101 protein-coding genes, 2 tRNA genes, 2 pseudogenes and 1 riboswitch (1 of these 106 cut by a window edge) are annotated in these 113662 nt (G+C 71.8%); of the genes and pseudogenes, 50 read left to right on the plus strand and 55 right to left on the minus strand.

What is annotated here, in order from left to right:
• Positions 1 to 185: 185 nt before the first annotated feature.
• The 5 genes from ACWGJY_RS09880 to ACWGJY_RS09900 all read right to left on the minus strand — a co-directional run bounded on the left by ACWGJY_RS09880 (position 186) and on the right by ACWGJY_RS09900 (position 6258).
• Entirely contained in the window at positions 186 to 1439 is a 1254-nt protein-coding gene (locus ACWGJY_RS09880) for a styrene monooxygenase/indole monooxygenase family protein (protein ID WP_453260262.1), read from the minus strand.
• A gap of 96 nt (positions 1440 to 1535) precedes the next feature.
• Positions 1536 to 2153 carry a GTP-binding protein gene (locus tag ACWGJY_RS09885; RefSeq protein ID WP_453260375.1) on the minus strand — a complete coding sequence of 206 codons (618 nt, stop codon included), beginning with the start codon at positions 2151 to 2153 and terminating at the stop codon, positions 1536 to 1538.
• Between the two features lie 37 nt (positions 2154 to 2190).
• Positions 2191 to 2592, minus strand: coding sequence for a DUF742 domain-containing protein (locus tag ACWGJY_RS09890; RefSeq protein WP_453260263.1), 402 nt, complete (start codon positions 2590 to 2592; stop codon positions 2191 to 2193).
• A gap of 73 nt (positions 2593 to 2665) precedes the next feature.
• Positions 2666 to 3160, minus strand: a complete 495-nt coding sequence (locus ACWGJY_RS09895) for a roadblock/LC7 domain-containing protein (RefSeq protein WP_453260264.1) — start codon at positions 3158 to 3160, stop codon at positions 2666 to 2668.
• The gene (locus ACWGJY_RS09900; RefSeq protein WP_453260265.1) at positions 3157 to 6258 is read right to left on the minus strand and encodes a nitrate- and nitrite sensing domain-containing protein; all 3102 of its coding nucleotides are present in this window, start codon (positions 6256 to 6258) and stop codon (positions 3157 to 3159) included. Before ACWGJY_RS09900 ends, ACWGJY_RS09895 begins: the two co-directional genes overlap by 4 nt.
• 575 nt (positions 6259 to 6833) lie before the next feature.
• Here ACWGJY_RS09900 and ACWGJY_RS09905 point away from each other — a divergent pair.
• A complete protein-coding gene (locus tag ACWGJY_RS09905; RefSeq protein ID WP_453260266.1) occupies positions 6834 to 7679 on the plus strand; it encodes a hypothetical protein in 846 nt (281 codons plus the stop codon).
• A gap of 182 nt (positions 7680 to 7861) precedes the next feature.
• On the opposite strand, the gene ACWGJY_RS09910 is transcribed toward ACWGJY_RS09905, so the two are convergent.
• Positions 7862 to 8353 (minus strand): MarR family winged helix-turn-helix transcriptional regulator, encoded by a 492-nt coding sequence (locus ACWGJY_RS09910; RefSeq protein WP_453260267.1) that lies wholly within the window; start codon positions 8351 to 8353, stop codon positions 7862 to 7864.
• Between the two features lie 288 nt (positions 8354 to 8641).
• Here ACWGJY_RS09910 and ACWGJY_RS09915 point away from each other — a divergent pair, with 288 nt between their 5' ends.
• Positions 8642 to 9502 carry a lysozyme gene (locus ACWGJY_RS09915; RefSeq protein WP_453260268.1) on the plus strand — a complete coding sequence of 287 codons (861 nt, stop codon included), beginning with the start codon at positions 8642 to 8644 and terminating at the stop codon, positions 9500 to 9502.
• A gap of 75 nt (positions 9503 to 9577) precedes the next feature.
• Here ACWGJY_RS09915 and lon read toward each other — a convergent pair whose 3' ends face one another.
• A complete protein-coding gene (lon, locus tag ACWGJY_RS09920; RefSeq protein ID WP_453260269.1) occupies positions 9578 to 12025 on the minus strand; it encodes an endopeptidase La in 2448 nt (815 codons plus the stop codon).
• A 104-nt stretch (positions 12026 to 12129) separates the two neighbouring features.
• Entirely contained in the window at positions 12130 to 12963 is an 834-nt protein-coding gene (locus ACWGJY_RS09925) for a pentapeptide repeat-containing protein (RefSeq protein ID WP_453260270.1), read from the minus strand.
• A gap of 257 nt (positions 12964 to 13220) precedes the next feature.
• Here ACWGJY_RS09925 and ACWGJY_RS09930 point away from each other — a divergent pair, with 257 nt between their 5' ends.
• A complete protein-coding gene (locus ACWGJY_RS09930; protein WP_453260271.1) occupies positions 13221 to 13799 on the plus strand; it encodes a hypothetical protein in 579 nt (192 codons plus the stop codon).
• Here the strand turns inward: ACWGJY_RS09930 and ACWGJY_RS09935 are convergent.
• Positions 13793 to 14665 carry a rhomboid-like protein gene (locus ACWGJY_RS09935; RefSeq protein WP_453260272.1) on the minus strand — a complete coding sequence of 291 codons (873 nt, stop codon included), beginning with the start codon at positions 14663 to 14665 and terminating at the stop codon, positions 13793 to 13795. The two genes, ACWGJY_RS09930 and ACWGJY_RS09935, sit on opposite strands and share 7 nt — an antisense overlap.
• A gap of 243 nt (positions 14666 to 14908) precedes the next feature.
• Between ACWGJY_RS09935 and ACWGJY_RS09940 the strand changes: the two genes are divergently transcribed.
• From ACWGJY_RS09940 to ACWGJY_RS09955, 4 genes are all read left to right on the plus strand, one after another.
• Positions 14909 to 15673 (plus strand): spermidine synthase, encoded by a 765-nt coding sequence (locus ACWGJY_RS09940; protein WP_453260273.1) that lies wholly within the window; start codon positions 14909 to 14911, stop codon positions 15671 to 15673.
• Positions 15674 to 15746: 73 nt separating this feature from the next.
• The gene (locus ACWGJY_RS09945) at positions 15747 to 16487 is read left to right on the plus strand and encodes a response regulator transcription factor (protein ID WP_453260274.1); all 741 of its coding nucleotides are present in this window, start codon (positions 15747 to 15749) and stop codon (positions 16485 to 16487) included.
• Entirely contained in the window at positions 16484 to 17611 is a 1128-nt protein-coding gene (locus ACWGJY_RS09950; protein ID WP_453260275.1) for a HAMP domain-containing sensor histidine kinase, read from the plus strand. Before ACWGJY_RS09945 ends, ACWGJY_RS09950 begins: the two co-directional genes overlap by 4 nt.
• 237 nt (positions 17612 to 17848) lie before the next feature.
• The gene (locus ACWGJY_RS09955) at positions 17849 to 21658 is read left to right on the plus strand and encodes a multifunctional oxoglutarate decarboxylase/oxoglutarate dehydrogenase thiamine pyrophosphate-binding subunit/dihydrolipoyllysine-residue succinyltransferase subunit (RefSeq protein ID WP_453260276.1); all 3810 of its coding nucleotides are present in this window, start codon (positions 17849 to 17851) and stop codon (positions 21656 to 21658) included.
• Positions 21659 to 21759: 101 nt separating this feature from the next.
• Here the strand turns inward: ACWGJY_RS09955 and fxsT are convergent, their stop codons facing one another.
• The 7 genes from fxsT to ACWGJY_RS09990 form a co-directional block, all read right to left on the minus strand.
• Positions 21760 to 24762 carry an FxSxx-COOH system tetratricopeptide repeat protein gene (gene fxsT / locus ACWGJY_RS09960; RefSeq protein ID WP_453260277.1) on the minus strand — a complete coding sequence of 1001 codons (3003 nt, stop codon included), beginning with the start codon at positions 24760 to 24762 and terminating at the stop codon, positions 21760 to 21762.
• Between the two features lie 133 nt (positions 24763 to 24895).
• Positions 24896 to 26077, minus strand: coding sequence for an FxsB family cyclophane-forming radical SAM/SPASM peptide maturase (locus tag ACWGJY_RS09965; protein ID WP_453260278.1), 1182 nt, complete (start codon positions 26075 to 26077; stop codon positions 24896 to 24898).
• A 160-nt stretch (positions 26078 to 26237) separates the two neighbouring features.
• Complete coding sequence (locus ACWGJY_RS09970) at positions 26238 to 26456, minus strand: YxD-tail cyclophane-containing RiPP peptide (RefSeq protein WP_453260279.1); 219 nt, start codon at positions 26454 to 26456, stop codon at positions 26238 to 26240.
• Positions 26457 to 26560: 104 nt separating this feature from the next.
• Positions 26561 to 29941 (minus strand): SAV_2336 N-terminal domain-related protein, encoded by a 3381-nt coding sequence (locus tag ACWGJY_RS09975; RefSeq protein ID WP_453260280.1) that lies wholly within the window; start codon positions 29939 to 29941, stop codon positions 26561 to 26563.
• 5 nt (positions 29942 to 29946) lie between these two features.
• Positions 29947 to 31020: an AAA family ATPase gene (locus ACWGJY_RS09980; protein WP_453260281.1), complete on the minus strand. Its 1074-nt coding sequence runs from the start codon at positions 31018 to 31020 to the stop codon at positions 29947 to 29949.
• 348 nt (positions 31021 to 31368) lie between these two features.
• On the minus strand, positions 31369 to 33729 hold the full coding sequence (locus tag ACWGJY_RS09985; RefSeq protein ID WP_453260282.1) for a VMAP-C domain-containing protein: 2361 nt from the start codon (positions 33727 to 33729) through the stop codon (positions 31369 to 31371).
• Positions 33729 to 34157, minus strand: a complete 429-nt coding sequence (locus tag ACWGJY_RS09990) for a CU044_2847 family protein (RefSeq protein WP_453260283.1) — start codon at positions 34155 to 34157, stop codon at positions 33729 to 33731. The genes ACWGJY_RS09985 and ACWGJY_RS09990 overlap by 1 nt, the downstream gene beginning before the upstream one ends.
• Before the next feature lie 153 nt (positions 34158 to 34310).
• Here ACWGJY_RS09990 and ACWGJY_RS09995 point away from each other — a divergent pair, with 153 nt between their 5' ends.
• The 3 genes from ACWGJY_RS09995 (at position 34311) to ACWGJY_RS10005 (ending at position 36955) form a co-directional block, all read left to right on the plus strand.
• A complete protein-coding gene (locus ACWGJY_RS09995; RefSeq protein ID WP_030081126.1) occupies positions 34311 to 34493 on the plus strand; it encodes a DUF6104 family protein in 183 nt (60 codons plus the stop codon).
• Positions 34494 to 34745: 252 nt separating this feature from the next.
• Positions 34746 to 35678: a DUF4097 family beta strand repeat-containing protein gene (locus tag ACWGJY_RS10000; protein ID WP_453260284.1), complete on the plus strand. Its 933-nt coding sequence runs from the start codon at positions 34746 to 34748 to the stop codon at positions 35676 to 35678.
• Positions 35679 to 35680: 2 nt separating this feature from the next.
• Positions 35681 to 36955 carry a helix-turn-helix transcriptional regulator gene (locus ACWGJY_RS10005; RefSeq protein WP_453260285.1) on the plus strand — a complete coding sequence of 425 codons (1275 nt, stop codon included), beginning with the start codon at positions 35681 to 35683 and terminating at the stop codon, positions 36953 to 36955.
• A 101-nt stretch (positions 36956 to 37056) separates the two neighbouring features.
• Here ACWGJY_RS10005 and ACWGJY_RS10010 read toward each other — a convergent pair whose 3' ends face one another.
• Positions 37057 to 38244 carry a serine hydrolase domain-containing protein gene (locus tag ACWGJY_RS10010; protein WP_453260286.1) on the minus strand — a complete coding sequence of 396 codons (1188 nt, stop codon included), beginning with the start codon at positions 38242 to 38244 and terminating at the stop codon, positions 37057 to 37059.
• Positions 38245 to 38607: 363 nt separating this feature from the next.
• Here ACWGJY_RS10010 and ACWGJY_RS10015 point away from each other — a divergent pair, with 363 nt between their 5' ends.
• Positions 38608 to 39138 (plus strand): helix-turn-helix domain-containing protein, encoded by a 531-nt coding sequence (locus ACWGJY_RS10015; protein WP_453260287.1) that lies wholly within the window; start codon positions 38608 to 38610, stop codon positions 39136 to 39138.
• A gap of 146 nt (positions 39139 to 39284) precedes the next feature.
• On the opposite strand, the gene ACWGJY_RS10020 is transcribed toward ACWGJY_RS10015, so the two are convergent.
• The 3 genes from ACWGJY_RS10020 to ACWGJY_RS10030 form a co-directional block, all read right to left on the minus strand.
• The gene (locus ACWGJY_RS10020) at positions 39285 to 39944 is read right to left on the minus strand and encodes a HutD/Ves family protein (protein ID WP_453260288.1); all 660 of its coding nucleotides are present in this window, start codon (positions 39942 to 39944) and stop codon (positions 39285 to 39287) included.
• A gap of 86 nt (positions 39945 to 40030) precedes the next feature.
• A complete protein-coding gene (locus ACWGJY_RS10025) occupies positions 40031 to 40993 on the minus strand; it encodes a zinc-binding dehydrogenase (protein ID WP_453260289.1) in 963 nt (320 codons plus the stop codon).
• A gap of 160 nt (positions 40994 to 41153) precedes the next feature.
• Positions 41154 to 42377, minus strand: coding sequence for an NAD(P)-dependent malic enzyme (locus ACWGJY_RS10030; protein WP_453260290.1), 1224 nt, complete (start codon positions 42375 to 42377; stop codon positions 41154 to 41156).
• 536 nt (positions 42378 to 42913) lie between these two features.
• Here ACWGJY_RS10030 and ACWGJY_RS10035 point away from each other — a divergent pair.
• The 3 genes from ACWGJY_RS10035 to ACWGJY_RS10045 all read left to right on the plus strand — a co-directional run bounded on the left by ACWGJY_RS10035 (position 42914) and on the right by ACWGJY_RS10045 (position 45692).
• Positions 42914 to 43888 carry an ABC transporter substrate-binding protein gene (locus tag ACWGJY_RS10035; RefSeq protein WP_453260291.1) on the plus strand — a complete coding sequence of 325 codons (975 nt, stop codon included), beginning with the start codon at positions 42914 to 42916 and terminating at the stop codon, positions 43886 to 43888.
• Between the two features lie 62 nt (positions 43889 to 43950).
• The gene (locus ACWGJY_RS10040; protein ID WP_453260292.1) at positions 43951 to 44892 is read left to right on the plus strand and encodes an amino acid ABC transporter permease; all 942 of its coding nucleotides are present in this window, start codon (positions 43951 to 43953) and stop codon (positions 44890 to 44892) included.
• A 47-nt stretch (positions 44893 to 44939) separates the two neighbouring features.
• Positions 44940 to 45692 carry an amino acid ABC transporter ATP-binding protein gene (locus ACWGJY_RS10045; protein ID WP_453260376.1) on the plus strand — a complete coding sequence of 251 codons (753 nt, stop codon included), beginning with the start codon at positions 44940 to 44942 and terminating at the stop codon, positions 45690 to 45692.
• 241 nt (positions 45693 to 45933) lie between these two features.
• Here ACWGJY_RS10045 and ACWGJY_RS10050 read toward each other — a convergent pair whose 3' ends face one another.
• On the minus strand, positions 45934 to 46695 hold the full coding sequence (locus tag ACWGJY_RS10050) for a class I SAM-dependent methyltransferase (protein ID WP_453260293.1): 762 nt from the start codon (positions 46693 to 46695) through the stop codon (positions 45934 to 45936).
• A 95-nt stretch (positions 46696 to 46790) separates the two neighbouring features.
• Between ACWGJY_RS10050 and ACWGJY_RS10055 the strand changes: the two genes are divergently transcribed.
• Complete coding sequence (locus tag ACWGJY_RS10055; RefSeq protein ID WP_453260294.1) at positions 46791 to 47420, plus strand: CGNR zinc finger domain-containing protein; 630 nt, start codon at positions 46791 to 46793, stop codon at positions 47418 to 47420.
• Here the strand turns inward: ACWGJY_RS10055 and sodX are convergent.
• Positions 47324 to 47794 (minus strand): nickel-type superoxide dismutase maturation protease, encoded by a 471-nt coding sequence (sodX, locus tag ACWGJY_RS10060; protein WP_453260377.1) that lies wholly within the window; start codon positions 47792 to 47794, stop codon positions 47324 to 47326. The two genes, ACWGJY_RS10055 and sodX, sit on opposite strands and share 97 nt — an antisense overlap.
• 168 nt (positions 47795 to 47962) lie before the next feature.
• Here sodX and sodN point away from each other — a divergent pair, with 168 nt between their 5' ends.
• Entirely contained in the window at positions 47963 to 48358 is a 396-nt protein-coding gene (gene sodN, locus ACWGJY_RS10065; RefSeq protein ID WP_453260295.1) for a superoxide dismutase, Ni, read from the plus strand.
• Positions 48359 to 48605: 247 nt separating this feature from the next.
• Here sodN and map read toward each other — a convergent pair whose 3' ends face one another.
• Entirely contained in the window at positions 48606 to 49388 is a 783-nt protein-coding gene (gene map, locus ACWGJY_RS10070) for a type I methionyl aminopeptidase (RefSeq protein WP_453260296.1), read from the minus strand.
• A 66-nt stretch (positions 49389 to 49454) separates the two neighbouring features.
• On the opposite strand from map, the gene ACWGJY_RS10075 reads away from it, so the two are divergent.
• The gene (locus ACWGJY_RS10075; RefSeq protein ID WP_453260297.1) at positions 49455 to 49757 is read left to right on the plus strand and encodes a helix-turn-helix domain-containing protein; all 303 of its coding nucleotides are present in this window, start codon (positions 49455 to 49457) and stop codon (positions 49755 to 49757) included.
• Between the two features lie 222 nt (positions 49758 to 49979).
• Here the strand turns inward: ACWGJY_RS10075 and ACWGJY_RS10080 are convergent, their stop codons facing one another.
• Positions 49980 to 51284, minus strand: a complete 1305-nt coding sequence (locus ACWGJY_RS10080) for a cation:proton antiporter (protein ID WP_453260298.1) — start codon at positions 51282 to 51284, stop codon at positions 49980 to 49982.
• A 385-nt stretch (positions 51285 to 51669) separates the two neighbouring features.
• On the opposite strand from ACWGJY_RS10080, the gene ACWGJY_RS10085 reads away from it, so the two are divergent.
• Positions 51670 to 52038, plus strand: a complete 369-nt coding sequence (locus tag ACWGJY_RS10085; RefSeq protein WP_453260299.1) for a YciI family protein — start codon at positions 51670 to 51672, stop codon at positions 52036 to 52038.
• Positions 52039 to 52123: 85 nt separating this feature from the next.
• The gene (locus tag ACWGJY_RS10090) at positions 52124 to 53413 is read left to right on the plus strand and encodes an RNA polymerase sigma factor (RefSeq protein ID WP_453260300.1); all 1290 of its coding nucleotides are present in this window, start codon (positions 52124 to 52126) and stop codon (positions 53411 to 53413) included.
• A 33-nt stretch (positions 53414 to 53446) separates the two neighbouring features.
• Here the strand turns inward: ACWGJY_RS10090 and ACWGJY_RS10095 are convergent, their stop codons facing one another.
• Complete coding sequence (locus tag ACWGJY_RS10095) at positions 53447 to 54406, minus strand: LysR family transcriptional regulator (protein WP_453260301.1); 960 nt, start codon at positions 54404 to 54406, stop codon at positions 53447 to 53449.
• A 218-nt stretch (positions 54407 to 54624) separates the two neighbouring features.
• On the opposite strand from ACWGJY_RS10095, the gene snpA reads away from it, so the two are divergent.
• Positions 54625 to 55302 (plus strand): snapalysin, encoded by a 678-nt coding sequence (snpA, locus tag ACWGJY_RS10100; protein ID WP_453260302.1) that lies wholly within the window; start codon positions 54625 to 54627, stop codon positions 55300 to 55302.
• A gap of 221 nt (positions 55303 to 55523) precedes the next feature.
• Here the strand turns inward: snpA and crcB (ACWGJY_RS10105) are convergent, their stop codons facing one another.
• From crcB (ACWGJY_RS10105) to crcB (ACWGJY_RS10115), 3 genes are read right to left on the minus strand one after another with little or no spacing between them, the layout of a single operon-like run.
• On the minus strand, positions 55524 to 55898 hold the full coding sequence (crcB, locus tag ACWGJY_RS10105) for a fluoride efflux transporter CrcB (protein ID WP_453260303.1): 375 nt from the start codon (positions 55896 to 55898) through the stop codon (positions 55524 to 55526).
• Positions 55895 to 56344 carry a DUF190 domain-containing protein gene (locus tag ACWGJY_RS10110; protein WP_453260304.1) on the minus strand — a complete coding sequence of 150 codons (450 nt, stop codon included), beginning with the start codon at positions 56342 to 56344 and terminating at the stop codon, positions 55895 to 55897. The genes crcB (ACWGJY_RS10105) and ACWGJY_RS10110 overlap by 4 nt, the downstream gene beginning before the upstream one ends.
• 32 nt (positions 56345 to 56376) lie before the next feature.
• Positions 56377 to 56814 carry a fluoride efflux transporter CrcB gene (gene crcB / locus ACWGJY_RS10115; protein WP_453260305.1) on the minus strand — a complete coding sequence of 146 codons (438 nt, stop codon included), beginning with the start codon at positions 56812 to 56814 and terminating at the stop codon, positions 56377 to 56379.
• Between the two features lie 148 nt (positions 56815 to 56962).
• Here crcB (ACWGJY_RS10115) and ACWGJY_RS10120 point away from each other — a divergent pair, with 148 nt between their 5' ends.
• Both ACWGJY_RS10120 and ACWGJY_RS10125 read left to right on the plus strand, forming a co-directional pair.
• Positions 56963 to 57715: a FadR/GntR family transcriptional regulator gene (locus tag ACWGJY_RS10120; protein WP_453260306.1), complete on the plus strand. Its 753-nt coding sequence runs from the start codon at positions 56963 to 56965 to the stop codon at positions 57713 to 57715.
• Positions 57716 to 57824: 109 nt separating this feature from the next.
• Positions 57825 to 59120, plus strand: coding sequence for a CynX/NimT family MFS transporter (locus ACWGJY_RS10125; protein ID WP_453260307.1), 1296 nt, complete (start codon positions 57825 to 57827; stop codon positions 59118 to 59120).
• 49 nt (positions 59121 to 59169) lie between these two features.
• Here the strand turns inward: ACWGJY_RS10125 and ACWGJY_RS10130 are convergent, their stop codons facing one another.
• Positions 59170 to 60255 (minus strand): magnesium and cobalt transport protein CorA, encoded by a 1086-nt coding sequence (locus ACWGJY_RS10130; RefSeq protein ID WP_453260378.1) that lies wholly within the window; start codon positions 60253 to 60255, stop codon positions 59170 to 59172.
• 179 nt (positions 60256 to 60434) lie between these two features.
• On the opposite strand from ACWGJY_RS10130, the gene ACWGJY_RS10135 reads away from it, so the two are divergent.
• From ACWGJY_RS10135 to ACWGJY_RS10150, 4 genes are all read left to right on the plus strand, one after another.
• Complete coding sequence (locus tag ACWGJY_RS10135) at positions 60435 to 61451, plus strand: helix-turn-helix transcriptional regulator (RefSeq protein ID WP_453260308.1); 1017 nt, start codon at positions 60435 to 60437, stop codon at positions 61449 to 61451.
• A 78-nt stretch (positions 61452 to 61529) separates the two neighbouring features.
• Positions 61530 to 63839, plus strand: a complete 2310-nt coding sequence (locus ACWGJY_RS10140; protein WP_453260309.1) for a heavy metal translocating P-type ATPase — start codon at positions 61530 to 61532, stop codon at positions 63837 to 63839.
• Positions 63840 to 64138: 299 nt separating this feature from the next.
• Positions 64139 to 65077 (plus strand): beta-ketoacyl-ACP synthase III, encoded by a 939-nt coding sequence (locus ACWGJY_RS10145; RefSeq protein ID WP_453260310.1) that lies wholly within the window; start codon positions 64139 to 64141, stop codon positions 65075 to 65077.
• Positions 65078 to 65145: 68 nt separating this feature from the next.
• A complete protein-coding gene (locus ACWGJY_RS10150) occupies positions 65146 to 65604 on the plus strand; it encodes a VOC family protein (protein ID WP_453260311.1) in 459 nt (152 codons plus the stop codon).
• Positions 65605 to 65742: 138 nt separating this feature from the next.
• Here the strand turns inward: ACWGJY_RS10150 and ACWGJY_RS10155 are convergent, their stop codons facing one another.
• The 3 genes from ACWGJY_RS10155 to ACWGJY_RS10165 form a co-directional block, all read right to left on the minus strand.
• The gene (locus ACWGJY_RS10155; protein WP_453260312.1) at positions 65743 to 65976 is read right to left on the minus strand and encodes a hypothetical protein; all 234 of its coding nucleotides are present in this window, start codon (positions 65974 to 65976) and stop codon (positions 65743 to 65745) included.
• A 105-nt stretch (positions 65977 to 66081) separates the two neighbouring features.
• Positions 66082 to 67002, minus strand: coding sequence for a glutaminase (locus tag ACWGJY_RS10160; RefSeq protein ID WP_453260313.1), 921 nt, complete (start codon positions 67000 to 67002; stop codon positions 66082 to 66084).
• Between the two features lie 10 nt (positions 67003 to 67012).
• Entirely contained in the window at positions 67013 to 67780 is a 768-nt protein-coding gene (locus ACWGJY_RS10165; RefSeq protein ID WP_453260314.1) for a helix-turn-helix domain-containing protein, read from the minus strand.
• A 79-nt stretch (positions 67781 to 67859) separates the two neighbouring features.
• Between ACWGJY_RS10165 and ACWGJY_RS10170 the strand changes: the two genes are divergently transcribed.
• From ACWGJY_RS10170 to ACWGJY_RS10185, 4 genes are all read left to right on the plus strand, one after another.
• Positions 67860 to 68099, plus strand: coding sequence for a hypothetical protein (locus tag ACWGJY_RS10170; RefSeq protein WP_453260315.1), 240 nt, complete (start codon positions 67860 to 67862; stop codon positions 68097 to 68099).
• Positions 68100 to 68325: 226 nt separating this feature from the next.
• Positions 68326 to 68916 (plus strand): N-acetylmuramoyl-L-alanine amidase, encoded by a 591-nt coding sequence (locus ACWGJY_RS10175; protein ID WP_453260316.1) that lies wholly within the window; start codon positions 68326 to 68328, stop codon positions 68914 to 68916.
• A gap of 240 nt (positions 68917 to 69156) precedes the next feature.
• The gene (locus ACWGJY_RS10180; RefSeq protein WP_453260379.1) at positions 69157 to 69735 is read left to right on the plus strand and encodes an XRE family transcriptional regulator; all 579 of its coding nucleotides are present in this window, start codon (positions 69157 to 69159) and stop codon (positions 69733 to 69735) included.
• Between the two features lie 39 nt (positions 69736 to 69774).
• A complete protein-coding gene (locus ACWGJY_RS10185) occupies positions 69775 to 70686 on the plus strand; it encodes a 1-aminocyclopropane-1-carboxylate deaminase/D-cysteine desulfhydrase (RefSeq protein ID WP_453260317.1) in 912 nt (303 codons plus the stop codon).
• Positions 70687 to 70828: 142 nt separating this feature from the next.
• On the opposite strand, the gene ACWGJY_RS10190 is transcribed toward ACWGJY_RS10185, so the two are convergent.
• Positions 70829 to 72433: a Na+/H+ antiporter gene (locus tag ACWGJY_RS10190; protein ID WP_453260318.1), complete on the minus strand. Its 1605-nt coding sequence runs from the start codon at positions 72431 to 72433 to the stop codon at positions 70829 to 70831.
• Positions 72434 to 72492: 59 nt separating this feature from the next.
• On the opposite strand from ACWGJY_RS10190, the gene ACWGJY_RS10195 reads away from it, so the two are divergent.
• The 4 genes from ACWGJY_RS10195 (at position 72493) to ACWGJY_RS10210 (ending at position 74983) form a co-directional block, all read left to right on the plus strand.
• Positions 72493 to 72753 (plus strand): UBP-type zinc finger domain-containing protein, encoded by a 261-nt coding sequence (locus ACWGJY_RS10195; protein ID WP_453260319.1) that lies wholly within the window; start codon positions 72493 to 72495, stop codon positions 72751 to 72753.
• Positions 72754 to 72785: 32 nt separating this feature from the next.
• Complete coding sequence (locus ACWGJY_RS10200) at positions 72786 to 73274, plus strand: N-acetyltransferase family protein (protein WP_453260320.1); 489 nt, start codon at positions 72786 to 72788, stop codon at positions 73272 to 73274.
• A gap of 292 nt (positions 73275 to 73566) precedes the next feature.
• Positions 73567 to 73980 (plus strand): ATP-binding protein, encoded by a 414-nt coding sequence (locus ACWGJY_RS10205; RefSeq protein WP_003985353.1) that lies wholly within the window; start codon positions 73567 to 73569, stop codon positions 73978 to 73980.
• A 43-nt stretch (positions 73981 to 74023) separates the two neighbouring features.
• Positions 74024 to 74983 carry an RNA polymerase sigma factor SigF gene (locus ACWGJY_RS10210; RefSeq protein WP_453260380.1) on the plus strand — a complete coding sequence of 320 codons (960 nt, stop codon included), beginning with the start codon at positions 74024 to 74026 and terminating at the stop codon, positions 74981 to 74983.
• Positions 74984 to 75139: 156 nt separating this feature from the next.
• Here the strand turns inward: ACWGJY_RS10210 and ACWGJY_RS10215 are convergent, their stop codons facing one another.
• Complete coding sequence (locus ACWGJY_RS10215) at positions 75140 to 75601, minus strand: hypothetical protein (protein WP_453260321.1); 462 nt, start codon at positions 75599 to 75601, stop codon at positions 75140 to 75142.
• Between the two features lie 95 nt (positions 75602 to 75696).
• Here ACWGJY_RS10215 and ACWGJY_RS10220 point away from each other — a divergent pair, with 95 nt between their 5' ends.
• Entirely contained in the window at positions 75697 to 76680 is a 984-nt protein-coding gene (locus ACWGJY_RS10220) for a diacylglycerol/lipid kinase family protein (protein ID WP_453260322.1), read from the plus strand.
• A 320-nt stretch (positions 76681 to 77000) separates the two neighbouring features.
• On the plus strand, positions 77001 to 77258 hold the full coding sequence (locus ACWGJY_RS10225; protein WP_003983230.1) for a WhiB family transcriptional regulator: 258 nt from the start codon (positions 77001 to 77003) through the stop codon (positions 77256 to 77258).
• A 188-nt stretch (positions 77259 to 77446) separates the two neighbouring features.
• On the opposite strand, the gene ACWGJY_RS10230 is transcribed toward ACWGJY_RS10225, so the two are convergent.
• Positions 77447 to 78919: a sensor histidine kinase gene (locus ACWGJY_RS10230; protein WP_453260381.1), complete on the minus strand. Its 1473-nt coding sequence runs from the start codon at positions 78917 to 78919 to the stop codon at positions 77447 to 77449.
• A 338-nt stretch (positions 78920 to 79257) separates the two neighbouring features.
• A complete protein-coding gene (locus ACWGJY_RS10235) occupies positions 79258 to 79461 on the minus strand; it encodes a hypothetical protein (protein WP_453260323.1) in 204 nt (67 codons plus the stop codon).
• A gap of 122 nt (positions 79462 to 79583) precedes the next feature.
• Here ACWGJY_RS10235 and nagB point away from each other — a divergent pair, with 122 nt between their 5' ends.
• Positions 79584 to 80366, plus strand: a complete 783-nt coding sequence (gene nagB / locus ACWGJY_RS10240; RefSeq protein ID WP_453260324.1) for a glucosamine-6-phosphate deaminase — start codon at positions 79584 to 79586, stop codon at positions 80364 to 80366.
• A 265-nt stretch (positions 80367 to 80631) separates the two neighbouring features.
• Here the strand turns inward: nagB and ACWGJY_RS10245 are convergent, their stop codons facing one another.
• From ACWGJY_RS10245 to ACWGJY_RS10260, 4 genes and pseudogenes are all read right to left on the minus strand, one after another.
• On the minus strand, positions 80632 to 82197 hold the full coding sequence (locus ACWGJY_RS10245; RefSeq protein ID WP_453260325.1) for a glycoside hydrolase family 3 protein: 1566 nt from the start codon (positions 82195 to 82197) through the stop codon (positions 80632 to 80634).
• An 8-nt stretch (positions 82198 to 82205) separates the two neighbouring features.
• Entirely contained in the window at positions 82206 to 83045 is an 840-nt protein-coding gene (locus tag ACWGJY_RS10250; RefSeq protein ID WP_453260326.1) for a carbohydrate ABC transporter permease, read from the minus strand.
• Positions 83042 to 83383: pseudogene (locus ACWGJY_RS10255) on the minus strand (carbohydrate ABC transporter permease); the annotation flags it as partial. The pseudogene ACWGJY_RS10255 and the gene ACWGJY_RS10250, both read right to left, overlap by 4 nt.
• Positions 83383 to 83718 (minus strand): annotated as a pseudogene (locus ACWGJY_RS10260) (extracellular solute-binding protein); the annotation flags it as partial. The pseudogenes ACWGJY_RS10260 and ACWGJY_RS10255, both read right to left, overlap by 1 nt.
• A gap of 241 nt (positions 83719 to 83959) precedes the next feature.
• Here ACWGJY_RS10260 and ACWGJY_RS10265 point away from each other — a divergent pair.
• The 3 genes from ACWGJY_RS10265 (at position 83960) to mctP (ending at position 86924) form a co-directional block, all read left to right on the plus strand.
• Positions 83960 to 84718, plus strand: coding sequence for a GntR family transcriptional regulator (locus ACWGJY_RS10265; protein WP_453260382.1), 759 nt, complete (start codon positions 83960 to 83962; stop codon positions 84716 to 84718).
• A 260-nt stretch (positions 84719 to 84978) separates the two neighbouring features.
• Positions 84979 to 85239 (plus strand): DUF3311 domain-containing protein, encoded by a 261-nt coding sequence (locus ACWGJY_RS10270; RefSeq protein ID WP_453260327.1) that lies wholly within the window; start codon positions 84979 to 84981, stop codon positions 85237 to 85239.
• Positions 85236 to 86924 (plus strand): monocarboxylate uptake permease MctP, encoded by a 1689-nt coding sequence (gene mctP, locus ACWGJY_RS10275; RefSeq protein ID WP_453260328.1) that lies wholly within the window; start codon positions 85236 to 85238, stop codon positions 86922 to 86924. The genes ACWGJY_RS10270 and mctP overlap by 4 nt, the downstream gene beginning before the upstream one ends.
• A 92-nt stretch (positions 86925 to 87016) precedes the next feature.
• Here the strand turns inward: mctP and ACWGJY_RS10280 are convergent, their stop codons facing one another.
• On the minus strand, positions 87017 to 87604 hold the full coding sequence (locus ACWGJY_RS10280; RefSeq protein WP_453260329.1) for a Uma2 family endonuclease: 588 nt from the start codon (positions 87602 to 87604) through the stop codon (positions 87017 to 87019).
• A gap of 130 nt (positions 87605 to 87734) precedes the next feature.
• A riboswitch (cobalamin riboswitch) is annotated at positions 87735 to 87884 on the plus strand.
• 161 nt (positions 87885 to 88045) lie between these two features.
• Here ACWGJY_RS10280 and ACWGJY_RS10285 point away from each other — a divergent pair.
• The 3 genes from ACWGJY_RS10285 to ACWGJY_RS10295 all read left to right on the plus strand — a co-directional run bounded on the left by ACWGJY_RS10285 (position 88046) and on the right by ACWGJY_RS10295 (position 93713).
• Entirely contained in the window at positions 88046 to 90481 is a 2436-nt protein-coding gene (locus ACWGJY_RS10285) for a ribonucleoside-diphosphate reductase subunit alpha (RefSeq protein ID WP_453260330.1), read from the plus strand.
• Entirely contained in the window at positions 90481 to 91596 is a 1116-nt protein-coding gene (locus tag ACWGJY_RS10290) for a ribonucleotide-diphosphate reductase subunit beta (RefSeq protein WP_453260331.1), read from the plus strand. The genes ACWGJY_RS10285 and ACWGJY_RS10290 overlap by 1 nt, the downstream gene beginning before the upstream one ends.
• 128 nt (positions 91597 to 91724) lie before the next feature.
• A complete protein-coding gene (locus ACWGJY_RS10295; RefSeq protein WP_453260332.1) occupies positions 91725 to 93713 on the plus strand; it encodes a transglycosylase domain-containing protein in 1989 nt (662 codons plus the stop codon).
• Positions 93714 to 93768: 55 nt separating this feature from the next.
• On the opposite strand, the gene def is transcribed toward ACWGJY_RS10295, so the two are convergent.
• The 8 genes from def to ACWGJY_RS10335 form a co-directional block, all read right to left on the minus strand.
• Positions 93769 to 94413: a peptide deformylase gene (gene def, locus ACWGJY_RS10300; protein ID WP_453260333.1), complete on the minus strand. Its 645-nt coding sequence runs from the start codon at positions 94411 to 94413 to the stop codon at positions 93769 to 93771.
• Between the two features lie 68 nt (positions 94414 to 94481).
• Complete coding sequence (locus ACWGJY_RS10305) at positions 94482 to 95483, minus strand: tetratricopeptide repeat protein (protein ID WP_453260334.1); 1002 nt, start codon at positions 95481 to 95483, stop codon at positions 94482 to 94484.
• Positions 95484 to 95908: 425 nt separating this feature from the next.
• Positions 95909 to 97243, minus strand: coding sequence for an HD-GYP domain-containing protein (locus ACWGJY_RS10310; RefSeq protein WP_453260335.1), 1335 nt, complete (start codon positions 97241 to 97243; stop codon positions 95909 to 95911).
• The gene (locus ACWGJY_RS10315; RefSeq protein ID WP_453260336.1) at positions 97240 to 98691 is read right to left on the minus strand and encodes an HD-GYP domain-containing protein; all 1452 of its coding nucleotides are present in this window, start codon (positions 98689 to 98691) and stop codon (positions 97240 to 97242) included. The genes ACWGJY_RS10310 and ACWGJY_RS10315 overlap by 4 nt, the downstream gene beginning before the upstream one ends.
• Before the next feature lie 188 nt (positions 98692 to 98879).
• Complete coding sequence (gene rsrA / locus ACWGJY_RS10320; protein ID WP_453260337.1) at positions 98880 to 99281, minus strand: mycothiol system anti-sigma-R factor; 402 nt, start codon at positions 99279 to 99281, stop codon at positions 98880 to 98882.
• A complete protein-coding gene (locus tag ACWGJY_RS10325) occupies positions 99278 to 99973 on the minus strand; it encodes a sigma-70 family RNA polymerase sigma factor (RefSeq protein ID WP_453260338.1) in 696 nt (231 codons plus the stop codon). The genes rsrA and ACWGJY_RS10325 overlap by 4 nt, the downstream gene beginning before the upstream one ends.
• A 397-nt stretch (positions 99974 to 100370) precedes the next feature.
• Entirely contained in the window at positions 100371 to 101018 is a 648-nt protein-coding gene (locus ACWGJY_RS10330; RefSeq protein ID WP_453260339.1) for an alpha/beta hydrolase family protein, read from the minus strand.
• Between the two features lie 81 nt (positions 101019 to 101099).
• Positions 101100 to 101930, minus strand: a complete 831-nt coding sequence (locus ACWGJY_RS10335; RefSeq protein WP_453260340.1) for an SOS response-associated peptidase — start codon at positions 101928 to 101930, stop codon at positions 101100 to 101102.
• Between the two features lie 35 nt (positions 101931 to 101965).
• On the opposite strand from ACWGJY_RS10335, the gene ACWGJY_RS10340 reads away from it, so the two are divergent.
• The 4 genes from ACWGJY_RS10340 to ACWGJY_RS10355 all read left to right on the plus strand — a co-directional run bounded on the left by ACWGJY_RS10340 (position 101966) and on the right by ACWGJY_RS10355 (position 105741).
• Positions 101966 to 102679, plus strand: coding sequence for a M50 family metallopeptidase (locus tag ACWGJY_RS10340; RefSeq protein ID WP_453260341.1), 714 nt, complete (start codon positions 101966 to 101968; stop codon positions 102677 to 102679).
• Between the two features lie 166 nt (positions 102680 to 102845).
• Positions 102846 to 104210, plus strand: coding sequence for a 3-phosphoshikimate 1-carboxyvinyltransferase (gene aroA, locus ACWGJY_RS10345; protein WP_453260342.1), 1365 nt, complete (start codon positions 102846 to 102848; stop codon positions 104208 to 104210).
• A gap of 14 nt (positions 104211 to 104224) precedes the next feature.
• Entirely contained in the window at positions 104225 to 105232 is a 1008-nt protein-coding gene (gene rsgA / locus ACWGJY_RS10350; protein ID WP_453260343.1) for a ribosome small subunit-dependent GTPase A, read from the plus strand.
• Between the two features lie 185 nt (positions 105233 to 105417).
• Positions 105418 to 105741: a DMT family transporter gene (locus tag ACWGJY_RS10355; protein ID WP_453260344.1), complete on the plus strand. Its 324-nt coding sequence runs from the start codon at positions 105418 to 105420 to the stop codon at positions 105739 to 105741.
• Between the two features lie 118 nt (positions 105742 to 105859).
• Here ACWGJY_RS10355 and ACWGJY_RS10360 read toward each other — a convergent pair whose 3' ends face one another.
• The gene (locus ACWGJY_RS10360) at positions 105860 to 106651 is read right to left on the minus strand and encodes a TetR/AcrR family transcriptional regulator (RefSeq protein WP_453260345.1); all 792 of its coding nucleotides are present in this window, start codon (positions 106649 to 106651) and stop codon (positions 105860 to 105862) included.
• A 176-nt stretch (positions 106652 to 106827) separates the two neighbouring features.
• On the opposite strand from ACWGJY_RS10360, the gene hisN reads away from it, so the two are divergent.
• Both hisN and ACWGJY_RS10370 read left to right on the plus strand, forming a co-directional pair.
• Positions 106828 to 107631: a histidinol-phosphatase gene (hisN, locus tag ACWGJY_RS10365; protein ID WP_453260346.1), complete on the plus strand. Its 804-nt coding sequence runs from the start codon at positions 106828 to 106830 to the stop codon at positions 107629 to 107631.
• A 151-nt stretch (positions 107632 to 107782) separates the two neighbouring features.
• Entirely contained in the window at positions 107783 to 108184 is a 402-nt protein-coding gene (locus ACWGJY_RS10370) for a CBS domain-containing protein (RefSeq protein ID WP_453260383.1), read from the plus strand.
• A gap of 169 nt (positions 108185 to 108353) precedes the next feature.
• On the opposite strand, the gene ACWGJY_RS10375 is transcribed toward ACWGJY_RS10370, so the two are convergent.
• Positions 108354 to 109817, minus strand: a complete 1464-nt coding sequence (locus tag ACWGJY_RS10375) for a catalase (protein ID WP_453260347.1) — start codon at positions 109815 to 109817, stop codon at positions 108354 to 108356.
• 161 nt (positions 109818 to 109978) lie between these two features.
• Between ACWGJY_RS10375 and ACWGJY_RS10380 the strand changes: the two genes are divergently transcribed.
• Positions 109979 to 110398, plus strand: coding sequence for a Fur family transcriptional regulator (locus tag ACWGJY_RS10380; protein WP_453260348.1), 420 nt, complete (start codon positions 109979 to 109981; stop codon positions 110396 to 110398).
• Between the two features lie 590 nt (positions 110399 to 110988).
• Here ACWGJY_RS10380 and ACWGJY_RS10385 read toward each other — a convergent pair.
• The 4 genes from ACWGJY_RS10385 to ACWGJY_RS10400 form a co-directional block, all read right to left on the minus strand.
• A tRNA-Met gene (locus ACWGJY_RS10385) sits at positions 110989 to 111062 on the minus strand.
• A gap of 139 nt (positions 111063 to 111201) precedes the next feature.
• Positions 111202 to 113061, minus strand: a complete 1860-nt coding sequence (locus tag ACWGJY_RS10390) for a sel1 repeat family protein (RefSeq protein WP_453260349.1) — start codon at positions 113059 to 113061, stop codon at positions 111202 to 111204.
• Positions 113062 to 113268: 207 nt separating this feature from the next.
• Positions 113269 to 113342 (minus strand) — tRNA-Met (locus ACWGJY_RS10395).
• Between the two features lie 109 nt (positions 113343 to 113451).
• Positions 113452 to 113662, minus strand: partial view of a UPF0182 family membrane protein gene (locus tag ACWGJY_RS10400; protein ID WP_453260350.1) — the final stretch only. It continues 2594 nt past the right edge of the window; 211 of the gene's 2805 nt are visible here — the last part of the coding sequence; its start codon lies beyond the right edge, outside the window — the gene reads right to left on this strand; its stop codon occupies positions 113452 to 113454.

A 113662-nucleotide genomic window follows, 5' to 3' on the forward strand; every position in this document is an offset into this window, starting at 1 on the left:
GTGCGGGACGTAAAGCGCAGCAGTCCCGCACCCCACCACCTCCGGCCCACCACCGCCACCACGACGAAACACGCGCCGCGGCGGCAGTCCGCACAAACCACCCCTCCCCACCGAAGGCGGGGAGGGGTGTCCACGGCGGTGTCACCCGCCCACGTGGGAGGACAAGCCCCCGCCGCAGGCGGTTTTCAGCCCGTCAGCGACGCCAGATACGCATTCGCCTTGTCCGGGTCGAAGAAGAAGTTCTCGAAGTCGGACGGGTCGTTGAAGCCGTTGGCGAAGCGGTCGGCGATGGGCTGGAGCTGGCCGGCCGCGCCGATGATGTTGAGGACGTGCTCGGGCGGCGGGGCCAGCATCGCGTTCGTCCACTTGGTGACGTGCTGGGCGGTGTTCCAGTAGCGGTCGAAGGCGGTCTGCATCCAGTCCGCGTCGAAGGCCTGGTCACCGCGCTCGACGATGGAGGTCAGGTAGGAAGCGGCGCACTTGGCGGCCGAGTTGGAGCCCTGGCCGGTGATCGGGTCGTTGGCGACCACGACATCCGCGACACCGAGCACCAGACCGCCCGAGGGCAGCCGGCCGACGGGGGTGCGCACGGTGGGGGCGTAGCGTCCGGCCAGCGTGCCGTTGGCGTCGGTCAGTTCGACCTGGGCGGCGCGGGCGTACTCCCAGGGCAGGAATTTCTCCATCAGCTCCAGCGTGAGGGCGAGGTGCTCCTTCGGGTCCTTGACGCCCTGGAAGGCGTCCAGCGGACCGCCGGGTATGCCCTCCCAGAAGAGGATGTCGGCGCGGCCGGAGGTGGTGTAGGTCGGCATGACGAACAGCTCGCCGACGCCGGGCACCAGGTTGCAGCGCACCGCCTCGAAGTGGGGGTGCTCGGGGCGCGGGCCCATGCCGTGGACGTACGCGACGGCGAGCGCGCGCTGCGGAGCGTCGTACGGGGAGCGGGCGGCGTCCCGGCCGAACATGGACACCAGCTCGCCCTTGCCGGCCGAGACCATCGTCAGGTCGTAGCGGCTCGCGAAGAAGTCCAGGTCCGAGACGGCCGCGCCGTGGATGACGAGCTGGCCGCCGCGCTGGGCGAAGGTCTCCATCCAGCCGGCCATCTTCACCCGCTGGTCGACGGACTGGGCGTAGCCGTCGAGCTTGCCGACCCAGTCGATGGCGCGCTGCGACCCCTCGGGGGCCTCATGGCTGCCGGGGGCGGCGACCGAGACGCCGAGGCCCTCGATGCGCGGGGCCTGGCTCTCCCAGAAGTTGATCTGGAGGTCCCGCTCGTGCTGGAGCGCGGTGTCGAACATGCACTGCGTCGACATGACCCGGCCGGAGCGGATCTCGTCGGGGGTGCGGTTGGACATCAGGGTGACCTCATAGCCCTGGGACTGGAGTCCTAGGGCGAGCTGGAGACCGGACTGGCCGGCTCCCACGATGAGTATTTTCCGCATGGCGGCGCTCTTCTCTGCTACTGCTGGTGTTCGGGGGTGACGTGGGGGGTGAGGGGTGGCCCGTACGGGGCCGGGGGGGCACCGTACGGGGGCCGGTTACTCCGGTGTGGTCTCCAGGGCGTGGCCGACCAGCGCGAGCAGCGACTCGATCACCGGGGTCCGCTTCCGCGCGTCCATGATCACTACGGGCACGTGCGGCGGCACGGTCAGCGCATCGCGTACGTGCTCGGCGGCGTAGGCCTCGGTCCCCTCGAAGTGGTTGACCGCGACGACATACGGCAGGCCGCAGCTCTCGAAGTAGTCCAGCGCCGGGAAGCAGTCCTCCAGACGGCGGGTGTCTGCCAACACGATCGCCCCGATCGCACCACGCACCAGGTCGTCCCACATGAACCAGAAGCGCTGCTGTCCGGGCGTGCCGAACAGATACAGCACCAGCTCCTGGTCGAGGGTGATCCGCCCGAAGTCCATCGCCACCGTGGTCGTGGTCTTGTCCGGGGTGGAGGTCAGATCATCCGTCTCGGCGCTGGCCTGGGTCATCACCGCCTCGGTCTGGAGCGGGGTGATCTCCGAGACCGATCCGACGAAGGTGGTCTTGCCGACGCCGAAACCGCCCGCCACCACGATCTTGGTGGCGATCGGCGCCCGCGAACGGTCCGTCTGCCAGCTCTGCAGCCCCGCCTCGGCGGACGTGGCCGCCGGGTCGGCCCGGCCCACGGAACCGGCGGTCGCGGTCGGCCCGGCCGATATCGTGTCAGAGCCTGTGAAGTCCACTCAGCACCCTTTCGAGCAGCGCGCGGTCGGGCCGGCCGGAGCCGTGCCCGGTGCCGTAGACGCGAATCTTTCCCTGGTCGGCGAGGTCACTGAGCAGTACGCGGACCACACCCAGCGGCATCTTGAGAAGCGCGGAGATCTCCGCGACCGAGCGCATCCGGCGGCACAGCTCGACGATCGCGCGCATCTCCGGCATCACCCGGTCGCCCCAGCCGCCGGAGGTCAGCTCGCGCCGCTCCTCGGGCGCCTCCAGCGCGGCCACGAACGTCTCGACGAGCAGTACATGGCCGAATCGCGTCCGGCCGCCGGTGAGCGAGTACGGCCGCACGCGCGAGGGTTTCCTGTCCCCGCCGCGCACGGGGAGTTTGCGGGGGGTACTCATGCCGAAACCTCGCTTCGCCCGGCCTCGCATTCGCTCGGCCCGCACCTCTCCATGGCTCGCTCATTACGTTCGCTCACTGGGCGCTCTCCATCGACTTGCGCAATTCGCTGCGGAGTTCGGGGGTGAGGACATGGCCGGCCCGGCCGACGAACAGCGCCATGTGATAAGCGATGACGCTCATGTCGCAGTCCGGGGTGGCATGCACGCCGAGCAGCGAACCGTCGCTGATCGACATGACGAACAGGCTGCCCTCGTCCATCGTGACCATCGTCTGCTTGACCGCCCCGCCGTCCATCAGCTTCGCGGCACCGTTGGTGAGGCTGCCGAGCCCGGACACGATGGTGGCGAGGTCCGCGCTGGATCCCCTCGGGCCGTCAGTCCCGCCGGGCCGTGCCGCCTCCTCCGCCCGGTCCGGGTCGGAGGACAGCAGCAGCAGACCGTCGGAGGAGACCACCGCGACCGAGTGGATTCCTGGCACCTCGTCGACCAGGTTGGTCAGCAGCCAATGCAGATTTCTTGCCTGACTGGTCAGTCCTTGACCGTAAGCAGTGGGCGCTTGCGCCTTCAATCGCGTGCCTCCTCGACAACGTGGCTCTCTCCCGGGGCCCCCGCTCCGTCGGTGTCCGTCTGTGGGATGGTCAGCTCCGCTGTACGTTCCGCGATCTCGGCTTCGACCTCGCGTCGGCCGTCTCGCGCCCCCGCCTGAAATCCGCCGAGCCTGCGCCGCAGCGCCTCGGCGTTGGCCGCACCGCTCTTGCGCGGGGCGGTCGGCGCCTGCTGCTGCGCCACGACCTTGGGGGTGCGCTTGGGCAGCCCCATCGAGGTCTTCCGCCGCTCCCCCGCGGGCGGGGTGGCGGCAGTCTCCGGGCCGGCCGGTGTCCCGGCCGGGGACGCGCCGGCGGGTTCCGCGGCGGCGTCCGTGGGTGTGGTGTCCGTTTCGGGACGTGTGTGCTGGTCCGGGCCGATGGCGTACGGGTCGGACGAAGGCGCGGCGGCTGCGGCGGGCCCGTTGCCCCGGGCGGCGTGGCGGCCGCTCTCCGCGGCCGGGCGGATCTCGTCCTCGGGCCGGAGGTGCTCGCCGGTGCCGCTGGTGGTGGCGGCATAGGGGCCGGGCGACTGCGGGCCGTACGGGCTCGGTTCGGACGCGGCGTACGTGGTGGGGCCGGCCGGCTGCGCGTCGGCCGGTTCCGGTTCGGCCGCGACGCCGAGTCCGGCCGCGTCGATCGCGCGCTCGGCGGCGACGACGAACGGGTCGGCGACCGGCGCCGGGGAGCCGTCGTGGCCGGGGCCCGCGGCGCCGGGGCCGGCGGGCTGCCCGGCGGGCGCGGGGGTGTCGGGGGTGTCCGGGGACAGTGCCCGGCCGGTCTGCTGGGCCGGCGGCGCGGCGGCGCCCACCGCTGCCGGATCCCTCCGGGCCCCCCGGGCCGGCAGCGCGTTGGAGTTCGCCTCGGCGACCGAGCCGGGCAGCCCCGGGCTGTGCGTCACGTCCTGGTGCGCACCCGCCGGGGAGCCCGACGGCACAGGGCGGGTGGGCAGGATCGAGCCGGGCAGGACGATGACGGCGGTGACGCCGCCCTGCTTGGCGTCCCGCAGCTGGACCCGGACACCGTGCCGGGCGGCCAGCCGCACCACCACGTACAGCCCCAGGCCCAGCGCCTCGTCGACGGTCTCGGAGGACGAGGCGGCCTCGACGTCCATCAGCCGCTCGTTGAGCTCGGCCATCCGCTCCGAGGTCATCCCTATGCCCTCGTCCTGGACCGAGAGCATGACCTCACCGCTCTCCAGCAGCCAGCCGGACAGCTCGACATGGGCGTCCGGCGGCGAGAACGCGGTGGCGTTCTCCAGGAGTTCGGCGACCAGGTGGCTGATGTCGTCCGCGGCGAACCCGGCGACCTGGGAGTGCGGCGGCAGCGACTGGATGCGCACCCGCTCGTAGCGCTCGATCTCACTGATCGCGGCGCGCAGCACGTCCAGCAGCGGTACCGGCCCCGGGTGGTTGGTGGTGCCGTACTGTTCCGCGCCCGCCAGGACGAGGAGGTTCTCGCTGTTGCGGCGCATCCGCGCGGCGAAGTGGTCCAGCTTGAAGAGGGTTTCCAGCCGCTCCGGGTCCTGCTCGCTCTCCTCCAGGGACTCGATGACGCCGAGCTGGCGCTCCACGAGGCCGAGGGTGCGCATCGAGAGGTTGACGAACCGGCCGTGCACACCCGCGTGCAGGGCCGCCAGCCGCTCGGTGAGATCGGCGATCTCCTCCCTGAGCGCCTCGCCCTGTTCCTGGAGCACCTCGCGCTCGGCGACCAGCCGCTGCCGGCCACCGACCAGCCGCTTGCGCTCGCCCTCCATCTCGGCGGTGCGCCGGGCCAGCTCGCCGACCTGGGCGTGCAGCGCGTTGACGGACCGCGCGGTGGCGGCGAACTCGTCGTTGCGGCCCTTGTAGGTGAGGGGCTCCTCGTGCGCCGGGTCGGCGGCCAGCCGCTTGGCGCCGATCCGCAGCGCGGCGAGCGGCTGGGTCATGGAGCGGGCCGCCCAGACGCCGGCACCGACGGCCAGCAGCAGGCACAGCCCCTCCAGGCCGATGCGGATCTCCAGCTCCGTGACGTCGTCGTCGCGCAGCGCGCCGAGGCGCTGGATGTCGGCGGTGGCCATGGCGGACTCGACGCCGCGCATCAGTCCGATGCGGCTGGTGAGGGTGGTCTGGACGCGCTGACGGCTGAGGCGCAGATCGGCGGCGTCCAGCCGGGGCTGGTCGGTCAGCCGGGCCAGATAGTGCTCGGCGGCGTTGACGTCCGCGCCGTTGACGGTGCTGACGTAACGGTCCCGGGCGTCCTGGCTCGCCATCTGCTGGAAGTCGCCCAGTGCGCCCTGTTCGCGGACGTGGGAGACCTGGGCGAGGGTCGTCAGCCGGGGCTGGCTGCCGCCCGCCTTGAGTCCGGCGAGCAGCAGGGCGCGGGTGCCCGCGGCCTGTTCGGTGGCCCGGCCGAGGGCGGGCAGCGCGCGGGTGTCGGCGTCGCCGGAGTCCGCGCGGGCGGGCAGTCCGCGGGCGATGTCGTCGCTGATCGCCCCGAGTGCCTGGATGATCTGGGTGTAGGCGTTGTAGACCTGCTCGGCCGATCCGGTCCCGGACAGCGCCTTGTGACGGGTTTGCGGGAGCATGTCCAGGAGCTTGGTGGCGGCCTTGTACACGGCGGTGTCGCCCGAGGCGTCCTGGCCCTCGGAGCGCAGCTCGCCGACCTGCCGGTCCACGCGGGCGCGCTGGGCGGTGGAAACCGTGGTGTCGTCGGCTCCCGCGGCGTTGAGGCCGGCGTCGCCCGCGGCCGCTGCGTTGAGGCCGGCGTCGCCCGCGGCCGCTGCGTTGAGGCCGGCGTTGCCCGCCCCCGCGGCCGTACGGCTGCCGTGCCCCGTGGCCGTACGGCTGCCGTGCCCCGAGGCGGCGTATGCGGTCATACCGTCGCGTTCGTCGGCGAGGGAGTGCGCCAGCGCGATGGCGCGGGCGTTCAGCTCGGCGAGATCGACCAGTTGCTGTCCGCTGGTGGCGTTGTCGGCCGTGGTCATCAGCCCGGGGGCGCCGGCCCCGAGGACGGCGGCGGCCACGACGGCCACCGCCCCGACGAGCCGGTTGCGCACCCGCGCGGGAGGCCCTCCCTGGCGGCCCTCGCCGTCTTCCGTCATGCCCGGACCCTTACCAGGACCCGAGCCCGTGCTCGGTCCCGAGACCGAACCGGCCGGTGTTCCCGGCTTCCTTGCGCCGCCTCGAAGCCGCATCTTCCGCACCGCTGCTCGCATTCCTGTCTCGCCTGTCCACGCCAAATGGCGTCGCGGACCCGGCTCGCTCTCCGCTCACGGGGCGGACCTGCGCGAAGACCGCAGCAGCACACACTTCCGCGAGGGGAAACAGCCCGGCTGTGCGCGTCGCGACGAACGTCCTGGCCTCACCCCATGATCCGGGCAACGACCATTCCACCGGCGCCGCGCAGTGGCTCGGCAACACATGCCCGGCCACCTGAACGAGTGAACATCAATCGGAGTTTGACCATCAACTTCCGTGCGCCAAGGAATTCGGCCGCACCCTCGCGCACCCCCCGAACGGGTTTGGAGATGCGAACCGCTCCTGGAAGGATGCGCGCCCGCACACCGCCGGCCCCGCGGTCCTTACCTCCGGTACGCCACCACCCGGGCCGGCCTCCGGCGCCGCCGGACCTCCCGCCACCGGGTGCGGGAGCGGCGCCTCCGGCAGACTTGCGGCCATGCGCATCGAACTCGCCACCGAGCCGGGCGATCCCCAACGCCCAAACGAGGACTACGCATCGGTAGCCCTGCCGGCCTCCGGCCAGGGCGGCGCCCTCGTCCTGCTGGACGGTGTGACGCCCGCCGAGGGGGACTGCGGCTGCCTCCACACGGTCCCGTGGTTCACCGCGCGGCTCGGGGGCGCAATGCTCGAACTGTCGGTTTCACACCGGGATATGACGCTCCCTGAGGTACTCTCCGCGGCCATCTCCCGGGCGGCCGAATTCCATCGGGCGACCTGTGACCTTTCTCACCCTCGCACACCTCAGGCAACCGTGGTTGCCGCGCGGTGGTCCGAAAACACCGTCGAACACCTCGTACTGTCCGATTCGGTACTTCTCCTGGAGCGGGCCGACGGCTCGGTGCAGCCGGTGTGCGACCCCCGGCTGGACGAGCTGCCGCCGGCGGTCCGGGACCGGCGCGCCGCCGTACGGGCGCTGCCGCACGGCTCGGCGGAACGGGCCGCCGCGGGCCGGGAGTACGCCCGCGCCGTCGAGGCGCTGCGCAACGCGGAGGGCGGTTTCTTCACCGCGGCCGCTGACCCGTCGGTCGCCGCCCGTGCGGTGTCCGGCAGCACCCCGCGCTCCGGCCTGCGCTCCCTGACCGCGCTCAGCGACGGTGCGAGCCGCTGGGTGGAGGTCTTCCACGAGGGCTCCTGGGCCGACTGCGTGGCCCTGGTGGCCGAGCGGGGCCCCCAGGCGCTGATCGACCGGGTGCGGGCGGCGGAGGCGGCGGACCCGGGGCGCACGGCGTATCCGCGGGGAAAGGCACGGGACGACGCGGCGGTGATTTTTGTGACTCCGTGACAATCACGGGCGGGCGGAGAATTTCTCCGGCCGCGGCGGAACGGCACCCCGGCAGGACGGATCCGGGGCGGGGCGGCGCCGAGGCGGGGCGGCGCCGAGGCGGGGCGGCGCCGGGCCGGCGCCGGGCCGGGGGGCGCCGAGGCTGCGCGGCGCCGGCCATCACAGCCGTACGCGGCCACCCCCTACAGCTCGTCACCCTCCTGCTCCGCGTTCAGCCGGTGCAGCAGACGGGCCAGTTCGGCGACCTCGGCACGGTCCCAGGAGGCGAGGCGGCGGGCGTACTGGGCACGGCGGCCGGTGCGGACGCGGGTGAAGCGGTCGCTGCCCTCGTCGGTGAGGCGCACCAGGACGGCGCGGCCGTCGGCCGGGTCCGGCTCGCGGGCAACGAGGCCGAGCTTCTCCAGGGCGTGCAGCTGGCGGCTCATCGTGGCCTTGCCGACGCCGAAGAAGCCGGCGAGGCCGGTGGCCCGCTGGGTGCCGGCGTCGGCAAGCCGGACGAGGAGGCCGTACGCGGCGGGCTCCAGATCGGGATGTACCTCTCGTGCCAATTCGCCGGAAGAAGCCCGTGCCCGGCGGAGAAATACCGCCAATTCGCGTTCCAGGGCGAGAAATACGTGGTCCACACCAAGTGGTTCGCCGTCCGCCGTCGTACCGTCGGCTCCGGTGTTGTGCACGTCAGCGCCCCTTCCCGCTTTCCCTCATCTGAAAGTTTCCGCCCTCGGCGGCCGAAGCCGCAGCTCGGCCAGTATTTCGCAGGAATAGACCAACGGCAGCCCACGGCCCCTCTTTTGGCCCGGCGTTCTACGCGCGTATCGTTATTTCTGGCATGGCCACACCAAGCGGCCCGGGTGTCAACGGCTCCGCCGCGCGGCATGCACCTCGCACTTCCGCGTCAACACGCCTGCGCCATGCCGTCAGCTCCTCCCCCCTCAGGTGATCCACCGAGATCTTCGGAGGCACGTATGTCCGTGCTCAGATCCGGCTCCCCCCACCGACCCGCACGCTCCCTCGCGAGCGTGACCGGGGTCCTTCTCGCCGTCTTCGCCCTCCTCCTCGGACTGCCGGGCACCGCCGGCGCCGCGGCCACCCACCACGCACCGGAGCCCGGCCACCCCGGACAGGACTGGGCCGGTTCCCAGATCGCCCGGCACGAAGGCACCGCGGCCGGCCGCACACCGCCGGCGTCCTCGCTCGCGGCGTCCGTCGAAGGTGTGGACGTCAGCAGCCACAACGGCAGCGTCGCCTGGTCCACCCTCTGGAACAGCGGCGTCCGTTTCGCCTATGTCAAGGCGACGGAGTCCACCGGCTACACCAATCCGTCCTTCGCGCAGCAGTACAACGGCTCCTACAACGCCGGCATGATCCGCGGCGCGTACCACTTCGCCACGCCCGACACCTCCAGCGGCGCCGCCCAGGCCACCTACTTCGCCGACCACGGCGGCGGCTGGTCCAGGGACGGCAGGACGCTGCCCGGCGCGCTCGACATGGAGTACAACCCCTACGGGCCCACCTGTTACGGCCTGAGCACGGCCGGGCTGGTCAACTGGATGAAGGACTGGTTCGCCACCTACAAGGCCCGGACCGGCCGGGACGCCGTCCTCTACACCTCCACCAGCTGGTGGAAGCAGTGCACCGGCAACTCCCCCGCCTTCGGCGCCGTCAACCCGCTGTGGATACCGCGCTACGGTTCCTCGGCCGGCGAACTCCCGGCCGGCTGGGGGTTCCACACCATCTGGCAGTACACCTCGACCGGCCCGACGGCCGGTGACCACAACCGCTTCAACGGGGCGATGTCCCGCCTCCAGGCGCTGGCTAACGGCTAGGCGGTGCGAAGTCCCCTCTGGCGCGCGGCGGCCGGCCCGGCCCCTCTTCAGGAGCCGGACCGGCCGCCGCCGCCCTCACGCCGCCACCGGCACCTCCGGCGCGGCTCCGGTCGACGCCGGGGTGAGCGCCAGTTCCAGCACCTGGCGGACGTCCGCGACCGGGTGGACCTCCAGGGATTCGAGGATCTCGGCCGGCACCTCGTCCAGGTCCGGTGCATTGCGCTGGGGAATGACCACGGTGGTGATCCCGGCCCGGTGTGCCGCCAGCAGCTTCTGCTTGACGCCGCCGACCGGCAGCACCCGCCCGGTCAGCGAGACCTCACCGGTCATCGCCACCTCCGGCCGGACCTGCCGGCCCGAGAGCAGCGAGGCCAGAGCCGTCGTCATCGTCACGCCCGCGCTCGGCCCGTCCTTGGGGACGGCGCCCGCCGGTACGTGCAGATGCACTCCGCGCTCCTTCAGGCCGGCGACCGGAAGTTCCAGTTCCGCGCCGTGGGAGCGCAGGAACGACAGTGCGATGTGTGCGGACTCCTTCATGACGTCGCCGAGCTGTCCGGTCAGCTGGAGCCCGGACGCCCCGGTCTCCGGATCGGCGAGTGACGCCTCCACATAGAGCACATCGCCGCCGGCGCCGGTGACCGCGAGGCCGGTGACCACACCGGGCACCGCGGTGCGCCGCCCGGCCGGGTCCTGTGCGGACTCCGGGGTGTGGTGCGGCCGCCCGATCAGCGGGCGCAGCTGGTCCACGCCGACCCTGAACGGCAGCTCCTGCTGACCCAGTTCGTGCTGGGCGGCGACCTTGCGCAGCAGCCTGGCGACCGCACGGTCCAGATTCCGTACGCCCGCCTCGCGGGTGTACTCGCCCGCCAGCTTGCGCAGCGCACCGTCCTCCAAGGTCACCTCGCCGGACTCCAGACCGGCCCGCTCCAGCTGGCGGGGCAGCAGGTGGTCCCGGGCGATGACGACCTTCTCGTCCTCGGTGTAGCCGTCCAGCCGGACCAGCTCCATCCGGTCGAGCAGCGGCTCGGGGATGGCTTCGAGGACATTGGCGGTGGCCAGGAAGACCACATCGCTGAGGTCGAGTTCGACCTCCAGGTAGTGGTCGCGGAAGGTGTGGTTCTGCGCCGGGTCCAGGACCTCCAGGAGGGCGGCGGCCGGGTCGCCGCGGAAGTCGGAGCCCACCTTGTCGATCTCGTCGAGCAGCACCACCGGGTTCATCGACCCGGCCTCCTTGACGGCCCGGACGATCCGGCCGGGCAGCGCGCCGACATACGTCCGGCGGTGGCCGCGGATCTCCGCCTCGTCCCGGACGCCGCCGAGCGCGACCCGGACGAACTTCCGCCCCATGGCCCGCGCGACGGACTCACCGAGCGAGGTCTTGCCGACACCGGGCGGCCCGACGAGCGCCAGCACGGCGCCGCCGCGGCGTCCGCCGATCAGCCCGAGGCCACGCTCGGCCCGGCGCTTGCGGACGGCCAGGTATTCGGTGATCCGCTCCTTGACGTCCTCCAGACCCCAGTGGTCGGCATCCAGGATCTCCTTGGCGCCGGCGATGTCGTAGGCGTCCTCGGTCCGTTCGTTCCACGGCAGTTCCAGGACGGTGTCCAGCCAGGTGCGGATCCAGGAGCCCTCGGGGCTCTGGTCGCTGGACCGCTCCAGCTTGTCGACCTCCTTGAGGGCGGCCTTGCGGACGTCCTCGGGCAGCTCGGCGGCCTCGACCCGGGCGCGGTAGTCCTCGCCCTCGTCCTCCGGGTCGCCGTTGAGTCCGGCGAGTTCCTTGCGGACCGCCTCCAGCTGCCGCCGCAGCAGGAACTCCCGCTGCTGTTTGTCGACACCCTCCTGGACGTCCTTGGCGATGGATTCGGCCACGTCCTGCTCGGCGAGATGCTCGCGCAGCGTCTGGGTGGCGAACTTCAGCCGGGCGACCGGATCGGTGGTCTCCAGCAGCCGGACCTTCTGTTCGATGGTCAGGAACGGTGAGTAGCCGGCGTTGTCGGCCAGCGTCGGGACGTCCTCGATCTGCTGGACGCGGTCGACGACCTGCCAGGCGCCGCGCTTGCGCAGCCAGCTGGTGGCCAGCGCCTTGTACTCCGTGACGAGTTCGGCCACCGCGTCGGGAGAGGGGCCTCCCCTGCTCGAACGGAGTGGAGAGCTTGGGGAAGGCTCGGAGACCTTCTCCTCGACGGTCGTGCCCTCCACCCAGAGAGCGGCGCCGGGCCCGGTCGTCCCGGAACCGATCCGTACCCGGCCCAGCCCCCGGATGAGCGCTCCGGGATCGCCGTCGGACAGCCGTCCGACCTGTTCGATCCGCCCGAGCGTGCCGATGCCGGTGTACGTCCCGTCGACCCGGGGCACAAGCAGCACCCGCGGCTTGTTACCCGGGGTGGCAGCGGCCTGCGCGGCCTCCACCGCGGCCCGGACGTCCGCGTCGGACAGGTCCAAGGGCACCACCATGCCGGGGAGCACGACCTCGTCATCGAGGGGCAGCACGGGCAGGGTGAGCGAGGTGGACGTCGTAGCCATGATCTCCCCTTCGGCAAACAAGTTGAGCTTTTCTCACTCAATGCAGTCGGGCCGGGAGATGTTCCCCCGCAGGCGTTCGCTGTGAGCGATCGCGCGGGGGCGGACTACCAGTGGGCGGGGCGGGACAAGGACCGGGGCAGCTTGGTGGCCGCGTCGCCCTTGGCGGCGTTGAGCTGAGCCTGGGTGAGGAAGAGGGCGCCGGTGAGGTCGGCGCCGCTGAGGTCCGCGTCCCGCAGATCGGCACCGATCAGGTCAGCCGTGCGCAGATCGGCGCCCGTGAGGTCGGCGGCGATCAGGCAGGCCCCGCGGAAGTTGGCGCCCCGCAGGCCGGCGCCCTTGAGGCGGGCTCCCATGAGGTCGGCACCCCGCCGCTCCTTCTTGCGGCCGGGGACCGCGGCCCGTACGAGTTCGCTGGTGCGCAGCAGCAGAGCGTTGACCTCGCCCCGGTGGGCCGGCACATCGAGGCCGGTGAGTTCCTGGGCGCTGCCGCGGGTGAGGCGTTCGGTCTTCTCCCGCGCGGCGCGCAGACCGGCGTGCACCGGGCGGGCCGCCGGCAGGGTCAGCGCCTCGGCCAGGTACCACAGGAGTTCGTGCAGCTGCCGCATGACAGGAAAGACGTCGAACATCTGACGGGCGGTCCCGGGGGCCTGCCGCCAGTCCCGCCCGCCGAAGGTGACCTGGGAGACCTTCTGCCCGGCGCCGAAGCAGTCGAAGACGGTACAGCCGGCGAAGCCGCGCGCCCGGAGGTCGGTGTGGATGCCGCAGCGGAAGTCCGTCCGCAGGTTCGGGCAGGGCCGGCCGGCGTCCTTGCCGATCGCGAAGTCCGCCGAGGCCGCGAACGGCAGCGCGACACAGCAGAGCCCGAAGCAACTGCCGCAGTCGGACTGCAGGCCGGGATCGACGGTGTCCGGAATCGATTGCGTGTGGTCTGGGGACACGGTGCGTGCACTCCTGCGGCCGGCGAGCACCGCACGAGGCCGCGCCCGGAACGAGCCGCCATTCTCCCAGGAGGCAAGGGCCCGCCGCGCCTGGCCGGATTCCTTCGCCGCGGGAGCCCACCGGGTTCCCGGGTGGACATCGTCCACGGCGAGGAGGCCGCAGCGCCGCGCGGCCCGGCCGGCCCGCGCGAAAACGCCTCCCGGCGTGACCCCTCAGGCCGCGTCATGACTGCTACGTTCGCCGCATGTTGCAGCGGATGTCCGGAGTTTTCCTCGGCGCACTCTTCGGGACAGTCTTCGTGGTGGCCAACGCGCACGACCCGCTCGCTCCCGCGATCGGCATCCCCCTGCGGGTGCTCGCGGTGCTCACGTTCGCCGGACTGCTGGCGCTCGCGCTGCGGGCCGGGCGCCTGGAGCAGTCCGCGGCCGGGGACGCCGAGTCCCCTCGAGCGGACTGGTTCCGGGGGAAGTTCGCGTTCGTCGTGGGGGCCGAGGTGGTGCTGCTGATCGGCGGCAATCTCGCGCTGCGGGCGGCGGGCGCCCCCGGGGAGACCGCCGTGGCCTGGATCGCACTGATCGTCGGTCTGCACTTCGTCGCGCTGACCGCGGTCTGGAAGCGGCGCAGCATCGCCGTCCCCGGCGTCGCGCTGACCGCGCTCGGCGCGACCGGACTGGGCATGGCGGCGACCTCCGCCGTGGCATGGGTGCCGTTCGTCAGCGGTGTGCTGTCCGGCCTGGCGCTGCTGGGCGGCTGCACCTACGCCATCGCCCATACGTACCGCTCGACCGTACGGACCGTGGCCCCCGCGGCCCCCGCGGCCCCGGACGCTCAGTAGGTCCGCATGCCGCCCCATGCCGGGTGGCCCAGGTCGCCCAGGAGCGGGGCGGGCCGCAGGCCGCGGGCGCGCCAGCGGCGCAGCAGCGGCCAGCTCGCCACCCCCAGGGTGAGCGAGAGCAGATGGCCCCAGTCCGTCATCGGGTCGGTGTAGGCGAGCAGATCGGTCACGGCCAGATAGCCGACACCCGCCAGCAGCGGCCAACGCAACCAGGGCGGCAGCAGGCCCGCGAGGGCGCCGATGCTGGTCATCACGCCGAAGCTGATGCCGTAGTCGAGGCGGTGCAGCGAGCTCTCCGGCAGCCGGCCGGCGGCGACCGAGAAGGCGACGGGCAGCTCGGTGGCAAGGGTGGCGAGCGCATGCCCGCCGAAGAAGACGGCGGCGGTGCGCAGCCCGCCGATCCGCCGCTCCAGGCCCGTCAGGACGAAGAGAAAGCCGATGGCGTACGCGGAGGTCATACCGCCCGCGATCCACAGGGCGCTGGCGACCAGCACCAGCAGCGGGGCCTGCGCGAGATGGACCACGTCCGTGCTGGAGCCCTGGAGCAGTTCGGAGACCAGTGTCGGGTCGGCGTACTCGGCGAAGAGCGAGGTGGCCACGAGAAGAAGGGCATAGCCGAACGTGAAGGGGGTGCCGGCGGGCGTGGGCAGCAGCCGCAGCAGCCGCCCCTGCGGAGACGTCCGGGGGGCTCTCGGCTCCGCTTCCTGCCCGAGGTCCCCGGCCTGCCGGGGGTCACGCTGCCGGGGAATTCCCGGCAGCAGGCCCGGCAGGACGGCCGGTGCCGCGTCCGGCCCGTTCCCTGAGCCCGGTATGACGGACCGCGTCCGATCGGCCCGTGCCCTCTCGGCGGTTCCCAGCCAGCTCACTTGTCCGAGGCCCCTTCCGTCCATGGCGCATCCGGTCAGCCACGCCCGTGTCCCTCGGCCGTGATTCCTCTGCCCTGCCCTACGTTCCGGACCAGCCTGCACGCTCAACCCATGAAGAAGCTGTGGGAGTGACATCCCTCACACCTGGCAACCGGCACGGCAGGCACCGCGTTGGCGCCACCGGCGGGGGATGGCCGCCCAAAGCGTTGGACCGGCGTGGCCCGTATTGGCCACCATGACGGCATGGCTCCCGTTACCCCGACCCAGGCGACGACCGGCCTTCCCGAGGCCCCGCGCACGCTCGACCGCCGCGAGGGCCCGTACGGCGAGGTGGTGCTGCGACAGCGGGGCGGACCCCCCGCAGGACCCGGAGTTGACGGTTGCGGGGCCCCGGCCGCACCCGTGATCTACGAGATCATCGCCAACGGCTGCTTCCTGATGGACACCTCCGACGGCCGCTCCGAACGGCTGCTGGTCGACGCCGCCCTGGCCGCGCTGCCGGCCGGACGCGCCCGGCCTTCCGTGCTGATCGGCGGCCTCGGCGTCGGGTTTTCCCTGGTCCACGCGGCCGCGCAGCCGCGCTGGGGCCGGATCGTCGTCGCCGAGCGCGAGGAAGCGGTCATCGACTGGCACCGTTCGGGCCCGCTGTCGGAGGTCTCGGCGGCCGCACTGGCCGATCCTCGCAGCGAGATCCTGCACACCGACCTGGTCGCACATCTGCGGACGGAAGCGGGCCAGGACACCTACGACGCCCTGTGTTTGGACATCGACAACGGCCCCGACTGGACCGTCACCGAGGACAACAACAGCCTCTACTCCCCCGCCGGGCTCGCCGCCTGCCGGAACCGTCTGACGCCCGGCGGAGTACTCGCCGTCTGGTCCGCGCAGCCCTCTCCGGCCTTCGAGGAAGCGCTACGAAATGCCGGTTTCAACGGGGTACATACGGAAGAGGTGCCCGTTGTCCGAGGCGTCCCTGACGTAGTTCACCTTGCGCGGAAGGGCGCGTAGCCGACAGTCACACCATGCCCGTACGCTGCTGCCCAGCAATACGGACCACGCAGGGGCAATGCAGGGGCGGGCGATGGACCAGACTCAGACAACGCAGGGCGGCGCCGCCGCTGCCACGCCGGGCGCCCAGCGCCGGGTGCTGGTCGTCGAGGACGACCCGACGATCGTCGAGGCCATCGCGGCCCGGCTGCGCGCCGAGGGCTTCCAGGTGCAGACGGCCACCGACGGCCCGGCCGCGGTGGAGACCGCCGAGGCCTGGCAGCCGGACCTGCTGGTCCTCGATGTGATGCTGCCGGGCTTCGACGGCCTGGAGGTGTGCCGCCGGGTCCAGGCCCAGCGCCCGGTGCCGGTGATGATGCTCACGGCCCGGGACGACGAGACCGACATGCTGGTCGGCCTCGGCGTCGGCGCCGACGACTACATGACCAAGCCGTTCTCGATGCGCGAGCTGGCCGCCCGGGTGCACGTCCTGCTGCGCCGGGTCGAGCGCGCCGCGCTGGCCGCGCACACCCCGCGCACCGGCATCCTGCGGCTGGGCGAGCTGGAGATCGACCACGCCCAGCGCCGGGTACGGGTGCGCGGCGCGGACGTCCATCTGACGCCCACCGAGTTCGATCTGCTGGTCTGCCTGGCGAACACCCCGCGCGCGGTGCTCTCCCGCGAGCAGCTGCTCGCCGAGGTGTGGGACTGGGCGGACGCCTCCGGCACCCGTACGGTCGACAGCCATATCAAGGCCCTGCGCCGCAAGATCGGCGCCGAGCGCATCCGTACGGTCCACGGCGTCGGCTACGCCCTGGAGACCCCGCCGGCATGACGCGGCGGTGGTGGCGCACGCCCGTGAGCGCGCTGTGGCAGCGGGTCTGGGAGGGCCTGCGCCCGCTGGACCCGTACCGCTCGGTGAAGGCCGCGCTCGGGGCGCTGGTCTGCGTCTCGGTGATCATCACCACACTGCTGGTGTTCGTCGCGATGCACTCGGCGACCGAGCTGCGGGTGATCACGATCTTCTCGGTCATCGCCTCGCTGCTGATCACCCAGTTCGTGGCCAACAGCCTGACCGCTCCGCTCGACGAGATGACGGATGTCACCCGGTCGATGGCGCACGGTAACTACAGCCGCCGGGTCCGCTCCGAGCGCCGCGACGAGTTCGGCGACCTGGCGGACGCCTTCAACCGGATGGCGGCCGACCTGGAGGCGGTGGACACCCACCGCAAGGAGCTGGTCGCCAATGTCTCGCACGAGCTGCGCACCCCGATCGCCGCGCTCCGCGCCGTCCTGGAGAACGTCGTCGACGGGGTCAGCAAGCCGGACCCGGAGACGATGCGGACGGCGCTGCAGCAGACCGAGCGGCTGGGCCGCCTCGTCGAACACCTCCTGGACCTGTCCCGGCTGGACAACGGGGTGGTACCGCTGCACGCACGGCGCTTCGAGGTCTGGCCGTACCTGTCCGGGGTGCTCAAGGAGGCCCATATGAGCCGGGGCGCCGCCACGCTCGCCGGGGTGGCCGGCTCCGGCACCCACACCCGTTCGGACGTCCACCTCCACCTCGACGTCTCGCCGCCGGAGCTGACCGCGCACGCGGACGCCGAGCGGCTGCACCAGGTCGTGGCCAATCTCATCGACAACGCGATCAAGCACAGTCCGCGGCACGGCCGGGTGACGGTGCATGCGCGGCGCGGCGAGGGTCCCGAGAGCCTGGAGCTGGACGTGCAGGACGAGGGGCCCGGCATTCCCGAGTCGGAGCGCTACCGGGTCTTCGAGCGGTTCAACCGCGGCGGCCCGGCCCCGTCGGGCCCCGGCTCCGACGGGGGAACGGGCCTGGGCCTGGCCATCGCGCGCTGGGCGGTGGACCTGCACGGCGGACGCATCGGCGTGGCCGAATCTCCACGCGGTTGCCGGATCCGGGTCACCCTTCCGGGGCTGGAGTCAGCTCGAAGCTGACGGCCGCTGACGTAGGGTCGGTGGTGGAAGCACTCCTGCGCGGGTCCCACGGCGATGACGCCTACCCGCACACAGGCAAACTTCGTGTGTTTCCCGCCAAGTCCTGCCTCGAAACCCCTCCGGGAATGTGACGTACGCGACGAGTGCCCCTCCCAGCCTGCATCCAGGGTCACAACAGGCGTAGCCTTTATTCCCGCTGTCCACCACCTTAGGAAGCGGAAGAGGGCGGTTGCCGCCGTGTCGCTACAGTCCCCCAACAGCTCGAGCATCTCGACCGACCAAGAGGGGCAGGGAAAGAACCCTGCCGCTGCGTTCGGTCCCAATGAGTGGCTCGTCGACGAGATCTACCAGCAGTACCTCCAGGACCCGAACTCGGTAGACCGAGCCTGGTGGGACTTCTTCGCCGACTACAAGCCGGGCGGCGCCACCGCGCCGGGCCAGCAGGCGGAGGGTTCTCCCGGTGCGAGCACCGGCTCCACGGGAGCGGCTGACGCCGCGCTGCCCTCCGCTCCGGCCGCCCCGGCGCAGTCGCCCCCGGCGGCGCCCGCCGCGGCCGAGCCGGCCACCCCGGCGAAGCCGGCCGCGAGCGCGCCGGCCCCGGTCAAGGCCGCGCCGGCGAAGGCCGCGCCGGCCAAGCCGGCCGCCAAGGCCGTGCAGAAGGCCGACGGCGAGGTCACGGCCGGTCCCGAGTTCGTCACCCTGCGCGGCCCGTCGGCCGCCGTTGCGAAGAACATGAACGCCTCCCTGGAGCTGCCGACGGCCACGTCCGTCCGCGCGGTCCCGGTGAAGCTGCTCTTCGACAACCGCATCGTGATCAACAACCACCTCAAGCGCGCCCGTGGCGGGAAGGTCTCCTTCACCCACCTCATCGGGTACGCGATGGTGCAGGCCCTCAAGGCCATGCCGTCGATGAACCACTCCTTCGCGGAGAAGGACGGCAAGCCGACGCTGGTCAAGCCCGAGCACATCAACCTCGGTCTGGCCATCGACCTGGTGAAGCCGAACGGCGACCGCCAGCTCGTCGTCGCCGCCATCAAGAAGGCCGAGACGCTGACCTTCTTCGAGTTCTGGCAGGCCTACGAGGACATCGTCCGCCGGGCCCGCGACAACAAGCTGACGATGGACGACTTCACCGGAGTCACCGCGTCGCTGACGAACCCCGGCGGCATCGGCACCGTGCACTCGGTGCCGCGTCTGATGCCCGGCCAGTCCATGATCATGGGCGTCGGCGCGATGGACTACCCCGCGGAGTTCCAGGGCACCTCCCAGGACGCCCTGAACAAGCTGGGTGTCTCCAAGGTCATGACGCTGACCAGCACCTATGACCACCGGGTGATCCAGGGCGCCGCCTCCGGCGAGTTCCTGCGCATCATGAGCCAGCTGCTGCTCGGCGACAACGAATTCTTCGACGACATCTTCAAGTCGCTGCGGATTCCGTACGAGCCGGTCCGCTGGCTGCGGGACATCGACGCCTCGCACGACGACGACGTCACCAAGGCCGCCCGGGTCTTCGAGCTGATCCACTCCTACCGGGTCCGCGGCCACGTCATGGCCGACACCGACCCGCTGGAGTACCACCAGCGCAAGCACCCCGACCTCGACATCACCGAGCACGGCCTCACCCTGTGGGACCTGGAGCGCGAGTTCGCGGTCGGCGGCTTCTCCGGCAAGTCCATGATGAAGCTGCGCGACATCCTGGGCGTGCTGCGCGACTCGTACTGCCGCACCACCGGCATCGAGTTCATGCACATCCAGGACCCCAAGCAGCGCCAGTGGATCCAGGACCGGGTCGAGCGCTCGCACAAGTCGCCCGAGCGCGAGGAGCAGCTGCGCATCCTGCGCCGGCTGAACTCCGCCGAGGCGTTCGAGACGTTCCTGCAGACGAAGTACGTCGGCCAGAAGCGCTTCTCGCTGGAGGGCGGCGAGTCCGTCATCCCGCTGCTGGACGCGGTCATCGACTCCGCGGCCGAGTCGCGCCTGGACGAGGTCGTCATCGGCATGGCCCACCGCGGCCGCCTCAACGTCCTCGCCAACATCGTCGGCAAGTCCTACGCACAGATCTTCCGGGAGTTCGAGGGCAACCTCGACCCGAAGTCGATGCACGGCTCCGGCGACGTGAAGTACCACCTGGGCCAGGAGGGCGTCTTCACCGGCCTGGACGGCGAGCAGATCAAGGTCTCGCTGGCCGCGAACCCCTCCCACCTGGAGGCCGTCGACCCGATCGTCGAAGGCATCTCGCGCGCCAAGCAGGACCTGATCAACAAGGGCGGCACGGACTTCACCGTCCTGCCGATCCAGTTGCACGGTGATGCGGCGTTCGCCGGCCAGGGTGTGGTCGCCGAGACGCTGAACATGTCGCAGCTGCGCGGCTACCGCACCGGCGGCACGGTGCACATCGTCATCAACAACCAGGTCGGCTTCACCGCCGCACCGGAGTCGGCCCGCTCCTCCATGTACGCCACCGACGTGGCCCGCATGATCGAGGCGCCGATCTTCCACGTCAACGGTGACGACCCCGAGGCCGTCGTCCGCGTCGCCCGTCTGGCCTTCGAGTTCCGCCAGGCGTTCAACAAGGACGTGGTCATCGACCTGATCTGCTACCGCCGTCGCGGCCACAACGAGTCGGACAACCCGGCCTTCACCCAGCCGCTGATGTACGACCTGATCGACAAGAAGCGCTCGGTGCGCAAGCTCTACACCGAGTCCCTCATCGGTCGCGGCGACATCACGCTGGAAGAGGCCGAGCAGGCGCTGCAGGACTTCCAGGGACAGCTGGAGAAGGTCTTCACCGAGGTCCGCGACGCCACGACGGCCCCGGTGGCCCCCGAGGTGCCGCAGCCCAAGGCCGAGTTCCCGGTCTACGTGGACACCGCGATCTCCCAGGAGGTCGTCAAGCGGATCGCCGAGTCGCAGGTCAACATCCCCGAGCGGGTCACCGTCCACCCGCGTCTGCTGCCCCAGCTGCAGCGCCGCGCGGCCCAGGTCGAGGACAACACCATCGACTGGGGCATGGGCGAGACCCTCGCCATCGGCTCGCTGCTGATGGAGGGCACCCCGGTCCGGCTGGCCGGCCAGGACTCCCGCCGCGGCACCTTCGGCCAGCGCCACGCGGTGCTGATCGACCGCGAGACCGGCGACGACTACACGCCGCTGCTCTACCTCTCCGAGGACCAGGCCCGCTTCAACGTCTACGACTCGCTGCTGAGCGAGTACGCGGCGATGGGCTTCGAGTACGGCTACTCCCTGGCCCGCCCGGAGGCGCTGGTCATGTGGGAGGCGCAGTTCGGTGACTTCGTCAACGGCGCCCAGACGGTCGTCGACGAGTTCATCTCCTCGGCGGAGCAGAAGTGGGGCCAGACGTCCGGCGTCACCCTGCTGCTCCCGCACGGCTACGAGGGCCAGGGCCCGGACCACTCCTCGGCCCGGATCGAGCGCTTCCTCCAGCTGTGCGCGCAGAACAACATGACGGTCGCCGCACCGACGCTGCCGTCGAACTACTTCCACCTGCTGCGCTGGCAGGTCCACAACCCGCACCACAAGCCGCTGGTCGTCTTCACTCCGAAGTCGATGCTGCGTCTGAAGGCCGCGGCGTCGAGGACGGAAGAGTTCATGACGGGCGGGTTCCGCCCCGTCATCGGTGACTCCACGGTCAAGGCCGAGGATGTCCGCAAGGTCATCTTCTGCTCCGGCAAGGTCTACTACGACCTGGAGGCCGAGCGCGAGAAGCGCGGCGCGAACGACACCGCGATCGTCCGCATCGAGCGTCTCTACCCGCTCCCCGGCAAGGAACTCCAGGCGGAGATCGCCAAGTTCCCGAACGCCGAGAAGTACCTGTGGACCCAGGAAGAACCGGCGAACCAGGGTGCCTGGCCGTTCCTCGGCCTCAACCTGATCGACCACCTCGACCTGGCCGTCGGTGCCGATGTCCCGCACGGCGAGCGCCTCCGCCGCATCTCGCGGCCGCACTCCTCGTCCCCGGCCGTCGGCTCCGCCAAGCGCCACCAGGCAGAGCAGGCGCAGCTGGTCGCGGAGGCCTTCGACGCCTGAGGCGCCGGGCCGCCGGGGTGACCGGTGGAGTACAGCGGAAGGGCCCGTCCCTGGGGCGGGCCCTTCCGCGTGCGCGGTGCGGGATCCGGTCGCGGCGGCCCTCAGACGGGCTGCGGTTCGAAGTCCCAGTACGGGCGGCGGCGGCGCCGGGCCGAGAGGGTGTGCGGATGCTCGGCGCCCAGGGTCTCGGAGAGCTGCCCGATCGCCTCCTGCTCCAGCTTCGCCGCCTCCTGGCCGCGGCGCAGCGCCCGCAGGTCCTCGGCCAGTGCGGTCTTCGCGGAGAGGGTCAGCGGGTGGGTGTCGCCCAGCGTCGCCTTGGCGCGCTCCAGTGTGGCGCGGCCCAGCTCCACCGCTCCCTCCTCGTCGTCCACCCGGTTGCGGGCGGCACCGGCGTTCAGCGCACAGCCCAGCGTCCACGGATGGCCGGGGCCCATCGCCTCGGTCATCCCGCCCAGTGCCCGGTCCGCGAGGTCCAGTGCCTCCGCCGTGTCCCCGAACTCCGCGCGGACCAGCCCGACGTTGCCCAGGGTGCCGACGGTGTACGGATGGCGCTCGCCGGCCAGGGCGCGGTAGCGCTCGGCGACCTCCTCCGCGAGGTCGCGGGCGTGCCCGAGGTCGCCGTGCTCCCGCAGGAAGGTGGCGTGGTCCGCGCGCACCATCAGCGTCTCGGGGTGGCGCGGACCCTGCACCCGGCGGGAGCGTTCGACGAGGTCGGCCAGCAGGGCGGCGGTGCGGGTGACCTCGCCGGAGCGGCGCAGGCACAGCGCGAGGTTGTGCTCGGCGCGCAGCGTCTGCGGGGTGTGCGCGCCCATCACCTGCAGATGCAGCCGGGCGTTGAGCTCCTGGCTGGAGGCGGCGTCGCGGTAGCGGCCGAGCAGGCGCAGCGTACGGGCGTGCGCGGTGCCCGCGTTGAGCGTGAGGTGGTGCCGTGCGCGCAGTTCGCGCTCCCGGAACGCCAGCACCTCGCGGTGGGTGCCCAGCGCTTCCTCATAGCGGCCGAGCAGCGCCAGGACGTTGCCGAGGTTGTGCCGCGAGGAGAGGGTGCGGGGTGCCTCCGGGCCGAGCAGCTCGGCATACGCCCGCCAGACGGCGTCGAAGAGGTCGTAGGCCTGCTCGTAGGAGCCCAGTGCCATCAGCGTGCCGGCCAGCCCGTCCTGCGCCCGCAGCAGATCGGCGTCGGAGGGGCCGCGCTCGGTGGCGAGCTGGTCGACGACGGCACTGCCGACGGCCTCGGCCTCGCGGTAGCGGCCGAGCCTGCGCAGCATGTTGGCGTGCTGGTGGGTGAGTACGAGCATGGTGCGCTGGGTGGCCGCCAGCCGGGTGCGCCAGCGGGACATGAACTGTTCGCACAGCCGCAGGCCCATCCGGTATTCGCCGCGGACCCGCAGATATTCGACGCAGTTGAGCAGCAGCTGCTGGACGGCCGGCTCGGGGCTGTCCAGGACACCGGCCGGCTCCAGATGCGGGATGAGCGCGGCGTAGCGCTCCCAGCAGCGGGTGTCGGAGGGGATTTGCGGATCGGCGGTGACCAGCACCCGGCAGGCCGTCGCCGCCATCAGATCGCGCTCGTCCTCGGTCATGTCACTGCGCAGGAACCGGTGGTAGAGCCGGTGCATCAGCGCGGTCTCGACGGCCGGGTCGGCGTCCTCGGAGACCTGGTAGTCGAGGCGTACGGCGGTGGATTCGGTCAGCCGGCGCAGTGCGGTGTTCCAGCTGATCGGCTCGGCGGCCAGATCGGCGAGGTGCTCGGGCAGATCGCCGCGGCGCGCCTGGGCCAGCATGGGGACGGGGATGGTGTCCGGGGCGAAGAACGCGAAGAGCTTGAGGAGTTCGACCGCGGCGGGGCTGCGCTCGCGCAGGGTGTTGAGAGTTATGGCCCAGCTGGTCTGGAAGGCCATGGGGTAGTCGGAGGAGATCCGGATGCCGACGAGGCTGGGCTCGCCGCGGCGGATCAGCTCGATGTACTCCTTGGGGGACATCGGGTTGGCGTCGAGCCAGGCGGCGGTCTGGGCGAGCAGCAGCGGCAGGTCCTGGACGGCGTCGGAGAGCAGATCGGCCTCCAGCGCCGTGAGCCGTGGGGCGCGCCGCCGGGCGTAGGCGACGCTCTCCACGCGGTCGAAGGGCAGTACCTCGATCTCCTGGGCGCTGCCGGAGCCCGACCAGTCGCGGGTGAGGGTGGTGATCAGGACATGGCCGCGGCCGTCGGGGACCAGGTCCTCGATCTGCTCCATGTCGTCGGCGCTGTCGAAGATCAGCAGCCAGCGGCGGTAGGGCCGGCCGACGCGGAGCGCTTCGTGGACGGCACGGATACGGTCGCCCAGCTCCCGGCCGACGGGCAGGCCGAGGCGGGTGGCGAGTTCGGCGAGCTGTTCGCGGGCGGCGCCGCGGTTGGTGGCGCTGATCCACCACACCACGTCGTAGTCGTTGCCGAAGCGATGGGCGTATTCGGCGGCGATCTGGCTCTTGCCGACGCCGGAGGTGCCGTACAGCGCGATCCGGGTCTCCAGCGGCGGGCCCGCGCCCGCCCCGGAGCCGGCCAGCTTGCCGTGCAGCTCTTCGAGCACATGGTCGCGGCCGGTGAAGCGGTTGTTGCGGCGCGGGATGTTCCACACCTCGGGAGGGTTGTTCGGGAAGCGGGGCGCGCCGGGCGCGTCCTCGTCCACCGGCCGGGCCGGCCCGGTGATGCCGAGCCGTTGCAGCACCCGGCGGTTGGCCTCGCGCGCGTCCAGGTCGCGCAGGTCGGCGGGCCGCAGCAGGGAGGCCGTGGCGGGCAGGGACTGGGTGGCCACGCTGACCGCGGCGAACCGGTCGGCGTGCGGGGAGACCACCTCGCGCAGCGCGGCCGTCCACTCGTCCTGCGTCTTGGGGCCGAGCCGGAAGTACCAGTCGTCCAGCACGATCAGCAGCCGGCCCTCGGCCTCCAGCAGCCCCGACAGCTCCGCCACGAGCGCGGTGTCCACCTGGGGGTCCCAGCGCAGCAGGGTCGTGCCGTGGCCCTGCTGCTCCAGCTGATGGGAGATCCACGCAGCCCAGGGCCGGGTGAAGCCCGCATAGCTGATGGTGATGTGTTCGGTGGGACCGGAAAAGGTGGCCTGACCGACCATGCGACCGTCTCCCTGGGATGCGATGGTGCGCGCGTGCAGAGACTGTCTCATCAGGCACGCGCTGGCTCTTCGGCACGATAGCCCAAGTGTCCCCCCATATGACGACAGTGCGTCAGGTCATGTTGAAGGCACGTCAGTTGAGCGCGACCGTGGCGTCCAGCCGGGCCGCGATATGCCGTATCAGGCGTTCCAGGTCGGCGCAGTAGACGGACGGGTTGGCGAATCCGCCGGGGTCCGCGCGGTAGCGGTGCGCGTAATTGCCGCCGCCGCACACCTCCACCAGGGCACAGCCGCGGCACTGGGCGCCGAGGCCGTCCAGGCCGCTGCGGCGGGCGACCATGCCGGGGTGCGTCAGGGCCTCGTCGAAGGAGTGCCGGAAGACGTCGAGTCCGGTGGCGGCGGCGCCCTCGTAGGTGGATTTGAGCGAGTCCACCTGTTCGATGGCGCCGTCGGTGTCGACGACCAGGGCGACGACCGGGGAGAGGCCGACCGCCTCGCTGGAACTGGGGCGGCCCAGGAGGAGGCCGAGGATTTCGGTGAACACCCGCACCCGGGGGCCGGGGCCGCCGTCCCACCACAGGTCGAAGACGGTGCACAGCCAGTCGCCGTACGGGGTGCGGCCGGCCGGGCCGAGGGGGGTGGGCCGGCGGCCCCTCCCGGCGGTTGCCGGGGGAGGGCTGGACCAGTTGGCGTGCGGGAGGAGGAAGTCGACCATCGGGGGGTCCAGGGCGCGCAGCGAGCGGTAGACCTCGGCGGGGTCGGTGGTGATGTCGAGGGTGCACAGGATGCCGGCGAACGCCTCGGGCCGGTCGTGGAGCAGACGGACGGCGCGGGAGACCGCGGGCCAGGAGGACCGCCCCGCGTGGTCGATACGGCGGCGGTTGAGGCCGGGTGTGCCGCCGTCGAGGCTGAGGCCGAGCCGGAAGCCCGCGGCGGCGAGGGTGTCGATCATGTCCCTGGTGAGCAGCGTCCCGTTCGTCTGGACGCCGAATTCGGCGGTGCAGTGGGCGGGCAGCGCGGCGCGGATGGCGGCGGCCTGTTCCAGGAGCGGGCCGGGGCCGGTGAGCAGCGGCTCCCCGCCGTGCAGATCGATACGGACCTCGCGCAGCCGGTGGGTGCGGGCGTGTTCGGCGATGCGCAGGGCGGTCTGCCGGGCGGTGGCGGCCGGGACGGACCGTGGGCGCGCGCGCCAGCTGCGGTCGGGGCCGGCGTAGATGTAGCAGTAGGTGCAGGCGAGGTTGCAGCGACTGTGGACCTTCAGGACGAACTGCCGGAAGGGCACGACGGCGGTCCGGCCGGTCTTCTCCCCCGCCACGGCGTCGCCCCCTGCACTCGTCTGCCTGCGTCGAGATACGGGATCGGCAACTCCCGCCCGTTGTCTGGTACATGGCTCCCCGCTCGGACGAGGAACCAAATCTCCCCAGCAACTGGCCGGTTCCCTTGCACGTTTGCCCAAAAACAACCGTTCGTGACCGTCAATGCAAAGCTTTTTCCGGGCCGTCCTCGTAATACGCCACGGCTTCCTCGGCCGACGGCCAGTTGCGCAGCAGCAGTGCCGCGACCTCGCCCAGCACCGCATGATCCGTCCGCGCCGCCAGAACGCCCACGTCAACCCCGGCAAAGTCCGGCAGCCGCTCGGCCGACGGACCCGGCGGGGCGGCCACCGCCGGTTCGGTGCGGGGGGTAGTCGCCACGCTGCTCTCCTCTGGCCGGCTGGACGGGTGTGTTCCCGAACTCCCGTCCACAGAAACACGTTCCGGGGCGGACGGCCAGGCAGCCGGGCGGGCGCGCGGGGCGGTCAGGCGGTGGTTTCGAGGGCGCGCATACGGGCGCGGGTGCGCTGGGCCTCGGCGCCGGTGTCCTCGGCGGCGCGCTGCCACTGTTCCCAGCTCTCGCGGTAGGCGTGCAGCGCGGAACGGGAGCCGGCGGTGACCTCCAGGACCTCGCCGCGGCGGTGGTGGGCGCGGGCGGCCAGCAGGGGGCTGTCGGCCCGCCGGGCGGCAGCGGCGGCCCGGCGGTAGCAGGCGGCGGCCCGGTCATGGCGCTCACGGGAGTCGAAGCGGCGGTCCAGCAGCAGCTGGACATCGCCCACTTCGAGCCAGGCTTCGGCCGACACCACGTCCGGTACGTCCACCCCGCGGGCGGCCAGCTCCAGGATCCAGTCGGCCTCGTGCAGATCGGCGAGCGAGGGCTGGCGTTCGTAGCGCAGCCGCAGGGCACGGCCGAACAGCAGACGGTGGTTGCCGAGGTCGGGGTCCTGCGGACCGGCCCGGCCCAGCGCCTCGCGCAGCACGTGCACCGCCTCGTTGGCCAGCCGTCTGCCCGGCTCGTCGGCCGGCTCCTGCCGGGCGCGCAGCAGCAGCGCCGCGCCGCGCTCGGCGAGCAGCGAGCTGTGTTCGGGCGAATCGGGGGTGGTCAGCCGGAGGGCCGCGGCCAGCGCGGCGATGGCGGCGTCGAGGGCGGTGAGGGAGCCGGTGCGGGTGTGTACGGCGCGCTGGACGGCGGCCGTACGGCGCAGGCTGTCGGCTTCCAGGGCCCGGTCGTCGAGTTCGCCGGCCATGGCGCGGGCACGTTCGAGGGTGGGCAGCACGGACGGCAGCCCCGCGCCGCCGTTCAGCTGGCGAGCCGCCGCCAGGTCGAGCAGCGTCTCGCAGACCAGCCGGTCGGCGGCGCTGCCGCGGCGGCGCAGCAGCACGGTGGCGGTGTCGAGGTCATCGGCGGCGCGCACCGCGAGCGCCTCGGCGGGGCGCGGCCCCTGCTCGTGGTCGCGGTCGGCCCGGCGGGCCTGGTCGAGCAGGACACCGCCCCGGGCGGCGTAGACCTCGCCCGGCACCTGCTCGCCGCTGGGCCACTGGTCGAGGAGGGTGGTCAGGGAGCGTTCCGCCTCGTCCAGGGGGTCGTCGGCGGCGGTGTCGTCGCTCGGTGTCAGATCGGCGGTGGGCGGCAGGGCGGCCAGGCGGCGCAGGACCTCGGTGCGGAGCACCATGCTCTCCAGGACGCGGGGGTCGAGCAGGCTCATCAGCCCGCAGGCGGCGTGCAGATGGCGGGCGGCGCCGGCGAGTGCGATGCGCTCCTCGTCGGGTGTGCCGGCGCTCCGGTGTTCCCGGGCACGGGCGTGGCCGACCCGGCCGAGCACGATCAGCGCCCGGGTGTGCTCGGCCTCCCGGCCGGCGGTGGCGGCCGCCCGGTCGTCGGCGGCGCCCGGCGCCGTGGCCCGTTCCGCGGCCCGTGCCGCCCGCTCGGCCTCCTCCAGGGCGTCCGGCTGGCGCCAGGTCGCCCAGGCGTGCAGCAGGGCGCGCGCGAGGTCCGTACCGGCCACGGGCAGCCGTTCGGTGGCGGCGCGCAGCAGCCGGACGGCCTCGATCAGGTCCCGGCCGGCGCGGTCCTGTTCGTAGCGCTCCAGGAGGGCCGCGCCCTCCGCGGCCGGGCCGTCGGCCACATACGGCTGCCGGGCGGGCGGGCGCAGGGCCGGTTCGAAGCGGCGCAGTACGCGTTCCGAGACCCGGGCGAAGGGTTCGGGGACGGCGCGCCGGCCGGTCTCCGGCTCCCGGCCGCTGCCGGAGAGCATGGCAACCGCGACGGCCGGGAAGTTGCGGGCGCTGCGGCCGAAGGTGCGCTCGATGTAGAGCGAGCAGTGCTTGAGGACCAGGGCGGCCTCGCCCGCGCTGAGCCGGCCGAGGAGTTCGTCCCGCACGCCGGGCAGGAAGTCGTACCACGGGCCGCTCACCCCGGCCTGCTCCCCCGACGGCCGCTCGTCCACGGGGAGTTGGGTGACCAGACCGCTGAGCAGCACCTCCGCCAGCTCGGCCGGGCCGGTCTGCGGCAGCATCGCACGCTGGACGAGCTGGATGACGGGGAGGGCGAGCGGGACGGCGGAGAGATGGACGGCGAGCAGCCGGGCGGCGGGTGAGGCCTGCTGGTCGAACTCGCGGACCATACGGGCCGGTGCGGCGGGCTCGGACGCCGGCGCCGGTCCGGCCGGCTGCCCGGCGCCGTGGTCGGCCCGGACCACGGAGGCGGCGCCGCGCAGCGAGAGACCGGCGTCGGCGGCGGCCAGCCGGGCCCAGGAGCCGAGGGCGGAGGGGGTGGCGGAGAGGACCGGAATGGCGCGTTCGCGGGGCGCTTCGGGCGGGGCGCCCGGTGCCCCGGCGGGGCGCCGGCGACGACGGGCGGGCCGGAAGTCCAGGGCCTGGTAGGGGCCCTGGCGGCGGACGAGGGTACCGGCGACGGCGGGCAGGAGGGTACGCGCCCACATCCGCTGCGGCAGCGGCTGGACCACGGCGAGCGGGGCGTCGGCCGCCCATCGGTAGAGCAGCCGCTGCATCCGGCCGTCCCGCCAGAGGGGCCCCGCGCAGTCGCTGACGACGAGGGTGAGGTGGTGGCCCGTCGGGTCGTGCAGCTGGTCGGCGGGCCGCAGCGGGCGGCCGGGGCCGGGGGCCGCCGTGACGCCGATGTCCGGGCCGTGCGGATGGAGGTAGTGCACCGTCACATCGCGGAAGGCGCCGACCCGTTCGCAGACCTGGCGCAGATCGTGCAGCATCTGCTCCCAGACCGCCATCGAGGACGAGCCGTCCATCAACAGCCGCAGGGCGGCCGCGCGGCGGTGCACCCCGCGCAGCACCGGGATGATCATTTCGGCATGGGCGGAGAGTTCGGCGGTGGCGGGCTCGTCCAGCTTGCGGCGGGCCGGGGCGACCGGCGGGCGGTAGCGCTGGATGGGCCGCAGCGCGCGCTGCAGCGGCAGCAGCCCGGGGAACGCGGAGGCGATCGGGACCGCGACCTCGCCCAGGCGCTGCCGGTCCGGGTCGGGGAGCCGCTCCTCCCGGGTGGGCAGCAGCTCCGCGACGCGGCGCCGGGCGCCGTCCCGGAGGGCGGACGAGGACGGGTCGGCGTCCGGCGGACCGGTGTCGCCGTCGGCCGGTGGTGCCCCGCGGGCGCCCCCGGGATCCGTGCTGACGGCCGGTCCCACCCGGAAAGTGGCCGGATCTGTACGGTCGGGGCCCTCCGTGCGGGCGGGCCCGGCGTCCGCGGAGCCCTCCGTCCGGGAGGCGTCCGGGGTGATCCACTGGGCGAGCCAGAGGGCGTCGGCCATCCCGCGGGCATCGGCCGGCACCCCCGCCGCGGTCAGCCGGGCGACGAGTTCGTCGAGGGGGCCTGGGCCGGGCTCCCCGAGGGGCACCGCACTCACCTCGTCCGATCGAGAGGCCGCATCAGCTCCGCCGTCAGACGCCGTCGGGTCTCCTCCTCGTCCTCGTCCGTCCAGCCGGCCTTCTGGGTGAGGTGGATGGCGTTGAAGAGCTGGTCGACGGCGCGGACATCGCCGGGTTCGCGGTCCAGGAAACGGTCGATCACCGCTTCGTAGCGCTCGGCGGCCCCCTCGCCGAAGTGGGCCCGCACCATGGCGGCGAGCCGCTCCTTGTCGGGGACCGGGATGTGGAGGTGGATACAGCGGCGCAGCAGGGGCGCCGGGAAGTCGCGCTCGCCGTTGCTGGTGAGGACGATGAAGGGGAAGGCATGGCAGCGCACCCGGCCGTCGCGCACGGTCACCCGCGCACCGTCGTCGCTGAGCACCTCCACCTCGGGGGCGGATCCGGCCAGCCGCTCCAGCTCCGGAATCCGGAACTCCCCTTCCTCCAGCACATTGAGGAGGTCGTTGGGCAGATCGATATCGCTCTTGTCGAGTTCGTCGACGAGCAGGACGCGGGGCCGGGCGGCGGGCAGCAGGGCCGTACCGAGCGGGCCGAGGCGGATATAGCGGCCGATGCCGCCGCCGGGTTCGTCGGTGGGGTCGGCGTCGTCCGCCGCCGCGCCGTCCGCGCCGTCCGCGGCGGACGGCGCGGACGGGGCGGCGCGGGCGATCTGGAGGTCCTGGAGGCGGCCGATGGCGTCGTAGTCGTACAGGCCGTCGCGGAGTGTGCTGCGGCTGACGACGGGCCAGCCGAGCACCCGGCCGAGGCCGAGTTCATAGGCGACCGAATGGGCCAGGGTGCTCTTGCCGCTGCCCGGTGCGCCGGTCACCAGCAGCGGACGGCGCAGATAGAGGGCGGCGTTGACCAGCTCGCGCTCGGTCTCGCCGGGGCGGTGGTGGCTGGCTTCCCGGTGCTGCACACCGAGCCTGCGCTCGGAGGAGGGATCGAGGGCGGCCGGCGGCGCCACGAGGGGACCGCCGTCGAAATCGCGCCATGGGGGTGGCGGCGGAAGGTGCTCAATTCCGTCGTGCGGTGCCCCCGCGCCACGGTAGATGAGCCAGTCGCTCACGTCGGAACTCCTCGTCGCCGGCCAGGCCTGGGTCAGGAGCGATGGTCATGGCGGATTGCCGGAGGCGTCGGCATCGTCCACCCCGGCCTCCCCCCACGTCCGCCACCGATCACGCAGATGCGCAATCACGAACAAGTCTTCCACGACGCTATGACAGTACCCAGCCGGACGGAAGCGCACGGGGCGGTTTCCGGTCTCGCCTGTGGGCATCACAGGCGGCCAAGTGCCATGTGCGGGGCGCGACTTGCCGCGCGAGGGGCGGAAGCGACCGGGCCGGGCACCGGGCGCGTGCGAGGTGCGAGGGGCGTGCGCGGCGCCCGGACCGTCGGGGGGCGGCGCCCGGCCGGCTCATCGCGGCGACAGCTGGGGGCGGTCCGTGAAGAGCGGCGGAATCGGGTCTTCCGGGTCGTCGTACAGGAGCACCAGGTCGCGGGCCCAGTGGGTGCCCTCCTCTGCGGCCTCGGCGGCCTTCGCGCGCAGCTGCCGGACGAGCTCGGGAAGCCGGACCACCCCGCCCGAGCCCTGGAGCAACTCCCGTACCCCGCGGTGGAATTCCTCGCAGCCGGCATCGCAGTCCCGCTCCTCGCCGTGGCCGCCGGCCGGCCACAGCCCCGCCGGGAATCCGCTGTCCAGTACGGCGCCGACCGCATCCCGCCCGAACCCGTCGGCGACCGTGTGGCACAGCGCGGGCAGCACGCCCTCGCCGGCCGCCTCCAGCAGCCGCCAGATCGCCTCGGCGGAGCCGGGCCGCGCGCCGTCACCGGTGCGTGCCCGCAGGCGCAGTGCCCGTAGTTCCGGGGCCGCGCTCAGGCCCTGCCAGCGGCGCAGCCAGGCCGGGTCGACCTGCTCGCGCCGTCCCTGGTCGCGCAGGATCACCGCGCGCCCGGGGCCCACCGGGCGCCGCCGGGCGGTGCGCCGGGTCGAGGCCGCGACCTCCCACTGGCCCGCGGCGGTGTGCCACTGGCCTTCGGGGACGGCGACCTCCAGCCGTACCCGGGCCCCCGGCCCCGCATCGCTGTCGGCCCGCAGCAGCCGCCCGCCGAGCCGTTGCAGCACCTGCTCCCTGGCCTGCTCGAACGGCACCCCGCCGGCCGACTCCTGGACGTCCACCCGCAGCCACTGCCCCTGGCCGTAGCCCTCGCTGACGGACCAGTTGAACAGTTCCTGCCCGCCCTCGCCGTAGAACAGCGGCTCGAACTCGACGAGCACGGAGCGCGGGCGGCGGCGTACCGGTCCTATCCTGCGACGGTCCTGCGGCTGCAGCACCACCGCCTTGGCCTGCACGAACTCCGCGAGACGGGCCGCCTGTCCGCGTACCGCCGCGGCCTGTTCGCCCGGTACGTCGCGCACCTCGTCGGCGGTCAGCTGCGCCACGATCCGCAGATAGTGCACAAAGGCGCGCAGCTCCGTGTACGGGTCGCTGCCCTGGTAGAGCGCGCCGTGACCGTCCCGCCAGGTACGCAGCGACCAGGCCCCCGGCCGGTCGCCGCGGTCCAGCACCTCGCCGACCGCGGCCTCCACGAGCAGCGGATCGCGTGGTGCGGGCAGATGGGCGAGCAGGTCCAGCGCCTGCAGCCGCTCCTGTACGCCCCACAGGCGGCCACGGCCCGCCATGATCGCGTGCTGGGCGTCGAACCAGGTGGGCCCGGTGGCGCGGCCGAGTTCCTGACCGGCCCAGTGCCAGCGGTCGTGCAGGCACATCAGCGCGTGGTACGGGTCGGGCCCGAGGCCCTCGGCGCCCGGGACCAGGTGTTCGGGCCCCAGCCCGCGCAGCGCGGTGACCGGCACCGCGAGCCCGACGTGGTCCTGTTGGTGGCGGCCCTTGACGATGCCGACCACCTCGCCGCGGTCACAGTCGATCAGCGGCCCGCCGGAGGCGCCGGGCGTGACCCGGACATCGCTGCCGAACTGCAGCCCCCGGGCATCACGGGCACCGAAGCGGACCGCGATGAACGGGTCGACGGGGGTGACGGGGGTGACGGGAGCGCGCGGGGCGGCGGGCGCGCCGTGCCCGCCGTGCGCGTCGCCGTGCGCGCGCAGGCCGGGTCCGTCGTCCGGTCCGCTCCGGCCGCGCCCGCCGGCCGCCCCCCGTACGCCGCGGTCCTCGCCCGGCCCGTGGACGCCGCGTCCGTCGCGGGACGTCCGCGCGCCGTCACCGTCGTGCGGCTCACGTAGGACGCGTTCCCCGGACCGGGCCGGGTCCGCGGACCCGCCCGCGTCACCGTTCCCGCCGTCCCGCCCGTCCAGGTCCGCTTCCGCGGCCCCGCCCGTCTGATCGTGCCCGCGGAAGATATAGGCGTCCTCCAGGAGCGTCGCCGGCTGATCGCTGAGCCAGGCGCAGGGGTGGTCGGGCTCCGGGTCGAGCAGCCGGACCAGCGCGAGGTCGGCGCGGGCGGCGCCGGGGCCGGCTTCCGGCGCGGGCCGGCTCAGGTCGTACGCCGGCCGCGCGGGTACCACCCGGCCGCCGAACGCGACCCCGAAGACACCGTCGGGGCCCGTGTCGCGCCGGCGCCCGTCACTCGCCGCGAGCACATGGGCGCAGGTCAGCACCCATCCCGGGGCGATCAGCACCCCGCTGCCCCATGACCGGACGGCCCTCGCGCCCGGCGCGGCGCGCAGTCCGACGGTGGTGCGTCCGGCGTGGTCGAGGAGCTGTGCGTAGTGGGCGCGTTCACCGCGGGAGGCGGACCGGCCCTCGGAAGTCGTCATCAGCGGCTCGCGTCATCCGGCTCCCGGGGGCCGGCCGCAGGTCCCCCGTGCGGCTCCTCCGGTAACGCCGTCCGGTCCTCGCGCCGCCAGGTGAGCGTGACGGAGAGGTTGGCCTTCGCCTCACCGTCCGCGAGCAGGGCAACGGCCTTGCCCGGCTTGGCCGAGAGCTCCACGCCGAAGGTCACACTGGTCTCGTGCGGCGCGACCCGCTCGGTGGCCTGGCGGACACTGGCGGCGACCCCGCCGATCACCTCGCGGAGCCCCTCGACCCGGGCGCCGAGCGCGTCCCAGGCACCGACGTCCTCGAATTCGCCGTCGGCCCCGTACGCGTCGTCGGGCCCGTCGAGCCCCGGGGCGTCGAGCCGGGAGACCCGGGCCCAGACCTCCGTACCGTCCGGCAGCTCGATCCGCTGCGCGCGATCGTGCATCACGGCCTCCTGCTCCCCGTGTGCGGCAATTCCCCCCTTGCCGCAGGACCGTTGACAGGTGATCAGGCTAGCCTTCGGGCGCCTGTGGCGCGAGGGGTCCGTGAGCCTGCCTATCCTGGCCGGGAATGACCCATGACCCCTGGTGGAGAGCGCGTGTATTTCACTGACCGTGGCATTGAGGAACTGGAGAACCGGCGCGGCGAGGAGGAGGTCACCCTCGGGTGGGTGGCCGATCAGCTGCGTACGTTCGTCGACCTGAACCCGGACTTCGAGGTACCGGTGGAGCGGCTGGCCACCTGGCTGGCCCGCCTGGACGACGAGGACGAGGACGAGTAGGCCGGGGCGGACGGCGGACGGCCGCCGTCCGGCCGGGGCGAGGCCGCCGCACACCGCGGAACCCGGAGCGGAACACGGAGCGGAACGCGCAAACGCAGAGCGCGACACGAAGCGGAACACCTAGGGGACGCACCACGGACACATAGGGGCAAGCTCCGGGACCGGAGCGCTTGACTTCCGCAATCCGCGACATATCGTGTCTACAGAAGACGCGATATATTGCGTTGCACGGCTATCCAGGGGAGGCCAGGAATGTCAGCCCGGACCGAGTGGTCTCACCATCCGATGCAGGTGGCCGAACCGCGCACGCTGGAGATCACCGACCCGCTCGACGCGCTGAACGTCCGCCTGGTCGGCGGCACCGTCAACGTCGTCGGCACCACGGACGACGGCCCGGCCCGCCTGGAGATCAGCGAGCTGCACGGCCCGCCGCTGACCGTCTCGTGCCGCAACGGCACGCTGTCGGTCGCCTATGAGGACCTCCCCTGGAAGGGCTTCTTGAAGTTCCTCGACCGCAAGGGGTGGAACCGCAGCGCGGTGGTGTCGGTGACCGTACCGGCCGGCACCCGCGTCGAGGTCGGAGTGATCGGCGCCGGCGCGGTGGTCTCCGGCATCTCGGGGCGTACGGACGTCCGCGGCATCTCCGGCGACAGCACACTCGTCGGGCTGACCGGCGGGGTGCGGGCCGACACCGTCTCCGGCAGTGTCGAGGTCCAGTCGGTCACCGGCGATCTGCGGTTCCACTCCGTCTCGGGGGACCTGACGGTCATCGACGGTGCGGGCGGTGCGGTGCACGCCGACTCCGTCAGCGGCGACATGGTCCTCGATCTCGACCCGGCGAAGGGCGCCGACATCACCTTGACGACGGTCTCCGGCGAGGTCGCCATCCGGCTGCCCGACCCGGCGGACGCCAAGGTCGAGGCCAACACCGCGAGCGGCACGGTCTCCAACGCCTTCGACGATCTGCGGGTCAGCGGCCAGTGGGGCGCAAAGAAGATCACCGGCTCGCTGGGTGACGGCACCGCCACGCTCAAGGTCACCACCGTCTCCGGCGGTCTGGCCCTGCTGCGCCGCCCCGCTTCCGAGGACGAGGCCGGGCGGCCCGGTGCCCCCGGCGGCGGCCCGGCCCCCGGTCCGCACAAGGACTCCCCCACCGCCCCGCCCGCAGGGAAGAAGGTGCTCTGAGCATGCCCCCCGTCTTTGCCCACGGCCGCCTGCGCCTCTACCTCCTCAAGCTGCTGGACGAGGCGCCGCGGCACGGCTACGAGATCATCCGCCTCCTGGAGGAGCGCTTCCAGGGCCTCTACGCCCCCTCCGCCGGCACGGTCTACCCCCGGCTGGCCAAGCTGGAGGCCGAGGGCCTGGTGACACATGCGACCGAGGGCGGCCGCAAGGTCTACTCCATCACCGACACCGGACGAGCCGAACTCGCCGACCGCGGAGGCGAGTTGGCCGACCTCGAACTGGAGATCCGGGAGTCGGTCGCGGCGCTCGCCTCGGACATCCGGGAGGACGTGAGCGGTTCGGCGCGGGATCTGCGCCGTGAGATCCGGGAAGCCGCCCAGCAGGCCCGCAAGGACGCGCGAGGCTCCGGGAAGGCCGCGCACAACGGCGACGGGAAGGCCGACTCCGAGGACAACACGTCCGGACGTCCGTTCCCGGAGGCCGCCGGCTACTTCGACGCCGCGTTCGGCGACAAGGAGTCCTGGCAGCAGGCGAAGGAGGAGTTCCGGCGCGCCAAGGAGGAGTGGAAGGAACAGGCCCGGCGCGCCAAGGAGGAGAGCCGGCGCGCCAGACAGGACGCCCAGCGGGCGCGCAAGCAGGCCAGGGACGCCCAGGTGTTCGCGCGCGAGGAGGTCCAGCGGGTCATCAAGCGCGTACAGGAGCAGACCCAGGAGGCGGTGCGGTCGGGCGACTGGTCGGGCGCGGTGCGCGAGGCGCTGTCCGAGGTGTCCCGCGAGGTCGGCCGCTTCGCCGGCGCCCAGTCCGGCAACGGCCGGGGCGGCGAGCCGGACGGCGACGGGCGGGGCAGCAAACCGGACGGCACCGGGCAGGGCAGCAAACCGGACGGCACCGGGCGGGGCAGCGAGCCGTTCGGCGCCGGGCGGGGCGGCGCGGACAACGGGACCCGGGTGACGGTCGAGCGCGTCGACCTGCCCGAGGAGGAGCAGGGGAGGGTCCCCGGGAAGGGCCCGGCGAACGGCTCTGCGAGGGGCCCGGCGGCCGGGGCTCCGCCGGCCCCGGAGTGGGCGGCGGAGCCGGCCGGCGACAACCCGGCCCGCGACTTCGACCGGCTGCTGGACCGCTTCCGCGACGATCTTCGGGACGCGGCGCGCGACCACGGCGTCACCGCCGCACAGCTCAAGGAGTCCCGCCGCCGGCTGTCGACGGCCGCCGCCCACATCGGCGCGCTGCTGCGTGATCCGGAGCGGTACGCGTCCCGGACGGACCGGGACGACTGAGCGGCCGGGGCCGGGACAGGGGCGGGGGCCGGGACAGGGACCGGGGCGGGACACGCATGAGGTGCCCCCCGCCCCGGCCGTCCCGCCCTCCGGCCGTCCGCTCACCCCCCGGCCACCGAGGCATCCGGGGCCGGCGGGACCTCCGGGGCTCCGACGCACTTCCGCAGCGCCCCGATGAGCCGCTCGGCCCGCTGGTCACCGCTGCCGCCCATCCGGTTGGCGGTATAGGCGAAGCCGACTCCGAACTCGTCGTCCCCGAAGGCGAACTGGCCGCCCGCTCCGCTGTGGGCGAAGGAGCGCGGGCCGAGCAGCCGGCGGAACGCCGAGTCGATGAGGACACCGCTGCCCCAGCGTGCGCCGAGGTCCGGGAAGCCGGACCACGAAGGACCGTCCCCCGACAGCTGCCGGACCGCGTCGGTGACGGTGTCCTCGGACAGCAGCCGCGGTCCGCCGTCCACACCGGTCGCGACTGCCGCGTACAGGGTCGCCAGACCGCGCGCCGAGGAGACCCCGCCCGCACCGGGGAATTCGGCGGTCAGCAGGGCGGGTGAGTTGTAGCCGTGCGGATCGTCGAGCCCGGGGAAGGGCAGTACGCCGTTCATCGTCAGGGCCCGCACGGGCAGCAGGCCGGCGTCCGGCATCGGCGGCCGCCCCTCGGCCTCGGCGAGCCGGGCCATCCCCGGTACCTCCTCCTGCGGCATACCGATCCAGGTGCGCAGCCCCAGCGGGTCGCCGATGACCGCACGGAAACAGGCGCCGGGGGTCCGGCCGGTGAGGCGCCGGATCACCTCGCCGACGATGAAGCCGAAGGCGTGGGCGTGGTACTCGTACGCCGTGCCGGGCTCCCAGAGCGGCTTCTGTTCCTCCAGGGCGCGGATCACCGGAGTCCAGGCGGTCAGCTCCTCGAACGTCAGCTTCCGTTCGGCGAGCGGGATTCCGGCGGTGTGGGCGAGCACCATCCGGGTGGTGATCTTCTCCTTGCCGTGCCGGGCGAACTCCGGCCAGTAGCCGGCCACCGGGGCGTCGAGATCCCACTTCCCCTGCTGCGCGAGCAGATGGGCCAGGATACTGACGACGGCCTTGGTGAGGGACATGACGGGCAGGACGGTCTCCTCCTGCCACTCCCGCCCGGTCCGGTCGTCGGCGATCCCGCCCCACAGGTCGGCGACCTTACGCCCGTCCACGAACACGGCCGCGGCGGCGCCGAGTTCACCGCGCTCGGCGAAATTCCGGGCGAATTCGTCCGCGAAGGCCCCGAATCCCTCGTCGGCCCATCCGTGGTACGGCATGCGGTGCTTCCTCTTACGACGCCTCGGCCCCCCGCGGGCCGTCGGCCGGGTCACCCTACGTACGGGGCCGTCCGGGCTCGACCGAATATCCGGTGCGGGCCGGTGCGGGGAGGAATCCGGTTCCGGCCGCGCGCGGCCGGAACCGGGCTCACCCCAACCCGGCCACAGCTACGCACAGTTGCTATCTGCGGCCTGGATTCACGCGGCGTAATCGGGGAAGTCGCTACTTCGCACGGCTTTTCGCCCGGCACGGGGTTCCGGGGAGCCCCAGTCGCCCGATTCCGCGGACCGGCAGCCGTGCTCCCGACCGCGGTCCCGCTCTCCCTGTCTGTGCACGCATCGTGAAGGCCATGAGGTAAAGCGATGTCGGAATACCTTTCGGTCGCCCGCCGGATGTGGCACCTGCTGGAGCCACTGCACGCCACGCTGCACTTCGCCCCCGAGGCCCGCCAGGCCGCCGCCGACCTCGGTCATGACGTGTCCTCCCGCCGGCCCGGCTACTTCGCCTGGCGTACGGCCCCGCTGGGCGCCGCCGGGCCCGAGCTGGCGGCCGCGACGTACTACACCTTCAGCCCGCGGATGATCGCCCGGTACCTCCCGCGGATCTGGACCGTCGCGGCCCCGGCCAAGGTGCTGGATGCCCGGCACCGCCTCGCGGCCCGCGGCTGGATCGCTCCGGACGGCACGGCGACCGAGCGCGCCCGCAAGGAACGCGAGGCCATCGAGCGGACGACGGACCGGCTGGCGGCCGGCCCGTGGCGGGCGCTGGGCCACTCCCGCGCCGAACGGCCGGCGCAGCTGCACACCCCCGTCCTCGGCGCGGTCTTCGAGGCCGGATATCTGCCCCGGCACAGCACGCTGGGCATCGGGACGGTGACGGTCGGCCACCCGTAGGGGCGGGCCCTGAGCGGGTCCCGCGGGGGCTGCCGTGGGGCGCGCCATTCCCGGGCGCCGCGCAAGGACGCACCCTCCGCCGCCGCAGCGACGCGCCCTCCCCCCGAGCGCCACGAGCCGGCCGGGACGTCCGGGACGGACCGGCCCTACGGACGGGCCGGATCAGCGGCGGACAGGGCGATCACCGCCGCGACCCCGTCCGTCCACAGCCCGGTGGCGGCCGCGTCCGGCCCCGTCATCAGCGCCGCGTCGAACCGCTCCAGCCGGGCCCGTTCGTCACCGGCCGCCCCGAGCCGGGTACCCCCCTCGACCGCCACCACCAGAACCTCCTCCGGGAGGGCGGCGCCACCGGCACCACAATCGGCACCACCACCGGCACCGCCGTCGGCACCACCATCGGCCGGCCACCGCCCCGGCCACACCGTCCGGCTCCCCCGCACCAGGTCCACCGTCGCCGCCGCCCGCCCCTCCCTGAGCATCACATTGAGATTGACGACGGGGCCGTCCAGCAGCCGGGAGCCGGTGGCGGCACCGCCCGGGAAGGCGAACGGGCGGCAGCGGTCCGGGAGGAGCCGCGTGGTGCCGTCCACCGTCAGCTCCAGTCCGGCGCCGTCGACGACGGTGAGGATCCGCCGGACGCCGGGCAGCGGCGAGTACGGCCCGTCCCGGGTGACGTCCGCCAGGCTGACCCGCCAGGCGAAGGTGTCCCAGCCGGCACCCGCCGGGTGGACGGCGATCTCACGGGTCACCCCGCCACCGTTGCTCCACGGCACGGCGGGACGCCCCTCGGCCCGCAGGATCCGCACTCTTGCCACCCCTCCCAGAGAACTGACGAAACATCAGGCACCGCACCGGCATCGCACACGCCCGACGGGCCCGTCAGCCCTCGTCCTCACACCGTCAGGACGACCTTGCCGAACAGCTCGCCCGCCGCCATCTTCGTGAACCCCTCACGCGCCCGGTCCAGCGGCAGCGTCGAGTCGATGACCGGCCGGATGCCCTTGGCCGCGCAGAAGCTGAGCAACGACGCCAGCTCCTCCTTGCTCCCCATCGTGGAACCGACGATCTTCAGCTCCAGGAAGAAGATCCGGTTGAGTTCCCCGCTCTTCGGGGTGAAGCCGCTGGTGGCGCCCGAGATGACCAGAGTGCCGCCGGGGCGCAGCGACGTGACGGAGTGCGACCAGGTGGCGGCGCCGACCGTCTCGATCACCGCGTCCACCCGCCGCGGCAGCCGCTCGCCGGCCGCGAACACCGCCTCGGCGCCCAGCTCCAGCGCGCGCTTGCGCTTGGCCTCGTCCCGGCTGGTGGCGAAGACCCGCAGACCGGCTGCGGCACCCAGCACGATGGCGGCGGTCGCGACGCCGCCGCCCGCGCCCTGCACCAGCACACTGTCCCCGGGCCGTACGCCCGCGTTGGTGAACAGCATCCGGTACGCGGTCAGCCAGGCGGTCGGCAGACAGGCGGCCTCCTCGAAGGACAGCTCCTTCGGCTTGGGCAGCACGTTCCAGGCCGGGACGGTGACCTGCTCCGCGAAGGTGCCCTGGTAGCGCTCGGTGAGGATGGAGGGCTTCTCCTTGGGGCCGACGCCGTGCCCGGTCTGCCCGATGACGGAGTGCAGGACGACCTCGTTGCCGTCCTCGTCCACTCCGGCGGCATCGCAGCCGAGGATCATCGGCAGGCTCTCCTCGGTGATCCCCACCCCGCGCAGCGACCACAGGTCGTGGTGGTTGAGGGAGGCGGCCTTGACGTTGACGGTCGTCCAGCCGGGGCGGGCGCCGGGGGCCGGGCGCTCCCCCAATTCGAGGCCGTTCAGCGGCTGGTCACGGTCGATGCGGGCGGCATAGGCGGCAAACATGATCCCAACGTAGACCGCGGCCGGGCGCTGCGGTACCGCGTACCGGTGTGACCCGCACCGCGCCGCCCCGGCCGGCGCCGGCCCCCGCAACGGGCCGGGCCCGCACCCGTGAGGGGTGCGGGCCCGGCCCGTTGGCGCACGACAATCCGCGGCGGCGCGGTCAGCGGCGTGCCACGCCCTCGGCGCGGGCGGCGGCCGCGACGGCGGCGGTGACGGCCGGGGCGACCCGCTCGTCGAACGGCGAGGGGATGACCCGGTCGGCGCTGAGTTCATCGGCCACCACAGCGGCCAGTGCCTCGGCGGCGGCGAGCTTCATGCCCTCCGTGATCTGCGTGGCCCGCACCTGCATGGCCCCGGCGAAGATGCCCGGGAAGGCCAGCACGTTGTTGATCTGGTTGGGGAAGTCGCTGCGTCCGGTGGCCACCACGGCCGCGTACTTGTGCGCGACCTCCGGGTGGATCTCCGGGGTGGGGTTGGCCATCGCGAAGATCATCGAGTCCTTCGCCATCGTGGCCACCGCCGACTCCGGCACCGTGCCACCGGAGACCCCGATGAAGACATCGGCGCCGTCCAGCGCGTCCTCCAGCGAGCCCGTCAGCCCGCCCTTGTTGGTGAAGCCGGCCACCTCGCGCTTGACGTCCGTCAGATCGGCGCGGTCGGCGGAGACGACGCCCTTGCGGTCGCAGACCGCGACATCCCCGATACCCGCCTCGATGAGGATCTTGGCGATGGCGACCCCCGCCGCGCCGGCCCCGGAGATGACCGCCCGCAGCTGGCCGAGCGACCGGTCGGTGAGCTTGGCGGCGTTGCGCAGCGCGGCCAGCGTGACCACGGCGGTGCCGTGCTGGTCGTCGTGGAAGACCGGGATGTCCAGCCGCTCCTGGAGCCGGCGCTCGATCTCGAAGCACCGGGGCGCCGAAATGTCCTCCAGGTTGATGCCGCCGAAGGACGGTGCCATCCGGACGACGGTCTCGATGATCTCGTCGGTGTCGGTGGTGCCGAGCGCGATCGGCACCGCGTCCACACCGCCGAACTGCTTGAAGAGGATGGCCTTGCCCTCCATCACGGGGAGGGAGGCCTCCGGGCCGATGTCGCCCAGGCCCAGCACCGCGGTGCCGTCCGTGACCACGGCGACGACCTGGGACTTCCAGGTGTAGTCGTAGACGAGCTCGGGCTGCTCGGCGATGGCGCTGCACACCTTGGCGACGCCCGGTGTGTACGCGAGGGACAGGTCGTCCTTGTCGCGGACAGGCACGGTCGCCTGGATGGCCATTTTGCCACCGCGATGCAGCGCGAAGGCCGGATCGAAGGCGTCGTCGGGCGCACTGCCCACGCCCTCGCCGGTATTGCTGTCGCTGCGAGGATTGACGATCTCCGCTGCCACTTGTCTTACCCCTTTTAATCGTAAATCTGCTGAGGGTGGCCACTCCCTGGTTGAGGGGTGGGCGGGCACCGCGTCCGTGCCCTGCGCGGCAGATGGCCGCCGCGCGGGGGGAGGTACGGACGCCGGGCGCGCCGCACACGCGCCCTGAGCCCCGGATGAGGGGTGTAACGCACCTTTCTACCCGACGGGCGCGGGCCCCGACGACTCAGATTCCCCACCCGTGGATTCAGATTCCCGACAATAACCGCGAATTGCACAAAAAACTCAGAAGAGCTACCCCGGCCACCCCCCACCCGTCCGGATTCCGAGACGGCCGTGTGGCCCGGACAACTCGGGGCATCCACCGGCACGATGACCCCCTTGCGCCACAAGGCCGCCACCTCGCCTTCTCCGTCCGTTATCCGATTTTGACCATGACGACAGTCCGAATAACGGATCTCGGATGGCAGGATTCCGTCACCAACCGAGGTCGCGACGCTCGAAGGTGTGCCCCGGCCCTTTTTCACGTCGGCTTCTCCATCCGCAGGAGGATCAGCATGACCGCAAGCACCATCCGTCGCCCGGCCGTCGGCAGGTCTCGCACAGCCGTGGCCGCGGCGACGGCGGTCGCCGCCTCGCTGCTGCTGCTCAGCGCCTGCGGCGACCAGACGGACGCGGCCATCGCCAAGCGCGAAGCGAAGAAGAACCGCAACGTCAACGCGCCGCTGTTCAAGAAGCTGCCCAAGGACGTCCAGGAAAAGGCCATGCTCCAGGTCGGCTCGGACATCACGTACAAGCCGGTGGAATTCCGCTCCAACGGTGCGGTCGAGGGCATCGACCCGGACCTCGCGGAGGCGATGAGCAAGGAGCTGGGCATCAAGCTCAACTTCAACAACGCCACCTTCGACACCCTCATGGGCGGTCTGAAGTCCAAGCGCTACGACATCGCGATGTCGGCGATGACGGACACCAAGGACCGCCAGGAGGGCATCGACAGCAACACCGGCAAGAAGATCGGCCAGGGTGTCGACTTCATCGACTACCTCAACGTCGGCGTCTCGCTCTACACCCAGAAGGGCAAGACCAAGGGCGTCGACGGCTGGGAAACACTGTGCGGCAAGAAGATCGCGGTGCAGCGCGGCACCGTCTCGCACGACCTGGCCAAGGACAAGTCGAAGGCCTGCGAGAAGAACGGCGAGCAGCCCATCTCCATCGAGGCGTTCGACAACGACTCGGAGGCCCAGACCCGGCTGCGCACCGGCGGTGTGGACGCCGTCTCCAGCGACTACCCGGTCGCGGCGTACGCGGTGAAGGTCTCCGGGCGCGGCAAGGATTTCCAGATGGTCGGCGGTGCGCCGCTCAAGGCCGCCCCGTACGGCATCGCGGTCCCCAAGGGACAGCAGCAGCTGCGTGATGCGCTCAAGGCCGCGGTGGAACTCGCGATCAAGAACGGCTCGTACGCCAAGGTCCTGGACAAGTGGGACGTCAAGGATGCCGCGGTCAAGAACGTGGACCTCAACGGTGGCTCCTGAGCCGCCAGAAGCCGTCCCGTCCGCTCCGCGCACCTCCCGCCGAATGCTGAAAGGCAACACCCGTGTCAGTTGACGTCGACAAGTCGGCCCAGCCGCCGGCGGACGCTCCGCCGCCCCAGCCCGAGCCCGTCAAAGCCATCCCGGTCCGCCATTACGGCCGCTGGGTGGCGGCGATCGTCGTCATCGGGCTGATAGCCCTGCTCGGCCGGGCCTTCGCCGCCGGGAACGTCAACTGGGATGCCATACCCCAGTACATGTTCAACGCGGACATCCTCAAGGGCCTGCGCAACACCCTGCTGATCACCGTGCTCTCGATGATCATCGGCATCGTCCTCGGGGTCGTCCTGGCCGTGATGCGCCAGTCCAAGAACCCGGTGACCTCGACCGTCGCCTGGTTCTACGTCTGGTTCTTCCGCGGTACGCCGGTCTACGTCCAGCTGTTCCTGTGGTTCAACCTGGGCCTCGTCTTCCAGTACATCGACATCATGCCGATCTACAAGGACGAGTGGTCCGACTTCATGACCCCGTTCCTGTGCGCGCTGCTGGGCCTCGGCCTCAACGAGGCGGCGTACATGGCGGAGATCTGCCGGGCCGGCCTCAACGCCGTCGACGAGGGCCAGACCGAGGCGGCGCACGCGCTGGGCATGAGCCACGCGAAGACGCTGCGCCGGATCATCGTGCCCCAGGCGATGCGGGTGATCGTGCCGCCGACCGGCAACGAGGTCATCAACATGCTCAAGACCTCCTCGCTGGTCATCGCCGTCCAGTACTACGACCTGCTGCAGGCCGCGCAGAACGTCGGACGGGACTCCGGCGTCGTGGTGGAGATGCTGATCCTCGCCGCCGCCTGGTACCTGATCGCCACCACCGTGCTGAGCATCGGCCAGTACTACCTGGAGCGCTACTACGCCCGCGGCTCCAGCCGCCAGCTCCCGCCCACTCCGCTCCAGCGCGCCAAGGCGAAGCTGTCCGGCGGCTTCCACCGCTCCGGAGGTGTCGCATGACCAGCACGACCACGACGCACAAGGCGGCCGGCACCAGCGGCGGCCCGATGGTCAAGGCCGAGGGCGTCCACAAGTCCTTCGGCGCGGCCCACATCCTCAAGGGCATCGACCTGGAGGTCGCGCCGCGGGAGGTCTTCTGCCTGATCGGCCCGTCCGGCTCCGGCAAGTCGACGTTCCTGCGCTGCATCAACCACCTGGAGAAGGTCAACGCCGGACGGCTGTCCGTCGACGGCGAACTGGTCGGCTACCGCGAGCACAACGGCAAGCTCTACGAGCTGCGCGACCGCGAGGTGGCCGCCCGCCGCCGGGACATCGGCATGGTCTTCCAGCGCTTCAACCTCTTCCCGCACATGACCGCGGTGGAGAACATCATGGAGGCGCCGATCCAGGTCAAGGGCGAGTCGAAGGCCGCCGCCCGGGAGCGGGCGGTCAAGCTCCTTGACCGTGTCGGGCTGTCCGACAAGGCCGGCAACTACCCCTCGCAGCTCTCCGGCGGCCAGCAGCAGCGCGTCGCCATCGCCCGTGCGCTGGCGATGGAGCCGAAGCTGATGCTCTTCGACGAGCCGACCTCGGCCCTCGACCCGGAGCTGGTCGGCGACGTCCTGGACGTCATGAAGGATCTGGCCGCGGACGGGATGACGATGATCGTCGTGACCCATGAGATGGGCTTCGCCCGTGAGGTCGGCGACTCGCTGGTCTTCATGGACGACGGTGTGGTCGTCGAATCCGGCCACCCGCGCGAGGTGCTCGGCAACCCCCGGCACGAGCGGACCAAGTCGTTCCTGTCGAAGGTGCTGTAGCACCGTCCCGCGGGCCGGTCCGGGCGGTACGGACGCCCGGACCGGGCCGTACGGGGACGCAGCGCCCGGACCGGGCTGTACGGGACCGCCCCGGTGCGTTCGGAGCGCCGGGTACTACGGGCACCACGGCCGCGACGGGCGCCGGCGCACCGTCGCGGCGGATCACTCCACCGCGGCGGTGCGCCGCCCTCCGGCCCTGGCCCCGGCCCGCTGCGGGGAAACCGGGCCGGCCCCTTCCGGCCTACTTCAGTCCCAGCACCAGCGCGTCCGTGGGCGAAGCCCAGACCGGTCGTGCCTCGGCGAAACCCGATTCGCGCAGCACGGCCGCGTGCCAGGCCGCCGAGGGGGTGTCGCCGTCCGCGTGCTCGCCGTAGATCTCGAAGCGCTCGGCGGTCGGTGCGGCCAGCTGGGGGTCGGCGGCGGCCAGCTGCCACCACGCGGCCCAGTCGACGGCGCCGGCCGCCTTCGCCGCATCCCTGCGCGCATGCCGGAAGGCCCGCTCGGCGGCGTTGATCCGCGGGGTGGCCTCCTCGGGCATGTGGTCGGCGTTCATGAAGACCCCGCCGTCCCGCACCAGGGTGCCGAGCTGTCCGTACAGCCCCCGGAGGTCCTCGGTGTGCAGCCAGTGCAGCGCGGTGGCGGTGAGCACCGCGTCGTACGAGGCGTGCGGCAGCTTGTCCGTCCAGCCGGGGTCCTTGAGATCGGCTCGTACGAAGCGGACCCGGCGCTCTCCGGCGAAGTACCCTTCCGCGATGGCCAGCAGCGCGGGATCCAGATCGACGCCCACACTCTCGGCCTTGGGGAACCGCTTCAGCAACCGGTCGGAGATACTTCCCGTACCGCATGCGAGGTCCAGCACCCGGGGCTCGGGGCCCACCAGTGCCTCGACCATGTCCAGCATCACCCGGAACCGCTCCTCGCGGTCGGGGAGGTACCACTCCTGCTGGCGGTCCCAACTGTTCTGCCACGCCTGCCAGTCGGCGCCGACGACGGTCTCGGTCATCGCTTCCCCTTCAGCCCGTAATACCCTTGCACTGACAGCACCCATTACCTCACTCCTGCATTCCGCACCTTAGCCCCCGCCCGTAAGGACTACAAGTGGAACTGGCCTATTACTCGGACTATGCCGTGCGACTGGTCAACACCGAGCAGCCCGAGCGCGGCAGCGACAGCCTCACCACGGTCGAGGCCGTACGCGAACTTTTCGGCCCCGCCCAGCAGGCCGCCCGGCGTGCGAACGACAGCGACGTCACCCGGCTGCGAGCGGTCCGCTCCCGGCTGCGCGCCGTGTTCGAGGCCGCCGACACCGGCGACGAGGTACTGGCCGTGGACCTCCTCAACGCCCTGATGATGGAGTTCCCGGTCAGCCCGCAGATCTCCGGCCATGAGTACCGGGACGACAACGGCCGCCCCGACTGGCACTTGCACATCGCCGACCACGCCGCCAACGCCACCGCGAGCTTCGCCGCGACCGCCTGTATGGGCCTCGCGTTCCACCTCACCGAACTGGGCGTGGACCGGCTGGGCCTCTGCGAGGCACGGCCCTGCCGCAACGTCTACCTGGACACCTCGACCAACCGGTCCCGGCGCTACTGCTCCGACCGCTGCGCCACCCGCGCCAACGTCGCCGCCTACCGCGCCCGCAAGCGCCTGGAGAGCGAGCGCTCGGCCCTTACCGGCCGGACCGCCGACACCGCCCAGGAGAGCACCCCGGCGACCGAGCGCTGAATCCCCCGCGGCGGCCGCACCCGCACCCGGGCACGGGCGATGACCAGTTCGTCCGGGACCACCCCGAATTCCCGGCTGTCGTTCGCGACGAACGGATTGTCCCCCTGCACCCACCAGCCGCCGTCGCGCCGTCGCACGGCCCGCTTGACGATCAGCAGATCCTGCCGGAACGGATGCCGCAGCACGACCACGTCACCGGGCCGCACCGCCGCCCCGTACTGCACGACCAGCTGATCGCCGGGCTGCAGCGTCGGCACCATCGACGGGTTGTAGACCTCGGCCAGCCCGAAGGCACGGAGCAGCCCGCCCCGCTCGCGCCCCGCTTCCGCGTCCTCACTCTGCTCCGGTCCCCGCTCGTGCACCCGCTCCGGCATCCCGTACCTCCCGGCCCAGCCCCGGTCCGACCCGCTCACCGGTTCATCCTCCCTCAGTCCCACCTCGGCACTGGACTTTTGCCCTAAGACCCCCGGGCCGACCAAGAAAAGCCTTCCCGCACCGAGTAATCTCGCACCTGAGAAGACGATCACGAGGAAGGACTGAACATGCTTTCGCGCCTGTTCGCCCCCAAGGTGAAGGTCAGCGCCCACTGCGACCTGCCCTGCGGCGTGTACGACCCGGCCCAGGCCCGCATCGAGGCCGAGTCGGTCAAGGCCGTCCAGGAGAAGTACCAGGCCAACGAGGACGCGGACTTCCGCACCCGCGCCGTCCTGATCAAGGAGCAGCGCGCCGAGCTGGCCAAGCACCACGTCTCGGTCCTGTGGAGCGACTACTTCAAGCCCCCGCACTTCGAGAAGTACCCGGAGCTGCACCAGCTGGTCAACGACACCCTCAAGGCCCTCAGCGCCGCCAAGGGTTCCCACGACCCGGCCACCGGTCAGAAGGCCCTGGACTACATCGCCCAGATCGACAAGATCTTCTGGGAGACCAAGAAGGCTTGAGCCTTAGCCAGGCAGCCTGACCTGCACTTTCGCGGGTCGCCTCAGCGCCTGTCCGCACCCGGTCCGCACGCCGCCCCGCAGGGCGTCCGTGACGGAGCGGGTGCGGTCTGCTGTGCGCGGCCGCAGAACGGACCGGCCCTTCCCGCCGGCGTATCCGCAGGCTGACGCACCATTCGTCATCGAGCGGCTCGTCTTGTCCGGCGAGGACTTGGGCCGCGACGGTCGGTCCTTTGCGGGGGATCCGGCCTCACGGCTGCGCCTGCTTCGGCAAGGTGAGGATTTCGGCTCCGTCGTCGGTGATGGCGATCGTGTGCTCACTGTGTGCCGTCCGGCAGCCTGTCGCGCTTCGGAGCGTCCACCCGTCGGCATCGGTGACGAGTTCAGCGGTGTCCGCCATGACCCACGGCTCCAGTGCCAGCAGCAGCCCGGGGCGCAGTTTGTATCCACGGCCGGGCCGTCCGGTGTTCGAAACGTGCGGGTCCTGGTGCATCGTTGATCCGATGCCATGACCTCCGAACTCGGTGTTGATCGGGTACCCGGCCTCACTGAGGACCGTGCCGATGGCATGGGAGAGGTCGCCGATGCGAGCCCCGGGCCCGGCAGCGGCGATCCCTGCGGCCAGCGCGCGTTCGGTTGCACTGATCATCGCGACGCTCTCCGGGGGCTTTGCGTCGCCCACGAGGAAGCTGATGGCAGCGTCTGCAGCGACTCCGCCCAGGGAGACGGCGAGGTCGAGTGTCAGCAGATCGCCGTCGGCAAGCGTGTAGTCGCAGGGCCGTCCGTGGAGCACGGCGTCGTTGACGGCCGTGCAGATGTAGTGGCCGAACGGGCCGCGCCCGAAGGATGGCTCGTAGTCGACGTAGCAGGACTGCGCTCCCGCCTCCACGATCATGGCCTTGGCCCACCGGTCGATATCCAGAAGGTTCGTGCCGATCGCGCTACGGCTCTTCAGCGTCTGCAGGATGTCAGCGACCAGGGCGCCGGTGTCTTTTGCTCGGGCCAGCAGGGTGGGGTTCAGGATCTCGATCATGTGGCGCCCTTCTCACGCAACCAATAACTATACCGGCAATACTATACCGGTACTAGAATCGGAGCCATGGTCAGGTTGCCGCTCACTCCCGCAGAGGTCGAACGCGGACAGCGCCTCGGCGCCCTCCTCCGTCGGGCCAGGGGAGAGCGCTCGATGCTCGACACCGCGCTCGACGCACGCGTCTCACCGGAGACCCTCCGGAAGATCGAGTCGGGCCGCGTGGCCACCCCGGCCTTCCCGACCATCGCGGCGATCGCCGATGTCCTCGGCCTCTCCCTCGATGCGGTGTGGGCCGAGATCAGCCGGCCCGAACAGGGCGCGAGACCGGCCGACTCCGGTCACCACTCACGTGAGCAGCTGACCTCGTAAGCCTCCGTCCCGCGGCTGCGCCACAGGCCTCGGCAAGAAAGAAAGCATGGGCGCGGCGGAGGAAGCGCCCCGAAGGCGCCTGCGCGCCGACGCGCAGCACAGCACCGACGCCCTGCTCACGGCGGCCGCCGACGTCTGAGCGAGTCGCCGGGGCCGGCGGGCGGCGGGCGGCGGGCGGTTGCCGGAGTGTGCGGAAGACGCGGGCGGGACCGGTGGCTGCGCTCACGACGGCGCCGGGCCGTTCCGTTGCCCTCGGTGGTGCAGTCCGTGGTGCAGGCCCCCGGCGGCCATTCCTCTGACGGGCAGCTCGGGGGCCGCAGGGCCGGCCGGGCCGGTGTCCTTGGCCGCCGCCGCCCTCCCGTAACGGTTGGCGAGTGGCGCGGAGGTGAGGCCGTGGGCGAGGACGCTGAGCAGGACGGTGCAGGCGACGACCGGGACCACCGCCCGGGTTTCGGAGGCGGTCAGCTCCTCGACGGCCAGTAGCCCGAAGATGATCGAGGCCAGTCCGCGGGGGCCGAACCAGCCCACGAACAGCACCGTTCCGGCGTCCAGACCGCTCCCGATCAGGGCCAGCGCCACGGGCACCATACGGATCACCGTGAGGCTCAACACCGCGTAGAGCACGACCTGCCAGGTGAGGTGGTGGAACACCTCCGGCAGCAGGAGGGCGCCGAACACCAGCCAGACCAGCACGGAGAGCAGCGAGGCGGACTGCTCGACGTACAGCAGCACCCGCTGTGGCGCACCGTGCGCCGACCCGAAGGCCAGGCCGGCGACGAAGGCGGCGACGAAGCCGTTGCCGCCGATCGCGAGCGCGGAGGTGTAGCCGAGGAGGGACAGGGCCAGCACGCCCGCGCCGGCGAAGTCCTCGGCCGCCCAGCCGTTGCGGAGCGTGGTCCGCAGCAGCCATCCGGCGGCCAGTCCGATCACCACGCCGTACGCCGCGCCGACGGCCAGCTGCACCAGGGCATGGCCGGTGGCATCGGGCCCGGCGGTGCCCTCGGCCGCGGACACTCCGGCCAGGGCGAGCACCACCAGGGGCGTGGCGATGCCGTCGTTGAGACCGCTCTCGACATTGATGAGCCGGCGGATCCGCGCGGGCACCACAGGGTTGACCATCATCGTGGCGCCGAGCGCCGCATCCGTCGGGGCGAGGGCGGCCCCGACGTACAGCGCGGCCCATCCCGAGACACCGGGGAGGAGGACGGCCGCCAGCAGTGCGCCGAGGGCCACGCACAGCGGCAGCCCGACCGCCAGCAGCCGTACGTAGAGGCCGAGCTCCGGGCGCAGGGCCCGGAAGGAGAGCCGGGCGGCATCGGTGAACAGCACCCAGACCAGGGTGATCTCCGCGAGCATCTTGACCGTCTCGTGCGGGAGGGCGAGGTCGAGGACGCCGGTGCCCTCGCCCAGCAACAGACCGAGCAGCACGAAGGCGGCCGGTGCGGTCAGCTCGAAGCGCTCCATCCGCCGCGAGCACAGGCACCACAGGAACAGCAGGAGCAGGACCAGAGAAAAGGTGCCATCCACACGGGTCTCCAGGGCTTGGCGCACCGGCTTTCGGGCACACCCACTCTCGGCCATCACCCCCATCGTCCGGCCGGTCCCGAGGGGGCGGGACGGCGCCTTTCACACGGTTGGTCGACCGGAGGGCCGGCGGACGTCGCGCCGGCGCGGCCCCGACCGGCGGACCCGGCCGACGAGGCCCGGCCGACGAGACCCGCATGCGCCCGAGGCGGCACCTGGAGGCAGCGGCAGAAGAACGAAGAAATTTTCCGTGGCTGGTGTCGATCCCGGCGCCGGCCGTTCGTCGCGCTAGTAAGGGGACGGATCCGGGTGGGTACGGGGACGGTTTCGGGCCACTGCGTCCGGCCCCGCACAACCGGTGCACACATCTGCCGAGGAGACGACCGCCATGCGCTTCATGATGCTGCTCAAGATCGACGAGAACACGATGCCGGCCGCCGGGCCCAGCCCGGAGCTGATGGAGGAGATGGGAAGGCTGATCGACGAGATGACCAGGGCCGGGGTGCTGCTGGACACCGGCGGGCTCACGCCGACCGCGCAGGGCACCCGGCTGCATCTGTCGGGCGGCACGATCACCGCGACCGACGGGCCGTTCACCGAGGCCAAGGAGGTCATCGGCGGATATGCCCTCATCCAGGCCGCGTCCAAGGAGGAGGCGGTCGAATGGGCGTCGCGGTTCCTGCGGGTGCACGGCGACGAGTGGACGCTGACCTCCGAGATCCGGCAGGTGGAGGAGCCGCCCGGACCCGGTGTGTGAGGGGGCGGACCGGCCTGCGGAGGAGGGCGCCGGGTGCCCGTGGCCGGCTTCGGATTGCCGGTGCGGGGCCCGGGTGCTCTGATGGGTGCCCGTGACGGCAAGAAGCGACGCGCAGCGCGCGGTCGAGGCGGTGTTCAGGATCGAGTCGGCGCGGCTGATCGCCGGGCTGACCAGGATCGTGCGCGATGTGGGGCTCGCCGAGGAGCTGGCGCAGGACGCCCTGGTGGCCGCCCTGGAGCGGTGGCCGGAAACCGGTGTCCCGGACAACCCCGGTGCCTGGCTGATGGCCACCGCCAAGCACCGGGCGATCGATCTGCTACGCCGCCAGGAGCGGCTGGCCCGCCATGTCGAGGCGCTCGGGCATGCGGCGGAGAGCGCCCCCGGGCCGTCCGAGGCCGATTTCGCGCGGGTGCTGGACAGCGGCGGGATCGCGGACGATCTGCTGCGGCTGCTGTTCATCGCCTGTCATCCGGTGCTCTCCACCCAGGCGCGGGTCGCGCTGACCCTGCGGCTGCTGGGCGGTCTGCGGACGGACGAGATCGCCCGCGCGTTCCTGGTGTCGGAGGCGACCGTCGCCCAGCGGATCGTCCGGGCGAAGAAGACGCTCGCCGCGGCCCGGGTGCCGTTCGAGGTGCCGGGGCGGGAAGAGCTGGGTGAGCGGCTCTCGTCGGTGCTGGAGGTCATCTACCTGGTCTTCAACGAGGGGTACGCGGCGACGGCCGGGGACGACTGGATGCGGCCGGGGCTGTGTGAGGATGCGCTGCGGCTGGGGCGGATGGCCGCCGAACTGCTGCCGAAGGAGCCGGAGGCGCACGGGCTGGTGGCGCTGATGGAGATCCAGGAGTCACGGTCGGCCGCACGGACCGGGCCGGAGGGTGAGCCGGTGCTGCTGCTGGAGCAGAACCGGTCACGCTGGGACCGGCTGCTGATCCGGCGCGGGCTGACCGCGCTCGCCCGCGCCGAGGAGCTGGGCGGCACGGTCGGCCCGTACGCCCTGCAGGCCGCGATCGCCGCCTGCCATGCGCGGGCGCGTACCGCCCAGGAGACGGACTGGCCCCGGATCGCCGTGCTGTACGAGGCGCTGGCGCAGGTCGCGCCGTCCCCGGTGGTGGAGCTGAACCGGGCGGTCGCGGTGGGCATGGCGTTCGGGGCCGAGCAGGGCCTCGCCGTCGTGGACGGGCTGTCGGCGGAGCCGGTGCTGGCGGGCTATCACCTCCTGCCGAGCGTGCGCGGTGATCTGCTCGCCCGGCTGGGGCGCGCGGCGGAAGCCCGGGAGGAGTTTCTGCGCGCCGCCGCACTGACCCGTAATGCCCGGGAGCGCGCCCTTCTGGAGGAGCGGGCCGCGGAGCAGAAGGAGATCGGGCCGTCTTCGTAGTTGCCGCCGGCCGTCGTTCGCCCCCGGACTCGCCTATGTCCCCACCGACAGCGGCCCGTTGTGCTGGACGAGCCACGTCCGGTAGGCCTCGCTCGCCCAGGCGGTCTCCATGTACGAGGCGGTCAGATCGGCGAACAGGTCGTCGGCACAGGCGGCGGGGGTGCCGTCCTGGCGGCAGGCCATGAAGAGGCGGACGGCCAGCGGGTCGCCGTACAGGGGGCGGATCGCCATGCCGTGCCGGAGGCGGGCGGTCGGCTGGCAGGGGGTCACCACCTCGCCGGCCGTGACGAGGTCCACCGTGGTGAGGTAGTCGCCGTGCACGACACGGGGGTTGATGCCGGCCGCGGCCCAGATGCGGCGCAGTCCCGCCCATTCGCCGTCCACGGTCGGGTCGACCATCCACTGGTCGTCGGCGAGGTCCGCCACCCGGATGACCGTCCGGGCCGCCGCGGGATGGGTGTCCGACACGGCGATGAACTGCGGCTCTCTGGCGATGAGTTCGTGCTCCGTCAGCCCCTCGGGGACCCGTAGGGGCGCACCCTCGACCTCGTGGACGAAAGCGGCGTCGAGCTGTCCCGTGGCGACCATGTGGAGCAGCGCATTCGCGGACACATCGGTTCTTATCGTGGTGTCGGTCCGCGGCAGCCGGACCCGTAGCCGGCGCAGCCACCCGGCGACGGCGGGGCTGTTGGTGCTGCCGATGTGCAGCCGTGCACTCTGGTCGCGGTGCGAGGCCGAGGCAACCTCGTCAATGAGTGCCTGCATTTCGGCCACTATCGGCCGGGCCCGGCACAGGACGGAATGCCCCAGTGGCGTGGGCCGGCTGCCGGTCGGTTCGCGGAAGAAGAGCTGGCCACCGAGGGCTTTCTCGATGCGGTGGAGCTGGGTCGTCAGGGAAGGCTGGGTCATGCCGAGCTGCCGGGCCGCCTTGCGTACGCTCCCTGAGTCCGCGATGGCGCACACTGCGCGAAGATGCCGTACCTCGAGCTCCACGTCCGGAGCATAACGACGTCGGCATACGTCACACCAGACTCTCAAACCTGTGGGAACGCGCTCTTTTTTCCGGGGTATTGGCTGGTGCTATCGCCACCTGCCATCTCTGTCTTCCAGGTGAACTCCGTCCAGACTCAACGGCACCAAGAAATCCGCAGGGCCCCGGTCGCCGCCCCACACGGCGACCGTACGGCCCTCGGAAATGAAGGAGCCCCCACATGAGATCTCCCAAGACGGCGCTGTCGGCGGCGCTCGGTCTGGGCCTCGCCGCCGCGCTCGCAGCCGCGGCGCCGGTTTCGGCAGCTTCCCCCTCCGCTCTCTCCTCCCCCGCCAACTCCCCCCGCAGCACCCCCGCTTCGATCGCGGCCTACAACGGCTCGGCGGCCGAGAAGGCCGACACCAAGGCGTTCTTCGAAGCCGTGCTGAAGTCGGCCAAGGCCAAGATGAAGGCCCACCCCGACGCGGCCTCGGTCACCGTCACCTATGACGCGAGCGCCGCCCCGACTTTCGCGAACCAGATAGCGCAGAGCGCGTCGATCTGGAACAGCGCGGTGCAGAACGTGAAGCTGCAGGAAGGCAGCGGCGGCGACTTCCAGTACCGCGAGGGCAACGACTCGCGTGGCTCGTACGCCAGCACCGACGGCCACGGGAAGGGCTATGTCTTCCTGGACTACCAGCAGAACCAGGAGTACAACTCCACCCGCGTGGCCGCGCACGAGACCGGCCATGTGCTGGGCCTGCCGGACCACTACGAGGGTCCGTGCAGCGAGCTGATGTCCGGCGGCGGCCCCGGCCCGTCCTGCCAGAACACCCAGCCGGACGCGAACGAGCGCGCCCAGGTGAACCAGCTCTGGGCCAACGGCCTGGCGGACGTCCACTTCGGCAAGGCCTCCTGACCTGCCCGGCAGGCCTTGTGGCGTAACGAAGTTCGGCGGTGGCCGACGGATCTGACCGAGCTGACGGTGGCCGGATCCGCACGGCCGGGGGCTGTCGAGAGCCGGGTCCTGGCGGCCGGCGCTCGTACCCCACCAGCCCTCGCACCTGCTGTACCGCCCGTGCGGTGGGGCTCCTTCCGGAGCCCCACCGCTTTCGTCCGTCCGGGCGGCCCCGGGCGGGGTCAGCCCCAGATCGCCTGTCCGGCGGCCACCCCGGCGAACGCCGCCGCCGGCCCGGTCAGCACGGTCACCACGACATTGGCCAACGCACTCGCCCGTGCCCGGTCCGCGGCGAGCCGGAGCGTCTCGTAGGAGAACGTCGAATATGTCGTCAGGGCACCGCACAGCCCCGTGCCGATCAGCAGTTGGACATGCGAGGAGGCGGCACCGGCGGCGGTCGCACCGGTCAGCAGCCCGAGGACCAGCGACCCGACGGCATTGACGGTGAAGGTCCCCCAGGGAAAGACCGCGTCGTGCCGGGACTGCACATAGCGGTCGGTGAGGTAGCGCAGCGGCGCCCCGACCATGGCACCGGCCACCACCAGCAGCCAGTTCACCCGCGCCCGCCCACCCCGGGTCCCGTACCGCCCGTCCCCCGTCCCGTACCGCCCGTCCCCGGTCCCGTACCGCCCGTCCCCGGTCCCGTACCGTCCGTCCGCCGGTAGGAGAGCGTCTCGCACGGATCGAGCGTCACCAGCCCGCCGTCGGCGAGGAGTTCCGCCAGCTGCGGGAGGAAGGCCCGCACCCGCTCCTCCGTGTCGACGACGACGACCGCCACCGGCAGCTCCTCGCTGAGGGACAGCAGGCGCTGGGTGTGGACGATGGACGAGGCACCGAAGCCCTCGATGCCCCGGAAGACGCTGGCACCGGCCATACCGGCCCCCCGCGCGCGGTGCACGATCTCCGCGTACAGCGGTTTGTGGTGCCATACGTCCTCTTCGCCGACGAGGACCGTGAGCCGGAGCGCAGGGGTGCCGCCCGGGTGTGCCGTGCCGTGTGTCATGCCGTGTGTCATGCCGTGTGTCATGCCGTGTGTCATGCCGTCCGCCGCCTCAGCTGGAGAAGTGCACGGGTACCGGTCACCGTGCCCCATACGGCCGCGAGCGCGATGAGCAGGGTGCCGGCGAGATAGGCCAGGGCCTCGGCCGGCCGGCCGGCGCCGACCAGCCGCTGGATGTCGACGGCGTAGGTGGAGAAGGTGGTGAAGCCGCCGAGGATGCCGGTGCCGAGGAAGGGACGCACCAGCCGGTGGGCCGGCCGGATCTCGGTGATCACCACCATCAGGACGCCCATCAGCGCACAGCCGACGGCGTTGACGGTCAGGGTCGTCCAGGGGAAGGTGCCGTTGCCGGTGGGCCAGAGGAGTGCCGCACCGTACCGGGCCACGGCGCCGATCGCGCCGCCCGCGGCCACCACACCGATCGCCGGCCACTGCCCCTGCCAGGGTGCCGCCCGGCGGCCCCGCTCGTCCATGTGTCTCCCGAGATCATCGGCGACCTCAGGGTAACCCTGCGCGTTTGACGCGACCAAACATGGGATGTTCCCATCACCGGTGGAAAAGATACCCGGGAGCCGCGGAGAACGGCTCCCGCGAAAGACGTGAAGAGGGAGGACGGCGTCGATGCCGCTGCACAGCACCGCCCGCACCAGCCTGGTCGATCTGGTCATCGAGCAGATGGAGCGGCTGATCGCCGAGGGCGAGTGGGAGGTCGGCACGAAGATCCCCGCCGAGCCGGTGCTGGTGGAGCAGCTCGACGTCGGGCGCAACACCGTCCGCGAGGCGGTCCGCGCGCTGGTGCACACCGGGATGCTGGAGCCGCGGCAGGGCGACGGAACCTATGTCCGCGCCAGCAGCGGCTTCGGCGCGGCCGTCCAGCGGCGGCTGCGGCAGGCCGAGAACCTGGAGGCGTACGAGGTGCGCGCCTGCCTGGAGCGGGATGCCGCGCGCTATGCCGCCGAGCGCCGGACCGACGAGGACCTCGCCGCGCTGCGCGGCGCGCTGGCCGAGCGCGGCCGGGCCTGGGAGAGCGGCGAGGTGGCTGCCTTCATCGACGCGGACATGCACTTCCACCGCACGGTGGCGGCGGCCGCACACAACGGCGTGCTGGCCGAGCTGTACGAGCACCTCAGCGATGCGCTGCGCGGCACACTGCAGGCCGTGCTCGGCACCTCGCTGCCCGAAGCGGTCCGTCATCAGCTCGATGAGCACACCGCCATCGTCGACGCCATCGAGGCACGGGACGCCGAGGCCGCCGAACGGGCCGCGCTGGCGCACCTCACGGAGGCGATGAACGCCCTGCGCGAGCCGCCCGCGGAGCCCCACGGCCGGGACCGCAGCCGCACCGCCCACCCCGGAGACGACGCGCATGGGTGACGGAGGAGGACCGGCAGTCGTGGCGGACGGGCCCGATGCCGGCACATACGAAGGACCGGCGGTCCCGGCAGAAGGCCCCACCGCCGGCACACACGGAGGACCCGCAGTCGTGACAGAAGCACCCGCCGCCGGCACACACGGAGGACCGGCGGTCTGCCCGGAGGCGACCGGTACCGGCATACCCGGCGGGCCGGTTGCCGCGGCGGCCGGAGCGCAGGCCGGTGTCACCGGGCGCCGCGCCCTCCACCTCGGCATCGGCGTCGTCCTGCTGGCCCTGAATCTGCGCCCGGCCCTGGTCGCCGTCTCCCCACTCGTCGGCACCCTGCGCGACGACAGCGGGATGTCGGCCGCCGCCGCGAGCCTGCTCACCGCGCTGCCACTGCTGTGCTTCGGCCTGCTGGCACCGGTCGCGCCGCGGCTGGGACGGCGGTTCGGCATGGAGCGGTCGCTGCTCGGCACCATGGCGCTGATCTGCGGGGGCACCGCGCTGCGGCTGCTGGACTCCATCGTGGCGCTGTTCGCCGGGACGGTCGTGATCGGCGCGGGGATCGCGGTCGCCAATGTGCTGCTGCCCGGCCTGATCAAGCGGGACTTCCCGGCCAGGGCCGGGCTGATGACCGGTCTGTATTCGATGTCGCTGTTCGGCGGGGCCGCGCTCGCGGCCGGGGTCACGGTGCCCGTCCAGCAGGCCGCCGGCTTGAACTGGCGTACCACGCTCGCCTGTTGGGGCGGGCTGGCGGCCCTGGCGCTGGTCTGCTGGCTGCCGCAGGTCCGTAGCCGTACGCGGGTGCCCGCGGCGGCCGCGCGCGCGGCGGCGCACCCGGTACGCGGGCTGTGGCGCGATCCGCTGGCCTGGCAGGTCACCGGTTATATGGGCCTGCAGTCGCTGAGTTACTACGCGGCCGCCGCCTGGCTGCCGACAATGCTCACGGACGCCGGGATGAGCGCGGGCGACGCGGGGTGGATGCTCTCCTTCTCCTCCCTGCTGGGCATCACGGGCTCGTTCCTCGCCCCGGTCGTCGTCGGCCGCCGGCTGCGGGCCGGTGTACTGGCCGCCGTCGGCGCGGTGTTGTGCGCGGCCGGTTTCGCGGGGGTACTGGCCGCGCCCGCCTCCGGCGTCTACCTCTGGATGGTGCTGCTGGGCCTGGGCCAGGGCGCGGCGATCAGCCTCGCGCTGCTGTTCATCGTGCAGCGTGCGCCGGACGCCCGGCACGCCGCCCAGCTCTCCAGCATGGCCCAGTGCTTCGGCTATGTCCTCGCCGCCACCGGCCCGGCCGTCCTGGGCGCCGTGCACGACCTCTCCGGCAGCTGGACGGTTCCGCTGACGGTCCTGCTGGCGCTGCTGCTGCCGCAGATCGCGGTGGGGTGGTGCGCGGCCCGGCCGCGGCAGGTGGCGGGGCGGTAGCGGGCGGCCCCGGCCCGGAGCCGGCCCGGCACCGCCCGCCGGAGACGTCCTAGAGCCAGCCGTTCCGCTTGAAGCCGCGGTGGATCACCCAGCACAGGGCCACGATCAGCACCATCACCAGCGGATATCCGAACGTCCAGTGCTTTTCCGGCATATGGTCGAAATTCATGCCGTACACGCCACAGACCATGGTCGGTACGGCCAGGATCGCGACCCAGGCACTGATCCGGCGCATGTCCTCGTTCTGGGCGATGGCGACCTGGGCGAGATGGGCCTGGAGTATGGAGTTGAGCAGTTCGTCGAAGGCGGTGATCTGCTCGGTGACCCGGTCGAGGTGGTCGGCGACGTCCCGGAAGTACGTCTTGATCCGGGGTTCGACCTGTGTCATCGGCTGGGTCGCCAGCTCCTGCATCGGCCGGTCCAAAGGAGCCACCGCGCGCTTGAGTTCCAGCAGTTCGCGCTTGAGCTGGTAGATCCGGCCGGCCCCGCCGCTGCCTCGCACGGAGAAGACCTCGCTCTCGACGTCGTCGATATCGACCTGGACGGCGGCCGCGACATCGAGGTAGTCGTCCACGACGAGGTCGGCGACAGCATGCAGCACGGAGGACGGGCCGAGCGCCAACTGTTCGGGCACGCACTCCAGTTGCTCACGGAGCGGACCCAGCGAGCCATGCCCGCCGTGCCGCACCGTGATCACGAAGTCGGTACCGGTGAAGACCATGATTTCGCCGGTCTCGACGACTTCACTGGTGTCGGTGAGCCGGTCGTGCTCGACATAGCGGACGGTCCTGAAGACGGTGAACAGCGAGTCGTCGTAGTGCTCCAGCTTGGGCCGCTGATGGGCGTGGACCGCATCCTCGACGGCGAGCGGGTGCAGCCCGAACAACTCGACAATTCCGGAGAATTCCTTCTTGGACGGCTCATGCAGCCCGATCCACACAAATCCACTGCCGGATTCACGGACCCGGCGGATGGCCACATCGGCCGGGTGGTTGCCGTCCTGCCGCACGCCGTCCACGTACACCGCGCAGTTCACCACGGCGGTGCCGAGCGGCGAGCGCGCCGGGTGACTGAGGTCGACCCCCCGGGTGCGCGGCTGCGGCAGCCGGACGGCCTTGCGGAGGTTGCTGATCATCGACACCGGGCCAGTATGGCCCGCGGGAGGCCGTGAGCGGTACGGCAAAGCGGTTGTTTTTACGCAGCGAGGCGGAGCGCAGACGCTCGGTTGGCCGGCGCTTTGCCGTACGGAGGGGCGGGACCACAGATCCGCTTCAGGACAGCTTCGGCCCTACAGGCACCGGCATCATCGGTCCCATGAGTGAGACATCGGCGCGCCTGCTGAACCTGCTGTCCCTGTTGCAGACGCCGCGCGAATGGCCCGGCAGCGAGCTGGCCGGACGACTGGGGGTCACCTGCCGGACGATCCGCCGCGATATCGGGCGGCTGCGTGACCTGGGCTATCCCGTGCACGCCACGATGGGCCCGGAGGGCGGCTACCGGCTGGCCGCGGGCACCGCGATGCCGCCGCTGCTGCTGGACGACGAGGAGGCGGTGGCCATCGCGGTCGGCCTGCGCTCGGCCGCCGGCCTCGCCGTCGAGGGCATCGAGGAGGCGTCCGTACGGGCGCTGGCCAAGCTCGAACAGGTGCTGCCGGCCCGGCTGCGGCGGCGGGTGGGCACACTGGGCACGGCCACCGTCCCGATGCCGGCCGGCGACGGCCCGACCGTCGACCCGGAGCATCTGACGGTGCTCGCCGCCGCCATCACCAACCACGAGCGGCTGCGCTTCCGCTACCGGGCGGGCGCGGGTCCCCACAGCAAGCGCCTGGTGGAGCCGCACCGCCTGGTCGCCTCGGGGCGCCGCTGGTATCTCGTGGCGTACGACAACGACCGCGAGGACTGGCGGATCTTCCGGGTGGACCGGCTGAGCGAGCCGTTCCCCACCGGCGTCCGGACCCCGCCGCGCGAGCTGCCCGCCGCCGACGCGGGCGTCTATGTCCGGGAGCAGATACAGGGGATGCACGCGTCCCACCGGGCGGTGGCAACCGTGCGGGCGCCGGCCGCGGAGGTGGCCGCCCGACTGGGCGGCCCGGCAGGGGGCGAGGTCGTGGCGGTCGACGAGGCGTCGTGCCGCTGGCACAGCACCCCCGATTCGCTGGAGTGGCTGGCCCTCCGGCTGGCCGCGCTGGGGCACGAGTTCACCGTCCACGAACCGCCGGAGCTGGCCGCGTATCTGCGGGCGATGGGCGGCCGGGTGAGCCGTGCGGTGGGGGTGGCCGGGGCGGCGGAAGGCGGGGGCGAGAAGAGCGGGGAGGAGGATGCGCCGCAGTGACGCCCCTGGGAATACCCTAGGGGGGTATATGGTTCCCAGAGGGGGAAACGCGCACTCGCAGCACACCGAGGAGCAGTCATGACCACGGCGGTCGAAGAGCATGGCGTCGAATTGGCGATCGGCGGGATGACGTGCGCCTCGTGCGCCGCCCGCATCGAGAAGAAGCTCAACCGCATGGAGGGGGTCACCGCCACCGTCAACTACGCCACCGAGAAGGCCATGGTGACCCTCGCGGAGGGCAGCGGCGTGGCGCCCGCCGACCTGATCGCCACCGTGGAGAAGACCGGCTACACCGCGGTCCTCCCGGAGCCGCCGGCCGCGGCGCCGGACACCACCGGACCCGCCGGTGGCGAGGGCCGGGGCGAAGCGGCGGACCGGGGCGGCGCCGACGGCCTCGCCCCGCTCCGTCAGCGGCTGCTGATCTCCCTCGCCCTCTCGGTCCCGGTGGTGCTGATGGCGATGGTGCCGCCCCTGCAGTTCACCAACTGGCAGTGGCTCTCGCTGACCCTGGCCGCTCCGGTGGTGGCGTACGGGGCGTGGCCGTTCCACCGGGCCGCCTGGACCAATCTGCGGCACGGCGCCGCCACGATGGACACCCTCATCTCGATGGGCACTCTCGCCGCACTGGGCTGGTCGGTGTGGGCGCTGTTCTTCGGCACCGCGGGCATGCCCGGGATGACGCACCCCTTCGAGCTGACCATCGCCCGCACCGACGGCGGCGGCAGCATCTATCTGGAGGCCGCGGCCGGTGTCACCACCTTCATCCTGGCGGGCCGCTACTTCGAGGCCCGCTCGAAGCGGAAGGCGGGCGCGGCGCTGCGGGCGCTGCTGGAGCTGGGCGCCAAGGACGTCGCGGTGGTGCGCGACGGCCGTGAAGTCCGCGTCCCCACTTCCGCGTTGCGGGTCGGCGACCGTTTCACCGTACGGCCCGGGGAGAAGATCGCCACCGACGGCACGGTGGTGGAGGGCACCTCCGCCGTGGATGCGTCGATGCTCACCGGCGAGTCCGTCCCGGTCGAGGTCTCCCCCGGTGACACCGTCACCGGCGCCACCGTCAACGCGGGCGGCCGGCTGGTCGTCGAGGCCACCCGGATCGGCGCGGACACCCAGCTCGCGCGGATGGCGCGGCTGGTCGAGGACGCACAGAACGGCAAGGCCGCGGCCCAGCGGCTGGCCGACCGGATCTCCGCGGTCTTCGTCCCGGTCGTGATCGCGCTCGCCCTCGCCACCCTCGGCTACTGGCTCGTCACCGGCGCGGGCGCGGTGGCCGCCTTCACCGCCGCCGTCGCCGTCCTGATCATCGCCTGCCCGTGCGCCCTGGGGCTGGCCACCCCGACCGCCCTGATGGTCGGCACCGGCCGCGGCGCCCAGCTCGGCATCCTGCTCAAGGGGCCCGAGGTGCTGGAGTCGACCCGCCGGGTGGACACCGTCGTCCTGGACAAGACCGGCACGGTCACCACCGGCGTGATGACGCTGACCGAGGTCCATCTCGCCGAGGGCGTCACCGAGCCGGAGGTGCTGCGGCTGGCCGGCGCGCTGGAGCACGCCTCCGAACACCCCGTCGCCCGCGCCGTCGCCACCGGCGCGGCGCAGCGGACCGGGGACGGCGACGCGGCGGCAGGCGCCCTGCCCACCCCTGAGGACTTCGTGAACGTCCCGGGCCTGGGGGTGCGGGGCGTGGTCGAGGGGCACGCCGTGCTGGTGGGCCGCGAGCAGCTGCTGCACCAGTGGTCGCAGTTCCTGCCGCCCGAGCTGGCGGCCGCCAAGGCCGCGGCCGAGGCCGCGGGCCGTACCGCGGTCACCGTCGGCTGGGACGGCGCGGCGCGCGCGGTGCTGGTGGTGTCCGACGCGGTCAAGCCCACCAGCGCCGAGGCGGTGCGCCGGCTGCGGGCCCTGGGGCTGACGCCGGTGCTGCTGACCGGCGACAACCAGGCCGTCGCGGCGGCGGTCGCCGCGGAGGTCGGCATCGACGAGGTGATCGCCGAGGTGCTCCCCCAGGACAAGGTGGCGGTCGTCGCACGGCTGCAGTCCGAGGGCCGCTCGGTCGCCATGGTCGGCGACGGCGTCAATGACGCGGCCGCGTTGGCCCGTGCCGACCTGGGGCTGGCGATGGGCACCGGCACCGACGCCGCCATCGAGGCCGGCGACCTGACCCTCGTACGGGGCGATCTGCGCGCCGCGGCGGACGCCATCCGGCTGGCCCGCGCGACGCTCGGCACCATCCGGACCAACCTGTTCTGGGCGTTCGGCTACAACGTGGCGGCGCTGCCGCTGGCCGCGGCCGGGCTCCTCAACCCGATGATCGCCGGGGCCGCGATGGCGTTCTCCTCGGTCTTCGTGGTCGGCAACAGCCTGCGGCTGCGCCGCTTCCGGGCGCTGTCGCGGTAGTGGGGAGCCCTGGTGGCCGGCGCTTCCGGGACGCGCCCGCGAGCGGAGCAATACTCCCGGGAGGCCGTGGCTCTGCCGTTGGATCGGGCGGGCTGCTGCCCCTGTGTGATTCCGCCCCGCCGCCCGCGGGCGCCCCGCGCCGTACGGGGCGCCCGCGGGCCCGCAGCGCACGAAGGGCTCGCCGGTTCTGACAACTGTCTCCAGTTCTGGCGACAGAACATTGGCAGTTCACGCAGCCGCCGACCGGCACCGAGGGGCGAGACTGGTGATATTCCGCCCACCCACGTACAGGGGATTTCATGACCGGGTCACGTGTCCTGGCTCTCGGCCATTACCAGCCCTCCCGCGTGCTCACCAACGACGACCTCGCCAAGATCGTCGACACCGACGACGCCTGGATCCGCAGCCGGGTGGGCATCCGCACCCGCCATGTCGCCGCCCCGGACGAGACCGTGGACTCCATGGCGTCCGCCGCCGCGGCCAAGGCGCTGGCGGCCTGCGGCCTGGCCCCGCAGGACATCGACCTGGTGCTGGTCGCCACCTGCACGGCCACCGACCGCAGCCCGAACACCGCGGCCCGGGTCGCCGCCCGGCTCGGCCTGGACGCCCCCGCCACGATGGACCTCAACGTCGTCTGCTCCGGCTTCACCCATGCGCTGGCCACCGCCGACCACGCCATCCGCGCGGGTTCCGCGACCCATGCGCTGGTCATCGGGGCGGAGAAGTTCACCGAGGTCGTCGACTGGACGGACCGCTCGACCTGTGTGCTGGTCGGCGACGGCGCGGGCGCCGCGGTGGTCAGCGCCTCGCCGGAGCCGGGGATCGGTCCGGTGCTGTGGGGCTCGGTGCCGCAGATGGGCGGCGCGGTCCGGATCGAGGGTGAGCCGGCCCGGTTCGCCCAGGAGGGCCAGACCGTCTACCGCTGGGCGACGACCCAGCTGCCGGCCATCGCCCGCAAGGTGTGCGAGCGCTCCGGGATCACGCCGGCCGACCTTGCCGGCGTGGTGCTGCACCAGGCCAACCTGCGGATCATCGAGCCGGTCGCGGAGCGGCTCGGCGCGGTCAACGCAGTGGTCGCCAAGGACGTCGTCGACTCCGGGAACACCTCCGCGGCATCCGTCCCGCTCGCCCTGTCCAAGCTGGTCGAGCGGCGCGAGATCAGCTCCGGTGACCCGGTGCTGCTGTTCGCCTTCGGCGGCAATCTCTCGTATGCGGGGCAGGTCATCCGCTGCCCGTGAGCGCTGCGGGCGGCACCGCGTCCGATTCGTCCAAGACCGCGGCCCGCCCGGCTGCCTACGCTCGCCGCATGACCACGACGTCTTCCTCCGCCGCTTCCCCCTCCTCCGCCAGCGCACCGACCGCGACCACACCCTCCGCACCACGGTTCGCGGCCATCGGCATGGCCGTGGCCGACATGGCCGCGGCCCTCGCCTTCTACCGCCGCCTCGGCCTGGACATCCCCTCCGGAGCCGACCGCGCCCCGCACGCCGAGGCACAGCTCCCCGGCGGTCTGCGGCTGATGTGGGACACCCACGAGACCGCACGTGCCATCGACCCGGACTGGACACCGCCGCAGGACGGCACCCCTACGGGCCTCGCGTTCGAGTGCGCCGGCCCCGCCGGGGTCGATGCGGTCTACGCGGAACTCACCGCCGCCGGGTACACGGGCGAGAAGCCGCCATGGGATGCGTTCTGGGGACAGCGCTACGCCGTCGTGCAGGACCCGGACGGCCATGGGGTCGATCTGTTCGCGCCGCTGCCTTAGGGGGCCGGCCGCTGCCGTGAGGGACGGGCGGCTGCCGTGAGGGACGGGCGGCTGCCCCGGCGAACGGCCGGGCGCTCCGGCCGGCCGGGGCCCCGGTCATGATCCGCGGACCGGCCCTGAGTACGCCGGCCGTACTGGCTAGCCGATGTCCCCGGGGTGCTCGCGCAGGTACATCGCACCGCAGCTGTGGCAGAACGGCTCGCCCTGGACCGTGCCCCAGACCTCGGCTGTTTGGGTGGCGGCGGCCGGTGCCAGCTCGCGCCCGCACATCGCGGTGGTGCCGTCCAGCCGCACCATGTGCCAGATCTTCACCGGCGTGTCCGCATGCGGCAGAACGCCTTCCTCGTACTCGGCGCGCATCTCGTGCTCCATGGCGTGCACCTCCTACGCCCACGATGCGCCGACGGGTCGGCGGCCACAACGGCAGCCGGGGACCGGCTCCCGGCCGGCCGGCCCGCACGGGGGCGGCCGGGGCCGTCAGAACACCGACCATCCCGTCAGCGTCGTGAAGTGGTCCAGCGCCGCGGCGCCCGCCACGGAGTTGCCGCGGGCATCCAGCCCGGGGCTCCATACGCACAGCGTGCAGCGGCCGGGGATGACGGCGATGATGCCGCCGCCGACACCGCTCTTCGCGGGCAGCCCGACGCGGTAGGCGAACTCCCCGGCGGCGTCGTAGGTCCCGCAGGTCAGCATCACCGCGTTGATCCGCTTGGCCTCGCGGGCCTCCAGCAGCCGGCTGCCGTCGGCACGCAGCCCGTGACGGGCCAGGAAGCCGCCGGCCACGGCCAGATCCCGGCAGCTCATCTCGATCGAGCACTGCCAGAAGTAGTGCTCGATGACGCTGGGGACGGGGTTCTCCAGGTTGCCGAAGGACGCCATGAAATGCGCCAGCGCGGCATTGCGGTCGCCGTGCTCGGCCTCGGAGTCGGCCACCGCCTGGTCGAAGGCGAGATCCTGGTTGCCGCTCTCCTCGCGCAGGAAGTGCAGCATCGAGGTACTGGCATCGCCGGTGAGGGTCTGCAGCCGGTCGGTGACCACCAGCGCGCCCGCGTTGATGAACGGGTTGCGCGGGATGCCGTTCTCGGCCTCCAGCTGGACCAGCGAGTTGAACGGCGTACCGGACGGCTCGCGTCCCACCCGCCGCCAGATGTCGTCGTGACCGCTATGGCTCTCCGCCATCACCAGCGCCAGTGAGAAGGCCTTGGAGAGGGACTGGACGGAGAACGGGACCTCCCAGTCGCCGACCCCGTACACCTCACCGTGGATATCGGCCACCGCGATCCCGAAGCGGTCCGCCGACACCCGCTCCAGCGCCGGTATGTAGTCGGCGACACGGCCCTGTCGCACATACGGCCTGGCGTGGGCCGCTACCTCCTCGAGAACGGCCTGGTAGTCCATGACGGACACGCTAACCCGGGGCGAGCAGCACCCCCATCGGGACCCCCGCCAGTGACTTCACCTCGCGGGCGAGATGCGACTGGTCCGCGTATCCGGCGCACACCGCGACCTGTGCGTACGGCATCCCGGAACGCGCCATACCGAGCGCGCGGACGAACCGGAGCACCCGGGCCAGGGTCTTGGGGCCGTAGCCGAACGCGTCCAGGCTCAGCCGGTGCAGCCCGCGTTCGCTGAGCGCGACGGCGCGGGCCACCTCGGCGACGGGGCGGCCGCGGGCGAGCGCCGCGGCGACGGCGGCGGTACGGCCTCCTGCCGCGGCGTCCTGGAGGCGGCCCGCGGCGGTCTCCGCCAGGACGCGGCCCACACCGCCGCCACCGCTCGCCGCCCCGGCCGCCGCCAGCCGCCCCGCCAGCGCCCGTACCCGGCCGGCGGGCCACAGGTCCGCCAACGGCACCCGCTGGTTGCGCAGTTCATGGGCCGGTACACCGAAGACGGCCGGGCCCTGGCCCGGTGCGAGGCGCAGCCCCACGATGCGGGTACCTCCCCAGGGGAGGGCGCCGGGCACGCCGCCCTCCGGGAGATACGGCCCGGTGTCCGGGCCCGCCACCAGCAGCCGGTCCTCGCTCCAGATCAGATCCGTACAGCCGTCGGGCAGCACCGGCCGGCCCGAGGGCGGTGTCGTGCGGGTCCAGAGCACCGCGCCGGCCGGCCCGGATGCCCGCTCGCGGTATCCGCCCGATACGCCGGATGGCCCACCCGTGTCGCGCTCTTCGCCCATGTCCCCCAGCCTGGCACGGGAACCCCACGGCCGTCCGCGCCGTTGATCCCTTACGACACGGACCTCACGGAGGTGGCACATGTCAGGGTTTCTCGACCGCGCCAAGGAGCAGGCACGGCAGGGGCTGGCGCAGGGCAAGCAGAAGGTCGACGAGGTGCAGCAGAACCGCGCCGGCAACGAACTACTGAGAAAACTGGGCACCGCGTACTTCGCCGAGCGGCGGGGCAGCGGTTCACCCGAGGCGACCCAGGACGCGCTCAACACCCTGGAGGCGCACGTCAACGCGCACGGGGACGCGTTCCTGCACACGAGCGGGTAGCGCACGGCCCGGCCCCGCACGGGGCACGCCCTGCCCCGGCGGACGGCCGGGGCCGGGGCGGGTCCCGGTGACCGGTGACCGGTGACCGGCCGAAACCGCTCGCACATTCCCCGAACGGCTGGTCCGCTTTATGCCGTTCCCCTCCCCTCGCACGGCCCCGTCCCGTACAAGCGAGACATGAGGCGGTGCGCGGTCGGCGGCCGCCGTGTCCGCATCGGAGTGGGCCATGTCCGTACCCCTGTCCGCCGCCCGGTTCCTCGACGCGCTCACCTCCGAAGGGCTGCGGGTCGACCAGATCGCCGGCTGGGAGACGCACAACCGCAACACAAAGGGTCCGTGGGGCCCGGTGCACGGCGTGATGGTGCACCACACCGCCACCACCGGCGCCGCGAGCACCGTCCGGCTCTGCCACGACGGCCGCCCGGACCTGCCGGGGCCGCTGTGCCATGGCGTGATCACCAAGGACGGCACGCTCCATCTGGTCGGCTACGGCCGCGCCAATCACGCGGGCCTCGGCGACGGCGACGTACTGCGCGCGGTGATCGCCGAGAAGCGGCTGCCGCCGGTCAACGAGGCCGACACCGACGGCAACCCCGCCTTCTACGGCTTCGAGTGCGAGAACCTCGGCACCGGCAAGGACCCCTGGCCGGCCGCCCAGCTGGACACGCTGGAGAAGGCCGCGGCAGCGGTGTGCCGGGCGCACGGCTGGACCGAGCGCTCGGTGATCGGGCATCTGGAGTGGCAGCCGGGCAAGGTCGATCCGCGCGGCTTCACCATGGACTGGCTGCGTGGGCGGATCGGCGCCCGGCTGAAGTGAGCGGCCGGCGCCATAGCAAGAGTGCAAACGAGTCGGCCTGATACGGAGTGGCGACGCCCGCACGCCTCAGGGACGCGAGGGAGCCGGGCTCCGCGGCCGACCGGACGGGACCGGCCGAAGACCGCAGGCGCGCCCTTGAACAAGTGAAAGACCGTGGAGCGGTGGTTGGCTGACGCCGGACTGGTACCGCACGCAACCAATCGTGAGGACGCCTGCCGAGCGTTGGGAGTTGATGAAGAGTTGTTGTGGCCCCGAGCAGTGAAGGACCGCATCAAGACCGGCAATGACCGTGAGCTGGTCCACTCGTATCCGTACCGGTCCGCCTGCCCGTCCACCGTATGGGCTGAGCTTGTCGAGAACAGCAGCGAGGAACTGTTCCTCGCCGGGTACACGAACTACTTCTTCTGGAGCCAGGTGCCCCGGTTCACCGAGGCGATACGCCGCAAGGCCGAGTCCGGCTGCCGGGTCAGGATTCTTCTTGGTGACCCCGCTGGAGAAGTCACCACGCAACGGGAAGCGATCGAAGATGTGGCCTTGAGCGTGTCCACCCGAATCCGGATCACTCTGGAACACCTGGGCCGATTGGGGGCCCTTCCTGGACTGGAGACGCGTTTCAGTAGCGCCGAAGACGCGGTAAACCACGTGTCACTGTCGGTGTTCCGGTTCGACAGTGACGCGCTTGTGACCCCCCACCTGGCGCGACTGGTGGGCCATGACTCGCCACTGCTGCATCTGCGCCGCCAGGGGGGCGGTGGCATGTTCGACCGGTTCGCGGAGCACTCCGAGGAGCTGTGGAGCCGCGCTGTACCCGTGGGCTGAGCCCGGGAGCTTCACGAGCACAGCGGCCACAATGGACGGGTGAACCACCCCGTAGACCTCGTCACCGCCCTCCGGTCCCGCCTTCCCTCCCCCCTCCAGGAGATCGAGGATGAGCGGTTCGCCCGCCGGGGCGTGCGCCTGCTGCTGAAGCGGGACGATCTGATCCACCCGGATCTGCCGGGGAACAAGTTCCGCAAACTGGCGCCGAATCTGCGCGCCGCGGCCGCGGCGGGCGACCGCGCGCTGCTGACGTTCGGCGGCGCCTACTCCAACCATCTGCGGGCCACCGCGGCGGCCGGCCGGCTGCTCGGCTTCGACACCATCGGTGTGGTCCGCGGCGACGAGCTGGCCGGCGCACCGCTCAACCCGTCCCTGGCCCGCTGCGCCGCCGACGGTATGCGGCTGCACTTCATCGACCGCGCCCGCTACCGCCGCACCGGTGACCCGGACGTGCTCACCGCCCTGCACGAGCGCTTCGGCGCCTTCCGCGTCATACCGGAGGGCGGCAGCAACTCCCTTGCCGCACAGGGCTGTACGGAGCTGGGCCGGGAGCTGCGCGGGGCCGCGGACACGGTCGCGGTGGCCTGCGGAACGGGCGGCACCCTGGCCGGGCTCGCCGCGGGGCTGGGGCCGGGGCAGCGGGCACTCGGCCTTCCCGTGCTCAAGGGCGGCCGCCCGCACTTCCTCCAGGAGACGGTCGCCGAGCTGCAGCGCGCGGCGTTCGGCGGACCGCGCGGCGACTGGCGGCTGGACGGCCGCTTCCACTGCGGCGGATACGCCCGCCGCAGCGTGGAACTGGACGCGTTCGCGGACGCCTTCGAGGACCGGCACGGGCTGCCCCTGGAGCGGGTCTACGTCGCCAAGCTGCTGTACGGGCTGACCACGCTGGCCGAGGAGGGCGCCTTCGCCCCCGGCAGCACGGTGGCCGCCGTGATCACCGGCACGCCCTGAGCCGTCCCGGCCACCCCCGGCCGGCCACCCCCGGCCGGGCAGCCCCGGCCGACCCGGCCGACCCGGCCGCGGCCGGTCCCCGGTCCGTCCGCGTGGCGCCCCGGCCCGTGACCCGCTGCCCCCTGCCCGCGGCCCGCCCCGGCTACGAGGCGGTGCCCTCCCGGTAGGCCGTCGCCTCCTCCAGATCCAGCCGGCGCAGCAGTGTCCGCAGCATCTCGTCGTCGATCCGGCGGGCGTCCCGCAGCTGGACGAACACCCGCCGCTCGGTGTCGATCAGCTCGCGGGCCAGCCGCCGGTAGGTCTCGTCGGCGGACTCCCCGGTCACCTCGTTGACCGCGCCGAGCCGCTCCCACACGGAGTTGCGGCGCCGCTCCATGATCGTGCGCAGCCGGTCGGCGAGCGGCCCCGGCAGGGCGTTGCGCTCGTCCCGGAGGAGCTCCTCCAGGCGCTCCTCCGCGGCGCGCGACGCCTCGTTCTGCGCCTGCGCCTCGGCGAGCGTCTCGGCCTGGGGGTCCGGATCGGGCAGCTTCAGCGCGCGGATCAGCGGCGGCAGCGTCAGCCCCTGGATGACGAGGGTGGCGATGACCGTGGTGAAGGCCAGGAAGAGCACCAGGCTGCGGGCCGGGAAGGAACCGTCACCGGGCACCGTCGGCGGGATGGAGAACGCGATGGCCAGCGACACCACACCGCGCATCCCCGCCCAGCCGACGATGACCGGCGCCTTCCAGGTCGTATCCGGCTCATGGGTACGGATCCGGGCCGAAAGGGCGCGCGGCAGATACGTCGCGGGAAAGACCCACACGAAGCGCGACAGGACCACGACGAAGAAGACCACGGCCGCATACCAGAGGGCCTGCCCCCCGCTGAACGCCCCCAGTCCGCGCAGCACGACCCGCAGCTGCAGCCCGATCAGCGCGAAGACCGCGGACTCCAGGACGAAGGAGACCACCTTCCACACGGCGTCCTCCTGGAGCCGCGTCTCGAAGTCGACCTGCCAGGAGCGGTGCCCCAGGTAGAGGCCGACCACGACGACGGCGAGCACCCCGGAGGCATGCAGCTGCTCGGCCGCCGCGTAGGCGAAGAACGGGATGAGCAGCGAGAGGGTGTTCTCCAGCAGCGCCGACTCGCGCAGCCGGACGCGCAGCCAGTGCAGCGGCACCATCAGGACGACGCCGATGCCGATACCGCCCAGGGAGGCGACGGCGAAGTCCTTGATCCCGTCACCCCAGGTGGCGCCGGCCCCGAGGGCCGAGGCCAGCAGGACCTTGTACACGGTGATCGCGGTGGCGTCGTTGAAGAGCGATTCGCCCTGCAGGATCGTGGTGACCCGGTGCGGCAGACCGAGCCTGCGGGCGATGGCGGTGGCCGCGACCGCGTCCGGCGGGGCCACGACGGCCCCCAGGACCAGCGCGGCGGCCAGCGGCAGACCCGGGATGACGAGGTACGCCGCATAGCCGACCATGAAGGTCGCGAACAGGACATAGCCGACCGACAGCAACCCCACCGGCCGCAGATTGGCCCGCAGATCCAGATACGAGGCGTCCAGCGCCGCGCTGTGCAGCAGCGGGGGCAGCACCAGCGGCAGCACGATGTGCGGATCGAGGGTGTAGTCCGGGATTCCCGGGAGGTAGGACGCCGCGAGCCCCGCGGTCACCAAAAGCAGCGGCGCGGGGACGGGTGTACGGCGTGCCAGCCCGGCGACCGCCGTGCTTCCCGCGACCAGAAAAAACAGCGGCATCACAGCCATCGGACCCGTCCCGTCCCCGTATCCTTCGCCACCCGTCCCGGCGATCTAACCTGGCCATCATGAGCGAGTGCACGCACGTAGCCGAACTGCCGCGCCCCGAACCGGCTCCCCTGAGCGCCACCTGCCTGGAGTGCCTGGCCGTCGGCAGCCACCCCGTACAGCTGCGGAAGTGCCTGGTCTGCGGCCATGTCGGCTGCTGCGATTCGTCGCCGTACCGGCATGCCACCCGGCACTTCGAGGAGACCGGCCATCCCGTGATGCGGACGCTCGAACCGGGCGAGTCCTGGTGTTGGTGCTTCACCGACCAGAAGCTGGTGTGAAGCACCTCCGGGCACCGGTTTAGCCTTCACCTATGATCCGCGAAGCGAGACCCGACGACGTCCCCGTCATCCTGGCCATGATCGGCGAGCTGGCGGCGTACGAGCGCGCCCCCGAGTCCGCGCAGGCCACCGAGCCACAGCTCGAGGAGGCCCTCTTCGGGCCGCAGCCGGCCGCCTTCGCGCTGATCGCGGAGGGCGACGGCGCCCCGGTCGGCTTTGCCCTGTGGTTCCGGAACTTCTCGACGTGGACGGGCACGCACGGTGTCTACCTGGAGGACCTGTACGTCCGCCCCGAAGCACGCGGCGGCGGCCACGGCAAGGCGCTGCTCGCGGCCCTCGCGGAGATCTGCGTGACCCGCGGATACGAGCGTTTCGAGTGGTCAGTCCTGGATTGGAATGAACCGTCCATCGGTTTTTACCGGTCCGTCGGCGCTCAGCCCATGGACGAATGGACGGTCTTCCGGCTCACTGGAGAGGCACTGCACAACCTTGCGGGAGCCTCATGTGTCAACGGAACGTAATCGGCATCGATTTGACAGTGCACACCCCTAGCCACTGTCCGTACCCGTGGCTTTACAATCAGTGACAGTGAAGGCGCCGGGCGACCCGGGGCCGGATCGCCGCCGGACGGCAGCCGTGCTCCTTCCGGGCGACACCGGCCCGCAGATCGCGATAGCGTCACAGCCGAACCATGTGTCTCGCCGGATCGTTCTCCTTTCGTCCGAGGGGAGAAAAGAGCGGCACGCATATCCCGAACAACGCGAATATCGCGCATTTCCAGCTCAACCAGCTTGTGCCACCTTGGAGGTGAGGGTGTCCCAGATCGCAGGCGAGCCCGGGACTCAGGACTTCGTGGAAGTCCGTCTGCCCGCTGCGGGTGCCTATCTGTCCGTGCTGCGTACGGCCACGGCCGGACTCGCAGCCCGCTTGGACTTCACCCTCGACGAGATCGAGGATCTGCGCATCGCGGTCGACGAGGCCTGCGCGATCCTGCTGCAACAGGCCGTCCCCGGCAGTGTGCTGAGCTGCGTCTTCCGCCTTATCGACGACGCGCTGCAGGTGACCGTGTCCGCCCCGACGACCGACGGCCGTGCCCCGGAGCGCGACACCTTCGCCTGGACGGTGCTCTCCGCACTGGCCGGCAAGGTCGACTCCACCGTTGCCGAGGACCGCACGGTCACCATCAGTCTGTACAAGGAGCGCGGCGCCGGTCCCGGACCGTCATGACCGAACAGGGGGCCCCGTGAAAGATCTCGAACGCGGCGGGCGGATGGCGTCCAGTGCGACCATCCCCGAGCAGCAGGCCCGGCCGCATCCGGTGGGTGCAGACGACCACGGCGGCCGGTTGGATGCGGCGGAGCAGGCAGAGCGGGCGGACCACATGGAGCAGAGCGAGCAGCCGGGGCAGCAGGCGCATCAGCACGATGCGCCTGCCCCCGAACACCAGCTGCACCACCACCAGCATTCCCACGAGCCGCATGACCGCAGCGGCGCGCGGGCGATGTTCTACGAGCTGCGCAAGCTGCCCGACGGCTCCCCCGAGCGCGCCGAACTGCGCAACGCCCTCGTCCGTATGCACCTCCCGCTCGTCGAGCATCTGGCCCGGCGCTTCCGCAACCGTGGGGAGCCGCTGGACGATCTGACCCAGGTCGCCACCATCGGTCTGATCAAGTCCGTGGACCGCTTCGACCCGGAGCGCGGCGTGGAGTTCTCCACGTACGCCACCCCCACCGTCGTCGGCGAGATCAAGCGGCACTTCCGCGACAAGGGCTGGGCGGTCCGCGTCCCGCGCCGACTCCAGGAGCTGCGGCTGTCGCTGACCACCGCGACCGCCGAGCTGTCCCAGCGGCACGGCCGGGCGCCCACGGTCCATGAGCTGGCCGAGCATCTGGCGATCTCCGAGGAAGAGGTCCTGGAGGGGCTGGAGTCCGCCAACGCCTACAGCACACTCTCCCTGGACGTCCCGGACACGGACGACGAGTCCCCGGCCGTCGCCGACACCCTCGGCGCGGAGGACGAGGCGCTGGAGGGCGTGGAGTACCGCGAGTCCCTCAAGCCGCTGCTGGAGGATCTCCCGCCGCGCGAGAAGAAGATCCTGCTGCTGCGCTTCTTCGGCAACATGACCCAGTCGCAGATCGCCCAGGAGGTCGGCATCTCCCAGATGCACGTCTCCCGGCTGCTGGCCCGCACCCTCGCCCAGCTGCGCGACAAGCTGCTCGTCGAGGAGTGAGTGACGGATGAACGGGGCGGGCGGGGCTCTCACGGGCTCCGCCCCTCGTGCGTGACGGCCCCGGCCCGTGCTGACGGTCCGGCCCGGTCCGTCACACCCGCCCGTCCGGACGGCCCGCTCCGCGGACGGTGGCCAGGACGGCGCTCGGCACAGCGGTCAGGGGGTCTCCCGCGGCCCGATGCCCAGCGCCTCGGTGGCCGTCGGATTGACCAGCAGGACGAGCACCACCAACGCGGCGACGGCCAGCCCGATACCCGCCGCGATCAGCGCACCACCGCCATTGACGAGCGTCCAGGCCACCGGCAGCGCCACGATCTGGGTGATCAGCGAGGGGCCCCGGCTCCAGCGGCGGCGCAGCCACAGCCCCCGCGCGGCCACCAACGGCAGCACCGCGAGCGCCAGGACGGTCAGCCCGCCCATCTCCGCCTGCTGCGGACTGTCCGGCGAACCGGCGAGCCCCATGATCAGCATGTAGCCGCCGAGAGCGGCGAGTGCGAGCCCTTCGACCGCGGTGAGCGCCGCTGCGGCGCCCAGCCGGGCGGGCCGCGGACCGGTCGGCTCGGGCGCGGTGGGGGCGCCGGCGGCTCGGGAAGCGGACTGTTTCTGCTGACTGCTCACCCCAGCAGGGTAGCGCCGGCACTCCGCCCGGCGGGGCCGCCCCGGAGCCGGACGGGACGCAAGGCCGGTACCAGCAGGTAGGTACGCTGCTCCATATGCGCGCACTTCTCGTGGTCAATCCCGCAGCAACCACCACCAGTGTCCGCACCCGTGAAGTACTCACCCACGCGCTCGCCAGCGACCTCAAGCTGGAGGTCGCGGAGACGCAGTACCGCGGACATGCCCGCGATCTTGCCCGGGAGGCCACCGAGGGCGGGCAGACCGACCTGGTGGTGGCGCTCGGCGGCGACGGCACGGTCAACGAGGTCGTCAACGGTCTGCTGGCGAACGGCCCCGATCCGGACTCGCATCCCCGGCTGGCCGTCGTCCCCGGTGGCTCCACCAATGTCTTCGCCCGTGCGCTCGGCCTCCCCAATGACGTCGTGGAGGCGACCGGCGCCCTGCTGGACGCGCTGCGCGACGGCAGCGAGCGCACGATCGGCCTGGGGCTGGCAGCGGGCACACCGGGCAGCGAGGACGACGGCGTACCGGAGCGGTGGTTCACCTTCTGCGCGGGCTTCGGTTTCGACGCCGGCGTCGTCGGCCGGGTCGAGCAGCAGCGCGAACGCGGCAAGCGTTCGACCCATGCCCTGTACGTGCGACAGGTCGTACGGCAGTTCCTGGGCGAGGTGAACCGCCGGCGGGGCGTCATCACCCTCGAACGCCCTGGCGGGGACGAGGGCCCGGCGGAGCGTGTCGAGGACCTCGCGCTGGCCATAATCTGCAACACCGCTCCGTGGTCCTACCTGGGCAATCGGCCGATCTACCCGTCTCCGGCCGCCTCGTTCGACAAGGCCCTGGATCTGTTCGCACTGAGCAAGCTCTCCCCTCCCGCAGTGACTCGGTACGCCACCCAGCTGCTGACGTCAACACCCCAGCGCGGCCCCCGGGGCAAGCACGCACTCTCACTTCATGACCTCACGAACTTCACCTTGCATTCGCAGGTTCCCCTGCCCTTCCAGATGGACGGTGACCATCTGGGACTGCGCACGAGTGTGACGTTCACAGGCGTTCGCCGTGCACTGCGTGTGATTGTGTGAGCAGTAGGGCCTAAAGTCCTTTCACTCGAACGTTTAGGCTGGTTTCCACCCCCTGGAATGACGGCTGTGAGCTAGGCGACACCAAGGAATCAAAAAAAAGTTTCCGGAAGGGGTTGTATCCGCCGCCGAGGTTTGCGAGTCTCTTCATGGCGATCGGGACGGCCGCTTTACCGGCCCCCTTGAGAGCCCGAATCCTCCTCCTCATTCCACAGGACCGCACCAGTTCACAACTGGAGTTCGGCCCTTCCCTTGTGGAGGGATTCGTGAAAGCGTTCACATTCACAAGCAACGATCCCGTCACACGAGGAGATGGAGCAGCCATGGACTGGCGTCACCGCGCCGTTTGCCGCGAGGAAGACCCCGAGCTCTTCTTCCCTATCGGCAACACCGGTCCTGCGCTGCTGCAGATCGAGGAAGCCAAGGCCGTCTGCCGCCGCTGCCCCGTCATGGAGCAGTGCCTGCAGTGGGCGCTCGAGTCCGGCCAGGACTCCGGCGTCTGGGGTGGTCTGAGCGAGGACGAGCGCCGCGCAATGAAGCGCCGTGCAGCTCGCAACCGGGCGCGCAACGCCAGCGCCTGAGCCAGCCTCCCCGTGGCCCCCGAGCCGCAGCGCGCAGTACCCCCGATGCACCCCCGGAGCTGACAGGCCCGGTCGTTATCGCATCGCAATAGCTTTGAGCCCCGGACCGGATGGGTCCGGGGCTTGCTGCTGTTCCGGGCCGGGCCGCGGGCGCCGTCCCGTTGGCCGGGCCGTCGGCCGGCCCGTTCTCAGTGCTGCTTCTCGGCGCGCACGGGCACATCGAGGACGACCTGCGTACCGTGCTCGGGCGCGGGCACCATGTCGAACTTTCCGCCCAACTCCCCTTCCACCAGGGTCCGTACGATCTGCAGCCCCAGGTTTCCGGCGCGATGGGGGTCGAATCCCTCGGGCAGGCCGCGGCCGTTGTCCTGGACGGTGACCAGCAGCCGGGGCTCGGTACGGCTGCCGCCGCGCACCGCGCCGACCTCGACCGTGCCGTGCTCCCCCTGGTCGAAGGCGTGCTCCAGGGCGTTCTGGAGCACCTCGGTGAGCACCATCGACAGCGGGGTGGCCACCTCGGCGTCCAGGATGCCGAAGCGTCCGGTGCGGCGGGTGGTCACCTTGCCCGGGGAGATCTCCGCGACCATGGCGAGCACCCGGTCCGCGATCTCGTCGAACTCGACCCGTTCATCGAGGGTCTGGGACAGCGTCTCGTGCACGATCGCGATCGAACCGACCCTGCGTACGGCCTCGTTGAGCGCCTCACGGCCCTGTGCGGAATCCATTCGGCGGGACTGCAGCCGCAGCAGCGCGGCAACCGTCTGCAAATTGTTCTTCACCCGGTGGTGGATTTCCCGGATGGTGGCGTCCTTGGTGATCAGTTCCCGTTCGCGACGTCGCAATTCGGTCACATCGCGCAGCAGGACCAGTGAACCGCTGTGTGTCCCCTTGGGTTTGAGTGGAATGGCGCGCAATTGGATGACGCCTTCGTCACCCTCGACCTCGAATTCCCTGGGGGCCCAGCCACTGGCGAGCTTGACCAGCGCCTCGTCCACCGGGCCGCGGGCGGGCGCCAGTTCGGCGGTGGTCCGGCCGAGGTGATGGCCCACGAGGTCGGCGGCGAGACCGAGCCGGTGGTAGGCGGAGAGCGCATTGGGGCTGGCGTACTGGACGACGCCGTCCGCGTCGAGCCGGATCAGTCCGTCGCCGGCGCGCGGCGAGGCATCCATGTCGACCTGCTGGCCGGGGAAGGGAAACGTTCCGGCGGCGATCATCTGGGCCAGGTCGGAAGCGCTCTGGAGGTAGGTGAGCTCCAGTCGGCTGGGGGTGCGTACGGTCAGCAGATTGGTGTTGCGGGCGATCACACCGAGCACCCGGCCCTCGCGGCGCACCGGGATGGACTCGACGCGTACCGGCACCTCCTCCCGCCACTCCGGGTCGCCCTCCCGCACGATGCGGCCCTCGTCCAGGGCGGAATCCAGCATCGGGCGGCGGCCGCGGGGGACGAGATGGCCGACCATGTCGTCCTGGTAGGAGGTGGGGCCCGTATTGGGCCGCATCTGGGCGACGGACACGTAGCGGGTGCCGTCGAGAGTGGGGACCCACAGCACGAGATCGGCGAAGGAGAGGTCGGAGAGCAGCTGCCACTCCGAGACCAGCAGATGGAGCCACTCGAGGTCGGTGTCGCTCAGAGCGGTGTGCTGGCGTACGAGATCGTTCATGGAGGGCACGTCTTGGAGCCTACCGGCGTACGGTGTAGGTGTTGTCTGCGCACGGGCATGGACAAGCAATAATGGTCTAGTCCACAATGCAGCAAAGGCCTCCGCTCTCCCCGCACAGGAGGGCGGAACGAGGCCGAAGGCGCTCTCTGCCCTGACTGCGCCGAGGCCTCCGATCGACCGGTCCCTGGACGGGACCGCACCCCTACCGCACACAGGGGTGCCTTCCGCCCGCAAGGCGGGACCGGCCGATGTCAGCTCCGGGCTGCGGTGCCGGACAGGTTGAGGGTCCTGTCCCGGCGCCGCGGCCCGCGGGTGTTTCCAGGGGCTTCCGGAGGCTTTCAACGGGCCTTCCCGCTCGACCTCTCCAGCCGCGCCTGCAACGCCGGCTCGGCGATCGCCGCCAGTTCCGTACGCTCCGCGCCGTCCCGCGCCTGCGGGGACATGCCCTGGATGACGGCACCGACGTAGGAGGCCGGCGCGCTTGCGTCCGTACGGGCGGCGGTCCGGGCGATATCCCCGCCGGGCCGGATCGCGGACGCCATCGATGTCGCCGACGACGGGAAAACGTGCCCCTGCGTTCGGAAGTGGCGCCGGATCCGGAGGCTCGCGCTCTGCTAGATTGGTCTATACCACATGGACCAATCTCCAGAACGGCAGGCCAAGCGTGGAAGTTGTCATCGTTCCGGACGCGACGGCAGGCGGCGAGCTGATCGCAGAGGCCATCGCCGCCCTGCTGCGCCGTAAGCCCGATGCACTGCTCGGTGTGGCCACCGGCTCTACCCCGTTGCCCGTTTACGAGGCGCTGGCGGCGCAGGTCCGGTCCGGCGCGGCGGACGCCTCACGAGCACGTATCTGCCAGCTCGACGAGTACGTCGGCCTGCCGTCCGGGCACCCCGAGTCCTACCGCTCAGTGGTCCTGCGCGAGGTGATCGAACCGCTCGGCCTCGGCGAGGACTCGTTCATGGGGCCCGACGGTTCCGCCGAGGACGTCCAAGCCGCCTGCGAGGCGTACGACCGTGCACTGCGTGAGGCCGGCGGTGTGGACCTCCAGCTGCTCGGCATCGGCACGGATGGCCACATCGGCTTCAACGAGCCCTGCTCGTCGCTGGCTTCGCGTACCCGTATCAAGACGCTGACCCGGCAGACCCGGGAGGACAACGCCCGGTTCTTCGACAGCCTCGACGAGGTGCCGCACCACGTCATCACCCAGGGCATCGGCACCATCCTGGAAGCCCGCCATCTGGTGCTGCTCGCCACCGGCGAGGGCAAGGCAGAAGCCGTGGCCCGTGCCGTCGAGGGCCCGGTCGCCGCGCTGGTCCCGGCGTCGGCGCTGCAGCTCCATCCGCATGCCACGGTCGTCGTGGACGAGGCCGCGGCCGCCGAACTGAAGCTCGCCGGCTACTTCCGCGCCACCTATGCCGCGAAGCCGGACTGGCAGGGCATCTAAGGCCGGTCATCAGCCAGGGCCTGCCGTCGCCCAGGGCCTGTCGTCACCCAGGGCCTCGTCACCCAGGGCCGGCCGTCAAAGTCCCTGGAGCGGTCTCCGGAGTCTCTCGGGCGGGCATCCGTCCGGGTCACGACAGGGCGTGGCCGGGATACGGCCGAGGCAGCCGGGATGCCGTCACGGCGCGGCCGGGGGTCCCGGGGCGTCCCGGGGTCAGGGTGGGGCGCCCCGGGTGGCGTCCCGTTGGTTCGTACGGGGCGCGGACTTCTCATCCTCCGTTCGTGGGTCCGCTTCCTGTGAGGGCTTCGGCGGCGGCCTGGCCGCAGACACGGGCGGCGCCATGGGTGGCGAGGTGGGGTGCGCCTCGGGGTGGGGACTGGGGAACGCCCATTTCGACGACCGCGGTGTCGGGGCGGGCGGCGAGGAGGGTGCGCAGCGCGTCGGCCATCCAGGGGTGACGGTGGGCATCGCGGACCACGGCAACGATGCGGCGCTCTCCGGCCGCTGTGAGCAGTCCGTCGATCAGCGCCGCGGGGCCGGCCGCCGCGGCGGACTCGGCGGTGCAGGTGACGGTCTCGGTGCCCGGGAGGAGCCGTGCCAGTTCGGCGGCGACTCCCCAGGGTGTCTCGTCCCCCACGGCGATGTTGGCAAGGGGGGTGAAGGCGGCGACGTATGCGGGCGCGGTCAGTGGCTCGTACGGGCCGTCGGCGGTGATGCGCAGGGCACGCCGGGCCGCGGTGAGGCCGATTCCGGGCGCGGGCACGGCCCCCTCGGGCACGGCCTCCTCCCCCGTGCCCGCACGACGGGTCCAGCGCGCCAGGGCACGCACCCGTGCCGCCGCGTCGGCGAGCCGTTCCTCCGGCAGTTCGCCGTCGCGCACCGCCCGCACCAACGCGTCACGCAACCGCAGCACGGTGTCCTCGTCCGCCAGTCCGCCGCCCACACAAATGGCGTCGGCGCCGGCCGCGATGGCCAGCACGCTGCCACGTGCGATCCCGTAGGTGGCGGAGATGGCCTGCATCTCCATCCCGTCGGTGACGATCAGTCCGTCGAAGCCGAGGCCGCCCTCGGTGGCGGGGGCACGCAGCAGACCGTGCAGTACGGCCGGGCTGAGCGTGGCGGGGCGGTCGCCGTCCAGAGCGGACAGCAGGATGTGTGCGCTCATCACGGCCCGGGTGCCGGCAGCGACGGCGGCGCGGAACGGCACCAGTTCCCGTTCCTGGAGGGTGGCCGGACCGGCGGCGATACGCGGCAGGTCGTGGTGGGAGTCGACGGCGGTGTCGCCGTGGCCGGGGAAGTGCTTGGTGCAGGCGGCGACGCCGGCGGACTGCAGGCCTTCGACGTAGGCGGCGGTGTGCCGGGCGACCAGCTGCGGATCGGCACCGAAGGAGCGGACGCCGATGACCGGGTTGGCGGGGTTGGAGTTGACGTCGGCGCAGGGCGCCCAGTTGAGGTTGATACCGCAGTCGGCCAGCCGGCGGCCGAGTTCACGGGCGACCTCGCGGGTCAGGGCGGTGTCGTCGACGGCGCCGAGCGCGTGGTTGCCGGGGAAGGAGGAGCCGCCGCGCACTTCGAGCCGGGTGACGTCGCCGCCTTCCTCGTCGATGGCGACGAGGATGTCCTCCCGTTCGGCGCGCAACTGCCCGGTCAGTGAACCGAGCTGGGCGGAATCGGCGACATTGCGGCCGAAGAGCCCGACCGAGGCCAGTCCCTCGCCGAGCCGGCGCAGCAGCCAGTCGGGGGCGGTGGTGCCGGTGAAGCCCGGCTGGAGGACGGCGAGCGCATCGCGGGTGAGGGTGTCGGCGGAACGTACGGAGCGTACGAGAGAGGTCATGGGCTGCGTTATCCCTTCACTGCGCCGGAGGTGAGACCGCCGACCGCCTTGCGTTGCAGGAACAGGAAGAGGACCAGGACCGGGACGGCGAAGATCGAGGCGGCAGCCATGGTGGCACCCCAGTCGTCCCCGAACTGGCTCTGGAACTGGGAGAGCCACAACGGCAGGGTGCCCCTGGCCGGTTCCTTGTTGAGGACCAGGACGAGCGGGAACTCGTTCCAGGCGGTGATGAAGCCGAAGAGAGAGGTGGCCATCAGACCGGGCGCCAGCAGCGGGAAGACCACCTTGAGAAAGGCCTGCCGGCGCGAGCAGCCGTCCACCATCGCGGACTCCTCCAGTTCCTTGGGCACCGCGGCGACATAGCCGCGGAGCGTCAGAAGGGTGAAGGGCAGCACCATCAGCATGTAGAAGCAGGTGAGCGGCACCAGGCTGTTGAGCAGATCCGCGTCCCGGACGATCAGGTAGATCGAGATCACCATGACCTCCCAGGGTGCCATCTGGGCGATCATGAAGGTCAGCAGGATGCCCTTGCGGCCCCTGAAGCGCATACGGGTCAGGGCGAATGCCCCGCAGAGCGCGATGACCAGTGACAGACCGACGGCGAGCACGGTCACCACGACCGAGTTCCCGGCCAGGATCCAGAAGTCCGGGGCGTTCACGGCCGTCGCGAAGTGCTCGACGGTGCCGTGGACGGGGAACCACACGGGGTCTTCGGTGACGATGTCCCGGGTCGGTTTGAACGCCGTGCTGAACATCCAGTAGACGGGGAACGCGAAGCCGAGGGCGAGCACGATCGCCGTGGCGTTGGGCCAGATGCGGCCAACGGTCGAGAAAGCGGCGCGCTTCACAGCTCGTCCTCCTCTTGCCGTTCCTGCCGGAGCGTCAGTCGCAGGTAGTACGTGGTCATCGCCAGCAGCACCACGATCGTCAGCAGCGAGATCGCCGCGCCCATGCCAAAGTGGAGGTTGCCCACGCCCTCGGTGAAGGCGTAGATCGGCAGTGTCTCGGTGAGCCGGTCGGGGCCGCCCTGGTTGATGGCGAAGATCTGCGGGAACGCCTTGAAGACCCAGATGATCTCCAGGAACGTCGTGGCCAGGAAGAACGGCTTGAGGAAGGGGAAGGTCACGGAGGTGAAGACCTTCCAGGTGCCGGCGCCGTCCATCCGGGCGGCTTCGTAGAGCTCCCGGCCAGGGCTCCCGCCTTGGCGTAGGCGGCGGTCTGGGTGTTGCCGATTTCGACGACGTCCGGCGGGGTGTCCTCGGACAGGGCGGTGCTCAGCTTCTGCTGAATGCCGTTCCACTGCTGGACCTTGAACTCGACGGTGGCGCCGGTCTTCTTCTTGAACTGCGCGGAGACCTGTTTGGTCCACTGCGCCGGATTCGAACCGCTCATCACCCAAACGGTCAGCTTCTGGCCCTTGAAGCCATCCGCGCCCGCTTTGCTGCCGCCGCCGGCCCCACAGGCGGCGACACCCACCAGCATTCCCGCGACCGCCGTCGCCGCTATGAGCCCACGCTTCATTGCGCTCTCCCCCCAAGGCCGGGTGTGGTCTTTAATGGTTTAGACCAGCGCCCGCAGCTTGGCCTAGACCTTTTGGGGTGTCAAGGGTGTATAAGAGTCACTCTCAGGTCCGTTACCGGACCGACATCTGGCGGGCCGGGACCTGCAAGGGAGCGCGGGGATCCCGCCCGTGCCACGATGTGAGCCGCTACGTACGGAGGAGCCGGTGACGGCAGCGCGACAGGAGTCGGAGAGGCGGGTCATGGAGACGGACGGGGGCAACGGTGCCGAGAGCGGCGGCACGCGGACCGCGCGGGTGCCCAAGTACTACCGCCTCAAGCGGCACTTGCTGGAGATCACCGAGACCCTGCCGCCCGGCACCCCGGTCCCGCCCGAGCGCACCCTCGCGGCGGAGTTCGACACCTCGCGCACGACGGTGCGTCAGGCGCTGCAGGAGCTGGTCGTCGAGGGCCGGCTGGAGCGCATCCAGGGCAAGGGCACCTTCGTCGCCAAGCCCAAAGTTTCCCAGGCCCTGCAACTGACGTCCTATACGGAGGACATGCGGGCCCAGGGCCTGGAGCCCGCCTCCCAACTGCTGGACATCGGCTATGTCACCGCCGACGACCGGCTCGCCGGCCTGCTGGACATCACCGCCGGCGGCCGGGTGCTGCGCATCGAGCGGCTGCGGCTGGCCAGCGGCGAGCCGATGGCCATCGAGATCACCCATCTGTCGGCGAAACGCTTCCCCGCGCTCCGCCGGAACCTGGTCAAATACACCTCCCTCTACACCGCGCTGGCCGAGGTCTACGACGTCCGCCTGGCGGAGGCCGAGGAGACCATCGAGACCTCGCTCGCCACTCCGCGCGAGGCGGGTCTGCTGGGCACGGACGTCGGCCTGCCGATGCTGATGCTCTCCCGGCACTCACTCGACGCACAGGGGCAGCCGGTGGAGTGGGTGCGCTCCGTCTACCGGGGCGACCGGTACAAGTTCGTCGCCAGACTGCGCCGCCCCACGGACTGACCCGCCGCCGCGAGGTCCGCCCCGGGATCCGCCCCGGGGCGTGTCGCGGGGCGTACCGCTGGGCGTGCCGCGTCCGTCGACGCCCCCCTTCCACCATTGCCGCCCCAACCGGGACAAAGCAGGTGACCGGTCGCGTGGCGGGGGGTCTCCCGGGCGGATTCTCCATACCGATATGCGGACAGCTAGTGACGCGCGCCACTGCCCTGCCATAGATTTTCAGCCGATTACACAGGAGACAGCCAGGGGACGGAGCCGCGGTCATGACACAGTCAGCCGAATCACCGGGTCGCAGACAAGTGGTCACACCCACCCGGGTGGTGACCGGGATCTGCCTGGTCGTTCCGTTCGTGGCGATGCTGTGGGTGAGTTCGTACGCCAGGGTCGAGCCGAAGCTCATCGGGATCCCGTTCTTCTACTGGTACCAGATGGCGTGGGTGCCGGTCTCGACCGTGCTCACCATGGTCGCGTACAAGCTCGTGCAGCGTGAGCAGCGCGCCCGCAAGGGGGGTGCGGCACAGTGACTCTCACCACGACAGCGACGAGCACCACCGCGGCCCTCGCCGCTTCCCCGGCCAAGGGCGTCAACGGCGTGGCCCTCGCCGTCTTCGTCTTCTTCTTCCTGGCCGTGACGGTCATGGGCTTCCTGGCCGCCCGCTGGCGCAAGGCCGAGCAGTCCGCCAACCTCGACGAATGGGGGCTGGGCGGCCGCAGCTTCGGCACCTGGGTGACCTGGTTCCTGCTGGGCGGTGACCTCTACACCGCGTACACCTTCGTGGCCGTCCCGGCGGCGATCTACGCGGCGGGGGCGTCCGGCTTCTTCGCCGTGCCGTACACGATCCTGGTCTACCCCCTCATCTTCACCTTCCTTCCCCGCCTGTGGTCGGTCTCGCACAAGCACGGCTACGTCACCACCTCCGACTTCGTCCGCGGCCGGTTCGACTCCAAGGGGCTGTCGCTGGCCGTGGCGCTCACCGGCATCCTCGCCACGATGCCGTACATCGCCCTCCAACTGGTCGGTATCCAGGCCGTCCTGGACGTGATGGGCATCGGCGGCGGCGAGCACACCAACTGGTTCGTCAAGGACCTGCCGCTGCTGATCGCGTTCGCCGTGCTGGCCGCGTACACCTACTCCTCGGGTCTGCGGGCGCCGGCGCTGATCGCGTTCGTCAAGGACGGGCTGATCTATCTCGTCATCGCCGTGGCGATCATCTACATCCCGATCAAGCTGGGCGGCTTCGACGCGATCTTCCACTCGGCCGGCAAGGCGCTCGCCCAGCCCGGCCCCGTCCCCGGCAAGCCGCGCGGCGAGCTGGTCAGCGGCCCCCACGCCCAATGGGCGTATGCGACCTTGGCGCTCGGCTCGGCGCTGGCGCTGTTCATGTACCCGCACTCGATCACCGCGACGCTGTCCTCGCGCAGCCGCAATGTGATCCGCCGCAACACCACCATCCTGCCGCTCTACTCCTTCATGCTGGGCCTGCTGGCGCTGCTCGGCTTCATGGCGGTCAAGGCCGGCACGGACATCCAGGGCAACCCTCAGCTGGCCATCCCGCAGCTGTTCGAGGACATGTTCCCGAGCTGGTTCGCCGGCGTGGCGTTCGCCGCGATCGGCATCGGCGCGCTGGTGCCCGCGGCCATCATGTCGATCGCCGCGGCCAACCTCTTCACCCGCAACGTCTACAAGGACTTCCTCAAGCAGGACGCCACGCCCGAGCAGGAGCACAAGGTCGCCAAGCTGGTCTCGCTGCTGGTGAAGGTCGGCGCGCTGATCTTCGTCCTCACCATGGACAAGACCGTCGCGATCAACTTCCAGCTGCTGGGCGGGATCTGGATCCTGCAGACCATGCCGTCCCTGGTCGGCGGCCTGTTCACCCGCTGGTTCCACCGCTGGGCGCTGCTCGGCGGCTGGGCGGTCGGCATGCTCTACGGCACACTCGCGGCCTACGGCGTCGCCAGTCCGACGCAGGCCCACTTCGGCGGCTCCAGCAAGGAGATCCCGGGCATCGGTGAGATCGGCTACATCGGTCTGACCGCCTTCGTCCTGAACGTCGTGGTGGCGGTCGTCCTGACCGTCGTCCTGAAGGCCGTGGGAGCCCCCGAGGGCACCGACCGGACCAGCCCCGGCGACTACACGGCGGACGCCGGCGACAAGGGCGTCTCCGTCGAACTGCCGCCGGCGACGGCGGGAGCACCGGCCGGGCACTGAGCCCTCGGCTGAGACACGGTGACGGGCCGTCGCGTCCTTGGGGCGCGGCGGCCCGTCGCCGTTTCAGACCCCGGGCCGGGAACCGCTGCGGTTCAGTTCACCCAGTCCTTCAGTGGACCGGTTTCGAGGGTGATGCCCACCGGATCCGGCAGGTGGAGCGTCTTGCCGAACGGCACGGTGTGGACGGTCTCGTAGCGGCCGTCATCGGGTTCGCTGTAGACCACCACCTGGCAGGCTTGGCGGTCGATCAGCAGGTAGAGCGGGATGCCGGTCTCCGCGTAGGCGCGGGGTCTTTCCACGCGGTCGCGCTGGTCGGTGTCCGAGTCGTGCGAGGTGACCTCGACGACCATCAGCACCGGGTCGGGATCTGCCCATTCGCCCTGGCCCACGAAGGCGTCACAAGGCACGAGCGAGGCATCCGGACGCAGGCGGCCCTTTCGGTAGGACTCAGCCTTCAGGCCCTGGTTGGGGTCGAGGAAGAGCTCCGGCCTGTGCTGCATGCAGAGGCGAAGCAACCACTGGATGATCCGCCCGTGATCCCCGTCCGGCATGGGCTTGCTCCTGACCTTCCCGTCGATGAGTTCCAACCGCGCGCCTTCTTCCAGGCGGGCGAGTATCCGGGCGGCCTCTTCGAAATGCTCGGTCTCCATGATGTGCGGCCGGTCGGCGAGCGCGGTCATGAGGCCTTCTCCTTCTTTCATCGGACGGAGCAAAGACGTAAGACCGACCATAGCCGAGGCCACTGACAGGCACTGTGTGATCACTCACGACACACTAGATGTGGTGGTGCAAGTGAAGGGGTGCCCCCACATGTATGCTCGTCCTCGCTGTCGCCGCAGGGGAATCCGGTGGGAATCCGGAACTGTCCCGCAACGGTGTAGGAGCGGGCCCGGCCGGCCGGACAACGGCCCCGGCACGCGCCCGTGAAGTCCGAGGACCTGCCGACAGTACGCCCGCACCGCCATGGGTGCGGACGTCGATACGTCCGGGCCCCGAGGGTTGGGCCGGTGGACGCCGCGCGGTGTGCCCGCGCACCCCTGACGTTCACGGGGTGCCGCATGCCCGCGTGCGCCCGTCGCGTCCCTCCCCTCCGGCCCCCGCCGAGTGAGGGAGAGCATCACGTGACCATCGCGCCAACGGAGCCCGCGTCAGACGCCGAGGTCGTGCCGCCCGCGGTGGCCACGCCTTCCGGCCCCGCCGACGGCGGGCCGGGTGAGGACGGTCCCGGTGTCGCCCTGCTGCGCACCCTGACCGGGCTGACCGAGGACCTGACCGCGACCGACCCCGGCAAGGTGGCCGCCGCCGCCCTGCGCGGCCGGCACGCGGGCTCCGACGCGGCCGAGTTGCGGTCGCTGGCCATCGATGCCGCGGCCGGCCTGATCGGTGACGAACCGCAGTACTCCAAGCTCGCCGCGCGCCTGCTCACCCGCGCCATCGCGGAGGAAGCAGCCGGACAGGGAGCGGTCGCCTTCTCCGCGTCCGTCGAGACCGGCCATCGCGAGGGCCTGATCGCCGACGGGACCGCGGAGTTCGTGCGGACGCACGCGGCCCGCCTGGACGCGCTGGTCGAGCGGGCCCTGGCCGACGGCGCCGACGACCGCTTCGGCTACTTCGGGCTGCGCACCCTGCACTCGCGCTACCTCCTGCGACACCCCACCACCCGTCAGGTCATCGAGACCCCCCAGCACTTCCTGCTGCGGGTGGCCTGCGGCCTCGCCGAGGACCACAGCGACCGCGCCCTGGACGACGTTGCCGAGCTCTACCGCCTCACCAGCTCGCTGTCCTACCTCCCGTCGTCCCCCACCCTCTTCAACTCCGGCACCCGCCACCCGCAGATGTCCTCCTGCTATCTGCTGGACTCCCCGCTGGACGAGCTGGACTCGATCTACGACCGCTACCACCAGGTCGCGCGGCTCTCGAAGCACGCCGGCGGCATCGGCCTGTCGTACTCCCGTATCCGCGCCCGCGGTTCGCTGATCCGCGGCACCAACGGGCACTCCAACGGCATCGTGCCGTTCCTGCGCACCCTGGACGCCTCGGTCGCGGCCGTGAACCAGGGCGGCCGGCGCAAGGGCGCCGCCTGTGTCTACCTGGAGACCTGGCACGCGGACATCGAGGAGTTCCTGGAGCTGCGCGACAACACCGGCGAGGAGGCCCGCCGGACGCACAACCTGAACATCGCGCACTGGATCCCGGACGAGTTCATGCGCCGGGTGGAGGCGGACGCCGACTGGTCGCTGTTCTCGCCCTCGGACGCCCCCGAACTGGTGGACCTGTGGGGCGACGCGTTCGACGCCGCGTACCGCAAGGCCGAGGCCGAGGGCCGGGCGCTCAAGCAGATCCCGGCCCGGGTGCTGTACTCCCGCATGATGCGCACCCTGGCGCAGACCGGCAACGGCTGGATGACGTTCAAGGACGCCGCCAACCGCACCGCCAACCAGACCGCCGAGACCGGCAACGTCGTGCACTCCTCCAACCTGTGCACCGAGATCCTGGAGGTGACGGACGACGGGGAGACCGCGGTCTGCAACCTGGGGTCGGTCAACCTCGCCGCGCACCTCGGCGACAACGGTGAGATGGACTGGGAGCGGCTGGACGCCACGGTCCGCACCGCCGTCACCTTCCTCGACCGCGTCGTGGACATCAACTTCTACCCGACCGAGCAGGCCGGGGCCTCCAACTCCCGCTGGCGCCCGGTCGGTCTGGGCCTGATGGGCCTGCAGGACGTCTTCTTCCGGCTGCGGCTGCCCTTCGACTCGCCCGAGGCGCAGGAGCTGTCCACCCGGATCTCCGAGCGGATCATGCTCGCCGCGTACGAGGCGTCCGCCGACCTTGCCGAACGGCACGGCCCGCACGCGGCGTGGTCCGCGACCCGCACCGCCCGCGGGGTGCTGCACCCGGACCACTACCCGAACGCCGAGCCCCGCTGGGCCGACCGCTGGGCGGCGCTGCGCAGCCGGATCGCCCTGACCGGGATGCGCAACTCCCTGCTGCTGGCGATCGCGCCGACCGCGACCATCGCCTCCATCGCCGGCGTGTACGAGTGCATCGAGCCGCAGGTCTCCAACCTCTTCAAGCGCGAGACGCTCTCCGGCGAGTTCCTCCAGGTCAACGCCTATCTGATCGAGGAGCTCAAGGCGCTGGGGCTGTGGGACGCGCGGACCCGTGACGCGCTGCGCGAGGCCAACGGCTCGGTGCAGGACGTCGGCTGGATCCCCGAGGAGATCCGGGCGCTGTACCGCACCGCCTGGGAGATCCCGCAGCGCGCCCTGATCGACATGGCCGCGGCCCGTACGCCCTACCTCGACCAGAGCCAGTCGCTGAACCTCTTCATGGCCTCGCCGACCATCGGCAAGCTCAGCTCGATGTACGCCTACGCCTGGAAGCGCGGCATCAAGACGACGTACTACCTGCGTTCGCGTCCGGCGACCCGGATCGCCCAGTCGGCGCGCGGCACCGCGGCCGCCGCCCCCGCCCCCGTACCGCAGCAGGCCACCGACCCCGAGGCCGTCGCCTGCTCCCTGGAAAACCCCGAGTCCTGCGAGGCCTGCCAGTAATGCCCAGCCCGTCACCCGACCACCGCCCCTCAACGACGACGCCACGCGCCGGCGGCCCCACCGCACCTGAGAAGAACGCCTCCGCGGCCGCCGCGCACACCGCCACCACCGGCACCAAGAACCTCCTGGACCCGGGCTTCGAGCTGACGCTGCGCCCCATGCGGTACCCGGACTTCTACGACCGCTACCGCGACGCGATCAAGAACACCTGGACCGTGGAGGAGGTCGACCTCCACTCCGACGTCGCCGACCTCGCCAAGCTCTCGCCGGGCGAGCAGCACATGATCGGCCGGCTGGTGGCGTTCTTCGCCACCGGTGACTCGATCGTCGCCAACAACCTGGTGCTGACGCTCTACAAGCACATCAACTCCCCCGAGGCGCGGCTGTACCTGAGCCGTCAGCTCTTCGAGGAGGCCGTGCACGTCCAGTTCTATCTGACGCTGCTGGACACCTACCTCCCCGACCCGGAGGACCGTGCCGCCGCCTTCGCGGCCGTGGAGAACATCCCGTCCATCCGGGAGAAGGCCGAGTTCTGCTTCAAGTGGATGGACTCGGTCGAGAGCATCGACCGCCTGGAGTCCAGGGCCGACCGGCGCCGCTTCCTGCTCAACCTCATCTGCTTCGCGGCCTGCATCGAGGGGCTGTTCTTCTACGGCGCCTTCGCTTACGTGTACTGGTTCCGCTCGCGGGGCCTGCTGCACGGGCTGGCCACCGGCACCAACTGGGTCTTCCGCGACGAGTCCATGCACATGGAGTTCGCGTTCTCGGTGGTGGACACGGTCCGCGAGGAGGAGCCCGACCTCTTCGACGACACGCTGGAGCAGCAGGTCATCGAGATGCTCAAGGAGGCCGTCGAGGCGGAGCTGCAGTTCGGCCGCGACCTGTGCGGTGACGGCCTGCCGGGCATGAACACCGCGTCGATGCGCGAGTACCTCCAGTGCGTCGCCGACCAGCGGCTGCAGCGGCTGGGCTTCGCGCCGGTCTACGGCTCGGAGAACCCGTTCTCCTTCATGGAGCTGCAGAACGTCCAGGAGCTGACCAACTTCTTCGAGCGCCGGGCGTCCGCCTACCAGGTCGCCGTAGAGGGCTCGGTCTCCTTCGACGACGACTTCTAGGACCTTCCAGGACCTTCCAGGAGCTTCCAGGACCTCCCGCGGCGACCTCCTTCGGCCCGGCCACCTGCCATTGTGAGCGTTCCGTTACCTCGGCAACCGGAATCAGGCCCACCGCGGTCTTCCCGGGCATGAAGGGCACTAAGGGCACGAAGGAGCGTCGCCGGTTCATCGACTATCCGCGGCAGGGACGGGCGGGGCCGCGCCGCTGGCTGCCGTCATGGCGCCAGTGGCTCGGCACCCTCGCGCTCGGCCTCATCGGCCTGGCCGGGCTGTTCGCCGTGGTCTACGCAAAGATCGATGTTCCGAACGAGAATGCACTGGCCCGCCAGGAGGCCAGCGTCTATTACTGGGCGGACGGCAGCCAGATGGTGAGCGTGGGCGCCGTCAACCGACAGAACGTCACCCTCGACAAGGTGCCCGACTCCGTCGAGAATTCCGTGATCGCGGCGGAGAACGCCACCTTCTACAGCGACGCCGGTGTCTCCCTCCAGGGCATCGGCCGCGCCCTGGTCAACATGGTCTCCGGTGAGGAGACCCAGGGCGGTTCCACCATCACCCAGCAGTATGTGAAGAACACCTATCTCTCGCAGGACCAGACGGTCACCCGCAAGGTGAAGGAATTCATCATCTCGCTGAAGGTGAGCAACCAGAAGTCCAAGCAGGACATTCTGCGCGGCTATCTCAACACCAGCTGGTTCGGTCGCGGTTCGTACGGTATCCAGGCCGCCGCCCACATCTATTACGGCATTGATGCCAAGGATCTGGATCCCAGCCAGGGCGCCGTACTGGCGGCCTTATTGAAGGGCTCGGAGCAGTACGACCCGGGGCTGAGCAAGGCCAATCACGAACGGGCCGTGCAACGCTGGAAGTGGATACTCGACCGACAGGTCGCCACCGGCAGGATGAGCGAGGCCGAGCGGGCGAAGTACCGCACCTTCCCCGAGCCCCGGGGGCTGTCGAAACCCACCAGTCAGGCCGGCCAGACCGGCTATCTCGTCGATGTCGCCAACAAGTTCGTCAAGGCCGGCACCGGGCTGACCGACAAGGACCTGGCACGCGGCGGCTATCACATTCACACCACCTTCGACAAACAGCGCACCCGCCGGCTGGAAAAGGCCGTGACGGACGTCCGCCGGGAGAACCTCGATCCGACGCAGCGCGCGGCCGACAATCATGTGGAGTTCGGCGCGGCCTCCGTACGCCCCAAGGACGGGGCGATCGTCGCGCTCTACGGCGGATCGGACGCCACCCGGCACTTCAACAACAATGCGGACACCTCGGCGGTTCCGGCCGGCTCCGCCTTCAAGCCGTTCGTCCTGGCGGCCGCACTCCAGCAGCAGGGCGCCGGATCCGTGAAACCCACCGCCAAGCCCGTGGGCGGCGCTGTGCAGCCCATGGACGGGAAGAACGGGTTCGGGGATCTGCGCGAGGCGCTGGTGAAGGCCCAGAGCCCGCCGTTCGTGCAGGCCGGGAAGCAGATCGGGCTGAAGCAGATCCAGGATCTCGCGGTGGCATCGGGGCTGCGCAAGGAGAGCATGGCGCGCCTGGAGCAGACCTTCCCGCTGGGCACCTCCGCGCCCAGCGCGATCCGGATGGCGAGCGCCTACACCACCTTCACCAACGGCGGGCTGCACACCGAGCCGTACGCGGTGTCCGCGATGACCCACGACGGCAAGAACGTACCCGGCTTCCACCGCCGCGGGCCCGAGCAGATCCTCGACGCCGGGGTCGCCCAGCAGGTGTCGAGCGCCCTGGAGGGGGTCGGCCGGCGCACCCTGGGGAAGTCGGACGGTGCACTCGCCAAGCGGCCGGTTGCGGCCGGTAGCACGGAGCCGGGCGACCGGATGAAGTCGGCGTGGTTCATCGGCAGCCCGCCGCCCGCCGGCCAGGACTTCGGTCCCGGACCCTCCGCCGCCCCGGAGAGCGGGAACGGTGTCCGCCCCGGCCGTGCGTCCGGCGCCGGGGACGGCAACGAGCCGACCACCGCCGTCACCATGTTCCGCAACAAGCCGGGAGCACCCGACCTGCTGCCGATGCAGGGGGTCGGTGGTCCGGGCACCGGGCTGGGGACGACGATCCCGCCGAAGATCTGGCGCGCCTACCAGCAGGCGTCGTGAGCCGAAGCCTGCCTTCCGGGCGCCCGGCCGCCGGCCGGGCGCCCGCCCGCTCGCCTCAGTCGTTGGCGACGACGGGGTAGCGCGGCTCCAGCTCGGCCATCTGCTTCAGCGCGTCCTTGCGGTCCCGCTTGCTGAGCCGGTCGATGTAGAGGTAGCCGTAGAGGTGATCGGTCTCGTGCTGCAGACAGCGCGCGAAGAAGCCGGTGCCCTCGACCGCGATCGGCTCGCCCTCGGCGTTCCGGCCGCGGACCACGGCGTAGTCGGGGCGGGCCAGCGAGGCATAGGCGCCGGGCACGGACAGACAGCCCTCGTTGGAATCGTCCAGAATGCGGCGCTCGGCCGGCAGCTCGTCCAGCACCGGGTTGCAGATCGCGCCGACGTGCCGGACGCCCTGGTCGTCCGGGCAGTCGTAGACGAAGACCTTCAGGTCCACACCGATCTGGTTCGCGGCCAGGCCCACACCCTCGGCGGTGCGCTGGCTGGCGAACATGTCGTCGATGAGCTGGGCGAGCCGGTCGTCGAACTCCGTGACGTCCTTGCACTCCTTGTGGAGCACGGGGTTGCCCACGACCGTGATCGGCCGCGAGGTGCCGCGCTCGCGGTGGGCGGTCTCCCGCTCCTCCGCGTCCGTGACGTCGTCACTGAATGCTTCGTCCACGCGCTGGTCACCGTCTTGATCAAACACAGGCTGCTGGGCCATCTTCGCCGTACGCCTTCCTGAAAACCCTGAGTAGTCGCCCTACAGCCTACGGGGGCGCGTCCGGGCTCTCAGCAGACCTCTTCAAGATCCCGCCATTCCCGGGTGTCCGGGCTGTCCGCGACCCAGCCGTCCAGCAGGCCGCGCACCAGGGCGGCAGGGGCGGCGATGCCGCACTCGCGCTCCGGCACCCACAGCGAGCCCGAGCCCGCGGTGCGGTGTCCCAGCGGTCCGGGGTGGCCCGGCTCGCTGTGGTCGTGCGGGTCCAGATGCTCGCCGTCGCCCTCGTCGCTGGGCATCCGGCTCTCCGAGCACGTACGGCACAGCAGCCGCACGGAGGACGACCAGTCCTCGGCGGCGAAGCCCGCATCGGCCGCCAGCCGCTCCAGGGCATCCCGGTCGGCCTCCGTGGCGGCCTCCAGGAGCACCACCCAGGTGGGGACCGGAGAGGGCGCCCACAGCTCGATCTCGTCGAAGACCGGATACGCCCTGGTGGCACCGTCGGGGCCGGCGGTGGTGGTCCGCTCACCGTGCGGGACGCCGTCGTGCAGCACCACCTCGCCCCAGCGTCGTCCGGAGGACGGCAGCGGGATCGACAGCACCTCGATACGGGCCGGGTCCAGCCGGCGGCCCCAGACCACCTCGGCCTCGCCCTCCGGGGAGAGCCGGACGGCGGCGCTGCCCAGGGCCATACCGAGCGGTTCGCCGGACGGTGAACCCTCGCCGGGGACCTTGAGGCCGTAGGCCTGCCAGGAACGACGGGCCAGCGGCCAGTCCTGCAGGGCGGTGGCGGCGATACCGACGTTCCACCAGTCGGGCGCCCCGCTCTCGCGGTCCAGCAGCGCGACCGCGCGCAGACCGGCGGCCCTGGCCTGCTCCCAGTCGTGCCGGAACTTGTGCAGCAAGGCGAGGTTGAACCAGGACTCCGAAAGCCATGGCTCCATGTCCGCGGCACGGGTCAGCAGTGCCCCCGCGTCCTCGTAACGGCCGTCGCCGATCAGCGTGAAAGCGCGGTCGGTCGCCTGCCGCCACGAGGCGGAGGGCCGGTGCCGTACCTTGCCGAAGATCCTCACGATTCCCGCCTGCTGGTTGCTCTTGATGCCACTGAGGAGGGTCCCGAGCAGCGTCCGGGGCCATCTGAGGGGCCCACTCGACAACCTGCCACAGATTGCCGTGGGGCTCAGCCTGGTTTGCTGGTCCCCCTGCGGCTCCTTGCCCTTCGCCGACCCCCTGAATCCCCTGAAAGGGGCTTCCTTCGCATCCAACCATGCCCATCTCGAAGGGCGCTCATTACCCATGGGTTCCAGGACGTCGGGCGCTCGGTGAACGCCCGACGGCAAGGAGGCGGGGCGGGAGCGGGCGGACGGCGCCCGGAGGCCGCCGGCGAGCGGCCACGGACCGCTTCCGGCCGCTGCGGGCATACGCCTCCGGAGGGGTGCCGGGCACGCCGGGCGCCCGGGTACGGGCCCGTCCCGCGCGGCCCGGACAGTCGGGCATCTCACACCGCCCGGCCGCCGCACGCCAGGACCCGGGCCAGCGCCTCGACGACCCGGGATTCGTGGTCCTGCGCGGTGGCCAGCCGCAGCCGCTCCAGGGCGCGGAGTGAGCCGCCCGGTCCCGCGGATTCCCCGGACAGGTCGTCGTAGGCGTTGACGGTACGGACGATACGCGCCGTGACCGGCTGGTCCCGGTACGGATCGGCCTGCCGCTCGACGATCATCGCGACCTGCGCGGGGACCCCGGTCTGCCGGACCACGGCGCCGCCCAGCAGCGCGATCCGGCGCTGTTCGGCGGGCGGCAGCGGCGAGGTGGCGCCGTCCGGCACCGGGTCCAGGAGGGAGAGCTGGCCGATGTCGTGCATCAGGGCGGCGTGTTCGAGAACGTCCAGGTCCGGTTCGTTCAGCCCCAGTTCGCGGCCCACGGCACGGCTGAGCGCGGCCACCCGGCGGGCGTGGCCGTGCGGGGTGTAGCCGGCGATCTCGGTGGAGCGGGCCAGCGAGGCGATGGTCTGGCGGTAGGTGGTGCGCACGGCCGCGAACCGGCGGAAGGCGAACTGGGTCAGCAGCAGCGGCAGCGCGCAGACCGGCAGCGCCCACAGCCCGACGACCGCGGTGGCCAGCGAGATCACCACACCGGTGGCACAGATCGCCGAGCCGATGCCGGGCAGCGCCCGCAACTCGTCACGCAGCAGCGGCCCGTACGGCCAGCCGGTGCGGGCACGGGCGAGCGCGGCCGCCAGCACCGCATCGCACAGCGCGGTCAGCGCCATCAGCCCGGTCATGAAGAGCGGGTAGACGGGACCGAAGGCCACCCAGGTGCGCAAGGTCCCGGTGTTGTAGAGGGGTTGGAAGCAGGTCGCGGCGAAGCCGACGGTCAGCAGCCGGCGGGCGAGATGGTCGAGCGCCGGTCCCCGGCCGGCGGCGATCCGCGGGACGAGCCCGATCAGACCGGCCGCCAGGACCACCGCGACGGTCTGCGGTACGCCATGGCTCGTCGGCCGTCCGCCGGCCTCACCGAGCAGGGCGTACGCGAGGGCGCCGGCCGCACCGAGCGGGGCGCCCTCCCGTTCTCCCGGCGCCCGCCCGCCCCCGGCCGTCGGCGCCGGCCCCCGGCCCATCAGCTCGCCCACCGCGACGAGCACCCCGAAGGCCAGCGCGATCCCGGGCTCGGAAAGGCCCACCCAGAGCGTGTGGCCGAGCGCCCAGCACGCCAGCACGCCGGCCGGGACGTAGACCGCGGCGATCACGGCGTGTCCCCGGGTGGCCGGCGCCCCGGCCCGGCCGGCCCGGCCGTCCGCCGTCCGGCTCCCGGGCTCCTGGGGGGCGCGGCTCACCGCGCACCGTCCCGCCCGGCCCCTTCGGGCCGCAACTCGGGCCGCGGCACCGGGCGCTGCCCCCCGGCCCCCGGCGGCACGCCGGACCCCTGCGGTATGCCGGCGCCCGGCTCCTCCCGGACCGCGCCGGTCTCCGCGTCCGCCGCCGTCACCAGGTCCGGATGCCAGCCGTGGCGGTCGAGCGACGCCGCCAGCGCCCGGACCATCCGCGGGTCGAACTGCGCCCCGGCGCACTTCCGCAGCTCCTCCACGGCCGCCGGCACCGGTCTGGCACGGCGGTAGGAGCGGGTCGAGGTCATCGCGTCGAAGGCGTCCGCGACCGCCACCACCCGGGCGCACTCCGGGATGTGATGACCCCTCAGGCCGTAGGGGTAGCCGCGGCCGTCCAGCCGCTCGTGGTGGTGCAGGATCGCCGCCCGCGCCTCCTCCAGGAAGCCGATACCGCGCACGATCTCGTGTCCGTACTCGGGATGCAGCTCGATGACCCGGCGCTCCTCGGGCGTCAGCGGTCCCTCCTTGCGCAACAGCCGGGTGGGGACGCCGAGTTTGCCGACGTCGTGCAGGATGCCGGCGAACCGCAGCACCTCCACCCGGTCCTCCGCCATGCCCAGCTCCCGGGCGATCATCACCGAGGCGCGACCGACCCGTTCGCTGTGCCCACGGGTGTAGCGGTCCTTGATGTCCACGGCCTGGACGAGGGCCCGGATGGTGGCCTGATGGGCGGCTCGTTCCCGGTGGTACTGGGCGAACACCCAGCAGGACAGGCACATCGGCAGCAGCACCAGCAATGCCGCCGGCGGCCCGTACGAGCTGCGCCACAGGACCGCCATCATCAGCCCGGCCAGACCGTGCACCAGATGCGGCCCCAGCGAACGGGTCAGCGCGCCGCGCCAGGCGGTGCGCGGCGGATGCCGCTCGGCGGCGACCAGCACACCGCCGTCGAGCACCACGAGCACCGCGCAGAAGGTGAGTGCGCCGGCCGCGGCCGGCAGCAGCAGGACGGGGAACTGCGGTGCGGACAGCGGATGGTGGCCGACGGCCCGGAAGACCTGGGCGGCCGCGCCACAGGCAAGCGCCAGCTCGGCGGCGTGCCAGAGCCTGCGGGCGGCGGCCGAGCGCGCCTCGGCCGGTCCGGTCAGCGCGCCGGGGACGGCGGCCAGCGCGGCCAGCGGCGGCGGCAGCAGAAAGACCCCGGCGAGCAGAACGGGGCTGGCCCAGCCGGCCACGGAGCCCCCGGACGCGCCGGCAAAACCCGTGCCGTACGGCACCCGGCCGCCCAGCAGCGGGCAGCGGTGCAGCTGTTCGCACAGTGCGTACAGGGTGGCCAGGGCCAGCGTGCTGCTCCAGGGGGCGTCGGCACCGAGTCGTATCGCCGGGGCGGCACACAGCGCCGCGGCCAGCGCGGCGCCGCCGATATACCCCCGCGCGGCCGCCGGAAGTCCCCGCATCGCGCCCTCCTCACCGTACCCACCGCTCTCCCCCGCGCTCTTGGGGAGCGGAGGGGCCCTGGTGCCCTGCATCCGCAGTGCGCCGGGGTCCGGTGAGAATAAAGGGGCTGGGGCGCCGGGGAAGGTGCATCAGCGGATCGGGCGGGACGAATCGTCCCACCCCTCACCCCTTAGGGTGATGCGCCGCCTTATTCGGCCCGCGCGGTCTCGGACCGTGCATCGGCGGAACCGGTGGCCTCGGCCGGACCGGTCCCCTCCTCGGATGCGGCCGCCTGCTCGCGCTGCGCCTGTTCCTTCTTGGCCTGTTCGAGCACGCTCACCTCGGGCACGGTCTCCCCGGCCCGGATGAGGTCGATCCGGCCCAGGACCTTGGAGCGCAGATCGCTGGGGACGTCGTCATGGCCGCAGCAGCGCTTGACGAGCTTCTTGACCGCCTGCTCCAGGCCGTACTTCTCCAGGCACGGCGAGCATTCGTCCAGATGCACCTGGAAGTCTGCGCACTCCCCCTCGGGCATCTCCCGGTCGAGATACTCGTAGAGGTGGTCAAGGACCTCGGAGCAGTCCTTCTCGTGCGGCTCTCCGCAGCTCATGATCCTGAGCCTTTCCGGTCGTGCGACTCCGGCGTGCGCGCGGACCGCGGGTCCGCGGCCGCCGCCCCCGCCGGAACCAGCCCGCGCTCGCGGGCGTAATCCTCCAGCATGCCGCGCAGTTGGCGCCGGCCGCGGTGCAGACGCGACATCACCGTGCCGATGGGTGTCCCCATGATGTCCGCGATCTCCTTGTACGCAAAGCCCTCGACATCCGCGAGGTAGACCGCGATACGGAACTCCTCGGGGATCTCCTGGAGCGCGGCCTTCACGTCCGAGTCGGGGAGGTGGTCGAGCGCCTGCGACTCGGCGGAGCGCAGCCCGGTCGACATGTGCGACTCGGCGCGCGCCAGCTGCCAGTCCTCGATCTCTTCGGCGGCGCTGCGCTGGGGTTCGCGCTGCTTCTTGCGGTAGGAGTTGATGAAGGTGTTCGTGAGGATGCGGTACAGCCACGCCTTGAGGTTGGTGCCCTCCCGGAACTGGTGGAAGGACGCATACGCCTTTGCGTAGGTCTCCTGCACCAGGTCCTCCGCGTCGGCCGGATTGCGCGTCATGCGCAGCGCGGCGGAGTACATCTGGTCCAGGAACGTCAGTGCGTCCCGCTCGAAGCGCGCATTGCGCTCGGCGGCGCTCTCCCGGGCCTTCTCCTCAGCCGTGCCGTCGGTCCCTGCGTCGGTACCGGTGACCGGACCCACCTCCTCCAACACCGTCAGGGATCCGGATGCGGACCCACCCGATTCGGAGAATAGACGACGATCCGGTGCCGCCGCCGCTCCGGCCGGGGCGGGCTGCGTCACCTGCATCTGCGACCACGGCAGGTCGGCGGCCGGGCGGGCCGGGCAAGCGATTCCCATGCGGCGGACTCCCATTCCTCGTGCTTCACCGGACGTACTCGAGTACTACGCCTGGCACAACAGCCGCACGCGGCCGGGCATTCCCGGGGCCTCCTCCCGAAAGGCCGGCAACCTTGCTTGCCGCTTCGGCAAGCAAGGGGCCCTGAGGTGCCCGGGGTGCACAGCCCGGGGTCCACAGCCCGGCGTGTACGGCCCGGCATGTACAGGGCGGCGTGTACAGGGCGCACAGGGCGCACGGTCAGCCGAACATCCCGTCCAGCCAGGCCGCCACCGCGTCCGTGAGCCCGGCCATCGACTCCGCCTCGGCCACACCCGCCTTCTTCGGCACCGCGAAGCCGTGGTCACCGTGGGCCACCTCGGTGATCTCCGTCCCCGGCGGGAACTCCGCCGGCCGGCCGAACGGATCCCGGCCGCCCTGGACGACCAGCGTCGGCACCCCGGCACCGGTCAGCTCGTCCGCCCGGGACTTCTCCGGGCGGCCCGGTGGATGCAGCGGGAAGCTGAGCGCCAGTACGGCCTGCGCCCCCAGTTCACGCGCCGTACGGCAGGCGACCCGGGCGCCCGCGCTACGGCCGCCGGCGACCACCGGCAGTCCCGGCTTCTCCAGCGCCGGCCAGAGCGCGGTCCATGCGGAATCCAGGGTCTTCGGCGCGGGCGCCAGCTTCTTGCCCGCCACCCGCCAGGGCTGCTCGACCAGCGCCACGGTGTACCCACGGGCCGGCAGCGCGGCTGCCAGGGCCCGGAGGTCGCGTGCCTCGATGCCACCACCGGCGCCGTGGCTCACGGCCACCACGGCCCGCGCCGGTGTGGCGTCGCGGTGCCAGGTGATCCGGGCGTCGCCCGCCGGTGTCCCGACCGTCTCGGTCTCCCTCGCGCCTGTGCTCATACGCCCATCCTGCCCGTGCCAGGGCCGGAAGGTCACCGCAGCACGCCAGGGCGGCGCCCGGTACCGCGGGCCCGCCGCGGGTCAGAACAGCGTGCCCACCTCGGGACCGTCGAGCTCGGCGACCAGCTCGGGCCCGTTGTTGCGGACATTGCTGACGTCGGTCGGCACCGGATAGGCGCGCATCAGCCCGGCCGGCGGCGGCGTCAGCAGGTCACGTACCTCGTCGGGGTCCGTACGGGCCGGGTCGAGCCAGGCGTCCCAGCGGTCCGGGGTGAGCACCAGCGGCATCCGGGGGTGGATGTCGGCCAGCGACTGCGGCCCGCCGCCGGTGGCCCCGGCCAGCGGGGTGGTCTCGGCCTCGGTGGTGACGACCGTGCAGGTCACCCACCAGGCCAGCGGGTGGTCGCCGGGCAGCGTCCGGTCCCGCCAGAACTCGTACAGCCCGGCCATCGCCATCACGGAGCCGTCCGCGGGCGTCACGAAGTACGGCTGCTTACGGGGCCGCTTCTTCCTGCCCTGCTCCTCCAGCTGCCGTTCCGCGGCGTCGGTGACCCACTCGAAATACCCGTCCCCGGGGAGCAGGCACCGGCGGGTGGCGAAGGCCTGCCGGAAGGACGGCTTCTCGTGCACCGTCTCGGCCCGCGCATTGATCATCTTTGCGGCGGCCTCGGGTGATTTCGACCACGACGGGACCAGGCCCCACTTCAGCGTCCGCAACTGGCGCACCGGGCCGTCCGGCGGGAACGCGTCGGCCGCCGCGCCCTTGAGGGGACGTTCGAGCACCGCGTGCACCCGGTCCGTCGGAGCCACGTTCCAACTGGGCGCCAGGGTCTCCGTCGGCTCCCACTGCTGCACGCCGAAGATTCCCACCAGGTCCTCGGGGCGTCGACTCGCTGCATACCTACCGCACATGCATGCCACACTGCCATGCCACACGAAGGGGAGACATGGACACCAACCACCTCACCGACATATGGAGCCGGGTCTTCGGGACCCAGGCCGCCCCGTCGCTCTGGCTGGTGATCGTCACGGCGGTGCTCGCGCTGGGCGCCGTCGTCCCGCACACCGCCTGGCGGCTGTCGCGGAACGCCGTGACCATCGCCCACGAGGGCGGGCACGGACTGCTCGCGCTGCTCACCGGCCGCCGCCTGGACGGCATCCGGCTGCACTCCGACACCTCGGGGCTGACCGTCTCGCGTGGCAAGCCGACCGGTCTGGGCATGGTGCTGACCGCCGCGGCCGGCTACATCGCCCCGTCGCTGCTCGGTCTGGCGGGCGCCGCGCTGCTCGCCGCGGGGCACATCACGGCGCTGCTGTGGGGCGCGACCGCGCTGCTGCTGGCCATGCTGATCATGATCCGCAACGCCTATGGCGTGCTCACCGTCGTCCTGACCGGCGCCGCGTTCGTGCTGGTCTCCTGGCTGACGACGGCACAGGTGCAGGCGGCGTTCGCCTACGTCGTGGTGTGGTTCCTGCTGCTGGGCGGGGTGCGGCCGCCGTTCGAGCTGACGGGCAAGCGGCGCCGGGGAGGGGCCGTGGACTCCGATCCGGACCAGCTGGCGCGCCTGACCCATGTCCCGGCGGCCGTCTGGCTCGGCCTCTTCCACGTGGTGACGCTGTGCTCCCTGGTGGGCGGCGGGCGCTGGCTGCTCGGCCTGTGACGGCGGGCGGCCCCGGGCCGGCGGCCGCCTCCCGCACCGCCACGCCCGGCGTAGCCGGGGCCTGGCCGCTTCCCGCAGGCGAGCGCACTACCAGTGCCATGTTTCGGAGGGGTTGCGCCGCTTTTGATCAAGATCGGCACCCGTGCCCAGCCATTAAAGTAAGGGCATGACCGAGAGCCCCGCACACCCCGCCCTATGGCCCGCCCCCCTCGCCACCGGGGCCGTCGATGCCACCGTCACCGTGCCCGGCTCCAAATCGGTCACCAACCGCGGTCTGGTGCTGGCCGCCCTCTCCGCCGAGCCCGGCTGGCTGCGCCGGCCGCTGCGCTCCCGGGACACGCTCCTGATGGCCGAGGCGCTGCGCACCCTGGGCGTCGGCATCGAGGAGACCGCGTCCTCCAGCTCCGCGGACTCCGGCAGCCGGCCCGGCGGCGGTGAGGCCTGGCGGATCATCCCGGCGGGGCTGCACGGCCCGGCCACCGTCGACGTCGGCAACGCCGGCACGGTCATGCGCTTCCTCCCCCCGGTCGCCGCGCTCGCCGACGGCCCGATCCGCTTCGACGGCGACCCGCGCTCCTACGAGCGTCCGCTCGGCGGCGTGATCGAGGCGCTGCGCGCCCTGGGCGCCCGGATCGACGACGACAACCGCGGCGCGCTGCCGATGACGGTCTTCGGCGGCGGCGCGCTGGACGGCGGCCCGGTCGAGATCGACGCCTCCTCGTCCTCCCAGTTCGTCAGCGCCCTGCTGCTGTCCGCGCCGCGCTTCAACCAGGGCGTCGAGGTCCGGCACGTGGGCGCCGCGCTGCCCTCCATGCCGCACATCCGGATGACGGTCGACATGCTGCGCAGCGTCGGCGCCCAGGTGGACACCCCGGAGGCGGGCGGCGAGCCGAACGTCTGGCGGGTCACCCCGGGAGCCCTGCTCGGCCGCGATCTGGTCGTCGAGCCGGATCTGTCCAACGCCCAGCCCTTCCTGGCCGCGGCGCTGGTCACCGGCGGCCGGGTCACCATCCCGGACTGGCCCGAGCACACCACCCAGCCCGGCGACGCGCTGCGCGAGATCTTCACCACCATGGGCGGTTCCTGCGAGCTGACCGACCAGGGACTGACGTTCACCGGCAGCGGCCGGATCCACGGCATCGACGTCGACCTGAGCGAGGTCGGCGAGCTGACCCCGGGCATCGCCGCGGTCGCCGCACTCGCCGACTCCCCCTCCACGCTGCGCGGTGTGGCCCACCTGCGGCTGCACGAGACCGACCGGCTGGCCGCCCTCACCAAGGAACTCAACGAACTCGGCGGCGATGTCACCGAGACCGCGGACGGGCTGCACATCCGGCCGCGCCCGCTGCACGGCGGGATCTTCCACACCTACGAGGACCACCGGCTGGCCACCGCCGCGGCGGTCATCGGCCTGGCCGTCGACGGCGTGGAGGTCGAGAACGTCGCCACCACCGCCAAGACCCTGCCCGACTTCCCCGCGATGTGGACGGACATGCTCGATCCGGCGGCCGTCCCCGCCCGGAGAGTCTGAGGGATACCGCCGCTATGCGCCGCTACGGCAAGAACCCTGACGAGGACGACATCCGCGTCCGCCCCAACCCCAAGGGCAACCGCCCCCGCACCAACATCCGCCCCAAGCACGAGGACGCCGGCGAGGGCCTGGTCCTCACCGTCGACCGCGGCCGGCTGACCTGCCTCATCGAGGGCCGGACGGTCACCGCGATGAAGGCCCGCGAACTGGGCCGCAAGAGCGCGGTGGTCGGCGACCGGGTCGCCGTCGTCGGCGATCTGACCGGCGCCAAGGACACCCTCGCCCGGATCGTCCGGGTCGAGCCGCGCTCCTCGACACTGCGCCGTACGGCCGACGACGACGACCCGTTCGAGCGGGTCGTGGTCGCCAACGCCGACCAGCTCGCGATCGTCACCGCGCTCGCCGACCCCGAGCCGCGCCCCCGGCTCATCGACCGCTGTCTGGTCGCCGCCTTCGACGCGGGCCTCGACCCGCTGCTGGTGCTGACCAAGTCCGATCTGGCGTCCGCGGACACCCTGTTGGAGTCCTACGGCGCGCTCGGCGTCCCCTACCTCGTCACCAACCGCGACGAACTCGCCGACGGCAGCGCCGCCGAGCGGGTCAGGGCCGCGCTGACGGGCCGTATGACGGCGTTCGTCGGACACTCCGGGGTGGGCAAGACCACCCTGGTCAACGCCCTGGTCCCGGAGCACCGCCGGGCCATCGGCCATGTCAACGCGGTCACCGGCCGCGGGCGGCACACCACCACCTCCGCGCTGGCGCTGCCGCTGCCCGGCGACTCGGGCTGGGTCATCGACACCCCGGGCGTACGGTCCTTCGGACTGCATCACGTCGACCCGTCCCGGGTCATCCACGCCTTCCCGGATCTGGAGCCCGGCACCGCCGGCTGCCCGCGCGCCTGCAGCCACGACGAAGTGGACTGCGCGCTGGACGCATGGGTCGCCGACGGCCATGCCGATCCGGCCCGTCTCTACTCCCTGCGCCGGCTGCTGGCCACCCGCGAACGACGCGAGGGCGACTGACCTCCGAAGGTTGCCACCGCCTGGCCAAGGTAAGGGCATAATCACACCAAGGTCGACGTAGCGCTCAAGCAGGCCCTGATCGCCCGGACAGAGCCCGAACGAGTGATAGCGAGTGATAACGAGTGATGGTGACGCCCCGTCGTCGCTCACGTAAGACAGGCCCTGGCTGACGGAGGCAATGGGACATGGCGTGGCTGCTGGTCGTGGTGGCGGGGATTCTGGAGACCGGCTTCGCGGTCTGCCTCAAGCTCTCGCACGGCTTCACCCGCCTCTTCCCCACCCTCGCCTTCGCGGCCTTCGCCCTCGGCAGCTTCGGCCTGCTGACGCTGGCGCTGCGCAAGCTCGACGTCGGCCCGGCGTACGCGGTGTGGACCGGCATCGGTGCGGCCGGTACGGCGATCTACGGGATGGTCTTCCTGGGTGATCTGGTCTCCACCCTGAAGATCGTCTCCATCGCCCTGGTCATCATCGGTGTGATCGGGCTGCAGCTGTCGGGGTCGACGCACTGAGCGCACGGGGTCTTCGCACAGGGTCTTCGCACGGCGGCCCGCGCCGGCACCCTGCGGGCGAGTCACCCGTCAACTCCCGTGCGCCTGACGCCCGTCCACTCCCGTGTCGTGACGCCCGTCAGCTCCCGTGTGCGTCAAGCCCGTCCGCCGGCCCGGTCCCGGCGCCTTTTGACGTCCCGTCACCCCGCTCGCCCGGCGGCGCGATGACCGCCGTCCGGGCGAAGGCGCCCCGTACCAGCCGGGACACCGCCTCCGTCTCCAGCTCCCGGCGGGACCGCCGCGCCGGCAGGCGTCCCGGGGCCGTCCCCGCCGTCACAGGGGCGACGACACAGGACAGGGTCAGCCGCGCCGCGGCCTCGCAGGCGGTGCCCAGGGCGGGCAGCTCCTCCGCGGGCCAGTCGGGCTCCAGCGCCGCGACCGCCTGATCGCAGAACCGGCCGACGAGCTCCGCGGGCCCCGGCAGCGACCCCTCCGCGAACGCCGTGGCGCGCTGCGCGGGGACGCCGGGCCGGGCGGCGGCCCGTACCGGCACGACGTCGGCCGGCGCCCTCGACGAGGTCGGCAGCCGGCCGCCCCAGCAGCCGGTCAAAGCCGCCCTGACCAGGGGATTGGCGCGGGCGGTACGCAGTGTCCAGGCGGCCGCGGCCACCACCCGGCCCGCCGCGTCGCCCCGCGTTCCGGCAGCCGAGGCCCCCCGGGACAGCGCCCGTGCGACCCCGGCGAGATAGTTCTCGGTCTCCCGGCGGACCAGGGCGCGGGCCAGCCCTTCCTTGCTGCCGAACTCGTTGTGGAGCGTCTGCCGGGAGACCCCGGCGGCCGCCGCGACATCGACCATCCGTACGGCCGTCCAGGGCCGGTTCAGCAGCGCCGTGTAGGCGGCATCGAGCAGGGATTCACGCGCTGCGGGCATCCGTTGCCTCCCCTGGCCGCCGGCCAGGGTGGCCGGTGTGCGGACAGAATTGACGCGGCGCCAGATACTGTCAAGGGGCGTTGCTGCGCGCGCTCACCGGCGGACCCCGGAGCGTCACACGCCCGGCGGCGCATGGCCGTGTGGCTCCTGCGCATACCAGTCGATACTGTTCGCACATGCCCGACTATCACGATGATCTTCGCCTCGGCCATGTTCTCGCGGACGCCGCGGACGCCGCCACCATGGAGCGCTTCAAGGCCCTCGATCTCAAGGTCGAGACCAAACCGGACATGACACCGGTGAGCGAGGCGGACAAGGCCGCCGAGGAGCTCATCCGTGGCCAGCTCCAGCGGGCCCGGCCGCGGGACGCGGTGCTCGGCGAGGAGTTCGGCAGCGAGGGTGCGGGCCCCCGCCGCTGGATCATCGACCCGATCGACGGCACGAAGAACTATGTCCGCGGGGTGCCGGTCTGGGCGACGCTGATCGCACTGATGGAGCGCGGCGAGGGCGGTGACCGCCCGGTGGTCGGCATCGTCTCCGCGCCGGCGCTCAACCGCCGCTGGTGGGCCGCCGACGGCCTGGGGGCCTTCACCGGCCGCAGTCTGACCTCCGCGACCCGGCTGCGGGTCTCAGAGGTCGGCCGGATCCAGGACGCCTCGTTCGCCTACTCCTCGCTGACCGGCTGGGAGGAGCGCGGCAAGCTGCCCGGCTTCCTCGATCTGAGCCGGGACTGCTGGCGCACCCGCGGCTACGGGGACTTCTGGCCGTACATGATGATCGCCGAGGGTTCGGTGGACATCTGCGCGGAGCCGGAGCTCTCACTCTGGGACATGGCGGCCTGTGCGGTGGTCGTGAAGGAGGCCGGCGGGCAGTTCACCGGTCTGGACGGAAAGCCCGGTCCGCACAGCGGCAACGCGGCGGCCTCCAACGGCCTGCTGCACGAGGATTTGCTCGGCTATCTCGGCGACTCCCCGCGCTGACCTGCGACGGGGCGGGTATTCGGACACCCGTCCCGCAGTTGCCCCTTGTTGCATCGGCACCGGCATGTGAACATGAGAATCCCCCACTTTGTGAACTTGTGAATCCCTTCGCAAGGCACATTCACCAAGGAGGTGGCTCCACTCCATGCCCATGCACGTCAAAGACGCCATGAGCACGGTGGTCCTCACCATCGGGCCCGCTCACACCCTCCGTCAGGCGGCGCAGCTGATGGCGGCCCGCCGCATCGGCGCGGCCGTGGTCCTCGACAACGACAACAGCGGCATCGGCATTCTCACCGAGCGCGACATCCTCATTTCCCTCGGCGCGGGCGAGAACCCCGACCGGGAGACCGCCCAGACCCACACCACCTCGGACGTGGTCTTCGCCGCTCCGAGCTGGACCCTGGACGATGCCGCGGACGCCATGGTGCGCGGCGGCTTCCGCCATCTGATCGTGCTCAACGACCACGAACCGGTCGGTGTGGTGTCCGTACGCGACATCATCCGCTGCTGGTCGGCCACTACGGAACGGGCCGACGCCGTACCGGCCTGAGCACTGACGGCGCACCGGCCCGAACACCGGGGCCGGACGCACGAAGAGGCCGGAGCCCACTGGCATCCGGCCTCTTCGGTTGTACGGCAAGCGGCAGTTGAGCAACCCTCACCGCGGCCGACCACTTCCGCGAGAGCGGCGGCGGTTCAGTCGCAACGAGGCGTGCCCATCAGCCGCGCAGGGCCTGGACTGCGGCTTCCAGCCGCTTGCCGTAGTCCGCGTCCGCCTTGCGGAAGTTCTCGATCGCCCGCTGGGCGATGTCGTCGCGGGAGACCTGGGAGATGAAGCCCGCCAGGTTGTTGATCAGGCGCTCCTTCTCGTCCTCCGACATCAGGCGGTAGAGGGTGCCGGCCTGGACGAAGTCGTCGTCCTCGGCGTGCGAGGGCGCCGCCTGCTCGACGGTGGAGCCGGACACGGTGGCCGGCTGCCACAGGGGACGGCCGGTCTCGACCGGGCCCCCGAAGCTGTTGGGCTCGTAGTTCTTCTGGCCCGCGTGGCGGCCGTCGTAGAGCACGCCGTCCCGGCCGTGGTTGCGCGCCTCGGTGACGTGCGGGCGGTTCACCGGGAGGTGGTCGGCGTTGATGCCGACGCGGTAGCGGTGCGCGTCGCCGTACGCGAAGAGACGGCCCTGGAGCATCTTGTCGGGGGACGGGCCGATACCCGGCACGAAGTGGTGCGGGGAGAAGATCGACTGCTCGACCTCGGCAAAGATGTTCTCCGGGTTGCGGTTGAGTTCCAGCTTGCCGATCTCGATCGGCGGGTAGTCCTCGTGCGGCCAGACCTTGGTCAGGTCGAACGGGTTGAAGCGGTAGTTGGCCGCGTCGGCCGCGGGCATGATCTGCACCTGGACGGTCCAGCTGGGGAAGTCGCCCCGCTCGATGGACTCGCGCAGATCGCGCTGGTGGCTGTCGGCGTCCTCACCGGCGAGCTTGTTGGCCTCTTCCTGGGTGAGGCTCTTGATGCCCTGGTCGGTCTTGAAGTGGTACTTGACCCAGAAGACCTCACCGGCGGCGTTGTTCCACTGGAAGGTGTGCGAGCCGTAGCCGTTCATGTGGCGGAACGTCGCGGGGATGCCGCGGTCGCCGAACAGCCAGGTGACCTGGTGGGTGGACTCGGGCGACAGGCCCCAGAAGTCCCAGACGTTGTCCGCCTCCTGCGAGCCGGTGTACGGGTCGCGCTTCTGGGTGTGGATGAAGTCGGGGAACTTGATGGCGTCCTTGATGAAGAACACCGGGGTGTTGTTGCCGACGAGGTCGTAGTTGCCCTCTTCGGTGTAGAACTTCAGCGCGAAACCGCGCGGGTCACGCACCGCGTCGGCCGAGCCGAGGTTGCCCGCGACGGTGGAGAAGCGCAGGAACGTCTCGGTCTGCTTGCCGACCTCGGAGAGGAACGTGGCACGGGTGTACTTGGTCACGTCCGCGGTCACCGTGAAGGTGCCGTACGCGCCGGCGCCACGGGCGTGCACGATGCGCTCCGGGATGCGCTCGCGGTTGAAGTGCGCGAGCTTCTCGATCAGGAGCTGGTCCTGGATCAGGCCGGGTCCGCCGATGCCGGCCGTCTCGCTGTTCTGGTTGTCCCCGACCGGAGCCCCGGACTCCGTGGTCAGCGGTCCGGTGGTGCTCTCTACCGACACGTGCGCCTCCTGGAAAGTCTTCTACACCTGCCCTTGGCTTGCGCCGATCACGATCCTACATTGGACAATGTCTAAGTCAAGAAGAACCCGAGATTCGTACTCGATCCGGTGATGGACCTTCCACTGCTACCCTGGCTCTATCTGACTGATAGGTGATTGGCATGAGTGACCTGCTGGAACGGCTCCGAGGACGCGGCTGGCGGCTGACTGCGCAGCGACGCGTCGTCGCCGAGGTCCTCGACGGGGACCACGTCCACTACACCGCCGACGAGGTGCATGCGCTGGCATCCGCCCGGCTCCCCGAGATCTCCCGCGCCACGGTCTACAACACCCTGGGCGAGCTGGTCTCGCTCGGCGAGGTGATCGAGGTGAGCACGGACGGCCGGGCCAAGCGCTACGACCCCAACGCCCATCACGACCACCAGCACCTCGTCTGCTCGCGGTGCGGCACGATCCGCGACGTCCACGTCCAGGGCGACCCGCTCTCCGCCCTGCCCGAGCCGGAGCGCTACGGCTTCCAGGTCTCCGAGGTCACCGTGACCTACCGGGGCATCTGCCCGAGCTGCAACGCCCCGTCCTGACGCCAGGGGAAGCCGGCCCCCGTCCGGGCCGCCCCCGCCCGAGGCCACGACGCACACCTCCCCGAGCCCGCGCCCGTCCGGCCGCGGGCTCCTTCGCGCGCCCGGTCCGCCCACCGCTCGCCCTCTGCCGCTCCGCGTCACGTCTCACCCACGGCACACACCTGCCCGCACGGCCCCTGCCCGAACCCGACGCGCCGGCACACCGGCCGGGCGGCACACTTTCCGGCCACGCGGCGTTCACCGCCCAGCTCGCGAAGCTGCCGAAGACCGGCCGGAAGGTCCTGGCCCCGGGCGGCGTCGCCGCGAAGGGACCGGGAGGCCGGGAAGGGTTCGCGGACCGGCTCCAAAAGGCCTGCCGGGACGCCGGCGTCCCCAGGGGCACCGCCGGCCGGAGGAACAGGCCCGCCCACCGCAGCCTGTGCGCGGAGGCGGTCGGCCACCTGGACCCGCCCGCCGCTGCGGCAGACAGGACGCAGGCCCGGCATGGCGAAGGCCGGCATGACGAAGGCCGGCATGACGAAGGCCGACATGACGAAGGCCGACATGACGAAGGCCCGGATTCTCAAGGAATCCGGGCCTTCGTCTTGCAGTAGCGGGGACAGGATTTGAACCTGCGACCTCTGGGTTATGAGCCCAGCGAGCTACCGAGCTGCTCCACCCCGCGTCGTTGTTGCCTTACTTTAACCCCGGGCCGACGACCAGCGCAAATCCCTTCCATGCGGCCCAGGACCCGGCCTCGTGGACCCGCCCCAGGGCCCGGCCCGTGGACCCGGCCCTGGGCTGCTTCGTCCCACCGTGCGCCGCTACGCGCTCAGCTCCTCCTGGAGCGCCGTACGCAGCCGCGCCGCACGCTCCGCCACCTCCGGCGGCCCCAGCTCGACGGCCCGCGCACACCAGCCCTGCGCCTCCGCGAGCGCGCCGCGCCGGGCGGCGAGCAGCGCCAGCCGGAGCGCCGCCCGGCCGTGGCCGGACTCGGCGGCGCGCTGCCACCACAGGGCGGCCTCGGGAAGGCTGCCCTCCCGGGCCAGCAGCAGCCCGAGGTTGAAGGCGCCGTTACGGCTGCCGGCCTCGGCCGCCGCGCGGTACCAGTCGGCGGCCTCGACGGCATCGCCACGGGCCGCCGCGAACATGCCGACCCGCACCTGGGCGCGGCGGTGCCCCTGGCGCGCGGCCCGCTCGTACCACTGCACGCTCTCGTCGTCCGCCGTGCGCTCGCTGTCGGCCAGCCCCTCGCCCGCGGCCGCCGCCCTCCGGTCGAGCAGATCCGCGAGCCGGAAGGCCGCCTCGGCGCTGCCGCCACCGGCCGCACAGCGCAGGTTCCGCTCCGCGTCCTGCAGCTCACCGTCCCGCAGCTGCACGATGGCGACCTGGAGGGCCGCCTCCGTGTGCCCGGCCGCGGCCGCCCGCTCGTACCAGGTGTGCGCCGTACGCTCCGCGCCCCGCCCGGTGTGGAGGATGCCGAGGTTGAACGCGGCGTCCACGCTGCCGGCCTCGGCCGCCTTGGAGAACCACGGCTCGGCCCCCGAGGCGTCGCCGCGCTGCAGCAGCAGGATGGCCAGCGCGTTGGCGGCCTCCCGGTGCCCGGCGTAGGCGGCCCGGCGGTACCACTGCTCACCGCGCCCCTCCCGGCCCTGCTCGGCGCAGAGCAGCCCGATGTTGTAGGCGCCGTTGACGTCCCCGGCATCCAGCGCGACGCGGTACCAGCGCTCGGCGGTCTGCAGTTCACCGCGGTCGGCGTGCAGCGCTCCCAGGGCATTGGCAGCGTTGCCATCGCCGTCCTGGGCGGCGCGCCGCCACCACTCCGCGGCGCTCTCCTCGTCCCCCGCGTCCCGCAGCAGGAAGCCCAGCGCACAGGCCGCGCGCGCCTCACCGTCCTTGGCGGCGGACAGATACCAGCGGCCCGCCTCCTGGACGTCACCGCGGTCCTCCAGCAGCGCGCCCAGCTGCAGCGCGGCCCGCCGGTGGCCGCGCGCGGCGGCCTGGCGGTACCACTGCTCGGCCTCCTCCTGCTGGGTCAGCTCGCCGTACGCGGGGACCGCCCGCCGGTCCGTGTCGCGGCCGTCCTCGATCAGCCGGGCGAGGCGGTAGGCGGCCTCGCGGTGGCCGCGCTCGGCGGCCGTACGGAACCAGCGCTCGGCGCCGATGTCGCCGCGGTGCTCCAGGAGATCGGCGAGGGCGTACGCGCCCAGGCAGTGGCCGGACTCGGCGGACTGGCGCAGCCAGTACTCGGCAGCCGGCTCGTCGCCGCGTTCGCGGTAGTGGCGCCCGAGGGCGTGCGCCGCGGCGGCGGAGCCGGCCACGGCCGCGATACGCCACCAGCCGGCCGCCTCGTCGCCGTAACCCCGCTGATGCAGCAGCACGCCGAGGTTGTTGGCCGCCGCCCGGTCACCGGCGGCGGCCGCGGAGCGCAGATGCGGCTCGGCGCCGTCGAGATCACCGCGGCGCAGCAGCATCGCGCCCAGGGCGCTCATCGCGGCGGTGTCGCCCGCCTCGGCGGCCCGGCGGTGGCCGGACTCGGTCACGGCATCGGACGCCTCGGCTGCCTCCGCAGCCTCCGCGGCCTCCATCGCGTCCATCTGCAACTCGGATTCGCGCCCGTCGTCGGGCGCATGCACAAACCGGTCCGTCTCCAACAACCCTGCCTTGTCCCCCATAAGACCCATCGTCGCATCACCTGTAACCCGCGTACACCTGGTATACCGCAGCCAGTGAGGTCACTTCAGCGGTTTGTCGACTTCCCGACACGACGACTTGCCAAACTCAAGCACACACCTTCCCCACATCGGCCGCGCGACCCGGCTTTGACCGCGATCGACCTGAACACACGCCGAAGGCCCGGATCCTTGAGGATCCGGGCCTTCGGCGATCAGTAGCGGGGACAGGATTTGAACCTGCGACCTCTGGGTTATGAGCCCAGCGAGCTACCGAGCTGCTCCACCCCGCGTCGTTGTGTCCTCAAGGTATCACGGCGGCGGACCGGCCCCGGCACCGTCGCGGCCCGGTGGCCGCCGGGTCGCACCGGCGGCCCCCGGGCCGGCCTGCGGCCGGCCGCCTCAGCTGCCCGGCTTGCCGCTCTTCTCGGACGCCTTCGCCGCCCGGTCCAGCGCCGCCTTGAGCTTCTTCTGCGCCTCGCCGTACCCGGCCCAGTCGCCCGAGGCCCGCGCCTTCTCGCCCTCCTCATAGGCCTTCTGCGCGTCACCCAGGGCCTGCTGCACGGTCTGGCCGGCCGGTGGCTGATGGCTGGTGCCGCCCGGCGGGGTCTGT

This window comes from Streptomyces sp. NPDC054765 (genome assembly GCF_053612065.1).

Coding starts and splice junctions, on each gene's coding strand:
- ACWGJY_RS09880 (WP_453260262.1), bottom strand. CDS start 1,439: ATGCGGAAAATACTCATCGTGGGAGCCGGCCAGTCCGGTCTCCAGCTC.
- ACWGJY_RS09890 (WP_453260263.1), bottom strand. CDS start 2,592: ATGAGTACCCCCCGCAAACTCCCCGTGCGCGGCGGGGACAGGAAACCC.
- ACWGJY_RS09900 (WP_453260265.1), bottom strand. CDS start 6,258: ATGACGGAAGACGGCGAGGGCCGCCAGGGAGGGCCTCCCGCGCGGGTG.
- ACWGJY_RS09905 (WP_453260266.1), top strand. CDS start 6,834: ATGCGCATCGAACTCGCCACCGAGCCGGGCGATCCCCAACGCCCAAAC.
- ACWGJY_RS09915 (WP_453260268.1), top strand. CDS start 8,642: ATGTCCGTGCTCAGATCCGGCTCCCCCCACCGACCCGCACGCTCCCTC.
- lon (WP_453260269.1), bottom strand. CDS start 12,025: ATGGCTACGACGTCCACCTCGCTCACCCTGCCCGTGCTGCCCCTCGAT.
- ACWGJY_RS09930 (WP_453260271.1), top strand. CDS start 13,221: ATGTCCGGAGTTTTCCTCGGCGCACTCTTCGGGACAGTCTTCGTGGTG.
- ACWGJY_RS09940 (WP_453260273.1), top strand. CDS start 14,909: ATGGCTCCCGTTACCCCGACCCAGGCGACGACCGGCCTTCCCGAGGCC.
- ACWGJY_RS09945 (WP_453260274.1), top strand. CDS start 15,747: ATGGACCAGACTCAGACAACGCAGGGCGGCGCCGCCGCTGCCACGCCG.
- ACWGJY_RS09950 (WP_453260275.1), top strand. CDS start 16,484: ATGACGCGGCGGTGGTGGCGCACGCCCGTGAGCGCGCTGTGGCAGCGG.
- fxsT (WP_453260277.1), bottom strand. CDS start 24,762: ATGGTCGGTCAGGCCACCTTTTCCGGTCCCACCGAACACATCACCATC.
- ACWGJY_RS09985 (WP_453260282.1), bottom strand. CDS start 33,729: ATGACGACTTCCGAGGGCCGGTCCGCCTCCCGCGGTGAACGCGCCCAC.
- ACWGJY_RS09990 (WP_453260283.1), bottom strand. CDS start 34,157: ATGCACGATCGCGCGCAGCGGATCGAGCTGCCGGACGGTACGGAGGTC.
- ACWGJY_RS10000 (WP_453260284.1), top strand. CDS start 34,746: ATGTCAGCCCGGACCGAGTGGTCTCACCATCCGATGCAGGTGGCCGAA.
- ACWGJY_RS10005 (WP_453260285.1), top strand. CDS start 35,681: ATGCCCCCCGTCTTTGCCCACGGCCGCCTGCGCCTCTACCTCCTCAAG.
- ACWGJY_RS10010 (WP_453260286.1), bottom strand. CDS start 38,244: ATGCCGTACCACGGATGGGCCGACGAGGGATTCGGGGCCTTCGCGGAC.
- ACWGJY_RS10015 (WP_453260287.1), top strand. CDS start 38,608: ATGTCGGAATACCTTTCGGTCGCCCGCCGGATGTGGCACCTGCTGGAG.
- ACWGJY_RS10025 (WP_453260289.1), bottom strand. CDS start 40,993: ATGTTTGCCGCCTATGCCGCCCGCATCGACCGTGACCAGCCGCTGAAC.
- ACWGJY_RS10035 (WP_453260291.1), top strand. CDS start 42,914: ATGACCGCAAGCACCATCCGTCGCCCGGCCGTCGGCAGGTCTCGCACA.
- ACWGJY_RS10045 (WP_453260376.1), top strand. CDS start 44,940: ATGGTCAAGGCCGAGGGCGTCCACAAGTCCTTCGGCGCGGCCCACATC.
- ACWGJY_RS10050 (WP_453260293.1), bottom strand. CDS start 46,695: ATGACCGAGACCGTCGTCGGCGCCGACTGGCAGGCGTGGCAGAACAGT.
- sodX (WP_453260377.1), bottom strand. CDS start 47,794: ATGCCGGAGCGGGTGCACGAGCGGGGACCGGAGCAGAGTGAGGACGCG.
- sodN (WP_453260295.1), top strand. CDS start 47,963: ATGCTTTCGCGCCTGTTCGCCCCCAAGGTGAAGGTCAGCGCCCACTGC.
- map (WP_453260296.1), bottom strand. CDS start 49,388: ATGATCGAGATCCTGAACCCCACCCTGCTGGCCCGAGCAAAAGACACC.
- ACWGJY_RS10075 (WP_453260297.1), top strand. CDS start 49,455: ATGGTCAGGTTGCCGCTCACTCCCGCAGAGGTCGAACGCGGACAGCGC.
- ACWGJY_RS10085 (WP_453260299.1), top strand. CDS start 51,670: ATGCGCTTCATGATGCTGCTCAAGATCGACGAGAACACGATGCCGGCC.
- snpA (WP_453260302.1), top strand. CDS start 54,625: ATGAGATCTCCCAAGACGGCGCTGTCGGCGGCGCTCGGTCTGGGCCTC.
- ACWGJY_RS10110 (WP_453260304.1), bottom strand. CDS start 56,344: ATGACACACGGCACGGCACACCCGGGCGGCACCCCTGCGCTCCGGCTC.
- crcB (WP_453260305.1), bottom strand. CDS start 56,814: ATGGACGAGCGGGGCCGCCGGGCGGCACCCTGGCAGGGGCAGTGGCCG.
- ACWGJY_RS10120 (WP_453260306.1), top strand. CDS start 56,963: ATGCCGCTGCACAGCACCGCCCGCACCAGCCTGGTCGATCTGGTCATC.
- ACWGJY_RS10130 (WP_453260378.1), bottom strand. CDS start 60,255: ATGATCAGCAACCTCCGCAAGGCCGTCCGGCTGCCGCAGCCGCGCACC.
- ACWGJY_RS10135 (WP_453260308.1), top strand. CDS start 60,435: ATGAGTGAGACATCGGCGCGCCTGCTGAACCTGCTGTCCCTGTTGCAG.
- ACWGJY_RS10140 (WP_453260309.1), top strand. CDS start 61,530: ATGACCACGGCGGTCGAAGAGCATGGCGTCGAATTGGCGATCGGCGGG.
- ACWGJY_RS10145 (WP_453260310.1), top strand. CDS start 64,139: ATGACCGGGTCACGTGTCCTGGCTCTCGGCCATTACCAGCCCTCCCGC.
- ACWGJY_RS10150 (WP_453260311.1), top strand. CDS start 65,146: ATGACCACGACGTCTTCCTCCGCCGCTTCCCCCTCCTCCGCCAGCGCA.
- ACWGJY_RS10155 (WP_453260312.1), bottom strand. CDS start 65,976: ATGGAGCACGAGATGCGCGCCGAGTACGAGGAAGGCGTTCTGCCGCAT.
- ACWGJY_RS10160 (WP_453260313.1), bottom strand. CDS start 67,002: ATGGACTACCAGGCCGTTCTCGAGGAGGTAGCGGCCCACGCCAGGCCG.
- ACWGJY_RS10165 (WP_453260314.1), bottom strand. CDS start 67,780: ATGGGCGAAGAGCGCGACACGGGTGGGCCATCCGGCGTATCGGGCGGA.
- ACWGJY_RS10170 (WP_453260315.1), top strand. CDS start 67,860: ATGTCAGGGTTTCTCGACCGCGCCAAGGAGCAGGCACGGCAGGGGCTG.
- ACWGJY_RS10175 (WP_453260316.1), top strand. CDS start 68,326: ATGTCCGTACCCCTGTCCGCCGCCCGGTTCCTCGACGCGCTCACCTCC.
- ACWGJY_RS10190 (WP_453260318.1), bottom strand. CDS start 72,433: ATGGCTGTGATGCCGCTGTTTTTTCTGGTCGCGGGAAGCACGGCGGTC.
- ACWGJY_RS10195 (WP_453260319.1), top strand. CDS start 72,493: ATGAGCGAGTGCACGCACGTAGCCGAACTGCCGCGCCCCGAACCGGCT.
- ACWGJY_RS10200 (WP_453260320.1), top strand. CDS start 72,786: ATGATCCGCGAAGCGAGACCCGACGACGTCCCCGTCATCCTGGCCATG.
- ACWGJY_RS10210 (WP_453260380.1), top strand. CDS start 74,024: ATGGCGTCCAGTGCGACCATCCCCGAGCAGCAGGCCCGGCCGCATCCG.
- ACWGJY_RS10220 (WP_453260322.1), top strand. CDS start 75,697: ATGCGCGCACTTCTCGTGGTCAATCCCGCAGCAACCACCACCAGTGTC.
- ACWGJY_RS10225 (WP_003983230.1), top strand. CDS start 77,001: ATGGACTGGCGTCACCGCGCCGTTTGCCGCGAGGAAGACCCCGAGCTC.
- ACWGJY_RS10230 (WP_453260381.1), bottom strand. CDS start 78,919: ATGAACGATCTCGTACGCCAGCACACCGCTCTGAGCGACACCGACCTC.
- ACWGJY_RS10235 (WP_453260323.1), bottom strand. CDS start 79,461: ATGGCGTCCGCGATCCGGCCCGGCGGGGATATCGCCCGGACCGCCGCC.
- ACWGJY_RS10245 (WP_453260325.1), bottom strand. CDS start 82,197: ATGACCTCTCTCGTACGCTCCGTACGTTCCGCCGACACCCTCACCCGC.
- ACWGJY_RS10265 (WP_453260382.1), top strand. CDS start 83,960: ATGGAGACGGACGGGGGCAACGGTGCCGAGAGCGGCGGCACGCGGACC.
- ACWGJY_RS10270 (WP_453260327.1), top strand. CDS start 84,979: ATGACACAGTCAGCCGAATCACCGGGTCGCAGACAAGTGGTCACACCC.
- ACWGJY_RS10280 (WP_453260329.1), bottom strand. CDS start 87,604: ATGACCGCGCTCGCCGACCGGCCGCACATCATGGAGACCGAGCATTTC.
- ACWGJY_RS10290 (WP_453260331.1), top strand. CDS start 90,481: ATGCCCAGCCCGTCACCCGACCACCGCCCCTCAACGACGACGCCACGC.
- ACWGJY_RS10295 (WP_453260332.1), top strand. CDS start 91,725: ATGAAGGGCACTAAGGGCACGAAGGAGCGTCGCCGGTTCATCGACTAT.
- def (WP_453260333.1), bottom strand. CDS start 94,413: ATGGCCCAGCAGCCTGTGTTTGATCAAGACGGTGACCAGCGCGTGGAC.
- ACWGJY_RS10315 (WP_453260336.1), bottom strand. CDS start 98,691: ATGCGGGGACTTCCGGCGGCCGCGCGGGGGTATATCGGCGGCGCCGCG.
- rsrA (WP_453260337.1), bottom strand. CDS start 99,281: ATGAGCTGCGGAGAGCCGCACGAGAAGGACTGCTCCGAGGTCCTTGAC.
- ACWGJY_RS10330 (WP_453260339.1), bottom strand. CDS start 101,018: ATGAGCACAGGCGCGAGGGAGACCGAGACGGTCGGGACACCGGCGGGC.
- ACWGJY_RS10335 (WP_453260340.1), bottom strand. CDS start 101,930: ATGTGCGGTAGGTATGCAGCGAGTCGACGCCCCGAGGACCTGGTGGGA.
- ACWGJY_RS10340 (WP_453260341.1), top strand. CDS start 101,966: ATGGACACCAACCACCTCACCGACATATGGAGCCGGGTCTTCGGGACC.
- aroA (WP_453260342.1), top strand. CDS start 102,846: ATGACCGAGAGCCCCGCACACCCCGCCCTATGGCCCGCCCCCCTCGCC.
- rsgA (WP_453260343.1), top strand. CDS start 104,225: ATGCGCCGCTACGGCAAGAACCCTGACGAGGACGACATCCGCGTCCGC.
- ACWGJY_RS10355 (WP_453260344.1), top strand. CDS start 105,418: ATGGCGTGGCTGCTGGTCGTGGTGGCGGGGATTCTGGAGACCGGCTTC.
- ACWGJY_RS10360 (WP_453260345.1), bottom strand. CDS start 106,651: ATGCCCGCAGCGCGTGAATCCCTGCTCGATGCCGCCTACACGGCGCTG.
- hisN (WP_453260346.1), top strand. CDS start 106,828: ATGCCCGACTATCACGATGATCTTCGCCTCGGCCATGTTCTCGCGGAC.
- ACWGJY_RS10370 (WP_453260383.1), top strand. CDS start 107,783: ATGCACGTCAAAGACGCCATGAGCACGGTGGTCCTCACCATCGGGCCC.
- ACWGJY_RS10380 (WP_453260348.1), top strand. CDS start 109,979: ATGAGTGACCTGCTGGAACGGCTCCGAGGACGCGGCTGGCGGCTGACT.
- ACWGJY_RS10390 (WP_453260349.1), bottom strand. CDS start 113,061: ATGGGTCTTATGGGGGACAAGGCAGGGTTGTTGGAGACGGACCGGTTT.